The sequence below is a fragment of the Streptomyces sp. Ru73 genome (assembly GCF_002920575.1).
Taxonomy (GTDB): Bacteria; Actinomycetota; Actinomycetes; order Streptomycetales; family Streptomycetaceae; genus Streptomyces.
The window spans coordinates 1-114,652 of sequence record NZ_PQSQ01000001.1; the positions used below are offsets into that span (position 1 = coordinate 1).

Here is a 114,652-nt window from a genome sequence, read left to right on the forward strand (position 1 = left end):
GTCCTTCGTGCTGCGGCGGTGAGCAGGAGGGGCCTGCCGTCAGCGTCCGAGAATGGCCTCCCGAGCGGCGCGTGACCAGATGGACTGCTGTCGGAGTGTGAACCCCATGCGGTTCCAGTGGAAGAGCACATGGCGCGCCAGAACACCGCGCATGCCGAGGGCCAGTCGCCCGTTGTTCCAGGCGTCCGCAAGTGCGAGACCGCCCTGCTCCAGCCCTTGGAACCAGTCCCGTACGGGCGTGAGGGCGCCGTCCGCCAGCAGAGGCTGGACATCGATCAAGAGCAGGCGGCGCAGGACACCCGCCATGCTGCTGACCCGGTCCGGGGGCACGCCCTCTGCGAGAGGACGGTGTTCTTCTACCTGCCCCCACACATCACCCTGTTCGCCCAATTCGAGGCCCGCGGCGCGCATCAATAGCGTCATCGCCAGGAGCGAGGTTGCCTTGGCGTCCAGCAGCACTTCGCGACTGTCGCCGGCGACGTGGAGGTAGTCGAGGACACCGATGCTGTCGGTGTGGAACAGCTCGTGCGCAATCTTCATGCCAGCCGGACCGCCAAAGGCGACGGTCTCAGGCTCGTACGGGAAGCGGCGCCAGGCTGCGACTGCACCCCGGGCGACGCTGCCTTCGAGCGCTTCGGTGATGGGTGCGATGGCGTCCTCCTGGGGCGCCTGCGGGCTTGGACAGAGGCGGAGTCTCCAGCACGGATACTTGCGGACGAACCACCAACTGCCCACCGACCCGTTGCGTAAGGCGGGCACGAGGCAGGAGCGGAAGGTTCGTTCCGCGGTCGAGTAGTCGGTGAACTGGATGTTCAGCTGGTGCCATCCGACGGAGCGGACATCGAGTGCGGCCCGGCCGGCGGCCCGGTATCGCTCGATGGACTCTGCGAGCCGTGCGGGGGAGGTGCCCGCGGACCGGGCAGCGTCCTCGATCGTTGCTCCTCTAAGGACAGCCAGTACGGCGTCTTCGGCCTGGTTCGTATCGTGAGGGGGCATGGGCCCTCCACTCACGCCAGCAGAAGGCAGGTGTCCCACTGCCCGCGAGGTGTGGCGCCGAGCTCATCACCGGCGTCCTGGAAGGCGAGGGCGGCCCCGGCCTTGCCATTGAGGAATCCAGCCTCCTCGGGTGGCTCGACAGTCAGGAAGCGGCGCTTCACCAGGTCGAGTCGGTCTTCGAACAGGGCAGGGACCTCCGCGTCCTCGGCGACCCGCTGGAGGGTGCGCAGGAGGCCGCCGAAGCCGTGGCACAGGCCGCGCCCGTCGATCTGGTTCAGCTGGTCCGGATCGTCCAGGCAGTGCAGCAGGGCGCGTTCGGCCATCCGCTTGCGGTCGTCGTCACCGAGGACGATGGCGGCGAGCTGCTGGGCACGGACCACGCCGGGGGTGCCGTAACACCAGGACGGCGTGGCCGGCTGGGGTTGAGCGGCGCCGCGGTGGCTGACCCAGCGGGGCCAGTGAATGACGCGGGAGTCGCTCTGACGGATCTGGTCGAGCCACCGGCAGACGCGGCGGATGGCATCCTCGTGCCCATCCACCGTGACTCCGGCACGCATGGCCAGGGCCAGCAGAGCGAGCGGGCCCGTGATGCCGTGCGCCATACCTACGTTGGCGTGCCCGCCCGGCGTGGCCGTCTTGTCGCTGGCCGGGGCGTGCCTGACCCACCAGCCGGGCAGCGGTTCTCCCTCGGGCCCGGTCATAGGTTCGGTCAGGCGGACCAGGTACTCCAGGACGCCCTTCATCTCCGGGCCCTGCGGCTGTCGGCGCAGCAGGAGGGCCCCGATCCCGGTCAGACCGCGGAAGACGTCGTACTCGGCGAACTCGGCGTGACGGCCGGCATCGATGCGAGCGTGTGCGGCGGCCAAGCGGGACCGGGCATGCGCGGCCACAATTCCGTCGAGGGTGTGAAGCGCTCCGGCGTACCGGTCCGTGCCGTCGGCGGCCAGATGCAGGACGAAGGCCATCGCGGGGGCGCCGAGGTAAAGGCTGGCGTCGGTACCGTCGATCAGCGGTGTGACGCTGGCGAAGGCGCGGTGCACAGCTTGCCAGTCGCCGGTGCCGCGGCGGGCCCGCTCGATGTGGAGCAGAGTCATGCCGAGGTGACCGTGTGCGAGGGACTGGCGGCCGGCCAATGAGATGTCAGTGGTCGGCAGGGCGGTGGTCACTGTGCGCCTCCTTGGTGGCGGATGCTCCAGGACTGGGCGGCTGCTCGGGCGATCCGGCGGCAGGCCGCTTCGGCCTCGGGATCGACGCCCGCGACGCGGTTGTGGTGCATGTGCAGCAGTGACGGCAGCACACTGCCTGCGGCAATACCCGCAGCGTCGAGCGCTTGGCGGTAATCGACGAGAGCCGCCTGCCGTGCCTCCCATGCATCCACGACGGCGTGCCCGCCACTGAGGTCGCTGAGCACGGTTCGGCGGTCGCCCACGTCCGTCAGCTGCAGAGTGAGCGCCTGGACATGCCGCGGTGCCGGCTCGCCATCACCGCGCAGCAAGTGCCGGAGCAGCCAGTCGTTCCCGGCTTGCCGAGAGCCGAGGAAGCCCGCAGCGATGTCCACAAACGAGGCTGCGGTGACAGCCGGCTGAAGATCGGCGGATATGGCCAGGGACATCTGTGCCAGGGCGGCGGTCGAGTCGGCCACGAAGATCGCCTCCGCAGCTGCCAGAGTGGCCCCGGTTCCGTAGCGGCCCGCCTCCGGCCGGTCGGTGTTCCACTGCAAGCGTTGGATCAAGCCTTCTGCGCACAGCTCCGCCGCCCACGCCGCCACGGTCTGCGCCGTGGCACCGAACGCCTCCGGGCCGGGCTGCCGCAGCCGCAGTCGCAGGTGCGGGTCGGGGTCCGCGTACCGAACGAACCATGCTTCGGTCGGCGCGTTGCCCCCATGGCGCAGCAGACGGGGGAGGTGCGCGGTCAGAACCTCCGGTGCGCGAGCAGCGCTGCCGTACAGCTTGACGTACGCCCACTCCGAGGACCCCGGCATGCGGTCGGAGTTCCGGTCGGCCAAGACGGCGGCGTGATGCGCGGGCGCCGGAGCGGGCTGCTGATCGGACGCGAACAGCATGGTCACCTCATGGGCCCGGCCGGCCCAGCCGTACGAGCTCTCCTCGGGTGCCTCGTGCAGCACGGCGGTGTCGTGCCGGCGCAGCTCGGCGCGCAGCAGTTCTTGATGGACGGGAACATCAAGATCGAGCCGGAGACGCTGATCGCTGCTGCCGACGTACACGGTGCGGGGCACCCCGTACTGGATGCGCCAGTTGGTGAAGCGGAGCATCCAGTCCTCTCCGTCACCGAGATCGCTGGCGTGCAAGCGCCACAGGGCCGCGGACAGGACGGTGCGTCCGGCACGGACCTCCGGGAGGAAGGGCAGGCGCGTGGCGGCTCCCCAGAAAAAGGGCAGTAGGACGGCCGTGTGAGCGCGGTGCAGTTCACACAGGAAGCGAACGAGCGGGTGGGTGCTATTGGACAGCTCTACCGCGTTCATGACAGAGGGTTCGATGAGCCGGCCGGTCGACAGCGATACCAGGTAGAAGCGCATGGTGTCGGCCATGACGCCAAGATCGTCCAGGTCGAGAGTGGCGTCGGGGTTGTGTTCGCCGATTGCCAGCAGGTCCGAGACGACGGCGGGAGAGCGGCTGACGTTGTTGATCGGCACCTTCAGCGGCGGACTGGATACCTGAGCGCGAACCGCACCCGCGGTGAGTGTGGGCATGGAGGCGTGGACGGTGCGTACCCGGTCGCGGTCCGCCTGCTCCAGCGTGGGCAGGAAGCGACCGGTGGTGGTGCCGGCCGCGAGGGACAACCCTGTGGTGGACAGCGTGAAGCGTCCCTCGTCCAGGGCGCGTATGGACCGCGCGAGCACCGTGAAGGTGAACTCGATGTGCGCGGGGACCTGGGAAGCTGTGCCGACGGAGAGGGCTTCGATATCGTCCTCGGTGAGCACGACCTCGCGCCGATCGGACAGAGCCGCGTCCTGGGCGAGCGCGAGGAGATGCTGGTCGCGGGGCGTCATGGCCAGGACGGGCCGCTTCAAGACCGTGCCGCGGTAGCCGACGGGGAAGCCGAGTCCGGTGTCCGGGTCTGTGAGATCACGTATCGGCACGATGGTGCCCATGCTGTATCGCTCCAGAAACCGCGTGCGGTAGTCCTGCCAGGCCGGAGCGCCGTTCGGGTACGGCGTGATGCGGGCGATGACCTCCAGGGCGCGCTGCGCCTCCGCGGCGACGGCCTGGGGCAGAACGACGTCACAGTCCGGGCGCAGGTTTACCGCGAGGTTGCGGTCGGGGATGCCGGCGAGGCCGTTTATTGCTTCGCTGGCTTGGTCACGGAGAGTTCGCTGGGCGGCTGGTTGCGCGCGGTCGTGTTGGTCGAGAAGTTGGTGGACATGGCGCAGCTTCGTCAGAGTCGGGGCGACGGACGAGTCTCCGAGGCCGGCGTCTTCGAGCTGGACGATGAGGTGGCCGAGTGCATCGTCACAGGTCATCGGGGCGGAAAGGCTCGTCAGGAGTACGCGGTGAGCGACAAGGCCGCGCACCATGCCTTCGATCTTCTCCGCGGGAGTATTGGGGTAGTCGGCGTGCAGTTTCGCCACGATGTCGCCCACTGTGATCGGGGTACAGGCCAAGGCGAGAGCCAGCTCCGCTGCGCGGGTGCGCCGAAGGGTCGTCGCGGTGGGCCCCTTGGCGCCCGGCTGGTGCGGCACGGAGATCTGCGCGCCGCGCACGGTACAGGTGGGGTCGGCGACTACAGGCAGGCGCCGCAGCACGTCCGGGTCCGCCTCCAGAGCGGCGATGATGTCGTGCAACCACAGGGCATCGGCCCTGGCGAACGCCTTGTGCTGCGTGCCCCAGCGAACCTGTGCCGGCCGGCCGACGCGTACGGGGGCTGCCCCAGCGAAGAGGCCGAAGGGCGTCGCGCGGTACTGCATCCGTAGTAGGTAGCGGGTCAAGGAGTGCGCGGTGCGACGGATGCGGGAGCGTCGCGCCGTGCCGTCGAGGACCTTGCGGATACCTGCTGCTAGGACAGGCGCGGCGAGTTCGATGGCGTCAGCGCGGGAGTCGTCCCTCCACACTTGGCCGATCCACTGGCGGCAGTTTTCGGCGTCGGCGGCTGTGTCGCTGATCGGGGCAGGGCAGGAGGGCAGCGACGGCGTCAGCGGAAACGCGGACACTCTGATCATGCCCACATCAAGTACGTGATACATGGCTGGGCCTCCTTCGAGGACTGCGGTGCCCGGGGCGGGCGGGTCTCGTCCCGCCCGCCCCGAGCGGAGCCGGGTCAGCCGCAGGTGCTGTTGGAACAGGCGGACTGGCAGGTCGACGTGCAACCGTCACCGGTGTCGTTCAGCAGGGCCTGCACCACGGGAGCGGATGCCACGGTCTCGATGTCGAGGTCGAAGTCCGATCCGGAATCGGTCGTGAACGGCGTCCCCGTCTGCGGCTTGGTCGCGATCTGTGGTGCCATCTCGTCTCCTCGGTTGAAGGAAATGGGTGAATGTGCGGATCGTGCTGGTACTGCCACCCGGCTACGACGCCGAAGTCGTCACCGCCAGGAGATCGTGACCCGCGTGCGCGGCCGGTCGATGACCCGGCCCGCGGGAAGCTGGTCGTCCGGCGTGTTCGCCGGGAAGACCTCGATGCGCGCCTGGTGGCTGCGGTGCTCGCCGTTCCACTTCTGGATCTCGTCGACGAGGCGCTCGGCGACCTTCTGGGCGTCCGGCCCATGACCGACCGCACCCAGCTCGTACCGGTCCGCCTCATCGGTCGCCCGGGACGTGCGGTAGGCGAAGCTTCCGCCGTCCACAAGCGTCGGAATGCCGATCGGAGAGGCGACGGCGACGATGCCGCGCTGACGTGCTGCAGGCTTCGCAGCCATCAAGGGCAGATTGTCCAGGGCAGTGGTCAGCCACAGATCCAAGTGGTCCTTCGGCTCCATGCCCCCGACCGTCACTCCCGACCACGCCTCCGTCCGCGGGCCGGCGAGTGCCGACCGCAGGGCCTCGATATCGGGAACGGGGTGGCCGTCCAGGCGCAGAGCGACCTCGGCGCCCTCCTCGTCATGAAGGGACTCCAGACGCATCCGGTTCTCGCCGGCGCCGCGCATCGGCACGAAGCCGCACTGCTCGAACCCGTCGCTGACCAGGCGCTTGCCGTTCCGGATGAACGCGATGGTGCGCGTCATGCTGCGCATCCGCAGCGGCACGACCAGCCGACCACCGTCTTTGAGTTGCTCGATCCAGGCGGGAGGGATGTCTGCCGCCTGCACCGTGACGATGATGCGGTCGTACGGCGCGTGGCCGGGCACGCCGCCCTCGGCGTCGGCCGTGACCACGGTGATGTTCCGGTAGCCGGTCTCCGCGACGAACCGTTCCGCGCGCTCGGTGACGTCGGGATCGATGTCGACGGTGACGACGCGTCCCTGCTCGCCGACCATCTCCGCGAGATAGGCGGCATTCGGGCCGCCGGAGCCGATCTCCAGCACCGTCATGCCCGTCTTGATGCCGGCCTGCTCGATCTGCATGGCTTGAACCCGCGGGGCCGACACGGAGCTGATGTCCACGCCGTTCTCGTCGGTCTTGGTGATGGTGGCGGACTCTGCCTGGTAGGTCTTGGCCGCCTCCACCTCGGGGGTAGCCAGGTGCCGGGGGACGGCACGGAGGGCGGCTACTACACGGGGGTCACGGGCAGCTCCGAGTTCGATGAGCTGCTGCACCATCGCGTCGCGCATCTGCTGTTCGGTGGGAGTCTGTTGGCCGGTCTCAGTGGTCATGTCGGGGACGTTATCCACGTGTGGTCTCCTCCTCGGCGCTGCGCGCCGAGCACGGGTTGAGCGGATATTTCGAGGCGCCAGCGGCAGGGGGTAGGGCTCGCGCGTCAGGGACTCTGCGCCGCCTCGCGCCGGAATGCGCAACCGAGTTCCGGAGCCTGTCGCCTCTCAGGCGAGGCATCACCGCGTTGCTCATGCAGATGGCCTGACCCACCCTGACCGCTCGTCCTGTCCTCATCAGTGGGGACGGCCAGGGTGGGCGTTGTGCCGCCCGCTGCCGGGTTTCCTGGTGCCGGGCGTTGGGGGAGCCTGCGGTCCGCGGTACGTCCGGCAGGGGGCCTATGGGAGGGAGTAACGCTCATCTTGTTCTTGATCCACTATGTGGACCAACTCAGCGATGCAGGTCTCGCAGGCAAACATGTGCCCACAGCCCTTGGGGGTCCTGGCCGGTCCGAGCCACATCACAGGAATGCCTCGTCGACGGCAGTAGAGCTTGCAGCGGGGGCCGACGACCCAGCAGTCGTGCACGCTGTCTTGCGGAGGAAGGGTTTCGGCTCCAGCGGCAACCGGGTGCCGTTCCGGCGTGGGCGGTTCCTGGAATGAGGGCGGGGGCGTGTGCCGACGGTGCAGTTTCTCGCCGACGGCGAGTGCGAGCCGGCAAAGGGAGGGGGGAATCGCGTACATCAGCCGATCACAGGGCGGTGGGGCGCTTCAGGTACAGGTCGCGGAAGGCGGCGGTGATAGTGGCCAGGTTCCGCATGTGTTCCCACGCCTGGTAGTGCGTGGTCTCTGCGGTGGGACGCTTCTGCAGGTCGAGAAGGTTGTGGGCGACCCGGTACAGGGCTCGTACCGCTGGACGCTCCTTGGCACGGAAGTCCACTGCCTCCATCAGCAGCCGAAGGTGCTTGTGCAGCTCCACCGTCCGGCCGTCGATGGCGTCCCGCGGCGGCATGCTCACGCCGGGAACGAGGGCGAGTTCGATGGTCGTATTGATCAGGTCGATGTCAACCTCTTGGTGCGCATCCAACCTGATCTCCGAAGTGGGTGGCTCGACCGCGCTCTCATGGGTTCCCATCACGTGCCGGCCTCCTTTCCTGTGAGCCACGGTTTGGCTGACACATCCAGGGAACCGCTTCGAGGCGCAGCGCTCCACGGCATCTATGCGGCACTCTTGATGCAGATCTGATGCACGGCTGCGCAGCACGGGTACGCCCGGACGAGCCGGGGAAGGGAACCGCAGTGGGGTTGGCTAAGCGGCGGAAGGCTCTGGGTTACAGTCAGGAACGACTTGCCCACGCGCTCGGCGTGGACCGCACAACGGTCCAGCGCTGGGAGAACCACAAGGTTTCGCCGCAGCCGCCGATTCGGCCGAAGCTGGCGGAGCTGCTGAACATCGACCTTGACGAGCTGGACGTCCTGGTGGCTCCGCCACCGCCTCCTGAGGAAGCCGCAGGGTTGCCATCAAGCGATGATCACCACGGCTCTGGGGACATAGACGACATGATCCGACGCGAATTCCTGCGCGCGATCGCAGTAACCGGCGCCCTGACCGCTTTGCCGCTGGATGAGGCCGAGGCCCTGGCCGAGGGAGCCCGCCGCGGGACCTCCTCCGACTTCGCACGGATGAACAGCCACCTTTGGCAGGTCTACCAACTGGCCCGTTCCAAAGGCTCGGTGTACCCGATCGTGCGCGACCAGTTGACGTCACTCAACGGCGCTCTGGCCAACCGCTCGGACGCAGAAGTGCGGGCACTGTGCAGCGCTGCCGGCGACCTGTTCCAGCTTGCCGGGGAACTGTCCTTCGACGGGAACCGCTACACCGACGCAGCGGCTTCTTACATGCTGGCCGCTTCGGCGAGCAAGGTCGCCAAAGCCTTTGATCTGTGGGCTTGCGCGCTGACCCGTCAGGCGTATGTGGATGTGTACGAAGGGCGGTACCGCGAGGCCGCGGGCGTGCTGTCGGCTGCCGAGAGGGTCGCCAAGCGCGGAGACAGCTCCCTCTCCACACGCCACTGGGTGGCCGCCGTACAAGCGGAAGCCTTCGCCGGCCTGGGAGACCTCACAGCGTGCGAGCGAGCTCTCGACGAAGCCGAGGAAGTGCAGAACCTTGCCACCCCTGCTCACAACGGGGGCTGGCTGAGGTTCGACGGCTCTCGGCTCGCCGAGGAACGTGGCGCCCGGTACGTGCAGCTCGGCCGGCTCGACCTCGCCGAAACAGCGCTGACGACCGCGCTGAAGCAGGGCGCTCTCGCTCAGGGGCAGTCCTTCCGCCGGCGCGGTGCCGTGCTCACCGACCTCGCAGCGATCGGCGCGAAAAGGCGGGATACGGACCAGGTGATCACGTACGGCCGTGAGGCCTTGACCCTGGCCCGGGAATCTTCCTCCGGCTACGTCGCCCGTAGACTCCAGGGCCTACGAGCTGTGATCGGCCCGCTGGCCCGGGATCGGAGGATCGCCGAGCTGGGAGCGGAGATCAGCGCACTGAGCACGACGTGACGAGAGGGGCCAGCATGTCGCAGACCGAGGGCGCGCGACTGTTCCGTGAGGCGTGGATCGCAGGCGTTCACCAGCACTTCCCCGGCGAGCCGAAGGCCGGCTATGTGACGCCTTGGGAGGACACCCCTGACTGGGAGCGTGCGGCGGCTGGTGCCGTGTACGAGCAGGTGCGTCAGTTCCTCGATCTGAGCGGCGGCCACGCTTCGCGGTTGTCGCGCGAGCAGAAGGGGCGCTTCGTGGCGACGTGCTGGACTGCCCAGATGTACAAGCACTTCGAAGACCCCAAGCCCGGATATGTCGCGGACTGGCCCGACCTGCCGCAATGGCAGCAGGAGACCGACTCGGACATCTTCGAGGCCATTGAGAAGAGCCTGAACTAGGCACAGGTCTCGTGTCCCGGGGCCGCGGCGCGAGCCTCCGGGACATGGGAAGCACCCGGTGCAACCTCGTGTGGGAAGCCGAGTGGGTCTCGTCGGGCAGCGCCGTACGGAGAAGGATTGGTTCGTCCACGACACCCATGCCAAGGCGCGCGACGCAATGCTGCGGGCCGCTTTCAGGCACACCTGCTCAGGGCGGTACCGATGATGCCCGGTACGGGGCGCTGACACGCCACCTGCAGGCTTCTTCGGCCCATCCCTTGCGAGAGTGACTGGACCAGTCCCGGTGAGGATAGCTGGGCTGCCTTGGACTCCTTTGCACCCCGGATCAGACACGAAGAACGTGCACTTGACTGGCCCGCGGCACAAGGTTGATCCATCTGTTTCGGTTTTGATTGGCCAACGTGCGCACCCCATACTGCCGTTCATGATTAGCGCACCTGCCACGGAGCTGAACGGTGAATACACGGAGTGCCGCCTCGGGCGCTCAGACTTGGTCGCCTTGTTCACCCGTGCTACTGGCCACGTCCCGCCGGAGCACGTCAGTGTCGCGACAGTGCACAACAACACTCGCTGGACCGCGCGCTTACTCCCTGACCTGATCAACGAGGTCACGTCATCACCGAACTACGATGACCGGGAACCATGGGACAACCTTGAGTTCAAGGCCGCGGACCCGGCCGGTCGAGTCGAGGTCCAGATAGGCGTTACGCGCAAGACGGTCACGGTCAGGGTGAGTGGTACGGACGACATCCTCGTTTACGGCCAGCAAGCCCGCATCGAACTTTTTCTGAAGAATCGCGGAGCTAAGAGCAAGGACGAGACGGGGCGTGCCTTTGACTGGCAGGTGACGCTCTTCATGCCGTGGCTGGCGTTTGTCGGGTTCGCAGCGCTTACTGAGACGCCGCCGAACCTCCCGCCGGTGCCCGTGCTGGCGAAACTGATCGCCTCTCTTATGTGCGTCATGGGGGTGGTCTACTTCGTGAAGTACTCGTTGAAGTTGTACAGGGACCGCCCGAGGCTGGTGATCCTCAACGACATCCCGTCCGGCTGGAACCACTACACGCCGTCAGAGAAGATCGCAGTGGTCGGTGTCTACGTTGCGGTGCTTGGCGCGGTCGCGGCTGCTGTTTCAGCGGTTTCGGACGTCCTGTAGAGCGCCTGACCTGCTCGTCCACTCGCCGTCCGTATAGCTCGCTACGGTGATCACCAGGAGCTGGAGAAGAATCTCTCCGAGCTGCTGCCCCTTCGTGAGGGTTGTCTGGCCCCTCCACGTCGCCGGAGAGTCGGGTCAGGTGAATGGGAAACCCGAATGTGGCCTCCGAGACGCCCATGACGCTGCGCAGGGGCCGAGTGTGGTTTTCGAAGGGCGCGCTTGGCTGCACGTCAGGCGACTGCGCTAGGCAGGGAAGTCTCCTACCAGGTCGAGCAGTCCCCTTCGAAAGGCAGAGCAATGACCCACTCGCTGGTCAATTATTTCTCGGTTCCTGGCTAACACCCAGCCTCCGGGATGAGACGTCGGGACCCTACCGGAGGAGCGCCCGCTGGCGGCATGGCACTGCTTCCTGGCTGAAGGCCACTGAATACCGACATCAGAAGTGCACTCAAGACCGGTGAAGGTATCGGGGGTACCTTCGGTGCAAGTCGCCCCGGCACCAAAAGACCGGACAACGAACCCGCACATACTGCCTCGCTCGCCGTCCCCGCCACCACCGCTCAACTCCCGCCTCACGCTCGCGAGCGGTGACCGCCGGCCCACCGACAAAGGACCACTCGAAAGCCCAGTTCGCGCAGCTCGGCCGGGCTCGCGCCCAGGGGCCGCCCGGCTCCCGTCTTGAAGTTCTCGCACAGCTTCTTCTCGGAGACCGGGTCTATGCCGATGGCCTCTGAGGCGGGTGATCCCCGGATCGCCGCCTAGCTAGGGCAACGTCGCTCGGCCCATCACACGCTCGATCGTGACGCTGATCACGACGCGCTCCGGATCCGGGGCCGGCGTGCGCCCGTACCGCGCGCCGTATCGCTGAACGGCATCGTCCACGGCGTCGGGGTCGGTGAGGACTTCCGCTGTTCCCTCCAGAGTCGCCCAGCGGCCCCCGTCTACCTGGCAGAGGGCCACGCGCGCCCCGCTGGGCTGCGCAGCCTGGATGTTGGCGACCTTCTTACTTCCTTTGCGAGTGATAACCCGTGCGACTCCCGCATCGGCGTCGACGGTGACGCCAACTGGCACAACGTGTGGCCGTCCGTCCGGCCTGATCGTCGTTAGCGTGCACAGATGGTATTCGTCCCAGAACCTGAGGTAGTCATAGCCTTGGTCGTGAAGCACCTTAGACATGGCTGAAACGGTAACTCCTGCCTTGGTTCGATCCGGCCGAGAGTGGCCACATACACAGATCACCTTTCGGGGCGCATATGGGGCGTCTGGGTGCCCGGCGGTCAGCGCTAATGCTCAAATATCTCGAATCGGTAACAATCCTCAAGCGAGGGCTGCGGCTGAAATGGGCATGGTGGGCATCGGAAATGCCAGCGCATGGATGTAGGTCAACGATCAAGTGTCCTGTTCATGCTTTTTGTGTGAGTGGGGTGTGCGTCGGGATGTGGGCTGAGGTATCGATATCAAGCCTCGGTCTCGTGCACGGATCACGTATCGTCCGCATGTGGCGCCCGACGCCCCGCTGGATTGTCCAGTGGGGCGTTATTGCTTGTTCGCGGTAGTGATCATGAGGCGCCTTCTGGGGGTTTGGGCGGAGTCCGTGACCCCGTTCAAGCCGCTATAGAGCGGTGCGTCCCGACGTACCCCCGACGACCGCGTCTGTCGTGCATGCGCGGTGGCAAGTTGGACGGGGATGGCTCGCCTGGCTCCCGAGTGGAGCTGCTCGGCCGGTACGGAAGGGACTCGAATGCGATCGGGTACGAGTGGTCGCGCTCTCGCTGGCAGCGTGGCCCATCTTCGGGGTGCGGCGTCGCGCTGGTGGAGGAGCCGCCGGCTGCAGGTACCGCCGACCGCTGAGGCAGAGCTTCTCAACCGGATGCGCCGAGAGCTCCGTGACCTTGGCATCCACCCGCCGCTCGACATGGCCCGTCTGTGCCAGGCGCTCGGGGACAGACGGGGACGTCCGATTGAGCTGGAAGCGAGGCGGCTCACGACACTCGGCCCCTCGGGCCTGTTGGTCGAAACGTCCCGACGTGACGTGATCATCTACCAGGCCGAGACGACACGGCTGCACCAAGACCACATCATCCTCCACGAGCTGGGGCACATCCTCGTGGCTGACGACGCCGGCGATGAAGAATCCGAGGACGCTGTCGAGACCTGGGCAGATCTGATCCCGGTGTTCGAGAACGAGATGATCCGCCGGGTGACCCAGCGCTGCTCGTACGAGTCGGAGGAAGAGTGCGTCGTTGAAGCGGCAGCGACGTCCCTGCTGGAGTGGTCCTCTGTGGAAGGCGCCACCCCGTTGGCGGAGGACCCTTCCCTGCGCAGGGTGCAGTCGGTCGTCGGCGACCAGCGCGGCTGGCGGTAGCCCGTGTTTCATCTGCTGCTTCTCGTCCCGGCCGCGGCCGTCGTCTGGAAGCTCTACCAGCTTGCGCGGCACCCGAAGGATGCGCCCCTTCGCTCGGTGACGCTGTGCCTCGTGACCGCAGTGGCCTCCTACCCGTTCGCCTTGCCCAACGTTGCTTCTGAAGCATCGATGAGTGCTGACCATGGAGCAGGGAAGATCGCGCAGAACGTGCTGCTGCTGGGCACGGTGTACTTCCTTATGTGTTTCTACCTGTACTCGGCAGACGAACAGGCCGGCGGACGCCGGGCACGCAGGGAAGCGGCCGTGGTGGTGATGGTCGCAGCGCTTTTGATCGCCGACGCAGCGACCGTCCCGCACGACGTCTTCGCCGGCTCGTACAGCACCGCGGACATGACCATCCCCCAGGTCGCGTTCTTCTACGGCCTGGCAGGTGCGTATCTCATGTATGCCCTGGCGGTCGCGGGGAGATGGACCCGGCGCTGTGCTCGCCAGTCGAGCCGACCACATTCCACGGGTCTGTGGATGGCTGCTGTTGGACTGAGCGCGATGGCCGTCGCCTGCCTGGTCAGAGGCGTCATGATCCTCATTCGCTGGCGCGGGGGAATTGTGCCACAGCAGGTGACGGCCGCCGTCGCGTTCTTCCTCGCTGTAGCGATTGTGCTGTTCGTCGTCGGTATCACCTATCCCGCCGTCCGCACGCGGATTACCTCTGCGCGTTTGTGGTTCCGGCACCGTCGAGACCACCGCCGCTTGGCGCCGTTGTGGCAACTGCTGGCCGAGGCGTATCCCGACAACGTCCTGATGCCCTGCTCCAATGACCCTCGCGAGGCACGCCGTGTGCGAGGCGTACACCGGCGGTACTACCGCCGCATGGTGGAGTGCCGAGACGGACTCGTTGACGTCAGTCCTTACCTGGCTGGGGGAGAGGACGAAGATGGACTCCTCGACCTCACTCCCGAAGAGCTGGCCGACAGGCTCCGGCGAGCCGTGCAACGCGTTGAGCAGGGAGCCCCAGCGCCACGGCGCGCCATGCCGCTGGCCATCTCTGATGGAGGAGATCAGGAATCCGATGTCCGTCAGCTGATCGCCATCTCCGAGGCCCTCAGCTCATCCAGCCACCAGCCGACCAACCGAGGAGAACCAGTCGATGCTGATCACCGCTGACCGAATCCTGGTGAGCACCGGCACGTACCTGGAGGACGGCGCAGTCCTCACCGACGGCGACGAGATCATCGCGGTAGGCCCCAGAGAAGAGATCAGCCGGCAAGCAGGACCTGACGTCCGGCGTGTCGAGTTCACCGGCACGGTCATGCCCGGCCTCATCGACGCCCACGTGCATCTCATCTTCGACGGGAGCCCGGACCCCGTTGCCGCACTGCAGAACAGCGACGAGGTACTGCTCGACCAGATGCGGCATCGGGCTGAGCAGCTGCTGCGCAGTGGCGTGACGACGGCGCGTGACCTGGGGGACCGCAACGGTCTGGCCTTCCGGGTCGCTGAAGAGGTCGAGGCCGGCCGGCTGTCTGGCTCGCGCATCCTCGCGGCCGGCACCCCGGCGACGCCGCCCGGCGGACACTGCCACTTCCTTGGCGGAGAGGTCACCGGTGAAACGCAGGTCCGTGACCTGGTCCGGCGCAACGCCGAAGCCGGTGCCGCCGTCATCAAGGTCATGACGAGCGGGGGAGGGCTCACCAAGGACGGCCCGCGCAGCTGGCAGAGCCAGTTCTCTCGCGAAGAGCTGCAGGCCCTGGTCGAGGAGGCTCATGCCGCCGGGCTGCCCGTCGCCGCGCATGCGCACGGAACGGAAGCGATCACCGAAGCCGTCGACGCCGGCGTCGATACCCTCGAACACTGCACGTGGATGACCGAGGACGGATTCGACCTCCGTCGCGACGTCCTCCAGCGCATCATCGACGGGAACATCACGGTCAGCACGACCGTGAGCCCGCACTGGCGCATGCTGCCGAAGGTCTTCGGCGAGGAGCGCGCGAACCTCATGTTCGACCAGATCCGGCAGATGGCCGACGCCGGAGCCAACATGATTGTGGGCACGGACGCCGGGGTCCAGCGCACCGGCTTCGACGGCCTGCCCGGCGCGCTGACCTTCTACGCCCACCTCGGCATCCCGAACAACGCCATCCTCGACATGGCGACCCGCCGGGCTGCCGAGACGCTCGGACTCGGTGCGGTGACAGGACGAGTCGCCCCCGGCCTCCGCGCTGACCTCCTCCTCGTTGACGGTGACCCGCTCCAGGACCTCGAAGCACTGCAGCGGGTCCGGGCTGTCGTCGCCGGCGGCCGTATGCACGAACAGGAGTAGGGCTGGCCGGTGTTGCGCCAAGTGCCACTGGGGCTCGGCGGCGCCCGGCCTTCGCAGTTTTAGGGCACTGGTTGCGTGCGCTCCGTGCGGTGGCTCGTTCGCGGGTCAGGACTCGGGACGCTGCGCGGCGCGCGACGGCGGAGGCGGCACACGGGTGCGTTCGATCCTGGACCAGCCCTCGGGCGTCACGCGGTAGTACTCCCCGTCGTCGCCGTCCATCCGCGAGTGGGCGCGCACATGCACGTAGTCCTCTTCGAGCCGGTACGTGAAGCCGCCCATCATGCCGACCACCTGGAAGAAGATCTCCACGGCCGGCCCTTCCGTCAGGGGAGCCAGCGGCGGCAGCAAGTGTTCGATCTCTTCGAAGCAGCGGCCGGTGCGCTCACGTAGCAGCGCATGGAAGTGGTGCTCCAGCGCCTCCGGAGGAGAGGGTGTCGCACCAGGACCGGCTCCAGGAGCTCCAGCAGATGCGTGTGCCCCTGCTCCCGCGCGATGTCCACGGCGCGCCGTCCGTCCCGGGTGCGTTGCGTGCGCCAGGCGCCGTGCGCGACCAGTCGGGAGACGATCGCGAAGTCCGCGCCGTGCCAGGCTGCCTGATGCAACGGGGCGAAGCCGCTGCGGTTCCCGGGGCGGGGCAGGTTGACCCGCTCCGGATGCCTGCCCAACTCCTCGAACAGGCCGTTCCAGTCTGCGTTCCGGGCCGCGTCCGCGAGCCGGTCCGGGGAAGCCCCAGCCGCCGGGATCAGAACCTATGGGGCACTACTAGCAGTGCTTCGTTAGCTGTGCCGATCTTGCCTGCTTAGCGGCATGGTGGCGGTATGAGGCTCGGGGAGGTGGAACGGCTCCGGGGTGAGTTGTCCGGATTCGTTGCCGAGGTGTTCGGTTCGCTGCCGCGGCGGGATCAGCGGCGGTGGGGTGAGTGCTATCTGCGGGGCTTGATGCTCGACGGCCGGCGTAGGTCGATCCAGCCGATGGCCGAGCGGTTGCCGGATGGGAACATGCAGGCTCTGCAGCAGTTCGTGAACCAGTCGCCGTGGGAGTGGACACCGGTGCGGCGGCGGATCGCCGAGCGATTGTGCGAGGTGGTACGGCCCGAGGTGTGGGTGATCGATGATGTGTCTTTTCCCAAGTGCGGCACGGCCTCGGTGGGGGCGGCCCGGCCGTACTGCGGGGCCTTGGGCAAGCGGGCCAACTGCCAGGTCGCCGTCAGCGTGCACGCGGCCACCGACAGCGCCTCCTGCCCGCTGGAGTGGGAGCTGTTCCTGCCCCAGGAGTGGGTGGAGGATGCCCGGCGCCGCCGGTCGGCGGGGGTGCCCGGCGAGGGCGGCCACGTGACCAAGTCACAGCTGGCCTTGGGCCTGCTGGACAGGTTGGCGACCTGGCTGCCGGCCGTGCCGGTGATCGTGACTGATGCTGGTTACGGCCGCAGTGTCTCCTTCCGCCTCGCCCTGGAACGGCGCGGCTGGTCCCATGTGGTGGCGGTCGACCCAAGGAGGTCGCCCGGCCGGCCGCGGCGGAGCCGTCTTGGCCGGCCTATGGCGGGCTGGGGCCGCCGACCCTGCCGCGCTATCGCAGCCCGGCCCCTGCCCGACCTGTTAGGGGAGGCCACCACCTTCTCCGAGGTGGCCTGGCGCCAGGGCAGCAAAGGAGAGCTGACCTCAAGGTTTGCCGTGCTTCAGGTGCGTCCGTCGGGCAAGGAGGCCAGCCGCGTCGCCCAAGAGCAAGGCGGCGGCCGCAACCGCTGGGACGGGGTGCTGCCCGCGCGGACGCTGCTGGTCGAATGGCCCGAGGACGCCCCGGAACCAACCGGCTACTGGATCTCCAACCTGCCTCCCACCACCCCGATAAAGGAATTGGTGCGGTGGGCCAAGATGCGCTGGCGCATCGAGCACGACTACCGCGAGCTCAAGCACGGCCTGGGCCTGGACCACTTCGAGGGCCGCACCTGGCGTGGCTGGCACCACCACGTCACCCTGGTCACCGCCGCCCAGGCATTCCTCACCCTCCGGCGTCTTGACCCAAAAGCCCGCACACCGGCCTCACCCTCTACCAAGTCCTCGACGCCCTGCAGGACCTCCTGCGGTGCTGGGCCGGAACCTGCACCACCTGCGGACGCCCCCTGACCAAGGCCAGAACCTAACGAAGCGCTAGACGTGTCCGACGGATCATGTGACTGCCTCGGATTCGAGTCTTTTGCATGTTCATGGGGCGGGGAGATGTCACAGACAACGAATGGGAGCGGCTGCGTCCGCACCTGCCGAAGACCGCCAGCGGGACGGGCGTTGGGCGAGCCATCGCAAGGTGATCAACGGGGTCCTCTCCCGGCAGCGCACCGGGGCGCCGTGGCGGGATCTGCCCGCACGTATCGGCAAGTGGAAGACCGTGCATGAGCGACACAGACGCTGATCGGCGGACGGCACGTGGGACATACGTGGGACACGGTCTTCGCGGCCGCCCTGGCCGACGCTGACGCGGAAGGCCGTATCGACTGGCCCATGGTGAGTGTGGACTCCACCTCCCGCCGGGCCCACCAGCACGCCGGCGGCGCTCGCGGGAGACCCCCGCGGGTGCCGGGAAAGACGCACGCCCCGGCAGCACCGTCCCGACGAGGGGCTCGGGCGATACCCGGGAGGTCTCACCTGCAAGATTCATCTCGCCGGAGAGGGCGGGCGCCGTCCGCTGTCCTTGCTGATCACTCCGGGCCAGTGGGGCGATGCCCCGCAGCTCATCCCCGTCATGGAACGTATCCGCGTTGGCCGCCTCGGCGGCGGGCGTCCCCCTACCCGGCCGGATCATCTCGGCGGTGACAAGGCGTACTCCTCGCGCCGTAACCGCCGCTACCTGCACCGACGGCAGATCAAGCACACCATTCCCGAACCGGGCAACCAGCGGGCCAACCGAAAGCGTCGCGGCAGTCGCGGCGGCCGGCCCACGGGCTTCGACAAGACGATCTACAAGCGAAGGAATGTAGTTGAGCGGACGATCAACGCCCTCAAGCACTTCCGGGCCGTGGCCACGAGGTTCGACAAGCGTGCCTATGCCTTCTCGGGCACCGTGACTGTCATAGCGATCCGGCTCCGGCTTCGGGGGTAGATCCGTTATCCCCGTGCCAGGATGTGCCTGTCACCGTTCTCCGGAATGATCTTTATGCATGTTTTACGCCTTTAGGCTTGCGGGCAACGGGCACAACGCACCGATCTGATCCGGGAGTTGAAAATGACGCACGACGTTGCCGCGCTGGCCGCGGAGCTCACGGACATGGCTGCGACCGATCACCAGTCCGCAGCCCGCGCGAACAGCGACGACCCTGCCGAGCAGCTGGCCTGGCGGCGGCTGACCGCCCGGCACGGTGACCGGCTGGGCGAGATCATGGACGAATACGGCTGGCCGACGGCAGAAATGGTCGGCGAGGAAGCCGCACGCGCAGCATGGCTGATCGCCCAGCACGCCGACCGGCAGCTCGACGTTCAACGGCGCGCCCTCCACCTGATGCAGCACCCGGTGTCGGCAGGCTCGGCCAGCCAGCGCGAGCTGGCCGAGCCTGCGCGACCGCACGCTGGTCAATGAAGGCCGCAAGCAGGTCTACGGCACTCAAATCGCCGGCGTGAAGGACGGGGCACCGATTCCGTGGCCCTGTGAAGAGACGAGTACGTCGCCAAGTTCTCCCTGGCCTGAAGCGCTGTTCCAAGTCGCGTGCTGCGGATCACTGCCCGAGGCTCGCTGCCGTAGGCAATGATCCGCCGGGCGGGGCCTAGTCGGGGAGGGTCAGGCCCTCGTGGACGACCGCATGGGCGAGGTCGCTGAGATCGATGCCACGGCTGTGGGCGTGGGCGCGCAGCCGGTCGAGCGCGTGGTCGGCGGAGAGGTGGTGACGCTGGATGATCACACCGACTGCCTGGTGAACGACTGCCTGGGGCGGTGTGAAGTGGAGGAAGGGGGGATCGTCCTCGGGCGCGGAGGTACAGGCGGCTTGGAGGAGGAGTTGGGCGGCTTCCAGGTGGATGCGGGCGGTGTGCTGGTCGGCTGGTGACAGCGGGCCGGACCGGTCGCGGTACAGGGACAGGACGATGCCCGCCCGGTCTGCGAAGCGGGGGTGGGACGCGGCGGGCAGGGCGAACGCCGCATGGATTCCCCGGACCTGGGCTTCGCCGGCGAAGAGGGGCCAGAGCCGCGTGGTGCCAAGGTCGGCCAGGTCATCGGCGAGTACTGAGGCATGCTGCTGCAGGGCCTGCACGCACGGTCCCTCGCCCAGGTTGATCTGCAGGGTCTCTCCTGTGTCGGCCAGCGGGCCGTCGCAGCAGAGCGAGATCCGGCGGGCCAGCGCGGCATCCGCGGCCAGCGTCAGCCCTACGGAGCACGGAGCCTGCAGGGCCGCCCGGCACGCGGCGGCGACGGAGCCCGGCCCGTCGTGGTGGCGGGCAAGGTAGTAGGCCAACCTCGCGGCCTCCGGCCGCGGGGGCCTCACGGGAAGCTCAGAACACAGTTGTTGAGGCCGCCAGCGGCCCAGCGTGTGTCCATCGGTACGGTTCCGGTCTCCGGCACTCACCGCCGAACTGCCCGATCGGAAGCCAATGTCAGGGTAGCCGAGCAGGGCAACAGCGTCATGCGCGGGCAGCAGTGCCCAGCGTACGCCCAACTCCCCACCGCAATGGCCGTGTGGAGGCGTAGGTTCAAGGCATCCCGGACCGCGAGGCACCTCGCGGCGAGGCGGGCGCAGGCATTCGGCCAGGCTGAAAGGGCCGCGCCCGGGGCGTAGTCTGGCCGCAGGACAGCGCTGGTATTCCGGGTGGTCGCCACCCAGACCCCGTGTATGACGCTTCCGGTCCGGCCGCTGACACCGACAACCGGAGGCTGCTGTGCCCAATCCGCCGTTACCGGCAACAGGCCCGCCCGCACCGGACGGGCCCGCGCCTCCGTCCCGTGAGACGCGGGTGACCGCCGCGCTGATCGACGTGGCCGACACCCTGGTCGCCGACTTCGACCCCGCCGACTTCCTGTACCGCGTCGCCGAACACTGCATGGATCTCCTGGACATCGGCGACGCCGGGGTGATGCTGGCCGCCCCCGGCGGCCCGCTGCGCCTGGTCGCCACCACCTCCGAACAGGTCCGCCTCGTAGAACTCTTCGAACTCGACGCCCGCGAGGGCCCCTGCCTCACCGCCTACTGCGACGGCGCCGCCGTCAACCACTTGGACCTGGCAGCCTCCTCCCGCTGGCCGGACTTCAGCGCCCGCGCGCACCACGCCGGCTACCGCTCCGTGCATGCCGGCCCGATCCGGCTGAGAGCGGAGACCATCGGCGTGCTGAACCTCTTCCGCCGTGCCACCGGCCCTCTGTCCGAGGCCGACCAGCACCTCGCCCGGGCCCTGGCCGATGCCACCGCGATCTCCCTGCTCCAGCAGACCGCTCTGGACCATCACCGCACACTGAGCACACAGCTCCAAGGCGCCCTGAATACCCGCACGGTCATCGAGCAGGCGAAGGGCTATCTCTCCTCCCACCACGCCATCGATCCCGCCGCCGCTTTCCAGCGCCTGCGCGCCCACGCCCGCCATCACCGGATCCGCATCGTCGACCTGTCCCGCGACATCATCGACGGCACCATCACCCTTCCCCTCCCACCCGACGAGGAGAGCCCCCGGCGGGACGGGAGAGCACCCTGAGCCGAAGGCCCGTTACTCGGTCCCGGGGCCGGGGAGGGTGGCGACGAGGATCTGTGCGGCCGGGGTGACGTTGTCGGCGCGCACGGCGCGGGCCATCGCTTCACGGGCGGCGTCGGCGGTGGCGTCCGGAGGGACCACCAGCAGGGCGAAGTGGTCCTTGTCGCCGCGGGTGATGAGGACAGTGTCGTCGCCGACCGGGTCGGCGTCGAGGTGTACGACACGGTCGTCGATGACCAGGCGGGTCGGGAGGTTCTCCCAGGCGGATGCGTCGAGTCCCACGCGGGTGATCGGCCCTAGGTGCTCGGTCAGCACACTGATCAGCTCGGGCAGCTCCGTTTCGATGTTCCTTGTGCGCGGCCACCACGCACCGTCCAGGACTCCCTGCCGGGAGCATGTGGTCTCCAACCGCAGCAGCGCGATACCCGGTATCACCGTCTGGTGGATCGCGTCCGGCAGGAGTAGCAGAGGCGTCTGGGGAGTATCGGAGTCAGCCATGATGGATGCCGCCCGTCTATGAGGGGGACGGCCGTCACCTCGTCGCAGGGTCGGCACCGATGCAGGTGCCCGGTCGCCCGAAGTGCACGAACATGCCCTCTTCTCACGTTACTCCCGTCGCTCCGCCCCGCCGCTCGGCACAGCAAACCCGTCCTGTGACTCATCCGGAAAATACCTGGTCACATCGGTAAAAGCCCACTGAACGGGTGTACAGTCAAATTACCGGGAGTATTTCGCACACCGGCTTCCATGCGGGTGTCATTTCCGGCGACCACAAGAAGCCGGGTTGCCCCTCAGGGCCGCCCGGGGGCAGGCCGGCAGCCATGACCACCATCCTCGACCGGGCCTCGCCCCGCGACGTCGCCGTAGCGCTCCCGGCGCGCCTGTCGCTCACTCCGACGACCACGCTCGCCGGTCAGCTCGACGGGGCCTGGTGGCCCTACTCGCGCGGCCTCCAAGCCGAGCTTCCGCCGCTCGCCACCGCGCTCGACGAAGCCTGGGGCCGCATCACACGTGTCACCGTCAACCCCACCCGTTGGCCCGTCGTCCCGCGCAGGGTTCCCGTGGCCGGGCACACGCTGCACGTGGGCTGGTTCACCGAACAGCACCCCGACAAGCTGATCCTGCTCTCCTACACCATCGGCCGCTGGGACCTGCTGGTGATCCCGCCCGAGACCGAGCCCTCGGCCGCTGCCCGGTTGATGGCCGCCGCCGCGATCCCGGGCAGCGTCCTGACCGCAGGCGTGCTGCTTGCCGACGAAGCCGTCATCGGGCAGGGCATCCGGGATGCCCGACGCCGGGAAGCCACCTGGGAAAGCGAGGGCGGGGCTTGCATGTCCCCCGTCGGGATCCCGATGGGCTAGCACGCCCTGCCTCTGCCGAACCTCCCGGTCAGGCCAATGACACCAGGCGTCGAGCTCATCGCACAGACACCGGTCGGTGAGCACGAGCCTTCCGCCGGCCGGGGGAGAGGGCGAGGCGCCGCAGCGCATGCTCGCCGGCTTCTCGCCCACTCCGAAGGGAACACACACCATGAAGTACGTCGATAAGTACATCGAGACCCAGCCGATGCCGTCGGTCGGACACGCCGAGGTTCGGATCATCGCGCACACCCCCGAAGCCGCCCGCGCGGTCGCGCAGGCGCTCCGCCACTGCTTCGACGGAGCGGAACAGCGCAGCTATCCCGGCCTCGACGGTGACACCCGCCTCCATCTCACCGTGGACACGGCGACCCCCGGCGGCCCCGCCCGCCCTTGGCCGGCGACCAGCACAACCACCGCTGGCTTCGGCGCCCACTCCGACGAGGTATGAGCCAAGCGATCAGCACCGCTCCCGGTCTCGCCGCCCCCGGCTCAATTTCGCCCCGCCGAAAGCGCGACGGTGGACTGGCGCCGTCAGTGGTGAGTACTGACGCTCGGTGGTGGGGGAGCTGATCCCGTCGCATGACGAGTGCCGAAGCCGCTGCACAGGCAGGCGCGTCGCTTCCGCATCCGGTGAGCTGGGCTCGCCGCTGCATTTGACCGCGGGAGCCAAGGGCGTGCGTTCGTAAGACATGCCCCGCAAATGATTGACGGCGTGGTAGAGCCGAAGTCGCAACGAGCAGCTCATTTCGCCTCTTTGGCAAGGCAGCGCGGCCTTCTGGCGCGGGCCCTGGTTGTCGGCACATCGTTGAGCGGGCTGCCCCAGCCTTCGGCATGGGTAGGGCGTTCGGGTGCAGCGGTTCCGGTCAAAGGCTCGGACCGTGCCCCCGTCCGCGGACCAGCTGGCCCGTCAGTCGGGCGGCCCGGCCGACAGGGGCGCCGCCCGGTGTACAGCGGCCCGATCGCCGCAGCACGGCGGTCCCACGCCATGGTCCGGCTGCAGCGCGTTACGACGGATTACCGCCCTGCCGCTTTGCCTCATCCCCCCTGATCTCGTAAGAGTGGGCGACGGCCTCTGCGCGTCGTAACTGCGCGCTGCCGCAGCCCAGTGATCGAATCTCTCGTCGTCGAGGAGAGGACATCCGGAGTATGGCCCGTCTCTTGCATCGCAGTGCGCTGTCCGAGGGGGTCGTCCGCCTGGTGCTGGGAGCGGCGGGGCGGCTGACCACGCCCCTGCTCCCGGACGACTACCTGGCGATGGCCGATCCGCTGCTGTCGCGGCGGTGGCCGGCCGGGCGGGTCGAGGAGGTACGGTCGGAGACCGCGGACGCGACGACTTTGGTGATCCGTCCCGGCCACGGCTGGCGGCCCGCGCACCGGGCCGGGCAGTACGTTCCCGTGGGCGTGCGGATCGACGGGGTGCTGCACTGGCGTACTTACTCGCTCACCTCTCCGCCCGGCAGGCCCGGCGACCCGTTCACCCTCACCGTCAGGGCCCTGCCGGACGGCCACGTCTCCCGGTACCTGGCCCACCGCCTCCACCCCGGGGAGGTACTGCGTCTCGGCCCGGCCCAGGGCGACTTCCAGCTGCCCGACCCGCCTCCCCGGCGACTGTTGCTGTTCACCGCGGGGATCGGCATCACTCCGGTCATGGCCATGCTGCGCGACCTGGCCGACAACGGCCGCCTCGCGGAGGGCACCGACGTACTGCTGGTGCATTCCGCTCCCGATCCCGCCCGCACGGTCTTCGGCCCCGAACTGCGGTCGATGGCCGAGGACTTGCCGTGGTTCCGGCTGCACGAGCACCACACCCGCGCCGGCGCCCGCCCGGCCGGTCACCTCGCTCCGGAGCAACTGCCCGCCCTCTGCCCGGACTGGCGCGAGCGCGACACCTGGGCCTGCGGTCCCGTCGCGCTGCTGGAGTCCGCCGAACGGCTCTGGGGTGAGGAGGGACTCGCCGAGCGGCTGCACACCGAGCGGTTCCGCCCCGTACCACTGTTGCCGTCCGGTACCACTGACAGTGCCGCCCCGGGCGTACCCGTGCACTTCGCAGCAAGCGGCGTGGAGACGGCCGCCGGCACCGGCACGCCGCTGCTCCACGTCGGGGAGGCCGCCGGGGTGGCCATGCCGAGCGGCTGCCGCATGGGCATCTGCTACAGCTGTGTCAGCCCGCTGCTGCACGGGCGGGTCCGCGACCTGCGTACCGGCGAAGTACACGGCGAGCCCGGCGACTTGATCCAGACCTGTGTCTCGGCCGCCAGCGGCCCCGTCGCCCTCGACCTGTGAATGCCCGCACCGGCCTGAGCACCCCGCTAGCCTCACCGGAGGAGCCACCACCATGAGCACAGCCCTTTCGACCGAGCCGGTCCTGCCCGATCCGCCCGGTGCGCCATCGCGCGGTACGGACACCGAAGCCCTGGGCCGTGAGCTCGACCGTATCCGCGCCGATGTCCTCGCCCGCCGTGGCGCCGAGGACGCCCGCTACATTCACACCGTCGTGGCCGTCCACCGCCGTCTGGAGATCGCCGGGCGTGCCGCGCTGGCGGTGTCCCTGCTGCCGCCGGCCTGGCTCGCCGGTACGGCCGCCCTCAGCACCGCCAAGATCCTGGAGAACCTCGAACTAGGGCACAACATCATGCACGGCCAGTGGGACTGGATGCGTGACCCGGCGATCCACTCCACCACCTGGGAGTGGGACAACCCCACCCCGGCCTACGCCTGGAAGCACACCCACAACCACATCCACCACACCTGGACCAATGTCGTCGGCCGCGACCGCGACCTCGGCTTCACCGTCCTGCGGATGAGCAAGGACCAGCCCTGGCACCCCTTCCACCTCTTCCAGCCCGTTCTCGCGGCCCTGGGCGCGCCGCTCTTCGAGTGGATGGCCGCCCTGTACGACCTGGAAGCCGACGCCGTTCTCCAGCGCCGCAAGCCCCTGCGCGCCTTCCTCCGCGACACCGCCAACACCGTACGAAAAGGCGCCCGCCAGGCCGCCAAGGACTACCTGCTCTTCCCCCTGCTCGCCGGCCCCTCCGCCGTGCCCTGCCTGCTCGGCAACCTCACCGCCAACACCGTGCGCAGCCTGTGGGCCCACACCGTCATCTTCTGCGGCCATTTCCCCGACGGCGTCCGCTCCTTCACCGAGGAAGAGATCGAGAACGAGACCCGGGGGCAGTGGTACCTGCGACAGGTCCTCGGCTCGGCCAACATCGAGGGCGGCACCGTCTTCCACGTCCTCACCGGCAACCTCAGCCACCAGATCGAACACCATCTCTTCCCGGACCTGCCCAGCAACCGCTACGCCGAAATCGCCCCCCGCGTCCGCGAAGTCCTCACCGCCCACGGCATCCCGTACACCACCGGCCCCCTCCTCAAGCAGTACGCCTCCACCTGGGCCCGCATCTGCCGCATGGCCCTGCCGAATCTCCACCGGGCAACACAGAGTCGGCCGCAAGGCGAAAAGGCTGCCTGAGGGGCCCAAAAGCTCTCTGGAGTGTTGGGTGACCCGCTCGTTTTGCGTCACCCAGCGAGGGTGAGGCCGCACAGGCGGGCGAGCCGAGCATGCCGTGTTGGATGCCTCGCCGAAGGGACGGACACTCCGCGCTGGAGATGGGCGGGGCGCTGTGGTTCTTCTGGCTCGCCTGTGGTTACTTGGGGGAAGGCCGCCACTACCTCGACCGGGCCCTGCAGCGGTGCCCGGCATCGGGTCCGGTCCGCAGCAAAGGGATATGGACCAGCGGCGTGATCGCCATGGGGCAGGGCGACTCCGACACCGTCGCGCGGATGGCACAGGAGTTCCGGGCCGACGCCGAGGCGGCAGCCGACCCGGCCTCGCTGATCGCCGCCGCCCACCTCGAAGGCACGCACCTGCTGCTGTGTGGGAAACCCGCGCAGGCTGCCACGGTCTTCGATGCGGTGCCGTACACCCAGGAGCACGGCGGTGCGTACACCGGGGCGCGCTTCCTGGCATGGATGGTACGCACGTACGTCCACCCGCCAGCAGGTCTCGGCACGCGCAGCCGCCCCAGAACGGAGATCATCTGCGGGCTGTCGCCCCACTGCCCCGGGGTAGTCAGCAGGGCAAGCGGGCGTCGGCCACCCTCACTGGCCAGGTGGATCTTCATCGTCAGGCAGCCCCGGGAGCGTCCCAGGGCCTCATCCGGGCGGTGCCATGCGGGACGGGTTCGCTTGCCCGGGACCCGCGGCGCACGTTTCCGGGCGCCGGCGGCATGCTGGTGAGCCCGGCAGACGGTCGAGTCCACGCCGACCATGGACCAGTCGATCCCTCCCTCGGCATCCGTGGCAGCCTGAAGGGCCCGCAGAAATGTCTCCCAGGTACCGTCCGCCGACCAACTGCGATGACGGTCATACACCGTCTGCCACTTGCCGAACCGGGTCGGCAAGTCTCGCCACGGAACCCCCGTACGCAGCCGGAACAGAACCCCGTTGATCACCTCGCGGTGGCACTACTTCCACCGTCCACCCCGCCCGGTATTCCTCGGCAGGTGCGGCTCTAGACGAGCCCACTCCGCATCCGATAAGTCACCCCGGCCCACACTGCTGAGAACGATCCAGGATGCAGGCTGTCACCGACTCGCCAGACACGCCCTAGCGAGAGCCGGAGTCTCTCTGCTCCAGCTCATCCACCAGGTCATTGACGATCGACATCACGTCGGCCGGCAAGCCCTGAGCGCCGCCGCGGGCGCGTACGCGGCCCACCGCACCCCGCCGTGAGGCTGACAGCAGCCGCAATCCCTCGTAGACCTGTCGTGCCACCGCGTCGTCGGGCTGGAAGTACATTGGCGAGACGCCGAAGAAGGCGGCGAGCCCTTCCAGGACGAGCGGGGCGGCGTTCGTCTGCTCACCGGTTCGGAGGGTGCGCACGTCCTCTGCCGAGGCGACGTGGGCTTCGGCGTGCGCGTTCACCGCTTCGGCGATCTCGGCGTCCGAGGGCGGCTTCTGCTGGCCGGGGAACGAGCGCTCCAAAAGGAACGTGATCTTTTCTGCGAGGGAGCCGGGCGGTCCGCCGGCCGCGGTCTTGTCTTCTCCCGCAGCCTCCTCCTCGGCGTCTTGTGCCTTGGCGATCGACCGCTCCTGCGCGCGCAGCAGTTCTTCCTCGCTCACCCCGTAAGCGGCAGCGAGCGGCACGACGTACCGGTCCTTGAGGCGCCGCTCCCCGCGTTCGGCACCCCGGACGGGCCCAGCGCTCTTGGTTCCGAGAATCGCGCTCGTCTCTTTCTGGTACAGCCCTGCATCGCAGCGCAGGTCGGCCAGGTCCGGCAGCCCGGCGCGCGGAAAGAGATCGTCCAGGTCCCGTCCGAGCACTCTGGCCAGCGCGGGGAGCTTCTCCGGGTCCGGCGAGGTCGGGCTGTCCGCTTCCCAGCCGGCCACGGAGGACGTGGCCACGCCGACGCCAGCTGCGACGTCGCCTTGCGACAGCTCCGCAGCGCGGCGCACCGCACGCAGGCGGCCTCTGTCGAAGTGGCGGGCAGGCATCGGACCTCGTTTTTCACTGAACCGAAGGAATGTCGGCGCGTTGACTTTGTTGCTCTATCGGAATAGGTTCAGCCTAGCGAAAAACGGAGTGGTCTGCACCCCGGGCTTCGTGTTGGTCGCGCCCGTCCTGTGGACTTCACGGGGTGGGTGCACGCCGTTACTCCTGCTGTTGCCGTTGGCGGGCGCGTGGAGCGATCCGGCGCCACGCGGTCTCGACCGAGGCAGTGCAGCCGGGAGGGGCTGTGCCCTGTTGCCGCAGGTGTCTGGCTCTGCGCACCCTGCGTCGATCGCCCGGGAATGTGTCGGGTTGGCGTCGGTGTGGGGCAACCCCCTCTAGCGGCTGGAGCGTTGACCGACCTGCGCATATGTTGCTGGTCCCTCGGCGAGAGCCGCCGAGGCAACGTCCGCGAGGAGCGCGACAACCACACCGAGCGTGCCGGAGGGAAACGCGCCCGGCGCCCGGAAGTAGCAGCTTCCGAGCGCCGGGACGCCACCCCCGAAGGGGCGCGGATTCATAACTGGGGCGGGTCGGCTGACCTTTTCGACGAGAGCGGCCGTCCCTCCCCACCTACGAGCGAGGAATTATCGCATGCCCGACAACGCCCGGGGAGGGGCGTCCGCGGCCCTGCCCGCCGATGCACCCTGCGCCGGCATCCGCCAGCAGCATCTCGCCGAGCTGCTCGCCGACATGGCGCGCGGCACTTACACAGTGATGCGCGCCTTTTCACGACTGGACGGGGGCGAGCCGCACTACCTGAAGCCGGCCGCGGGGGAGATGAGGCCCGCGGTTGAGCAGCACGCTGTCGCTGCAAGGGGGCGCTGAGCATGGCGAGGATCCGTACGTTGAAGCCCGAGGCTTTTGCCTCGGAGTCGCTCGCCGAGGTGAGCGTCCACGCGGAGCGGACGTTCTTCGGACTGCTGACCCAGGCCGACGACCGAGGCCGCTTCCGGGACCAGCCCGCCGTCATCGCCGGGCTCCTGTGGTCCCTGCGCCCCGAGCACGGCCCGGTCGACGTCGAGGACGACCTGACCCAACTCGCCGCCGCTGGACTGATCTGCCGTTACGAAGGCCCCGATGCCAAGCGGTACCTGCACATCGTCACCTTCGCCCAGCACCAGCGGATCAACCGGCCCAGCGGCATCCGCCACCCCGGTTGCCCGGTCCACGACTCCGAGGACCCCGCCGCGCCGGATGCGACGCAGACTCCGGGAGCCCTCCGTGAGTCCTCACCGAAGGCTCATGGAGGACTCAGTGAGGGTTCAGTGAGTCCTCATGGAGCAGACCGTGAGCCTTCCGCGGACCGCGAAACCGCAGGTCAGGAGACACTCACTGAGTACTCAGTGAGTCCTCACGGAGGAAGCAGTGAGCCCTCCGTGAGCCCTCATGGTCCGGATCTAGGACCTAGGAACGTGGATCTAGGATCTTCCCCTTCGGGGGCCGCAAGCGCCCCCGCACCCGGCTCCGCCTCCACCCAGCAGCTCATCGGCGAGTACGCCGCCTCCTGCGCCCACCGCCCACCGCAGGGTGTGCTCGGGCACCTGGGGCGCGAGGTCTCCAAGCTGCTGAAGGAGGGCATCGCGCCCGAGCACATCCGCGCCGGGCTGGCCCGCCACCGGGCGAAGGGTCTGCATCCGAGCACCCTGGCGAGTCTGGTGCACGAGGCGATGAACGCCACCGCTCAGCCCGGGAGCTTTGTGCGGCCGGAATCCGGGCCTACCGTGCGCGGTCACCGGGCCTGGGCCAACCCCGCCGACCCTGCCGCCGCCTACGCCGAGGAGCTGTGATGCGCGACCACGACGCCCAGCCCGTCGGCGGTCTCGCCCGCCGTCTGACCGGCATCCTCAAGGCCCGGGGCATCGACCCGAGGACACCGGTTGCCGACGAGGCCGAGCCCAGCCCCGCCCTGGAGGCGGCCCAGGCACGCATCCCGGCCCGCTACCAGGACGCCGTCGCCGACCACCCGGCCGTCACCGCCTGGGTGGACGAAGTCGCCGCCGCCGGACGCCGCGGCCCGGACGGAGCTCCGGGCATCGCCCAGGGGCGATCGCTGCTGATCGTCGGCACCACCGGCACCGGCAAGACCCACCAGGCGTACGGCGCCGTCCGGTCGCTGCTGGCCGCCGGTGTCCGCCTGCGGTGGAAAGCGACCACCGCCGCCGACCTGTACGCCGAGCTGCGGCCGCGGCCCGCCCACGACGGCGAACGCGAACTGCAGGACCTGGCCCGCTGCCCGCTGCTGATCATCGACGACCTCGGTGCCGCCAAGGCGAGTGAGTGGACCGAGGAGATCACGATGCGGCTGATCGACCGCCGCTACACGCAGATGCTTCCGACCCTGGTGACCACCAACCTCGGCATGGCCGACCTCCGCGCCCACATTGGCGACCGCGTCGCCTCCCGGCTGACCGAGATGACCGACAAGGTCATCCTCGACGGCCCGGACCGCAGAAGGGCCATCGCGGCCGAGCGCCGCCGCCTCACCGCCGCCTGACCGGCACCCCCGCACCTTCCTTCACGTACCACCCCGGGGCCGACGCCTGCCCGAATGCACCCCGGGGCCGTTCGGAGACCACACTCATGCACCACTCTCAGCCCGCCGAGCCGCGCACTCTCGGCGACTACACCTGGCACGACCACGCCGCCTGCCTGTCCACCCCGGCCAACCCGGTCGACCCGGAGATCTTCTTCCCTGAGCCGGATGAGATGGACCGCATCCGCGCGGCCAAGGCCCTGTGCGAGCAGTGCCCGGTCCGCCAGACCTGCCTGGACGCCGCCTTGGAGGACGGCGACCGCGAAGGCATCCGCGGCGGAATGACCGAGGAGGAACGCGACCTTCTGCACCGCAACCTGCCCCACCGCCTGGACTACGCCCGCGTCAATGCCACCCTGGCCGGACGCGACATCCACCTGACCGATGCCGAACGGCGCGCGGTCACCCGCGCCGCCTACCAGGCCGGCATTCCGGCCGAGCGGCTCGCTTGGCTGCTGAAGGTCACCGAGGAGCACGCCGAGAAGCTCTACCGACAGGTCCGCCGCGAGATCCGCAACCGCTCGGTCAACCGCAAGAACAAGGCTGACCTGTCTCTGGCCACTGCCCAGGCCGACCACGACGACCTCGGGGCGGCCGCATGACGCACACCGACGCCGCGCCGGTACGTATCACCGGCTGGGACCGGGCTGCCATTGTCACCCTGGGCGGGGCCGGCTGCGCGCTGTCCTACGACGCGCTGCAGCAGATGGCCGTCGCCATCCACATCCGTGGCCTGCTGACGTACCTCTTCCCCTTCGTCATCGACGGCTTTATCGGCTACGGAGTGCGCGCGGTGCTGGTCATGCGCAGCGCCTCCCTCGGCGCCCGCTGCTATGTCTGGGCGCTGTTCGGCACCGCGACGGCGGCCAGCATCTGGGCCAACGCCCTGCACGCCGTCCGCCTCAACGACCACCCCAATGGTGGCGGTCTCCGGCTCGGTGACGTCACGGTCGGTGTGCTGTCCACCCTCGCGCCGCTGGCCCTGGCTGGCGCTGTCCACCTGTACATCCTCATCGCCCGCCGCGCCGGACAGCCCGGACACAAGGAGACGGCACTCGCAAGGGAGACCGCGAGTGTCCGGACGGAGCGTGGCACAGCTGTCCCGGACAGTCGGTCGGGTCGGGGTGTCCCGGACAGTCAACCCCCTGTCCGGCCGGTCACCGGTCAGCAGCCCTCCACGCTGTCCGCCGGGGCCTCCGCCCGGCCCATGGGCATCCGTCCGGACGTCCTGGACGAAGAACCGGTCACCGCAGAATCCGAGCCGGTCAACGCTTCCAAGGGCGCTCCGGAGCAGGGGCGTCGGAACGCTGCCCCCAGTGGAGAGCCCGGCACCAGATCCGGGCACACCGCTCCCACCGATGTGCCTGCCTCGGAGAGCACCAGCCCAGCCGCAGCCGCCGAAGCGGACGACCTGCTGCGGATCGCCCGCCGCGCGGTCGCCGACACCGGAAAGCTGACCCGCAAGGTGGTCGCCGACGCCGTCCGCGGACAGCAGATCCCGCTGTCCAATGACCGGCTGACCGAGCTGATGCAGCAGCTCCGCGCCGAGGCGGACAACCGGACGCTCCGGTCCACCGGCTGACCGCGCGAAGTCATTCGGCGGACACCTCGCCCGGTCACTCCGGACACCGCTCAACCGGTCGCCGAGAGCAGGGTGTCCGCCGCGGCCCGGTCACTCCGCCCACCCCGACGTTCCTGTCCTCCGCAGAGGAGACCCTGTGCGCACTACGCCGCCCACTACCGACGAGATCGACGCATGGATCGTTGTCCTGAGCGCCCACGGCCATCTGCACCACGCCGAGCCCGGCCCCGATGGGGCCTGGACGGTCCGGCGCACACCGTCGAGTAGGCCACGCACGCTGCACCACCCCGTCCTCGCCCTCGACTACATCGCCGAGGTCCTGCGCGAGGCCCGCGTCGAAGCCGGAGACAACGCCCGATGACGACCCCGAACGCCTCGGACACCCCACGCGAGGGGCACCCGTCCGACCACCTGGAACGAGGCCGAGCAAGCTATACCTTGCGAAACTCCCTCACCGGCGGGGCCGGCGAGGGAGTTTCGCAAGGGCATGCCACTGCCTCAGGGGAGGCAGGGGAGGCCCGGCACCAGGGGGCGCCGGAGCTGGAGGCTGCGACCGAGGGCGGGTCGCAGCCGGAGGAGGGGAAGACGCCGCACGCCGTCGTCGAAACGCGTATGCGTCCGCGCCTGCGCCAGTCCCAGCAGCGCGACCGCGTACGCAGCGTCCGCCTGACCGCCGACGAACTCGCCGATGTCCAACGGGCCGCTTCCACGATGGGGCTGCGGGTGGCCGGGTTTCTCGCCGACGCCGCGGTGGCCGTTGCCCGCGCCCAGGAAGGGCCCACCAGCTGGCTCATGACGCAGCGGACCGTCGTCGAGGAGCTGATGAAGGCTTCCGCTCATCTGGCCCGGGTCGGCAACAACCTCAACCAGGTCGCCCGCGTGCTCAACAGCGGCGGCGACGCTGCGTATGCCGAAGACGCTGTCGCCCGCGTGCGGCGGGCAGCAGCTCGCGTCGAGACGGCTGCCACCGAGATCGCGAAGCGCTGAAGCCGTGGTGCCCGACATCTCCCTCGGCGGCCGTACCTACGGCCTGCTCGCCTACCTCTATGGTCCCGGCGGTCGAGACGAACACCTCGACCCTCACCTGGTGGCCGCTTGGCAACCCGAGCTGGCCCCCGACCCCGGCCGGGACCCGGAGGCCACACTCAAGCAGCTGCAGGAACGGCTCGATCTGCCAGTGCAGGCGGTACCGGAGCATCACCGCCCGAAGCGGCACGTGTGGCACTGTCCGGTCCGCACCGCCCCCGGCGACCGGCACCTGACCGACGCCGAATGGGCCGAGGTGGCTCGCCGAGTCGTGCACGCAACCGGCATCGCCGAAGAAGGCGACGAGCAAGCCTGCCGCTGGATCGCCGTACGCCACGCGGAGGATCACATCCACATCGTCGCCACGCTTAAACGCCAGGACGGCCGCGCCCCACGCCGGCACGACGACTTCAACCGCGCCCAGGCCGAATGCCGAGCCATCGAAACTGACTTCGGCCTCCGCCAACTCAACGCTGGCGACGGCACCGCGGCGAAGCGTCCCACCAGCGCCGAGCGCGCCAAGGCCGACCGAGCAGGCCGCTCCGCCACTTCCCGGGAACTGCTGCGCGACCACATCCGCCAGGCTGTGGCCGGCGCCGCGAACGAAACCGAGTTCTTCCGCCGCCTCACCGAGGCCGGAGTACGCGTCGACCAACGCCTCGCGCCTTCCGGCGACGTCCTCGGATACAAGGTCGCCCTCCCCGGCGACCGCAACCGCGACGGCGAGCCCATCTGGTTCGCGGGCTCTCGTCTGGCCCCCGATCTCTCCCTGCCGAAGATCCGCGACCGCTTCACCGACGAGGGGGGAGCGAACGAGTTGCCGGCCGAGCCCCGCTCACGTACACATCACGGGGCACCGGCACGCGCACGACGCGCTGCTGCCGACCTCTTCGACGATGCGGCCCCCGGCCTCGACGAAGGCAATGAAGCCGAGGTGGCTGCGCAACTGTCCGGCTTGGGGGAAGTGCTCGACGCCCTCGCTCAGACCGCCCCTGCCTCGACCCGGCAGCAGACCATCGAGGCCGCCCGGGCCTTCGAACGGGCCACCCGATGGCACACCCGCGCCGAACGTGCGGACCACCGCGCCCTGCGCTCGGCCGCTCGTGGAATCGTCCGAGCCGGCAACGCCCTTGGCCGCGGTGAAGACGGCGGCGCTACCGCCATGCTCCTGTCCACCCTCCTTCTGGCCACCATCGCCGCCGCCCGCTGGCACGCCGCCCGGCAGCACGCTCAGCAAGCAGCCGGTGCCCGCCAGGCCGCCCAGCACCTGCGCGCCGCCTACCGAATGACCGCGAGCACACCAATGCGCGCCATGCGCGACCACGGGCGCCGCCTCCCCGCCTCAGATCGACACCGCCACCAGGGCACCGTCGAAGCAGTCCTTCCCGAGCAGGCCGACGAACTGCACTCTGAACACGGCTTCGACGCCCTCCTGGCCACCCTCGACCAGGTTCAGCACGCCGGGCACAACCCAGAAGCTCTTCTGCAGCGTGCGGTTGCCCACCGCGAACTGGACACCGCCGATCACGTCACGGACGTCCTGGTCTGGCGCCTGCGCCGGCTCGGCAACCTTCCCGCGCACCCACCTCGCGCACGCCCCACCACCAAGACCGCGAAGCAGCAGCCGCGAACCTCCCGCCCGCAGACCGCCACACCACACCGGACTCCGGCCTCACCCCAGCACCGACCTCGGCGCTGAACCAGCAGGGCAATGCACTGGACGCCGCAGGCATCACCTGTTACGGCTGATCAAAGGAACACTAGGAGAACGATGCGCGTGATCACCAACGACCAACAGCCCAGAACCACCGCGCCGGAAACCTCTCCGGGCGACGATCCGCTGCTGCGACTGCAGCAGGCGACCGAAGAGGACCGCCCCCGGATTCGCTTCACCACGCATCCTGACCCCATCACCATCACCGGCATCACCGTGATGTGCCCGGCCTGCGGTGCCCGCCGCGACTGGATGGTCATCGGCGACGTCCCCGGCCGCGTCTTCCTCCGCTGCCGCTGCGCCCACCAGTGGCACGAACCCGAACTCACCCGCGCCGACTTCGACGCCATGATCGGCGCTCCCGGCCAGAAGTACCCCAGCCTCGACGTCGGCGCCAGGGACACCGGCCACGACGGCACCCTGGCTGGCAGCTACCTGCTTGACGATCTCCACGCCGGAATGAGGGGCTGACGAACGAAGGAGGAGCTGTCGTCTGGGGCTCGCAAAGAGGCGTGAGGAACGGACATGGCCTTCGCAGCGTCGGTGACTGCTGGGGGAGGCTGCGACAGGCCCGGCTGTGCGGTCGGATCTCAGGACGCCTGCGCCTCACTAGGCGCTAGAGTTTTCTCACCCCACGGTCAAAGGGTGCGTTCCCGACGGCGTGCTGTTGACCGCGCACCAATCAGTCGTGCCGTGAAGGCAAGGGAGCAGCGTGCAACTCATCGAGCTCAGTGTCACCAACTTCCGCTCCCTGGCCGATGTCGCGGGCATCCCCATCCACAAGCAGACGATCCTGACCGGACACAACGACTGCGGAAAGACTGCCACCCTGGATGCGCTGGCGTTCCTCCTGGGCGAGCGGCACATTGTGGACAGTGATATCTCCCGGTTCGCCGTCGGGGACAGGGAGAGGTCGGCTCTCCCTGCGATCGGAGACGAAGAGGAACCGCGCACCGTTACGGTAGAGGCCAAGTTCGAACTCTCGGCAACGGAAGCGAAGCTGCTCCAGACCGCCACGCCAGTCAGGGTGCGTCGCCGGTACGTAGAAGGCGAGGGCACCTTTCTGGAGTGGCACGCCAAGGTGCCGGAGCGCGAGGATTTGAGGAACCTGGAGGCGCTGAAGGCCCCAGAGTTGCGCGCTCTCGCGGCCGACGTGGGCCTTACACTGCGTGACGGCCAGACGAACGTCAAAGCGAGCTGGTACGAGCTGTTGGAGGAGTACTCCTCCACGGTTACGCAGGTCACGGACTGGGTCCAGGCTCCCGCAGAGCTGAAGGATGCTCTGCCGCAACTGCTCTACTTCAAGGGTGATTCCGCCGAGTCTCCAGAGGCCGTAGTCCGCGGCATCCTGACCGCGAAGCTCCGTGAGTACACCCTGCGCGAGGAAACCCGACAGCGGATCACCGATCTGGAGACCGAGTTCTCGGAACGGCTCAAGGACGACGCTGCCCTGCTTCGGAAGCTCGTCGAGGACCGGTGCGCTCTTGACGAGTTCAGCCTTGAACCTCAGATCCAGTTCAAGCCAACTGTCAGCAGCGTTTCGTTGGCTGCCTCCGCCCGAGGGCAGCACCCCGTGCCGCTGTCGGCTGCGGGAGCCGGCAGGTCCAGGCGCATCACGCTGGCGCTGTGGGAGGCCAGTCAGCAACTGCTGTCGGAAGCAACGGAGGGAAGCGACACCGGTGGCGTGATCATCGTTTACGACGAGCCCGACACCCATCTCGACTACGAACACCAGCGCCGGATCATGGAGATGATCAAGCTCTCGGCGTCCGCCTCACACTCCACAGTGATCGTCGCAACTCACTCACTCAACCTGATCGACGGCGTGGATATTCAGGACATCGTGCACCTGAACAGCCGGGACGGTCGAGCCTACGTCCAGTCACTCGGCACCACCGACACGGACGAGCAGACCCGTCGCTTCCTGTCCAACATGGCGGCGTCACTGGGCTTCCGCAACAGTGTCCTGCTGCACGAGAAGTGCTTCGTCGCTGTAGAGGGAGCGACCGAGTACGCAGCCCTGCCAGCTTTGTTCAAGCTCGCGTTCGGCTACCCCATCCAGTCCGCCGGCATTGCCTTGTGGGCTTGTGGAGGTAATGACGGTGCGCTCAACTTCGCCAAGTTCCTCAAAGAGCACAAGCGCACGGTCGTGTTCATGGTCGATGCCGATTCCCAGCGGGACAAGCAGAAGGAGTTCAGTTACGACCGCCTGCTCAAGTACGGCTTTGCAGAGGAGGACTGCCTGTTCATCGGCAACCCGAACGAACTGGAAGACGTCTTCGACAACGACCAGTGGGCAGACACGATGAATGAGCAGTGGCCCCGGGACGACGAGAAGCAGTGGACGGCCCAGGATGTCAACGCGCTTCGCACCGAGGGCAAGTTCAGTAAGAAGCTGCACGGCCTACTGCACCAGAACTCTTCCCAGGCCCCGCGTTCAAAGGAGGACATGGTCGTCGCGCTGGCGCAGCGGCTGCGGACGCCGTCGGACGTTCCACCATCCCTGGTGAAGGTCTTCAAGGACGCCGTCGAGATCGCCAGCAGGGCGGGCTCGCACTACTGGGCTGAAGAAGATGAGTGAGCCGACCTGCGTGAGCGGCGTGCCTGCATTCTGCTGAGCCGTTGCGCTCGCGTGGGCGGCTCCCAGGAGTGGACGCCTACTGATGAGACCCAGCGTCGTCCGTGCTTGCCCTTCTCCTCGCCACACCAGCGGCACCCCGACGGCGCCGGCGGATCAGTATGCCGAACGCGCACTACTAAGGTACGCATCTCAATGCCTCCGCTCGATCCCGTCGACCTCGTACACAAAGAGTCCCACGCGGCACTGACAATTGGCAGACCAAGGTCGGGACAAATCGGGCCGCCGACGGAAGCTTCTTGCTGATTTTTTCACCGTGTCCACACTGCCGACATATGGGGCATCTGGGTGGAAGGCGGCGCAGGCACCGCAGCCGTTGCCGTCTTACAGGGCTTCTGTGAGCTCCACCACGCCGAGCATGCGAGTGATCGACGTCGCGCGTCCAGCGGCGCGGGACCCCAGGAGTCGCCGGACCAGCCTTTCGGCTCTCGTTGACGGCGGATCCCTGGGGGTGCGCCTCGGATATCGATCGTTCGACATGGACAAAGGTGACTGTGAGTAATTACTTCGTGTCGCTTGGAGTGCTGCCGAACGGATGAAGTTCGGTCGGCCCCGCTGACCGTAACCAGGACCCGGGTGCTATTCCCGGATGAGGATCCTCACACGTGCACGCTACGTGCACGCTCTCTGATGGTTTTCTATCCGACAGCTGGGCCGGAGAACGGGCGGGGCCGTGCCACCGGCGCCGGGGCATGCTCAGCTCCAGGACAGTGCCGTGCGGACGTCGAGTGGTAGGGCGCCCATCTGGCCGTCCTCCGCGATGTAGGCGGCGCCCGTGTGCCCATCAGCGCGGATCATGACCTCGGCGACGCGGTGGGCATAAGGCCAGTCGGGGTTGATTGCGAGGTAGACCGGGAGGTCGTGGTCGACGGCCTCCAGTCGGTGTAGCAACTGCCCGACGGTCAGTGAGTGCGGCACGAAGATCTCCGTAATGTTCTCTGGCCTGCGGCTTTCGAGGCGTCCATACGTTGACTTGGGCGGGCGCGTTGTTCCAGTCCGTGGAGGGGGTGTCTGCCATGGGCGAACTCGGGATGGCATGGGCAAGCGCCCCGCGGGCTCGAATGAGGAGTGCTCAGCGTCGCGGGCGGGCTGTCGTGTGGGCGGGTGTGTCGACGTAGGTGCGAGTCGGTGCCGTCGCCGTGTGCGGCTGCGTACGGGCAGTGGTGGTGCGGATGCGGGCGGCACGGGCCCGCGAGGTCCGTTCTTGGCTGTGCGTGGCGCGCTGTACGGCGGCAGCGACGGCAGTCTGCTTCACCTCCAGAGGGGTTGGCGCTGTCGGGGCCGGACGCGTGTTGACGCCTACCGGTTCGAGCTGAACGAGGTGTTCGGTGCCCCGGTGGAGCATGTGCCGTTCCCGTACGACAGGGCCCGGGTTGCGCATGGCGGCGGCGGTGGCCGCGATCAGGTGTGCGGGGGTGCCTGCGGTAAAGGTCGCCTCCGCGCGGGTGGCCCACCCTGGTGGACCGGCCCACAGCGTTACCGCCTCGTCCTGCCGGCCGTAGCGGCGGGTGTCGATGAAGGCTCCTGCTTGTTGGTCGGGGGCGATGATCTCCACCGTGCCGCGCTCGGCCGCACCATGCTTCCAGCCGGCGTCGAGCAGGGGGCGGACGCCATCCGCCCAGTACATCGGCGGAGGTGCGAGGAAGCGGGTGGTGTCGGGTTCCCAGTCGTCCGCGAGGGCGGCGGTCAGGCCCGCGACGATCTCCGGTGGGAAGGCGTGGTTGAAGGTCGCCTCCCATCGGGGTGGCGAGACGGGGTCCTCAGCGGCGCTGATGTGCCACAGGTCGAAGTCATCACCGAACCAGCCGATCTTGATCCGGTGGTCCGGTGAGGTGACCAGCAGTTGGCAGGGCCCGTCGTCGAAGGAATGGTGCGGCCAGTGGGCGACCGGCTCGAAACCGGGGTCGCCCGTGTAGCCGGATCCGGCGAGGTAGCGCGGGGTGACGCGGTACTCGGCCCACTGTTCGTCGTCCGGTTCGTCAGGCATGAGAATGATCTTTCAAGTCGCGGTGATCAGCAGAGGCCACGGGAACTCTGCTGGGGTGTGGTGTAGTCGGCAGGTTCGCCGCGGGCGCGTTCCGCTCGGGTCGAGCGAGCCCCGGCGGCTTGGACACGTCGGGCATGTGCGGTGGGGTGGTGTGCCGGCGTTCGCCTTCCAGCCGCCTCGCTGCGGCGTGGTAGGCAACGTGGTGCTGCCGCCCGCCTGCGGCCAGCAGGTGGATCTCCCACCGGTGCCGGGAGGAGGCGGGGGAGTCGCGGTACTGGATGACCAGTCCCGGACCCTCCCCGGTACAACTCGCAGGTCGGCGAGTGCATGGGGATCGGCGGCGCAGACGTAGCTTGCGCTCACGAACGCCTACCCCTGCTGCGAGGAGCGATCGAAGTTGCCGGTGTGTGTCCTGGCTGGGCAGGGTTCTGTGCTGACATGGCGGCGGTGGTAGTCGTCCGGGAGCGTGCGGCAGCGGCCCGAGCGGTGAGGTTTTTCGGTTGCCGTGGGGGAAGCGGCAAGGGCGTATCGCGGTTGCGCAGCCAGCCGTCGGCTGCCTCAGCTGTGGGGAACGCGCCTTCGCGGACCGTGTAGGTGGCGAAGGAGGGGCTGGTCTCTTCGAGGAAGAGCCGGTAGGGCTTTTCGGCCGCGTCGGGATGCGCGTCGTAAAAGAGGGCGCTGACCTCTATACCTCCCTCGGAGCTGCCAGGGTTGTGGGTGTAGTGGTCCAGCAGCGTGTACCGGTCCCCGGGGTTGTGGCGCAGTTGGTCCTCCAACCGCGAGGTCAGGGCGTCGGCCGGACGTGGACTCTGCAAAGGGTCCGGCTCGATGACTTCCGCGGGGCAGCCTCGGGTGATCAACCAGCGCTGTGCCAGCGGCACTGTGGGTTGACTGGTGACATCGAAGGTGAAAGTCCACTGGGCCGGGTCGCGCTCGATGTGTATGGCGACGTACTCGGCTGCGCCGGGGGCGTCCCAGATGGCTGCGCCGTCGTAGAGGAGCAGGAAACTCTCCAGGCCATCGCTGGTGTGGTGTGCGGCCAGGCTTGCGTACATGTCGTCGGAAAGCGTCAGGAAATCGAAGTCGTCCGCGACGCGCTCCGTGGCTGCCGCGAACCCGTCGATGCGATAGTCAGGCGGCACGGCAGTCTCCGGTTCCGAGGGGCTCGGGGGCGGCCAGCAGCCGGTGATTCGGGCGCGAGGAAGTGGTGGTGCACGCTCCGAACGGGCCGTCGGCAGCGCGCAGCTGGTGAAGTGCGGGGTCGAGGTGGTCACGGTGCCAGATGGAGGGGCCGGCGAGGCCGGCCTCGCTGTCGGTGTACTGCTGCCAGGCCAGCCACAGCGCATGCAGGCGCGCGACCGCCTCGGGATGTTCCGTCCACTGCCGGCACCAGGGGCGGCTGGCGGTGATCTCGCGCCCGTAGACCGGCAGCAGCAGGTCATGTACCCAGTCGGCGAGCGCCGCCAGCTCCTTGGCGTAGGCGCGGCCTTGGAGGGCGAAAATGGAGGGTGAGGAGGGCTCGTCGCAGTCGCTTCCCTGCTCTGGTGCTGTGGTGGCTTCCCGGCCGCGCTCGGCGCCCAGCTCGCCCTCCTCCGGTGTCGGCCCTTCGTCGGTGAGGCGTGCGAGGGTTTCGGCGTGCTGCTGACTCTGGGACAGCAGAGCGTTGACGGTAGCGGCGAGGTCGTCCAGATCGTGGTCCGGTATCCGCACCGGACCGTTGTCGTCGCGGGACTCCGACATCGATGCCCCTTCTTGCTCGGATGGTTGGGGCGTTGAGGATCCGGGGGAAGCGCGGTTTGGCCTCGCCGGTAAGCAGGGAGTAGAAGGGCCCTCTCAACCGCATACGCGGTGGCGGCAGGCCAGCCTGGAGGTGGTGGAGGTGTCTCGAAGCCCCGGGTGAAAACTCGGTGCGATCGCGCCATTCCCATTCGTATGCTCGTGCGAGTTTCATGACGGGCGGGAGGTGGAGACAGTGAAGCTTGCTGAGGCGCTGGCAGAACGGGCGGAAGCGGCGCGGCGCGTGGAACAGCTGCGAGCGCGTGTTGTCGACAGTGCGCGTTACCAGGAAGGTGAGACCCCCGCCGAGGACGCTGCGCTGCTGCTGGCCGAGGCCGGCGAGGTGATGGACACCCTTGAAACGCTGATCCGGCGCATCAATCGGACCAACGCCGCAGCGGACTTGGGGGAGGACGGCACGCTCACCGACGCGCTCGCGCGCCGTGACGTGCTGCGGCTGCGGCACTCGGTGGTAACCGCTGCGGCGGATGCGGCAGCGGGTACGGGCCAGCGTGGCTACGGCCGACAGCTCCGCTCCGAGCTGATGATGCTCTCCGCGCTCCCGGTCGCGGAACTGCGCGGTCAGGCGGACGAGCTCGCACGGGAGATCCGCGAGATCGATGTGCGGATTCAGCGCAAGAACTGGGAAGTCGATCTACAGGAGTAAGCAGTCCAGTAGCTGGGACGATGCGGAGCAGGTAGTCGTTCGGAGGCGTGCACACACCGAGGGCCGGCGGTTTTCCGGCCCCCTCCTGGCGCGTGAAGAGCAACGCGGGGGTTCGATTCCCCATCAACAGTGCAGCTCCGCACCGCGTACAGGTGACAGTGCACATTGCACAGCACATCACCACGTGCAGATCCGGACGGTGAGGGCGGGTTTGGGGTCTTCCGCATCACAGCAGGTCACGGCATCCCAACGTGACCGTCATAAGCGAGACTTCCGGGGGCGCTGGCGGACCGGGGAGGGCGGTGGCGCGCTCCGGTCCTGCTGGGCACTGATTCCTGTGTGGGAGAGGGAACTGCGGGCACGGGCGGCGGCACTTCGGACTGGTGGCGGCGAGGCCAGCGGTGCGTCGGGCGCGTATTTCGGCTCGGAATCGGCAGCGGCTTTGGCCCGGCGCCGACGAACCTCATCGAGTGGCACGAGGGCCGCGGTTGCCTGGCTGATGAGCCGGCCGGGTGCGAGCGCCTCATTCCCGGCAAGGACGCGGACTTGCCGGGCGGAGTAGGCAGCGGTGCGCAGCAGGGAAGCGTCGATGACCTGCTCACCGAAGTAGCCCGCCGAGCCCCCAGCAGCGCTGTTGCACAGCCGACGGACGCGGTCGGCGTCCAGCATGCTGTCGGCGAGTGCGCCTCGGCGCTGGCATTCCCACAGGACGGTGAGCTGGTCGACCGGCTCACCCCGGTGGTGCAGCGCCCCCAGGGCGCGATAGACCCGATCGTGCCCTGGATCGACGAAGTCCTCGGGGCGCAGCCAACCCATCACTTCCGGTAGTTCCTTCGGGTGCGCTACGAGCGTGCCGAGGAGCAACTCCTCGTCTGCCAGCAGCCGTTCCTCAGCGATGCCACAAGGCGGGGCGGGAGCACGGCTCGGCTTCGCGGTAGGCGCAGGACGGGGTTCGGTTCCCCAGCGCCGGGCGAGATCATCGAGCACGTCCGTCAGGACCTGAGCATGGTGCAGGGACTCCTCCACACCGGTGCCGCGGGCCGCATCGTCGCGGGCGGCCTGGTGGAGGCGGTCGGCGTGCTCGGTGACGCTGCGGTGGATGGCACCCTCCAGCACCATCCGCCCGTAGACGGACGCGTGCCCCGGACGCGGGCAGGCTGAGACCAGGGAATGCATGAACGAGGCGGTGATGCCGCGTGTGTGTGCGCTCGCCCGGTCCCGTGTGTCGTTGACCCAGGCCAGTGGGACCGGTGTAACCGGTGGCGCCTTCGTCGCCGGATGTCCTTCGGCGCGCAGGTCGAGCAGGGCGGCGTACAGGGCTGAGTGTGTGGGGCGGTAGAAGTGCTCGGGTCGCAGCCATCCGGCCAGATGGCTGAGTTGCCGGGGTTCCAGTAGTGCCGCGCCCAAGACGGCCTGTTCGGCCTGCATCAGCGGCGTGACCGTCACTGCTGATCCATGACGGCGACGGCGTGGTTCGCTGCCGCGAGGTCAGCACCGTGACGGTCAAGATCATGTGCGAGTGCGGTATCCGCGGGGACGGCACCCGTGGGAGCAATGAGCCACCAGCACCCCCGCTCACGGACGGCGGGAGTACCGGCAAGCCGATCGGGGCTGCTCAGGGACGGTGAAGGCAGGGCGGAGGAAGGCACAGGAAGCCTCGAAAGAAGGAGAAGTCGGGCAGGTACGGGGGCGGTCTTGGATCTCGTCCGGGAGCGGAGCAGGAGATGTGGGGTCATGCGGCCGGTCCGTACTGGGAGCGGTGGGACTGGTCCTTGGCGAGAGCGCGTTCGGTGATGGTGGCCGTTGCCTTCTTCGAGGCCGCGTCGAGGCGTTCGGCGTTCGGCTCGCGGTACCAGGGCTTGAGATCCAGCAGTGCCGGGCGGATGCCGGTCGCGAGCAGCAGCGCGGAGCCCTTGGGCAGGGCGCGGATAGCGTCGGCGGGCAGCACGCGCTCCTGGCGCATGGAGACGGAGGAGGACTTGCCGGACTCACTGGTGGACACTGAGACGGTCTGTACCTCGTGATCGCCCGCGAGGCGGGAGAGCTTGTCGGCGAAGTCGGCGTCGTCGATGCCGGAGCCGATGAGCTTGATCGTCGCCGCCGACCACAGGGCGTCCATGCCGGTCTCGCCCCACACCCGCTGGCCCTGTCGGTAGGACTGCAGGATCGTGATCGGGATGACGCCCCGGCTGCCGAGGTGGGAGTACAGATCGGGGAGGTCCTGGATCTTGCAGACGTTGGCGGCCTCATCGAGGATCGCCAGCAGGGGCGGGTCGAGCCGTCCGCCGGCGCGTTCGGCCTGAATGACGGCCGCGCGCATCACTGCGTCCGCGGCGGCGGCAATGATTGCCGAGGCGGAGCCGCCCCCGTCTTTCGACAGCAGGAAGAGCGTGTCGTGGCTGGTGGAGAACGCTTCCGGCCGGAACTGCCGCAGCCCGTTGGTTTCGGCGGGTGGGGTAACCCAGGAGGCGACGCGCGGATCGAGCAGGCAACTGGCGTACTGTCGCGCGGTCTCGAAGATGCCGTCGCGGGTTTCGACAGCTCCGGCGACGGTGCCCTGCAACTGGGCCGCGACGGCGTCCAGGCCGGCGTCGGTGAGCAGGTCGATCGGGGTGCGGTCGGCCGGGGAGGCGAGCCAGGCCATCACCTCGGTCACCGGCCGTCGGCCCCGCGCGGCGGCCAGGAACAGCGCGGTGAGGGTGTTGGCGGCTGCCGTCGACCAGAAGTCCCCGGCACTGGACTCACTCACGCTCGCGGTGACGAAGTGCTGGGCCAGTCGCCGGGCGCCAGCCAGGTCGTGGGCATCGGCGAGGATGTCCCACCACATCGTCTGCTCGGCATGGGCGATCTGCTGCGGATCCAGCGTCCACACCCGCCCCACCCGGGCACGCTCATCGAGTGTGGCGGTGTAGGCGTCGTTCGCCGCCTTGTTGGACGTCAGCAGCACCGGCCCCGGGGCACGCAGCAGCGCGGGGATCGCGAGTCCGGAGGTCTTGCCCGAACGGGGCGCCATGATGGCGAGGAGGACGTCCTCCCAAGAGGAGCGCACCTCGGTGGCTCCGGGCTTGAGGGCGCCGAGGAGAACGCCGCGGTCGTCGGGGGCGACATCCTTCGGCTTGGTGCCGGCGAGGCTGGGCCGCAGGTCGGTCGCCTTCGCCGCGGCCTTCCTCGGCAGGAGGTCGCCCAGGTCCTGTTGGCTGGCGAGGCCGTGCTGGTTGGGGCGGAAGCGCAGCCACAGCTTCGCACCGAAGATCGCGGTGGTGGCCAGGAGCAGGGCCGGGATGCCGTAGCAGCCCACCAGCAGCGCGGGGCCAGGCAGGTGCGGCCAGAGCTGATGGGGGTGGAAGAGGGCCTGTGTTGGTTCGAACGGCGCCCAGGGGCCGGAGCCGAGAGCGGTGTCGGCGAGGTTGCCGAAGAGCCAGGCCAGGGTGCCGCCGCCGATACCGAGGGTGGCGATGGCGAGTAGGAGATAGAGGAGGACGTCCGTACGGGTGGTGGTCGAGGGCGTCCTAGTGCGCGCGTCGGGCAAGGCAGGTTCCACGAGGAGATGGGTCAGAAGTGCGGGTTCTCGGTAGAGCGGTCTGTTTCGCTGGCGGCCTGGAGAAGTTCTGGCAGGTCGGCGGGGTCGGCATCCCGCTGGTCTAGCCACCAGCCGGCGCGGGTGGCGGTCCGTACCGCGTCCTCGATGGCCTCCCAGTCACCCTCATCGGCCCCGCCTTCGATGACGAGGGCGCTGTATGCAGCAGTGACGAGTTGGTGGCGGCACCGCGCCGCCCAGCCGACGGCGCGCTCGCTGCCCTCCAGCGGCGGCATCCGGTACCTCTTGGCCCACGCCTCCGCCTCGGCCTGTTCCTCTGCGCGCTTCTTCGCCAACCACTCGGCCGTGGACTCGCTGCCCTCCTCACGGCTGGCTCGCCAGCAGGCGGTGCAGTCCCGCGCGGCGAGCCATCGGGCGTAGCCGGCACGCTGGTCGGCGGGGCGGGCGGTGAGATCTGCCTCAGCGTTGTGACCGCACGCATGGTTGATGGACCAGATCTTCTTCACGGGCACGGAAACTCCTCGCAGATGAAGGTGGGAGATGTCAGCGATGGCGGCGGACACCGACTTGCGGGACTGCCGGCGGCGGGACGGCCTCGGGAGTGAAGCTCCTAGCCGGTGCGATCGGCCGATGCGGCGAGGAGGCCGTGGCAGCGCGGGAACGGGCTGCGGAATCCGTCTGCGGGCCCCGCGGTCGGTCGTGGGACAGGCCGGAGGCCGGGCCATTCGACTGCTGGGTGGAGGAGGCGGGTGGTACGACGAGGCGGGGGTCAGCCGCGACTGACAAGCCTGCATCCTGGAAGCGCTGGGTGGCGGCGGCCACCGTCTGCACCGCAGTGTCGTGGGCGGTACCAGGTGGCAGCAGATAGATGTCCCGCCGGGGGCTGTATTCGAAGCCGTGCTGGCGCAGTACCTCGTCGAGGAAGGGCCGGTCGTCGGCGACGGCTGCGCCGACTCCCAGGTCGGGAATGCGGCCGAAGGCGACAGCGGGTTCGGGTGGATGCGGCACGGAAGCGTTCCTCCTAGTGGATCGGATGTGGCGGGCAGCGTGCTGTGGCCCGCGGGATTTGCTGCGGGGCAGTGGCCGCAAGCTGCCGTACGGCATGTCTGCGCCGAGGATGGGTTGCGAAGCCGGATTTGGTGGTGCCGAAGGGGCAGCGATATCGGAACCAGGGGCATCAGCTGGTAGCACTCGGCGTGTTGGCCGATGGCCCGGTGTTGGACGCACCAGCGATGGGCCGACACGGGGCCTTCTGGCAGTCGACACGGGCCCTCTGGCAGGAGCCCCAGATCCGCGGTACCCAGCTCCCACGGCCTCCTGGCTGGTCAGGACGACATCCGGGTGTCTGTATCGAAAAGCTCGCGCTCGCGCGGGTGCAACAAGTGCTGTGTGATGAAGGAGCGGCCCGCCACCTTCCACAGGCCGCGCCCCTTGGTGAGGGCAGAGACGGCTTGTGCCTCCACGCTGGTCAGCCCCAGCAGGGTGGCTGCGGACCGGAGTTGGTCGGCTTCCTGGCGGTAGATGATGCGGGTGGAGCAGTCGGTGAGCAGCCCCTCTGCCAGGGCCCGTCCGCGCGAGCCCTCGTCGCCGGCGGCCAGCAGGTCGGACAGGCGGTGGATGACCATCATGTTGGCGATGCCCAGGCCCCGGGAGAGCTTCCACTGGGACTGCATTCGCTCCAGCAGGGCGGTGTGCCGCATGACGCGCCAGGCTTCGTCGTAGATCACCCAGCGTCGTCCCGCCTCGGGGTCGGCCAGGGCGGACTCCATCCATGCGGAGGCGCAGGTCATAGCCAGCACGAGGGCGGTGTCGTCGCCGGCGCCGCCAAGCCGGGACAGATCAATGGAGAGCATCGGCGCGCTCGGGTCGAAGGCGACGGTGCTGGGCGCGTCGAACAGCCCCGCCAGGTCACCATGGACCAGGCGGCGCAACGCGTGGGCGAGGTCTTCCGCGGCGTGCCCGAGGCGGCCGGGCACCTCACCCGGGGAGGCGTCCAGCAGCTCGGAAGAGCCCAGGACGTGTGCGACCTGCCCGAGTAGGGGTGCGGTGCCGCTGGCCTCGGCGTGGCTGACGACCTGGTCCAGGGCGACGTCTAGCGCGGTGTGCTCCATGGGGTGCAGCTCGCGCCGCAGTACCGTCTTGGCCAGCGAACCGAGAAGGAGCAAACGCCGCTTCCGGACCTCGGTGCGCCAATCCTCCTCACTGACGCCGCCCGGACGTGCGGGCGCGTCCAGCGGGTTGAGCCTTCCGGGCAGTCCGGGCCCCAGAGCGATGGTCTGCCCGCCCAGCTCGCGGGCGACGACGGACCACTCGCCCTTGGGATCGCACGGTACGTAGATGCGGTAGCCGAAGGCCACTGCCCGCACGGCGAGAGACTTGGCCAGCGCGGACTTGCCCATGCCGATGATGCCGGCGATCAGCATGTTGGGGTTGGTGAAGCCGTCCAACTTGCCGTAGAGGGCGAACGGGTCGAAGACGAATGCACCCTCGGCATGGACATCATGTCCGACGTAGATGCCCTGGGCGCCGAGTCCGCCCTCGGCCAGGAATGGGTAGGCGCCGGCTGCGACAGCTGTCGTCATGCGGTGTGCAGGGAGTTTGAGGTTGCCGCCGCGAGCCGAGGCGGGACCAGGACGCCCGGCGGGCGGGTAGGTGGCCCGGAGATCTGGATCGATACCGGGGCTGGTGCGGCGGGCCAAAGGCCGGGAGGCGTTGCGGGCCTGCTCGCGGGCGGTGGTGAACTGCTCCCGCGCCATGCGACGGGCGCGGCGGTCGGTCTTGCGCGGTGTGTACAGCAGGCTGGCAGTGGCGCGGACGCGCGAGGTGGGTGGCATGTCGGGCGAGGCTCCTGGTGGTCAGTGGCGGATCAGGCCGGTGACGGAGTCGTGCAACTCGGCCGGTGTGTGGCCGCGGCGTACCCGGACGCCGGTAGCGACATGGCGCTGGCAGATGGTCAGCTCGGGCGCGCCCTCGGGCAGCCGGGCCCGGCATGCCTCTGGGCTCGGCGGGCGGCTGTCCCGGCGTGGGGCGGTGTGGAAGGCACTGTGGAGGTGGTCTGCGGCCTGCCACAGCCGGATCCGGCAGGCCCGCAGATGGTCGCCTTCAACGGTGGCTACCGGCGCCGTGCGCGAGGTGTGGGAGTCGACGAGGCGGTAGAGGGCGACTACGTGTGCGTGCAGGGAGTCGATCTCCGTGCGTTCGGCGGCGGCCTGTGCGGTGGGCAGGTTGAGGGTGCGGTGGAAGTCGAGGGCGGCGGTGGCGAACGGCAAGAAGTCCGAGGCCAGCGGGTCGGATCCGGGCGGGACAGGGGGAGGGGCGGTGGGCATGAAGAGGGCCTTCGGTCGGAGGCGGTGTTTCAGGGGCGGGCGAGGGGCAGAGCAGCGGTGGTGAAGGCTTCGGCCTGCTGCCAGGTGAGCCGGCGCAGGTCAGTCAGGGCGGCCACGGCGGCGGTCTCGATCGCCGCGCACGCCGAATTCAGCTCGTCGTCCGTCTCGGCGGAGACGGTCAGCAGCCCGGTGAGGGCCACGTCGGCGTGGCCGGCGATCAGCTGGCGTTCGCGGTCCTTGATGTCGGCGTACTCGACGCTGTCCTCCTCGGACTCGACCTGGCCCTTACGGGCACGCTCGGCAGCATCGGCAACGACACTCGCCTTCTTGCGCTGGACATCCTTGAGCGCGGCCTCCAAGCCCTTCGGGGCGTAGGTCAGGGAGAGGGTGCGGCGCACGCCGGAGGTGAACAGCAGCTGGTGCAGGAAGCCGGGCGAGGTCTCGATCCGCGGCCAGTTCTCGATCCAGTACGTGGCGTGATGCGCGGTGTCAGTGGCGACCCGGTCGCTCTTCTCCACCAGGACCACCGGTCCGGCGGCAGCAGGGGCGGCCTGGGGGTGGCCGGCCTCCGACCACTGATCCAGCGAGGCCGAGGCGCCCGGGTCGTACGCCGTGCGGATCACCGCCGCGATCTCGTCGGCCACCAGCCACGCCCCCGGCGTCAGGCCGGCAGTGCGCGCGGCCTGGTCGAAGGTCGAGGTGAGCTGGGCCAGGACAGCGAAAGCCCCGGTCAGGCCCCCTCCGGCCTGGTTGATCAGACGACGGGCCGCCTTCATGTCCAGGGCCACAGCGACGTAACCCTCGTGCGGCGCGGCAGCCGGCCCGGCAGCCTCGATCAACTCCCGATAGACCTCCCCGGCCAGCTGCGCCTGCTCATCCCCGTGCTGGGTCCAGTACCGATTGAGTGCGTCACCGGAGTCGGGGACGGTGCGTTCCAGGACCTGGATGCGGGCGATGTGCCCGGTGCGGGCCAGCGCCGCCAAGGTGCGTCCCCAGCCCGCCACGTTCGCCGACTGAGCTGCGGGATCGAGCAGAGCAAAGGCATGGGCGGAGACGCGCACCACCGCGGTGAGTGTCGCCTGGTGCGGATCGTGGACGGCTCCGAGGCGCCCGTCGGCGGAGGAAACCACGCGGAGAGAGGCGGCTGTGCCCGGAAGGTGAAGCAGGCCCTCGCAGTGGGGCCGGGTGGAGGGCCGAGCAAGCCACATCAGCTGCCCCCTTGCTCGGCGCAGCAGGTATCGCAGAGCGATGGGGGTCCAGTCGGCGAGTGAGCGTCCTCGGTGTCGCAGGAACACGGCCGCCAGCAGCAGCGCCCACAGCGGCGTCAGCTTCAGCGCTCCGACGATGCCGGAAACCAGCAGGACTGCGAGCAGCAGAAGCCCGGTCGCGGTGATACCGGTCAACTGGGGTGCGGACAGGCCCATCAGGACGCCACGGCGGGTGCGGTGGGGGAACTTCACGGTGGCTGGACTGCCGGAGGGTGAGGTTTCGAAATGCATGGCGAAGCCTTAGAAAAGGGGAAGAGGGGGAGGGAAGAGGCCCCGAGGCGAGGGCGGAACGGGGCGGCGCACGCTCCGACCTCGCCTCCCGGAAGGCAGCTGCGGGTTAGGAGCCGGACTTTCCCGATGGACCGGGATAGACCCACCGCTGCGGCGTCACACCGCCCTGTGGGGCCGGGCCGTTCGTGGAAGGCGAACCGGTTGGCCTGGGGGAGTAGCGCTGCACGGGCCCGCCGGGGGCTCCGGTCGCAGCACCTTGGGGCGTCGGGCCGGCAGCGACCGGTGCAGCGTTGCCACCGGTGTCCGACTCCTGGCCGGAACGGCGAATGAGGGGCTGGCCGCGGTCTCCGCTAGTGGGTGGACGGCGAATCAGCGCACGGCCCCTGTCGCCCGAGGCGTCCGCATTCTCACCGAAGCGGAAGTGTGTCTGCTTCGGCTTCCCGCCGCGGGAGCCGCCGGTCGGATCGATGCCCGAGGCCACGCCTCCGGCGCCCTGCCCGGGCACCTTCGCCGGGCCCTGCGGGGCGATGCCAGCGGTCTTGGCCTGGAGCGCCAGCTGCCCCGCGGTCCTCGCTGCGCCGGCCGCCGTGCCCATGCCGGCGACGCCGGTGCGGTGCAGGTCATCGTGGCCGCCGCCGTCGGAGGCCCAGTGCACGAACTTGTACGTCGCGTACGGGCACAGCAGCACCAGGACCATCACGACGATGCCGGCCATGGCGTCCGAGAGCGCGCCGAGCCCGCCGTGGGAGTCGGCCTTGCCCATCGCCGAGACGCCGAGCAGGAACACGATCGTCATCAGCAGTTTGGAGACGACCAGCGTGGCGGTGGCCTCGATCCAGCCCCGGCGCCACCGCTTGGCGACCTCCCAGCCGCCGCCGGCACCGGCGAACACCGCCAGGGTGACCAGGACCAGGATGCCGATCTTGCGGGCGACCATCACAGCCCAGTACAAGAACGCACCCACCGCGCAGCCCAGCGCGACGATGGCCGGCACGCCCCAGCCCAGGCCGTACATCGCCCCCAACTCGTTCACCTTCACCACGCGGCGGATCGCATCGTCGATGGAGCTGTTGGCCGCCTTGAACAGCCCCGCGGACAACGCGTCGGTGACGGTCAGGGCGATGGTGGTGCAGGCGATCGCGGCGAAGGCGAAGAACACCCCGGTCATCGTCCCGAACGCCGCCTGCGCCAGCGCGCGTGCGTCCCGACGCCAGGCGGCGCGGGTGAGCTGCAGGCAGAAGGTGCCAACGGTGAGCACCAGTCCGATGGGGAGGATCAGCTCGTAGTTGTGGCGGAACCACTCGGCATTCAGATCGATGGCGGTGGTCTTGTCCACGGCCCGGGAGGCCAGGTCGGCGGCGGACTGGGCGACCTCGCCCATCGACTTGGCGATCCAGGCGCCAATGCCGCTGGTGACGGCCTCACCGGTCTTGCCGACCACACCACCGACCGCCCCGCACACGTGGTTCATCAAGGGAAGGTCACAGGCACCCACCGCACACCTCCTTCAACAGATCAGCGCGGGTCATGGGGCAACCTCCGGCAGCACGCCGGACAGGGCGCAGTCGTGGTGGGGCTGGCACTGGACGGCGAGCGTGACCTGGTGGGGTTCGGCGCCGGAGCCGCCGTGCTTCCAGGCGAGCGATTGCTTGCCGGTGACGGTGACCGCGTAGACGTACGCCTGCCTGATCGCACCCGGGTCCTGGGCCAGGGCGGTCTTGAATGCCTCCGGCAGATGCCCCTCCTCAACCGACGCGGTGGCGCGCTGGGCGTTGTCCCGCATCCGCGACCACAGCGTCGTGTCGGGCACCTGCCCGTTCACCGACTTCCAATCGCGGTACCGCTTCTCGCCCGTCATCCACGCCTTCAGTCCGGACAGGTGCTCGGCGCGGGAGGCATGCCGGGTGTCGTACGTCCACAGCGCCTTCGTCGCCGCCTTGGCGAAGGTGACCGGGTCGTCGGTGTGCGGGGGCGTTGCCACGGTGCCCCGGCTACCGTGATGCGTCGTCTGATGCGGTGCTGGGGGAGCGGAACGCGAGTCGGAGGTGGGCGGCGGCTTCGGACCTTCGGGGCGGGTGAGATAGCCGACCAGGCCGGCCGCGCCCGCCAGCACCGCGAGGATGATGCCGACCATCACAGCACGCCGCGCCATCGCGGAGGAGTTCGCCGACCGCTCCGAGCCAGTGGGGAAACGTTGCTTGCTCATCAGTGGACCTGCGTCCCCATCGCCGAGAAGAAGGCGACGATGCCGTTGGCGGCGCCGAGCAGCAGGGCGCATCCGGCCGCGACGGTGACGCCCTTCTTGCCGTTCTGCTCGGCCTGATGACCACCGGAGTGGTGACCCCAGGCCCAGATCAGCGCCGAGATCGCCAGGGCGCCGACCACGGCGATGATGCCGAAGAGGTTGATCGAGCCCATGACGTTCTTCAGCACGTCGAGGCCGGGCAGGCCGCCCTCCTTCGGGTGCACACCTGGGTCGTAGGCCAAGTACTGGAAGTGCTGTGCGAGCTTCATAGGAACTCCTGTGGGATTCGGGCACGCGACGAGCCCGTAAGTGGTGGGAGAAGGAAGAGAGAGGTGGTTCAGGCGACGCGACGTGCGGCGAGGAGGGAGGGGCGCCATTCCGCGAGCCGAGAGATCTTCACGACGTCACCCGTGTGCGGGGCTTGCAGGATCAGGCCGTGCCCGATGTACATGCCGACGTGCTCCGGCCGGGCAGCCGAGCCCTCCGTGAAGAGCAGGTCACCGGCCTCCAGCCGGTCCGGGCTGACCGACTTGCCCTCCTTGACCTGTGTGTACGTGGTCCGCGAGAGGGAGATGCCGCCGGCTTTGTACGACGCCTGCATGAGACTGGAGCAGTCGCACCGGCCCATCGGCTCCTTGCCGTGCGCGTGCCTGCACGAACCGCCCCACTGATACGGCGTGCCCAACTGACCCAGGCCCCACCGAATCGCACGGCGAACCGGCTTCGGCGCATCGGAGGGAACCGTGTAGCCCTTCGGCACGGCCCCCTTCGGGGTCGGACCGAACGACGAACCATCCTCGCCCCTACATCCCCCGACGACTGGTCCGGTCTTATCGCCCTTTACGGCGCTGACTTGGCCGGAACTACCGGTTCCCGCAACAGATGCGGCAAGAGCCTTCTGCAGCGCGGCGGCCAGCGGCTCCCACTTCGCGTACGCGTCGGGTTGGGCGCTGGCCTGCACGGCCTGGGCGGCCTGGGCGACGGTCATCGACTGCCAACCCGAGACCTTCTTCAGATGCTCGTAGAACTCCGTCGACGCATGCACCGGATCCCGCACCTGCGCCGGCGTCCCCCAGCCTTGGCTAGGCCGTTGCTGGAACAAGCCCAGCGAGTCCCGGTCGCCGTAGTTGAGGTTGCGTAGGTCCGATTCCTGCAGGGCCGTGGCCAGTGCGACCACCTGCCCGCGGGCTGGCATCTTCAGCGCGACGCCGGTGGCCTGGATCTTCTGCGCATTCGGGATCTGCTCCTTGGGGGCAGCGAGCCCGGTGACGTGGACCGAACCGGCCTTGCCGCTCTTCAGGAGCGAACGGACCTGTTTCGCGACCGCCGCCGCATCAACGTCGTCACCCGGGCCGTCTTTTACAGGCGGCCTCGGCGCTGTGCGCACCGGCTACGGCCATCGCCATGGGGGCGATCAGCAGCATCGGCGCGGTCACCACCGCGCCGATGACCAGGACGGTCTTGTTCACGAGTGTGGACCAGGATGAGCAGCGAACCGCATGCCTGGCCGTGACGCCGGACATGTGAAGGGAGACCGCATTAGCAGCTCCTTATGCGTAGGTGGTGAGCGCGGGCGCTCTCGTCGAAAAGGCCACCCGCACCACATCAGTCGAGAATGAGAGCCCCAAAGGGGGGAGCAGAGCCAGTAGACGGGCCTGCTATTCCCCGGCCACCGGACTGCTCAGCGAAGCGCGGCAACAAGCCGCGCTGGTAATCTCACGCGCCACATACGGGAATTTCCTCGTTCTCTCTCCGGAGACGTCCACGAGGCGCTGACTGCGCCCCGACTTGGGCGGGAAGACATGAACCCACACGACTCAATCAGGCAGAACCGGAGCCCTGTCCGATGAACATGCCGAGACTGTAGAGACGAATTCCGGCCGCGCCAAACCAACCCAACCGGACGCCGTCAGACGCATCTTCCTGGCTTGGTACGGCCGGAATTACCGGACTACTCTCCAGCGATCATTCGCGTTCATCCCGACGAACTCACTGGGGTGAGCGTCTTCCCCGGCGCGCGTACTCCTTTGCGAGATAGGGAACGTGTGCACCGCGTCTTGAGAGAGAGCTTGCTGAAATGCCCTACACCCTGCACCGCGGCGACGCGCTGACCAAGCTGTCGGAACTCCCCGACAACAGCATCGACGCGCTGATCACCGACCCGCCCTACAACTCCGGCGGCCGGACCAGCAGCGAGCGCACCGGACGCACCGCGCGAGCGAAGTACACCGCCGCGGATGCCGAGCACAACCTCGCCAACTTCCCCGGTGAGAACCGCGACCAGCGCAGCTATGGGTACTGGCTGACCCTGTTGCTGACCGAGTCCTACCGCGCCACCGTCGAGTCCGGCACCGCCCTGGTCTTCACCGACTGGCGCCAGCTGCCCACCACCACCGACGCACTCCAGGCCGCGGGGTGGACCTGGCGTGGGATCGCCTCCTGGCACAAGCCGGTCTCCCGCCCACAGAAGGGCCGGCTGAAGCAGTCCTGCGAGTACATCGTCTGGGGCACCAAGGGCCCGGTCGACCCCCACCGCAACCCCGTCTACCTCCCCGGCCTCTACACCGCCAGCCAGCCCCGCAAGGGCCGGATGCACATCACCCAGAAGCCGACCGAGGTGATGCAGGAACTGGTGAAGATCTGCCCCCAGGGCGGCACCGTCCTCGACCCCTTCGCGGGCTCGGGCTCCACAGGCGTCGCTGCCCTGCGTGAAGGCCGGCAGTTCATCGGCATCGAGCTGTCCGACCACTACGCCGACATCGCCGAACAGCGCTTGGAGCGCGCCCTCGCCCAGGGCGACTACGACCTCGCCGGCCCCGAAGCATGAGCGCCAGACCCCGCACAGAGCCACGTACGCACAAAAGGGCGGTGCCTTCCCCTCGGGGTAGGCACCGCCCTTGAAGGTTGTGCAGTTCAGGCTGCCGCGACGCTGCGCTGCAGGAGTTCAGCGGCCCGGTGCAGGTCGTTGTAGGAGCCCAGGCGCAGCTCGACCCCGTCCCGTACGCCCAAGCAGCCGGTCCCGCGCAGATCGCGGGTGAAGCCGTCCTCCAGCTCGACCGTGTCCGGGTCCAGCAGCAGGTTCACCACCAGCTGGTGCTTGCGCGGCTGGACGCGCACCGTGGCCAGGTTCTTGATCCGCCGATAGGCGACGTAGTGCAGCTGCGTCTCCTTGCGCACGCCTTCATATCCGAGAAGGGCCGCGTCCAGTCCCTCATACAGATCCCGGAGGGATTGTGGCGCCTCGTCGAGGTACTGCTGCACCGACTTTGCCCCCGCAGCCCGCCCGCTCACCGACGCTCGCGCCAGCGACGGCACCATACTGCGCTGGGCGGAGGCACGGCCGGCAACGGAGGCGACCATCTGCAGCGTGAGCACGTCGTCGAAGACCCGGTAGGTCAGCAGGTCGATCCGGTGACCGATCATCTGCACCGCGATCTTGTCGTGGTGCGAGAACGCCCCCGCAATGCACACCAGGCGCGGGTTGCTCCAGTCCACCGACCCAGCCGCCTCGATGCCCAGCTTCTCCTTGACCAGATTCTCGAACTCGTGCGTATGGCCCTGCAGCCAGTACAGATAGGAGAGCGCCTGGTTGATCACGTTCTGGTCCCGCGAGCGCTTGTACTCAACGATCACCGGATTGCAGTTCTCATCCAGCCCGAGCGAGTCGATCCGCCCACGGTGCTGGCCGGTCGGGTATTCGGTCGCCAGGAAGCGGATGCCCAGCATCGCCTCCATGTTCGCCTCGACCAGCGACTGCAGCTCCCGCTCCACCGCCACCGACGCACCCGGTATCTCCGTGGCCCGGCCGCCTCTGACCCGGAAGACCTTCAGGTCGCTCATACTCCTCCCCGCTCTGACGTGATCACTGTCAGGCGAGAATCACAGCAGTTGTCCATCTATTCCCGACCGAAGGGCCGCCTCCGGGACGTAGCGCACCGCGCCCGCTGGCCGAGACGGCGCTCATCGCCCACAGTAGGGGCACCGCCCGGACGGTCGCCCCCGCGTCTCCACGTTCACACCGCGGTCCCGCATCCGCCGCAGGTGATACGCCACCGTCGACGCACTCAGCCCGACGACACTCGCCAGCTCACGCACCGAAGGCGCCTCTCCATGCTCGATCACGAAATTCTGTGCCGCTCGGGCGACCCGCTCCTGCTGCCTGGACCCAGACCCGCCCTTCACGACGCTCCTCGGTCCCGGCCGGCGTTTTCGCGGACGCGCCTGCGCAGCTCCGCTCGGGCCCCGGGGCTCCGTCCGTCCGAACCGTCGAAGTGCGGGTGCCAGTGAAGCCGGGCGCATAGCCTCAGCAGCCGACGACGCAGAACCGTCGGGTTGCCGGAGCGGCCGGCGAGTTCAGCGTAGGCGTGGTTCCGAGCACGCTGCAGCTCGATCAAGTCCTGGGGGAAGCGCACGGACAACATGCCTTGGATTCAATCACGTGTTCGATTTTGTGTGCTCGCACTGCTTCTGCGGCAATCGATCATGAGCATGCAGGCGCTGCGTGACAGGCCCTCTGCTCACAGCGTCGGCTCCTCATGTCGTGCGAGGAGTTCGGTGAACAAGTCCGTGAGGAGCTGTTCGCCGCCCGACACGGTGAGCTCCCAGCCGCCGAAGCGGTAGATCTCGTATCCGGCGAGGCGGAGCCGGCGGTCCTCGGCAACCATCTCCGAATACAGCCGCGGCACAGCGGTCCAGGTGACCAACCCCTGATCATCGGGCGGGTTCTTGCGGCCATAGTGCTGCACTCCGTCGACCTCGATCACGATGCGGGAGCGGTCCGGCGCCAGCAGCAGGAAGTCCATCCGCTGTCGGTGCAGCGCCCCGGACTGCTTGCCGCTGCGCCGGGTGTAAGGGTCGTAGTGGAGGTAGACCTGGGGTATCAGCGCGGGCAGGTCGAAGCCGCCTTCCTCGGCGTAGCGGGCGCAGTAGGTGCGCATGAGCAGTTGCTCGGGCGGGGAGTCCAGCGACCGGTACAGACGTCGGTACAAGCTGCTCGCTGCCGTCTTCTCGTCGGCATCGGGCTGGTGGTGCTTCGTCCACCAGGTGACCATTTGCCGCCAGGTGAGCCCGTGCGGCGGCAAGGGATCAGTGAACACCAGGCAGGTGTCCGCGTGGCGGACGATCTCCACGTCGTTGTTCACCGCGTCGCGCAGTACGATCTCCGGCTTCGCGCCGTCGGCGGCGAAGATCAGGTTCTTGAAACTGCCCGACGGCCCCTTGGAAAACCGACGCTCGTACTCCAGCTCCTGCAGGTCCTCCAGCGCGTCGCGGGTCGGCCCGAGGATCTGCTCGATGCAGTCCCGCCGGGCCTGCCAGCTGCCCCTCATGCCGTTGTCGCGCCAGTAGGTGCCGAACCCACGTGGCCCCTCGAACGTGCGAAACGGCCAGGCCGGCGGCTCCAGGGCGAGGCGCTCCAGGACGGCACGGTGGGCCTTGATGACGATCGGCACGTTCTCATCGTCGAGACGCCTGCCCTGACCATCGGTCCCATGCGAGACGAAGTCGCCATGCAAGAGACGGGTCAGCGCGATCGCCACCTCTAAGTCGGTCTGACCGACCGGAGGCCCGAACCGCAGCGACTCGACGAGTTCCACGTCGAGCACCCACGGTTCGGCCCAGCCGTCGCCACTGCTGAAGAACGCCTCAACGTTCACGCCCCCCACCCCCTGCGATCCGTAAGGAACATGGTCACCTGGAACACCTAGACCACCAGACGCCACTGACATACGCCCTCATGCATGCAGCTCCGCGTCCTGATCGAACGCTGCTTACACGTTCCGTAGCCCTCGCATTGCACCGCCGGGGGCTTCCGAGGGCCGGTGCTGGGGTCGGAAGGTTCGCGCGCTGGGAGCTCGCCGGGTGGCCCTGCTGCGCCGAGCTTCAGCCCTGAAGTGGCACCTGGGGGCGGGCCCTGACTCCAGCAACGTGCATCACACCGGTGCCGCGCTGCACCCAAGCATCCGAATTCCGGCAGTGGTTGCAACCCCGGTGGGTGAGGGTCGGCTCGGCGTGGGACGTGTTCAGGGCGGCGGCTCCCACGGACGACCGACTCTGCAGCGCGCGAGGAACCTGCACGCGGGCTTCGGCTTCGGCGGCGGCACTGGCCAGCAGAGCTGCGGAGCCACACGGCTATCGCCGTCCGTGCGCAGCCCTTCGCGGCCTCGGAGGGCCGTAGTGACGCGGTCAGAAGTTCTCGAGACGGATCTCGTAGCAGTCGTTGCACATGTCCTCCATAGCCAGGTAGGTGCCTAAGCCACAGAACGCGCAGATCCCCTCGAATTCGGTGCCGCATGCGAAACAGATCCAGGAGATCGCATCGGGAGAGCTAGCGGTGTGCACGTCGACCACGGCAGAAGCACCGCACGAAGTGCATGGGGCGAAGTCTCCGCCTCCTTCCTTGATGGTCAGATGCCGGGACATGCCGACGAACTCCCACGCCGCCTCTTCTCCTGTTCCGTATGACTTCTTGCAGAACAGGCACGACAGGTCGATCGCTCCGCCATCGAGGACCACGACGAACTGCCCGCAGGACCGGCAGGCCACTGTGGAGGCTTCGTAGCCATCCAGCAGACCGCGAAGCGACTCCACCTGATGCGCCACGAAGTCTTCAAGGTGTCTGAGTTGTTCCCGCACACGCTCCATCTGCTGCTCGGCCGCCCACGAGTCCGCTGGCGATTCGACGTACGGGAGGACGTCGGCGCTGACGAACTCCACGAGCAGGGCCAGCACGGGGACCGTCCGGGCCTGGACCGCCACGGCCGAGTCGCTCCAACCGAAGTGCATGATCCGGTTGCGCAGGGCGCCGAGCTGAGTGAGGTTGTCATCGTCCGGGTCAAGCAAAGTTTCAAGCGCGACATCGCAGCCCTCGTCGTCGGAGAGGGAGTTGAGCCGTTTGATCGCGGTCTCGATACCGCAGCTTTTGAAGTCGCCTGCCTTGTGCTGAGCATCATTGAAAATGCCCGGCTTAACCCAGACGAGCGCGGGATCGTGCATCTCAAGGCGAGCCTTCAACAAGGTCTCGGCGGCGGCCCGTAGATGCAGGACTGCGTACTTCAACTCGCGGCGTTCAGGGCCGCTTCTGATGGCGAGTGAGTCGACGGCGCTGACAAGAAAGTCGAGCCCGTTGACGAGGGCGGGGAAGTGGAAATCTTTCGCACTTTGATCACCGGCTTCTCCGGCCTGGCCACTGGTCACGACATAACCTCGCCTTGCACAGTGTCTCCGATGGCCGGACATGTGGAGACCGCCTCAACATCCCGCCGACGTACTTCCTCGAACGATTGCTCGGCCACCTCTTCCCCCATTCGTAGGTGTCAGCCATTCAAGCAGCAGACTTCTTATTAGCTCCGAGGCGGCCAATGGCCGATGCGGCGAAAACGGGAGAGTCTGCCACTGGAACACCGGTTGCTATAGATCACGGTGCGCAGAATGATCAGTCTTCATTCGTGGCCCGCGGGGTGGATCAGGGGCCGGCCGTCGCGCCCTCAGACGCTTGCGCCACCGATTCCACCATCGTCCGCTGCTCAGACCTCTCCAGCGTTGCGGACGATCGGCTGCTGATAGGGCGTCGGGGTGGCGGGTGCCCAGGGCTTTCTCGCGGTCGGCGAGGACACGTTCCAACAGAGAGGTGGCCTTTAGCGTCTTGCCTGCCCGCCAGTACGCGATGGCGAGGTTGGCCCGACACGCGATGGTCGTCGGGTCCTCACGGCCCAACAATCGTTCACGTACCGCGAGGGTGTCTTCCAGGAGGGCGATGGCATCGTCGATGCTCTTACAGCCGTACAAAGGTGTGGGCTTGTCGACCCGGATGGTCTCTGGGTGGTCGGGTTCGAGTATCTGTTCGCGATACGGGAAGTCCTCCCGCAATAATGCGAAGGCATCCTGATCGCGATCGTCGAGGAGATAGGCCATAGCGAGTTCCCGTCGGGCAAGGAGGGTCTTGGGGTGGGCCCGGCCCAGCAGCCGCTCGCTTGTGGCGGTCAATCGCTGCCAATAGGGGACCGCCGCGGAGGCCAGGCCATGACCGATCAGGCTGCGTCCGGACCAGCGCAGAAGATGGTGGCCTCCCACCTCCCACAACAAATCCCCCGCGCACCCTTCGAGGCTGTCGATATTGGTCTGCACCACGGCGCTCTCGTCACGTTCGTGTCGATGGGACCCCAGCCATAGCTCGGTCAGTGCGTCGGCGGCAGTCTTGACCACATTCGGCAATGCATCGCCGGGTGTGTATTCGCGCATGGCGCGAGCGGTCAGTGCGTGCAGTCGCACGGCGCGGGAGCCGGCCTGTGCATCGTCGACTATGAGGCCGTAGCGATGCAGGAGCCGCAGTACCGCCCGAGCTTGGGAGGGGTCGACGGCACTGGGCCCGTCAACTGAAGATGACGCTGCACGCTGGGCGTTCAGGTAACGGATAACGGCCCTCCCCGCCCACAGGGAGCGGGGGTGCCCGGCAGGGTCCAACATGGCGGCCAAGCGCAACGCCGGGATCGCGAGGCCGACGGGCTCGCATGTCTGGGCTACATCCAGCGAGAGCAGAAGGGCTGCGGCCACCTGTCGCCCGTATCCTTCGGTGTCCGCGTGGCGTGGGAACAACTCGTCCAGGCGGGCGCTGCTGTGGGTGAAACGGTGCAGGTAGTCGGCGCAGGGCACGTCTTCATTGATCATGTAGGCGGCGGCGTGCGACAGCGCCAGCGGTAGATATCCCAGCGTCTTGGCCAGCGTGTTCGCCTGGGTGTCCAGCAGATGGGCGGCGTGAGCGGTAGTGAGGCGTTCACGGAGGTAGGTGTCGGCTTCTTCTGCGCTATAGGTCTCGATGTTCACCACTGCCCGGCCGCCGCCTGACAGTATTGCGTCGTGGCGGCGGGTCGTCGCCAGAACTCGGCCGCGGCCAGAAGCTGACGGCGGCGGCCACCACGGTTGCATCGCGTCGGGGTCGGTTATGTCATCGAGAATGACTAGCCACGACCGCGGAGTAACTGCTAGCCAGTGGAGGAAGGCTCGGGCGTTTGCTATGGCGCTCTCATCCTCCACGAATCCCGGGACGTTCACGAGGTACGCGGCTTGGGCATAGCGGGTGGTGACCTGCTCGGATTCACTTGCGTCGACCCACACCACGAGCTCCACACCGTCGGCCAGCGCCTGATGGGCATAGGCTGCGGCCAATTGTGTCTTGCCCACGCCGCCGCCTCCGGAGAGGACCTGAGTGAGCACCACCGTGGCATGGTCAGCTCGAGCTTGATCGATTTGGTCACGCACTGCGGCTCGGTGCTGAAAGGCCGATGCCAGCGTAGGAACTGATCCCAGCCGAGCCGGCCACTCCACCACTCGCCGAGCAGGAGGTGCGACCGTCAGATGGCTGACGTGGCCGCTGATGGCCACCGAATGAGCGGCCGAAGCGGTGGCGTTCCCCGATCTTTCCAGTCGTACTCCTGCCTCGGTATTCACGGTGTGTGGCTGAGGACCGTGATAACCGCTTATCGCCGTGCCGCCGCTTTCGGCGAAAGCGTCACCGGTTTGATTGACGTTGACCGACTGCGACGGACCGTCGTCGCTGGCCAAAGTGCGGGCTGACCGCCACGCCCGACGCCACTTCATCGCCTATCTTTCCATTGAGCTGTCACCGTGGCAGTCCTACTCAGGTGTAGTCGATCCCGGTGCCAGCACTGCTGCCTGGGCCGCGGGCGATGGCGTCGCCGGTCTGTTCCGCGCGGGCCGCTCCGCTGCCCGTGCCGCCCGGGCGGCGTATGCCCGTGTGGGCCTTGCCCCCGTTGCTTGCCTCTGCCCGCCCCGACCGCATGACCACGTCCCGCGGCTCAGTCGGTTGAAGCCACGCCCACACCAAAGCGCCCACTCCGGTAGCGGCCTGGACTGAGGCTCCCACCAACTGGCCGGCATCCGGCCCGTCGAGCAACCAGACCACCGGGGTCGAGACGATCCCCGCCACGGCGCCAACTAACACCGCGGTTCTCCATCTTCTTGACACGCACGACCCTTTCCCCCGGTTCCCGCCCTGTCGCCTGACGGCTGGATGGCAACAGCACTGTATGACGTCACCCTGGGCAACGACAGTTCCATGATGCCCCCACCTCCCACCCGAAGTAACGAGTCGCTTTTTCGCAGCGCTACGACCAGCATGTCCGGATGAGCGGGGCGACTGTCGACCACGTGGCCGGGTAGGCCCAGCCGCTTCATGGAGTCGGCCGATACACGACGGATGACATTAGGTCGCTCGCACAGTGGCTCCACTCGCTTGCCGCCTGAGGGTCCTGCGGGCCTCCAGGTCCAGCTCACACGAGGTACTCATCCATGAGTTCCGCAAGGTGCATGAGAGCCGGCCACTGGGTGTCGTTGGCCGTGTGGGTGTAGGAGCGGCGCTGGGCCTGTACGTACATGGCAAATTCGGCCGGGTCGTCGCAGTCTTGCAGGAAGGCCGGAACGATCTCGAGCGGACGGGGGTTACTGACGGACCAGGAAGCGTTCTGGGGCTGGGCCGGATCGAGTTTCGTGATGCCGAGAGGCGTTTGGTTCTGGTCCGAGCGGGGGTTGACGCCGTAGAAGGCAGTATCGCTGATTCGGGCGAGTCCGGAGAATCGGCCGCTGCCGGGTGCACGCCGTTGGTGCTCTTCGTCCCACGGGACGCCGAAGAGGTGGGGGACTGCGTCCCCGTCTGCAGCCTCGCGTACCCGGATGATCCGCAAGCCGGGATGATCGCCGGGTTTCCGGTGCGCGGGTACGGCATCAGGCTCTTCGAATCGGGTGCCTGGGAGTTGCAAGGCGTTCGGGGTGAGGTGGGCGTCCTGGAGCCAGGGCCAGAGTTCTCTGCGCCGGAGGACGGCAGCACGTGCGAGGAAGACCCGGTCGGTGGTCGAATCCAGTGCCAAAGCCTGGATGATGAAGTCTGTGACGGCGCGGTAGTTTCTGGCGAGATGGATACGGCCGCGGCCGGCGGTGAGTGCCTCGGGGAGCTCGGTAAAAGGGAGCTCGGTTTCGTCGCGCTGGCAAGGGGTCGGCATGAGCTGGGCCATGGTTTCCTGCCCCGGTCGCATGCGGATGAGCATGGGGACATGCCGACCGTCAGGGGCGCGTGAGATCCACACGGTGGACAGTTCGAAGGGGCCGGTGACACTGTGCGGAGTCGGGATGTCGGAAACGTGACCGACCTGGCGCAGCGCGTCCAGGACGGAGGATGCAGCCCGCTCGATGTCGCTCACGCGGTGATCGGTGCCGCCGAGCATCTTCTGCTTGCTGCCAGATGCGGGGGCTGGACGCACGGGGCGCATGCACTGCACACGTCGGCCGAGGGCGGGAAGCGTCTTCTTCAGAAGCGGCTTGGGGTCGCCCTGCCGTGTACGCAGGAAGAAGTCGCCGTCTTCGAGTTCGATCACCGCGGCACGGAGTTCGGGGGAGCGAGGAAACGCCGCACCGATGTGCCGGGCCCGTTCGGCGGTGGCCTGTTCGTTCTCGCTGCGCCGCACCGCCGGAACATCGCCCTCGGAGCGGGGAATGCCACCGACGAGATCACCGGGGTCGCGGTGGTGGACAGTGACAGTGAAGGGTCCCGTGTATGTGACCGGGGCGCCCGGCATTGCGGTGCCATCTGACGCGTTGAGGCCCAGCTTGTGAGTGAGAGCGAGGTGGAGGGCCTCCTGCGTCCGCGGGGAAGTGGTCCAGTGCTCCATCTGGTAGTGACGTCCGGGCGTGACTTCGACCGGATGAAGGGCTTTGGTTTTGGTGCTCGCCTTGCTCGTTGTCCTGGCGGGGATCAGCCCAAGCGGGGCGAGCACGGGGACAAGAGCATCGAAGACTTCCAGATGGTCGATGGGCTGGTAACCGGGTTCCGCCGGGTGTCCGGCGGTGCGTCGGCGTCCCTTCTCGCCCGCGTCCGGCTCGGCAGGGAGGTAGTACTTCATCCCGTTGCTGTGCACCGCGTATGCCGCCACCGCGGTCTCGCTGCTTTCCGCAGCAGTGCTGGGGGCAGTGCGAAGAACGTCGGGGTTGGGGTAGCGATGGCGTGTGAGCAGGGCCAGCAGCCTGCTCACGCCGGGCGACCACTCCCAGCGGGCTTCATCACTGCGTCCGAGGACGGTGGCCGACGCCCGCACCAGCATGCGACGTTCCGTCGAGGTCATGAAGCCGGAGTCGGCGTGCAGCAGCACGGTGACGGTCGCCGGGTGCGCGCCGCGGCGCGGTACATAGGCGGACGGGAGTGACGCGAAGCGGGCCATGTGAAGGTCAGCATGGATGCGTACCTGGGCTTCGCCGGGGACCGTCTCCAGGTGGAATTCGATGTACGGGGTGTACATGCCTGTCGCACCGTCACGGTCGGTGAGAGGAGTGGGCGGACCGAGGTAGACGGCGCGTCGGCCATCGCTGCGAGTAGGGCCGAGCCACGCCTTGTAGTGGTGACCACGCAAATGGAGTCCGGAGCTGGTGACACGCTCGGCGAGCAGGCTGGGCAGTAGCTTGAAGACGGCGTCCCCGGGGCTAGCGGTTCCGTTGGGGTGGAGCTTGTGGTGTGCGAGATCGGTGTCGTGCGGCTCCCAGACGAGTGGGTGCTCGCCGAGGATCTCCGGCCAGTCGAGTTCCGGCAGGTGCGGGGCCACGTCCGTGGCGGCCCAAGCGGCGACGGCGAGGTGGAAAGGCATGTCGACGGGGGCGGTGGCCCGGAGGTACTCCGGTTCGTGCAGGTTCCAGTGAATGGAACTGATACGCGGGTCGAGGAGCTGCGCGATCTGGCTCAGTGAGCTGGAGGGCAGGTTACCGGGGTCCTTGCGCCGGCGAGGCAGGGAGGCCCAAGCGGGTTCGAGGCGCTTGAGCCATTCTGCGGGGCAGGCGGCCTTATAGCCCTGGACGGGTAGGTGCGCGTGCTCGTCGAAGACGAAGACTGCAGCTTGCTGGCGGCGGTAGGTGGGCATCAGCGTCCCCAGTCGAGAGTGTCGTAGAGGTGTCCGGCAAGGCCCCAGCAGGCCTGGCCCAGTTCGTAGCGCAAACGCTCCTCGGGGCCCGCCGTGGCGGATGGCTCTGTAAGAAGCTCGCGCAGCATCGTGCGTGCAGCGACGAGAACGCTTGTGCGTTCGGTATCGGCAGCGGTCTCGTCCAGTTGAGCGGCACGGGGCGCGAACGCAGCGTCGCAGAGGTAGATGAGAACCGGCTCGTTGCCGCGGATGCCTCGTCCGCTCGTCTGGTAGGTGGAGTTCAGCAGGTTGGAGGTGAAGGCATCCCGGTGGACTTGGTCCGTGAGGCGGCTGAAGAGGATCGGCTGCCCGAAGTGACGCCATGTCCTGCGTGCCCCATGACGCAGACGCAGGGCGAGGTCGACAGCGTCCATGGCCGGGTCGGTGAGATCGTTCGGCTTGTTGAGCCGGCGCATGGCATCCGCGCCCAGCAGAGACAAGACGAACGAAGCGTCATCGGCTGGTGGGTGGATGCGAACGAGGTAGAAGATCGCTCCCAGGGCCGCGACCCGGCGGGCGTTGAGGATGTTGTGACCGCGCTGAATGGCTCCCTCGGCGGCGACGAGGATGTCCGCGCCGCTGCGCGGGAAGGTGGAGGCCCTGCGGCGAATCAGCCCGTAGGGGCCGGGTTCATCATGATCGCGGACCACGTGCATAGCCTTGTACGGAGTCTTGTGGTTGACGTAGTCGGCGACAGTCTGGGCATCGCGGGTGCTGAGCACGACGAACAGGACCTGCTGGCGGTCGCTGGCCAGATGCTGGCGGACCTGGTCCAACAGGGATACCGGGGCACCTGGACGTGGCACGCAGACGGAGGCCGTTACCTGCATCAGGGCTTGCTCACGGCGGGCCCGGTCGCCACCGGTTCCGGAAACGAATACCGGCGCGGCCTCGGTGGTGCGCCCTGGTCGCAGGTGCATGCGACTGGCGAGGAGCGCTGCCCGGGCTTTCGCCGGGGTGCGCAGGACGAGCGAGACCGGGAGGTCGATGTGGTATTTCGGAGACGTCGGCAACCACGAGGTCGCCGAGGTGAGGATGACATGGGGCCCATCGATGCCTTCGGGGGTCAGCAGGTCGTGTAGGTGGTGGAGCAACCACCGTCCGACACCGCGCAGCCAGACCAGGTGCAGGGCGCCGCTGTCGCCAGCGGGGTTGGGTTGCCACTGCAGCGCCATGAGATTTCCGGCCGGCTGCTCCGGCACGAAGGCAAGGAGGTCCTTCGGCGGCTGCTCACCAAGGAAGCTCAGATCCTCCGGAAGCCGCAGCACCTCGGCGACAGCTGGGTAGAGCTTGCCCATCTCGAAGAAGGAGGCGGTGATGCGGGCCGCCCAGATGCCCGCCTGGAGGAGTCGGACCCGCGCGGCCTCTGCCTCGGTGGTCTCGCTTTCGTAGTCAGTGTTTTCGCCCTGCGCATCGATGGCTTCCTGCGCGAGACGGGGCGACTCATCGTCGTTGCCGATTCCGGGCATATGTGCGCGGATCCATTGCAGCGCAAGGTTGTCGGGGTCGGTTCCGGTGTCGTGAGCGGCGGTCATCGCGTGGAGCAAAGGGGCGGAACCCTCGGAAGGCTCGCTGAATGGTTGGGAGGACAGCGGTTCGAGGAACTGCTCGAAGAACTCCTTCGCCGCGTCCTCGCGGTCGGCGTTGTGATGGAAATCCTGCCGTTCGCCGAGCCCGTGCATGTCACGGGCGAGTCGGAAGAGAACGGAGTGACCGGTGAACGGGCCTTCGGCCAGCAGCGTGCGTAGAGACTCCCCTTCGGGGGCGACCAGTAGCTGGTAGAGACGGACCCGAGCCTGTCCATGTCGCCGTTCGAGTTCCTCGAACTTTTGAACTCTCGGATTCTGCAGGGGCATGTGCCAGTTCCGGTCGAGACCGTCGGCGATGCCGTGCCGGGTGCGCGTGCTCCAGCCACTGTCCGGATCAGTCAGGACCTCATGCTGCAGGAATGCCTCGTCGAAGGCGCGCTGGACATCGTCGGCCTCGTCGACGAAAAGGAAGTCCAGGTCGTGCTGGAAGCGCTCCACCACCCTCATGGCGGCGTCCGACCAGGCCGCCCGGGAGAAGACAAGTCCTGCGGGTGTTGTGATCTGCACCTGCGCGGTATCCAGCTCGTTGTCGGCGCGCTGGCGAGGACAGACCGGGAGAAGCGGACAGTCGCACCTACCGCGCTGCCCCACGACCTGAAGCGCGTTTCGGCAGGGCCGTTCCCCCTCTTCCAGCGGATCTCCCCCGATGAGCGGATCGAGCAGGCATACATCGACGGCGAAGCGTGCGGCAGCATCGGGGTGGTCCGGGAATGTGGATTCGCCGTCCTGGAGCAGACTGCGCCAATAAGCGGCGACGTGTCGGGTCCGCTCGCCCTGCCCGATCTTCGGTACGGCGTCGATGCCCAGGGCTCGGAGAAGTGAGGTCTTGGCGAAGCTGTCCCCGACCGAGGGCAAGACGTAGCCGCCTCGCATCCCGCGGTTCACGGCGAGCACGGTCAAGCCGTCCAGTAGTGTCGATTTGCCGGAGTTCATGAGCCCGACCGAGTGCATGGTGCCGTCGACTTCGAAGCGCGTGCAGTCGTCCCTCAACTGCCCTGTCGCCGGGTTTGGAACGGCCATGTCCAGGTCACGTAGACGACCGGCAAAGTCTCCGTTGAGGACGTGCGGGTGATGGACCAGGCGCCGGTCCATCTCCTCCCCGGTGCTCACGAGCTCATGGCGTGTGAACGAGAACACTTCCCGGGTGCGTGCGGTGGAGGGCGGAGCCGGCACCGGCGCCTCGCCCGGATTGATCCATTTGGGGATGTGTACGGATTCCGTCGAGCCGTCGGTGCGACGGAAGGTGCACGCAGCGCCGGGCGGGACCGGGCGGCGACGGGTCTCCGTCCTGTACGGCACAGGTTCCTTGAGGGCCTGCCGGTAGGTGTCGTGACGGCCCACGAGGTAGGGCGACGACTTTGGAGTGAACACCGTGGAAGGACGGACCTGGCGCCCGGGGGGTTCCGCCCGTTCGAAGCCACGGATCTGCGCCGGGAGCTGGGCGTACGCATCAAGAGTGCGCAGGAATTGGCCCGAGCGCGCCATGTCACCCATCAGCAACCGCAGCGCCCGCACTTCACGCTCTAGGCCAGGCCGAGGGGAGACGTACGTGGACAGCACCGGCCACAGTGCACCGACCCCCTGGCCCGGCATGTGATCGGCCAGGAACGTCAGTCCGAGCTCCAGCTGGCACAGCTCACGTGGCAGCAATGGGCCGAGGTACGGGCTGACGGAGTCGTCTTCGAGCTCTTTGATCAGGCTGGCCATCCAGCTCCTGATGTCCCTCATGCTCGCTGCCCTGCTTGCCTGGATCGTTCGATGACCCGGTGGATGAAGGCGTCCTCGTCGACGATCTCCAGGCCGTTGACCCGGCCATCCAGTTCACGGCTCAAGTCGGTGAGGTATGCGGGTGTCGCACGGTGTTTGGCCACGACGAGGAATCTTCGAGTGGCACGCAACTGGTAGTCACAGTTGAAGCGCCGGCCCAGCAGCGTCGCGCTGACGCAGTCCTTCGCATCGAAGAGCCAGCATTCGTCCGAAGCGGAGCCAGGCCGATGGAACCATACGGCGCCATCCCAGGAATCCAGCCCGGGATATTCCTCCAGGCGCACGAGGTCATGCGGCAGCTCGGTGATCCCGTCGAAGAGCCGAGCTTCGACCAGCCCCGCGTCGTGGTGGAAGCGGCGAGTGGCGCGATGTTGGACCCAGTAGCCCTCTAGGGTCCGCAGTTTCCGCTGTATGGCGCTCCCGCGGCACCCCGGGACCGCACAGGGACTGTTCACGCCGGGCATCGGATTGCCGCACGCGTCACAGACTCGCAGTATGGCGCCCGCGGGCGCGTGCTGAAACCGGTACGCGACGCGGATCAACTCTTTGAAGTGCGGTTCGCCGCTCGCGCTGGTGCCTGGCATCCGCTGCGCGCGCCGGAGCACGTCCAGGTCACTGAGGACTGGTTCGCGGATGTGCATCAGGCGGAGCTCGACGTATGCCCGCTGTACCTCCGCCTCGGTGCGTCCGTTGGCCTGGGCGGTCGCAAGCAGTTGCGCGAAGATCTGATTCTCTACAAGCTCGGCCTCCACATCGGCCTTGGCCGCCAACGCTGCCGCCTGTTCGGAGAAGCCAGACAGCTCGCCGCCCTCCAGCAGCGACTGATCCTGGTCAGCCTCGGACAGAGCCAGCCGCACCGGCCAGTCGCGCATCGGGCGTCGGCACGCGGCGAACACGTCCAGATCGTCTTGGGGCCAGTTGGCGGTCTGATGGTGACCGGCCCACCACAGTCTGGTGAACCCGGTGCGCCAAGCACGCGGCAACAATCCCGCATTCGGGTCGCGACTGCCGGGTACCTGCTCCGCCGGGCCCTGCTGCCGGTCGAGCCGGATCTTTGCCAGCCCTGCGCACAGCAGCTCGACGGTGAGGTAATCATCAGGACAGACATCCCTCATACCGCTGTGACGCGGCGTTTCCGATGCCTGGGGCGAGATCGTCACGGGCGACAGGAATACCGCGTTCCGAGTTCAACAGTCGGCTGACTGTCATGCTCTGAAGGACGCCGAGAGGTTGTGGGCCTGGTCCGGAGCCTCTCCGGGCGCCGAAAAGATTCGCACTGTCGATAATGCTGCGCGGTTGACGTCGTACCTTCGCTCGGGGCGAGAGGGTCACGCAGCTTCTCGGCAGTTTGCGGTCATCCAATGCCGGATCTCGATCGGCGAGAAGCGGAGCTGTTGGCCGATGCGGAAGCTAGGGATGTTTTCCTTCGCATGATTGTCGTATACCCAGGAAGTCGGCTTCCCGAGGAAAGTCGCCAGGGCAGCAACGTCCCAGAGTGGCTCATGCATCATTCTTCGCTTACGTGTGATGACGGGTGCAGGTGGCAACTTAGGGATGGATGGCGGCCGCACCAAATGGTAGGCATGCAGCCTGGTGGCGTCTTCTCGGGTGCACGTGTGACGGGAGTGACGCGGCGCGCCCCTGGAAGCTCAGCACGGATCCAGCACGACGCACCCGAACGGACCGGAACGGGCGGCAGGGGAAGTCAGCACGGAGTCAGCACGGGCGGGCTTGGGCTCACTCGGTCCAGAGTGAGCCCAAGCTGCTGACCTGCATGTTTGTCAGTCGTGTGGGCGTCTGTTAACGGAGGCTTCGCGCAGATCATGGACATCTGCTTCCTCTGCCGCGCCACGGGCGGCGAGGCCCGCGTCAACGACGACGAGTCGCTGGAGGTCGGCTGGTTCGAGCGGGACGCGCTGCCTCCGCTGGAGGCCTTCGCGCTGGACCGCATCAAGCGGGCCACGGAGGAGGCGCCCACGTGGTTCCAGGGCATCGACGAGTCCTGAGCCGGACCTCCTGAGAGGCCACCGGCCGCACCGGCCGCCCCGGGGTCTCCGGAGCGGCCTCCCCGTCGGCCCGCCCGCTGGGTCAGTAGGCGATGCGGTCCGCCTTGGCCAGCCACGCGTCGAACGGGGCCGTGCGGTTGGGCAGGTCCAGGCGCTGGACCGCCATCGGCCACTCCGAGGAGGGCTTCTTCTCGAACAGGTCGTAGAACTTGCGGTCGTCGAAGCCGGCCACCGCCGCGTCGTGCCGGTCGGCAGCGAAGACGATCCGGTCGACGCGTGCCCACAGCGAGGACGACAGGCACATCGGGCACGGCTCGCACGAGGTGACCAGGGTGCAGCCTTCGAGCGAGAAGGTGTTCAGCGCCCGGCAGGCGGCGCGCAGCGCGGTGACCTCGGCGTGCGCCACGGGGTCCAGGGTCGCGGTGACCTGGTTGTTGCCGGTGGCGACGACCTCGCCGCCCTTGGCGACCAGAGCGCCGAAGGGGCCGCCGCCGTTGGCCACGCTGGCGGTCGCCAGTTCGATCGCCTGCTGCATCCAGGTGTTCTCGAGGTCCTGGACGCTGGGCTCCTGGGCGTGAACGGTCATGGTGGTGCTCCTTCGCTGAGAGCGGGGTGGTGGGTGTGGGATGCCGGTGCGGGGCAGGCCGCCGCGTACGGGACGAGGCAGCCGGACGGGGCAGTCGGTTTCCGTGCTGAGGGGAAGCAGGTCAGGGCGTCGGCGGGGGAGTGGACGAGGGGTGCCGGCGGGAGGAACGGCTCGCGGTGTGGGCGAGGATGCTGCGGTGACCCATGGCTTTCCCCCGTGTGCGGCAAGGTGTCGGAAAGGCCGAGCAGGGCGGCGGCCCGAGGGCGGCGTGTGCCCGAGCTTGATGGCACGTGCCCTGCGACGGCGTAACTGGCGATAAGTACACCGCCGGCCGACCGGGTCCAGCCAGGCATGGAAGGCATGAAAGCGCGCGTCCGCCGGAACGCGATCTTCGTCGTTTCCTACGAGAGCCGCACCGGCTCCGGGACGTCGGGAAACCCCACTGAGCGCGGATGCCCGGTCGCCTGCGTGCGGACACACGAAACGGCCATCGCACGGCTCCCGGGCCGGTGGAGGCCGGGGCCGGCGCGATGGCCGTCGTCGTCGGTCGGTGTGATCGGGGCGGAGGCCGCCCGCCGGCACCGCTCAGCGGCGGTCCCGCTCGAAGGTCAGGAGCAGGTCCGCCGCGACGCTGACCGCGATGGTGGCGGGTTCCTTGCCGGTGATCTCCGGGAGGCCGATCGGGGTCTTGATCCGGTCGATGGTGGCGTCGTCGTGGCCGCCCTCGGTGGCCAGGCGCTTGCGGAACCGTGCCCACTTGGCCGCCGAGCCGATCAGCCCGATCGAGCCGAGCCCGGGAGTGCGCAGGGCGGCGTCGCACAGCGCGGCGTCCTCGGCGTGGTCATGGGTCATGATCAGCACGTGGGTGCCGGGGGCCAGCTCCTCCAGTACTTCCTCCGGCAGCAGCGGGGTGTGGTGCACGTGCACCTGTGCCACCGCGTCCCCGACGACCGCAGCGAGGCGCTCGTCCGTGAGCATGTCGGGCCGGGTGTCGATCAGGTGCAGGTCGAGGTCGTGGCGGGCCAGGATGCGGGCCAGCTCGAAGCCGACGTGCCCGACGCCGAAGACCGCCACCGCCGGGACCAGCGGCAGCGGTTCCAGCAGGACGTTGACGGTGCCGCCGCAGCACTGCACGCCGTGCTGGTTGCTGACCTTGTCGTTGAGGGCGAAGTCCATCAGCTCGGCCTCCGGGGCCGGGGCGGCGAGCAGCTCGCGCGCCCGGTCGATCGCGACGGCCTCGATGTTGCCGCCGCCGATCGAACCCCACGTCTCGGTCCGGCCCACCACGAGTTTGGCGCCGGCCTTGCGGGGCGCATGACCGCGCACGGTCGCGACGGTCACGAGCACGCCGGGTTCCCGGCGGGCCCGCAACCGCGCGACCGCGGCCACCCAGCTCATGTCAGGCATTGCTCAATGCTGCGTCGGCGCCGGAGGTCAGCTCGCTGCCCTGTCCGCGGCGGGCGTGGCCGTTGAGCGGCGCGTCGGTGCGGGCCCGGCGGGCCGCCTCGATCGCCCAGTACACCGCCTCCGGGGTCGCCGGGGAGGCGAGTTCCACGCTGACGCCGGCCGGTCCGAACTCCGCCGCGGCCTGGCGCAGCGCCTCGCGTACCGAGAACGCGAGCATCAGCGGGGGCTCGCCGACCGCCTTGGAGCCGTACACCGCGCCCTCTTCGGTGGCGTTCTCCAGCAGCGTGACGTGGAACTCCTCGGGCATCTCCGAGAAGCTCGGCAGCTTGTACGTGCTCGCCGCCTGGGTCAGCAGCCGGCCGCGGTGCGGGCCGTCGCCGGTGTCCCAGCGCAGGTCCTCCAGCGTCAGCCAGCCGGCGCCCTGCACGAAGCCGCCCTCGACCTGGCCGATGTCGATCATCGGCGAGAGGCTGTCGCCGACGTCGTGCACGATGTCCACGCGCCGGATGCGGTACGCGCCGGTGAAGCCGTCCACCTCCACCTCGGTCGCCGCGGCGCCGTAGGCGAAGTACTTGAACGGCGAGCCGCGGAACGTCTTGGCGTCCCAGTGCAGCCCCTCGGTCCGGTAGTAACCGGCGGCCGACAGCTGGACGCGCTGGAAGTACGCGGTGCGCACCAGGTCGTCCCAGGCCAGCTCCTGGTCGCTGCCGAGGGCACGCGCGACGCCCTCGACGATGCGTACGTCGGAGGCGTTCGCGCCCAGCTGGGAGGCGGCCACCTGGAGCAGCCGCGCACGCAGCTGCTCACAGGCGTTCTTGATCGCCCCGCCGTTCAGGTCGGCGCCGGAACTGGCCGCGGTGGCCGAGGTGTTGGGCACCTTGTCGGTACGCGTGGGGGCGAGCCGCACCTTGTGCAGCGGGATGCCCAGCGTGGTCGCGGCCACCTGCAGCATCTTGGTGTGCAGGCCCTGGCCCATCTCGGTGCCGCCGTGGTTGATCAGGACCGAGCCGTCCTTGTAGATCAGCACCAGCGCGCCGCCCTGGTTGAAGGCGGTGAGGTTGAACGAGATGCCGAACTTGATGCCGGTGATCGCGAGCGCCCGCTTGGTGTGCGGGTGCGCGGCGTTGAAGGCCGCGATCTCGCGCCTGCGGTCGGCGATGCCGCCGTTCTCCTCCACCTGCTGCCAGGTGACGGCGATCCGTTCGGGGTGGTTGACCGGCTGGCCGTACGGCGTCGTCTGGCCCTGGCCCGGCCGGTAGAAGTTGCGCTTCCGCAGCTCCATCGGGTCCAGGCCGAGCTTCGGCGCGACCCGGCCGAGGATGTCCTCGATCACGAGCATGCCCTGGGGGCCGCCGAAGCCGCGGAAGGCGGTGTTGGAGACCGTGTTGGTCTTGGCGATACGCCCCGCGACGCGTGCGTTGGGGATCCAGTAGGTGTTGTCGATGTGGCACAGCGCGCGGGCCAGCACCGGCTCGGACAGGTCCAGGCTCCAGCCGCCGTCCGCGGTGAGGGTGGCGTCGAGGGCCTGGATGCGGCCTTCGGCGTCGAAGCCGATCTTCCAGGTGGCGTTGAAGCCGTGCCGCTTGCCCGACATGGTCAGGTCCTGGGTCCGGTTGAGCCGGAACCGCACCGGCCGGCCGGTCAGCTTGGCGCCGAGCGCGGCGATGGCCGCGAACCCGTGCGGCTGCATCTCCTTGCCGCCGAAGCCGCCGCCCATCCGGAGGCACTGCACCGTCACCTCGTGGCTGGGGACGCCGAGCACGTGCGCGACGATTTCCTGCGTCTCCGAGGGGTGCTGGGTGCTGCTCTGGATGAACACCTGCCCGTTCTCGTCGATCTGGGCCAGCGCGGCATGCGTCTCGAGGTAGAAGTGCTCCTGGCCGGCGAAGGTGAACTCGCCGGTGAAGACGTGCGCGGAGTCGGTGAAGCCGGCATCGACGTCGCCGGTCTCCATCACGGGCCGGGCGCCGTGGTAGCTCTCGGCCTCGATCGCGTCCTGCAGCGTGATCAGGGAGGGCAGCTCGTCGAGCTCGACCTCGACGGCCGCGGCGCCGAGCCGGGCCGCCTCCAGGGTCTCGCCGAGCACCCAGGCGACCGCGTGCCCGTGGAACATGACCTCGTCGGGGAAGAGCGGCTCGTCGTGCTTCATGCCCGCGTCGTTGAGACCGGGCACGTCGGCACCGGTCAGCACGCGGACCACGCCGGGCACGGCGAGCGCGGGCGCGGTGTCCAGCTTCGTGATCCGGCCGTGGGCCTTCATGACCTGGACCGGGTAGGCGTGCAGCACGTCCTTGGTGCGCTGGACCAGGTCGTCGGTGTAGAGCGCGTGGCCGGTGACGTGCAGGCTCGCGGACTCGTGCGGCAGCGGGACGCCGACGACGGGCTTTTCGGGACGCTCGGACAGTTGGCTCATGACGGCACCGCCTCGGTGGTCTGCGCGTACAGCTTGAGCAGGCTCTGGCCGAGCATCGCGGAGCGGTAGCCGGCGCTGGCCCGGTGGTCGTTCATCGGCGTGCCCTGGGCCTTGAGCACCTCGGCCGCTGCCTCGGCGGTCTCGGCCGTCCACGCCTTGCCCTCCAGGGCCTCCTCGACGGCGAGGGCGCGGATCGGGGTGGCGGCCACGCCGCCCAGGCCGATGCGGGCCTTGCGGACGATCCCGCCGTCGATGTCGAGCGCGAAGCCGACCGCGACGCTGGAGATGTCGTCGAAGCGGCGCTTGGCGATCTTGTGGAAGGCCACGGTCCGCGACAGCGGCAGCGGGATGCGCACCGCGCGGATCAGCTCGCCGGCCCGGCGCACGCTCTGCCGGTAGCCGGTGAAGTACTCGGCGAGGGGGACCTCGCGCTCGCCGTCGGCGTCGGTGAGGACCAGCGACGCCTCCAGCGCGAGCAGCACCGGCGGGCTGTCGCCGATGGGGGAGCCGGTACCGAGGTTGCCGCCGAGGGTCGCGCTGTTGCGGATGAGCCGGGACGCGAACTGCGGGAACAGCTCGGCCAGCAGCGGCACACTGCCGTCGAGACGGCGCTCGATCTCGGTGAGCGTCACCGCCGCACCGATCTCGATGTGGTCGGACTCGACGCGCAGCTCCCGGAGTTCGGGCAACCGGTCGATGGCGACCACGCAACTGTCGCGCCGCGAGCGGATGTTCACCTCGACGCCGTAGTCGGTGCTGCCCGCGACCACCACGGCCTCGGGCCGCTCGCGCAGCAGCTGCACGGTCTCGGCCAGGGTGCGGGGGCGGACGAACGCGCTGTCGCCCTGGACGTATTCGGTGGCGACCGGAGCGGGTGCGGCCTGCTCGCGGCGCTGCGCCAGCGGGTCGTCCTCAGTGGGCTCCCCGACGGCGAAGGCGGCGTCCCGGATCGGCCGGTAGCCGGTGCAGCGGCACAGGTTGCCGCTCAGCGAGTGCAGGTCGAAGCCGTTCGGGCCGTGCTCCGCGTCCCCGCCGGCGGCCGGGTCGGCGCCGGCGGCCGAACCGCAGGGCGCGCACCGGTCGGGCCGGTAGTACTCGGAGGCCATGCTGCAGACGAACCCCGGCGTGCAGTAACCGCATTGGGAACCGCCGCGTACCGCCATCTCCTTCTGCACCGGGTGCAGCGTCGGCGGCGTGCCGTCCTCGCCTGCCGTGAAGAGGCCCTCGGAGGTGATGACCTCCTGGCCGTCGAGCGCCGCGGCCGGGACCAGGCAGGCGTTGACCGCCACCCAGTCGGTGGGCTTGTGCACCCCGGGCCGGGCCACCAGGACCGAACAGGCGCCGCACTCGCCCTCGGCGCAGCCTTCCTTGGTGCCGGTGAGGCCACGCTCGCGCAGGAAATCCAGCACCGTGGTGTGGGGCGCAGCCGGTGAGAGCGGTGTTTCCTTACCGTTGACCGTGATCCGCGCCGCTACCATGGCAGATCCTCATTTCGGTGCGCGGTCGACATGACTGTACTGGTCGCCATTTCAGGAGCTTTCTCTTTTTCGATGGCACAGCTCAAGAACCCGCGGCACGGAGAGGCACAATCCGGAAATCCGCAGCGGAATGCGGGACGGGTACGGAAATGCGCGGCGTGCGTCAGCACGCGGGAAGTGCCGCAGGCAGTGACAGACGGAAAAGCGCCGGGGCCGCTAACGGGCACGCCGGAAAAAGGGCTGCTCAGCAGCCGTGTGCAACACGACCCGGGACCCAGGCGGTCCGGAGAGCGAGGCGATGCAGGTCGAAGCTGGTCGACATTCGACGTCGCCTCCTTTCCACAGCTCATGAGTCGGTGCACTTGACGCTACGATGCCGCAGATACCGCGGTCAAGACCCTGCGGCGGTTTACGGGGACACCGATGGGGACGGAGTCCCGGACACCCCGGCGGGCCATTCCGTCATGTCCGGCGGAGCAGCGCCTACGTTGGGGCGTATGACGGACTACGTACCTCTCGGCAACTCCGGCCTGAAGGTGTCGCGCTTCGCCCTCGGCACCCTCACCGCGGGGAACGACCCGCAGTTCGCGCAGATGGCCGGGCTGGACGCCGATGACTACCGGCGGCTGTTCGACATCGCCTTCGACCACGGGGTGAACCTCGTGGACACGGCGAACATGTACTCCTTCGGGCAGGCCGAGGAGATCACCGCACAGGCCCTCGAGGGGCGCCGCGACGACATCGTGCTGACCTCCAAGGTGCGGATGCCGCTCGGCGACGGCCCGAACGACGGCGGCGCGAGCCGCCAGCACATCCTCCGCGAGGTCGAGAACAGCCTGCGGAGGCTGCGCACCGACCATCTGGACCTGCTCTACACGCACCAGTGGGACGGCGTCACGCCCGTCGAGGAGACGCTCGCCGCGCTGGACACCCTGGTGCGCGACGGCAAGGTCCGCTACCTCGGCACCTCCAACTACAGCGCCTGGCAGCTCAGCAAGACCGTGTACACCGCGCGGGCCCTCGGGCTGACGGCACCCGTCGTCCAGCAGATGTACTACACGCCGGAGGCCCGCGAGATCGAGTACGAGATCCTGCCGGCGGCCCGCGACCTCGGCATCGGCACCTTCGTGTGGAGCCCCCTCGGCGAGGGCCTGCTCACCGGGAAAGTACGGCGCGGCCAGGAGACGCCGCGCACCACCCGGCAGGGCACCGACTGGCCGGAGCCGCACGTCACCGACTGGAGCCGCGCCTACGACATCATCGACGCGTTCGACGGCATCGCCCGGGAGCGCGGGGTCTCCGTGCCCCGCGTCGTGCTCGCCTGGCTCCTGGGGCGCCCCGGCATCACCGGCATCGTCCTCGGGGCCCGCACCGAGGACCAGTTGCGGGACAACCTCGCGGCCGCTGAGCTGGAGCTGTCCGAGGAGGAGCGCGACACCCTCACGCGCGTCTCGCAGCTGCCGGCCTACTACCCGTGGTGGCACCGGGTCCTCAACGCCTCCGACCGGCCCGACCCGGCCGAGGAGCCCTACCTGACGGAGTTCCGTGCGTATATGCCCGGTGGCGGGGACAGCGCTTCCTGACGCCTCCCGGCGCGCGTCACCCGGATGGCGGAACGCCGCCGTCCGGCGCGCCGTTCGCATGGCCCCCGTACCGAGCCCGGTGGAGCGCGGCCGTTTCGGCCGGGGGCGTGCGGTAACCCACGACGTATGGCACGGATATCGCGACCGGGGGGCCGGGAGGGCCCCGCCCGCCGCCCCGCGGACGGTCCCGGGGAGCAGTCCGCCCGGGTGCCGGGGGCACGGCGGGAGGCAGGTGCGGGACCGGCACAGGGGCCGGGACGGGACACGGGTCCGGGACCGGACCCGCTCGTCAAGCGGAAGCAGCCCGACGAGCTGACCGACCTGCCGAAGAAGTCCTGGTGGGAAGTGCTGCGCGGCACGGTCAAGGAGGTCAAGGGCGACGAACTGACCGACCGCGCCGCAGCGCTGACGTACTACGGGGTGCTCTCGCTGTTCCCCGCGCTGCTCGTCCTCGTCTCACTGCTGGGCCTGGTGGGGGAGTCGGCCGGCCGCAAGGTGGTGGCCACGCTCCAGCAACTGGCCCCCGCGTCCGTACGGCACATCATCAGTGACGCGGTGCAGCAGCTGCAGGGGAACGCCGGGGTCGGCTCGCTCGTGGCGGTGGTCGGCCTGCTGGCCGGCGTCTGGACGGCCTCGGGCTACGTGGCGGCGTTCATGCGCAGCTCGAACGTCGTGTACGACATGGCCGAGGGCCGCCCGCTGTGGAAGGTGCTGCTCGAGCGGCTGGGCCTTACGGTGGTACTGATGTTGCTGGCGCTGCTCAGCGCGCTCATCGTGGTGTTCACCGGCGGGATCGCGCAGCAGGTCGGCGACGCGCTGGGCATCGGCTCCGCCGCGCTGACGGTGTGGTCGATCGCGAAGTGGCCGGTGCTGGTCATCCTGGTCACGACGATGATCGCGTTCCTCTACTGGGGCGCGCCCAACGTCAAGGGCCGCGGCCTGCGGTGGGTGACCCCGGGCAGCTTCCTGGCCCTGGTCATCTGGATGGTCGCCTCCGCGGGCTTCGCGGTGTACGTCGGGAACTTCTCCTCCTACAACAAGACCTACGGCACCCTGGCCGGCGTGATCATCTTCCTCGTCTGGCTGTGGATCACGAACCTCGCCATCCTGCTCGGCCTGGAATTCGACGCCGAACTGGCCCGGGCGCGGGCCGCCGCCGGCGGCCACCCCGGCACGGACGAGCCGTACGCCGAGCCGCGCGACACCACCGCGTGGACCGAGGAGCAACGCCGGCGGGCCGAGCAGCCGGGAGAAATGTGAGCGGCACGGAACGCGGCCACGGAAAGGCAGTTGATCGGTGATGAGTACTTCTGAGGACCGGACGGTACGGACCCGTACGCACCCTGTCACGGCCTCGCGACCGCAGCAGCACGACGAATCGGTGGGCGAGCTGGTCTCCCGCGCCTCGCAGCAGCTCTCCCAGCTGGTACGCGAGGAAATGCAGCTGGCGCGCGCCGAGATGGTGCAGAAGGGCAAACGGTTCGGCATCGGCGGCGGGCTGTTCGGCGGGGCCGGCGTGACCGGCTTCCTGGCGCTCCAGGCACTGATGATCACCGCGATCGCCGCCCTCGCGCTGGCCCTGCCGGTCTGGGCGGCGGCCCTGATCGTCACCGGCGTCCTCCTGGTACTCGCCGGGATCATGGCGCTGATCGGCAAGAAGCAGGTCGCCCGCGCCACCCCGCCGACGCCGGAACAGGCGATCGCGGGGGTCAAGGCGGACCTCGCCGAGGTGAAGGAGAAGGCCCACCGATGACCACTGAATCCCAGTCCCGGGGCAGGAAAGAGTCCGAGTCCCTCACGCCGGAACAGCTGCGGGAGCGGGTCGAGCACACCCGCGAGGAGCTGGGCCGGACGGTGGAGGAGCTGGCCGCCAAGGCGGACGTGAAGGCCCGGGCGAAGGAGAAGGCCGGGGCGGCGAAGGCCAGGGTGCGCGGCGCCGTCGTGCACTCGCGCGCGAAGGCGCAGGACGAGGCGGCCCACGTGTCGGCGCGCAGTTCCGTTCCGGCGCTGGCCGTGGCGGCCACCGCGGCCGTCGTCATCTGGCTGCAGGTCCGCCGGCACGGCCGCGGCGGCACGGGCAAGCCCGTACGGGCCCGCACCGTGGCCGGGGCCCGCACCGCGGTCCGGCCGAAGCCCCGCACGGTGGCCAGGGTCCGTACCGCGGTCCGGCCGAAGCCGCGGACCGTGGCCAGGGCCCGCCGCTGTGCCGCCCGTACCAGGAGGTTCCGATGAACGCAGCGAAGATCCTGTACACGCCGGTGGGCGTGGCACTGGGCGTCGCCGGCGGCATGATCGCCGGGGCGATCTTCAAGCAGACGTGGAAGCGGCTCGGGCACGAGGGGGACACCCCGAGCGCCAGAGACGAGGACCGCAGCTGGAACGAAGTCCTGCTGGCGGCGGCGCTGCAGGGCGCCATCTTCGCCGTGGTCAAGGCGGCCATGGACCGCAGCGGCGCCACCGCGACGCGCCGCCTGACCGGAACCTGGCCCGGCTGAGAGCCCCGCCCACGGGACACCGCGCACGGGACACCGCGCACGGGACACCGCGCACGACCGGACGCCCCGCCCGGAGACCTTCCGGGCGGGGCGCCGCGCGTCCGCCGCCTCGCGGAGCAGGCGCTCACGCCTCGTCGAAGACCAGGTCCTCGGGGTCGTACCGCAGCCGGACCGTGTCGGGCGCGGTGATCTCCACGACGTTGTCCAGCCCGGTGTACCGCAGCTCGGACAGGACGAACAGCCGGTCGCCGTGCTGCTTCAGGAACAGCGGGAAGCCGTCCAGCGCGGGATCGCCGTCGTTGAGGACGAGATAGTCGGCCAGCCGCCGGAACAGCTTCGGGAGCACCACCACGTCGGTGGTGAGCGTCTTCAGCCCCGCCGTGAGCCGCGCCCCGCTCCGCGTACGGTCCTCCGGCCACAGCCCCCGCCGGGCCGCCCGCGCCTCCTGGACGGCACGCGTCATCGCGTCCCGCAGCTCGGCGTAGAGCAGCCGGTAGTACGTCGGGTACGCCAGCCCCTGCGCGAGCTGGTGGTGGTTGGCCGTCCGCGCCAGCAGGTCCGTGCCGACCACCGCTTCCCGGCCGCTGGGCCCGGGCGGCGTGCCGCGGCCGGCCAGCGCCACGCACCGGCCGTACTTGTCGGCGGTCCTGGTCAGCACGTACCCGGCGACCTCGGCCGGCTCCGCGTCGCTGACCACGCCGCGCGCGTCCCGCGTCACCCGGGTGAACCCCAGCCAGCTGAGCAGTTCGGCGGCGGCCCCCTCGGCGAACACCGGCGGCTGGCGCAGCTGCGGGCCGTGCGGCACGGTGTAGTGCGTCTCCAGGGCGTCGATGCCGTCCAGCCGCAGCTGCGCGGCGCCGGTCCGGTTCGTGCGCACCCGGTGCCGGCCGCCGACCAGCCGCCATTCGTCCGGGTCAGCGGGCTGGAAGCGGACCGAATCGCCGTCCGGGCCGGCCCCCACTATCCGGTAGTGCCCCTCGATGACCAGCATGGCCATGGCTGCCTCCCCGCGCCGCCCCCGCCGGGCGGCCCTGAGTCCGGCGTATACCTGGCGCGGTGCGCCGACAAGGGCCGGATCGGGCCCTCCCGGCCCGCCGCGCCGGGATGCGGGGCGGCGGGAGAGCTGGTTCGCTGGGAGGGCCGCGTTTTCCCGGACGCGGCGCCTCGGACGGGTGTCTCGGACCCACAAGGAGTGATCATGGGCATGGACGGCGAGGTCGGCGGCCGGATCCGGCAGATGCGGGACAAGGCCAAGGAGCTCTCGGAGGCCGCGGAGCGGTCCAGCGACCCGCAGGACCGCGAACGGCTCAAGGAGAAGGCCCGCAAGCTGCAGAGCCAGGCGGAGCAGGAGTCGAGCATGGGCAGCGGGGACATCTTCCCGATGGAGTGACGGCCCGGCGCCGCGGCGGACGTCGGCCGGACCGGCGGGCCGCCGCCGCCATCCTCTACAGTCACGTCCGTCCGCCACGCCCGTGGCGGACGGACATTCTCGTGAGGGTGGAACGTGAGCGCCATCGACATCGGACAGGCCGTGGTCCTCGGCATCGTGGAGGGGGTGACCGAGTTCCTGCCGGTCTCCTCCACCGGGCATCTGAAGATCACCGAGGGTCTGATGAACATTCCGGTGGACGACCGGGGTGTGGTCGCGTTCACGGCCGTCATTCAGGTGGGCGCCATCGCCGCCGTCTTCGTGTACTTCTACCGGGACATCCTGCGGTTCCTCACCGCGTGGGGCCGCGGCCTCCGCCACGCCGACCGGCGCGACGACCACGACTACAAGTTCACCTGGTGGGTGATCTGGGCGACCATCCCCATCGTGCTCGTGGGCCTCGCCGCCAAGCCGCTCATCGAGGGGCCGCTCGCCTCCCTGTGGGTGGTCGCCGGTTCGCTCATCGTGGGCAGTGGCGTGATGTGGGCGGCGGACCAGATGGGCCGTCAGAAGCGCGGCGAGGAGGACACCACCTTCAAGGACGCGATGCTGGTCGGCTGCTCACAGATCCTCGCACTGCTCTTCCCCGGCTTCTCCCGCTCCGGCGCCACCATGTCCACCGGGCTGATCCTGGACCTGGACCGGGTCGCCGCGACCCGGCTCTCTTTCTTCCTCGGCCTGCCCTCGCTGACCGGCGCCGGCATCTACGAGCTGAAGGACGCGGTGGGCGGCGGGGTGAGCGTGCTGCCGCTCGCGGTGGGCACGCTCGTGTCGTTCCTCGTCGCCTACGCCTCGATCGCCTGGCTGCTGAAGTTCGTCGCCAAGCACACCTTCAACGCCTTCGTCATCTACCGCGTGGTGATCGGCGTGCTGCTGTTCGCCCTGTTGGGGACGGGTGTGCTGAACGCCTGACGGCCCGCCGTTAAACTGGGGGAAGCGGTGACCACCGGTCCCGCGCGGCGGTGGGGCCCGCCGTACCCGAACCGCGGCGAAGACGCCGCCAACGGTCCCTGCTTGCACAGCGCATCGGCGCGACGCGTGTCCGTGGCATGCGTACCCCCCGGTGCCCCCGGCGAGTAGGAGACGAAACAGGTGTCAGAGGCCCACCACCCCTCCATGCTGAACGAGCCGGTCGACTCCGACGTCGATCTGCACGTCCCGGCCCGGCCGGCCCCGCAACGGGAGCCGCAGGGCGCCGTCGTGGCCGTCATCGCCCTCGGCGGCGCCCTCGGCGCGACGGCACGCTACGCCGCCTCGCTCCTGTGGCCCACACCGCCCGGCGCCTTCCCGTGGACGACGCTGGCCGTCAACGCGGTCGGCTGCGCCGTCATCGGCGCCTTCATGGCCGTCATCAGCGCCCGGTCCGTGCACCGCCTGGTCCGCCCGTTCTTCGGCACCGGCGTGCTCGGCGGCTTCACGACCTTCTCCACGTACGCCGTGGACATCCAGCAGCTGGCCGGGCGGGGCGAGGCCCGCACCGGCCTGGCGTACCTGGCGCTGACCCTGCTGGTGGCGCTGGCGGCGGTCTGGGCCGGGGCCACCGCGGCCCGGTGCCTCCTGGACCGCGGCGAAGGAGGCCGTACGCGGTGAACTGGCTGCTCGTGATCGTCGGGGCCATGGTCGGGGCCCCGCTGCGCTACCTCACCGACCGGGCCGTGCAGGCCCGCCACGACACCGTCTTCCCCTGGGGCACCTTCACCGTCAACGTGGCCGGCTCCCTGGTCCTCGGCCTGCTGACGGGCGCGGTCGCCGCGGGCGTCGCGTCCTCCCAGGTGCAGCTGCTGATCGGCACCGGCCTGTGCGGCGCGCTGACCACGTACTCGACGTTCTCGTACGAGACGCTGCGGCTGGCCGAGAACCACGCCCGGTTCTTCGCCGTGGCCAACGCGGCCGGCAGCGTGGTGGCCGGGCTCGGCGCCGCCTTCCTGGGCGCGTCCGCCGCGCAGGCCGTCTGGGGCTAGCCGACCGGCACGACCGGCCCCGAGGGGCGGCGCGCGCCGCCCCTCGGAGAAGCCGGTCGGGGGACCGCTGTCACTCGGTGATGTCGATCTTCCCGTTGGCGGCGGCCGGGCCGCCGTCGGCCGGTGCGGGCACCTGGCCGCCGCGCCGGGCCGTGACGTCCTTCAGCAGGCTCGCCAGGTCGATCCCGGTGGTCGAGCCGAGCAGCTCGACGCCCTGGGCGACGTTGTCGGCGACCGCACGCGGCAGCCGGCCGGCGCCGTCCGTGGAGATCACCGTCATCTTGTCCACGGCGCCCAGCGGCTCGGATGCCTTGCCGACCACGTCCGGCAGCACCTCGACCAGCATCTGCAGCACCGCGGCGTCCCCGTACCGGGCGAACGCGTCCGCCTTCTTGTGCATCGCCTCGGCCTCCGCCGAGCCCTTCGCGCCGATCGCGGCGGCCTCCGCCTCGCCCTCGATGCGCACCGCCTCGGCGAGTGCCGCACGCTGCGCCTTCTCGCCCTCACCGGTCAGCCGGGCCCGCTCGGCGGCCGCCTCGGCCTCCTTGACCGTCGCGATGCGCCGCGCCTCGGCCTCCTGCTCGGCCTGGTAGCGCGCCGCGTCGGCGGGCTTACGGACCTTCGTGTCCAGCTCGCGGTCGGTCAGCGCGGCCTGCCGCTGCGCCACCTTCTCCTGCTCGGTGAGGACTTCCTGGCGCCGCGCGGCCTCGGCCAGCGGTCCGGCCGCCGCGGCGCGCGCCGCCGCCTCGTCCGTCTCGGCCTTGATCTCCGCCTGCCGCAGCGCGAACGTCCGCTGCGCGACGGCGATCTCCTCCTCGGCCTTCAGCCGGGCCTGCTCGGCAGCGCGCCGGGCCACCGCCTCGGCGATGTCGGCCTCCTGCTTGGCGCGAGCCGCCTCGGGCCGGCCGAGGTCCTCCAGGTACGAACCCTCGGTGGTGATGTCGTGGATCTGGAAGGCGTCCAGCACCAGGCCCTGGCCCGACAGGCTGGCCTCGGCCTCCTCGGCGACCTGCCCGGCGAACGCGGCCCGGTCCCGGATCACGTCCTCCACCGACATCCGGCCCACGATGGCCCGCAGCGCGCCGGAGAGCACCTCCTGCGTGAAGCCGACGATCTCGTCCTGCTGCTGCAGGAACCGCTGGGCCGCGGCGCGGATGCAGTCCTCGGTGCCGCCGACCTTGACGATCGCGACGCCTTCGAGGTTCGCCTTCACGCCGCGCAGCGTCACCGCGCCGCGTACGGCGACGGGGATCTGCCGGCTGGAGAGGTCGAGGGTGAACTTCTGCTGGACGAACGGGACGACGAAGACGCCGCCGCCCACCACGACCTTCTGGCCGCTGTTGTCGGTGAACACCCGGCCGGTCTCCGGGTCGGTGGCCTGCTTGCCGCGCCGCCCGGTGACGATGAACGCCTCGCTGGGCCCGGCGACCTTGTAGCGCGTGATGACGACCAGCGCGAGCAGGACGATCAGGACGACGATGCCGGCCACCGCCGTGAGGACTGGACTCATGTGGATTCCCCCCTGCCCCCGTTGACGGACGCAGATCGGTTCGGATGTGAGGTGACGCTCCGGCCGGAGCCGGAGGGTTGCAGTGATGCTCGGGTCGGAGCGTGGGGTGAGAGGACGGCGCCCGGGTGCGGATCAGCGCTCGACGGGGCGCACCGCCACCGAGGTGGGGGACAGCGTGGCCGCCACCCAGACCTCGGCGCCGCGGGGGAGGGGCACGTCGCCCCTGGCCGCCAGCTTCACCGGCTGGCCCGCGAGGCGCAGCAGCACCTCGCCGTAGCCGTCGGCGGGGATGGCGGTCACGACCGAGCCCGCGGTGCCGATCAGGTCGTCCCCCTGCGGCGTCGCCGCGGTCTGATCGCGCATCAGCGCCCGGCAGACGTGCCAGGTCAGCCGGCCGACGGCCAGCCCGGCGAGCGTCCCGGCCGCCGCGGCGGCACCGGCCCCGAGGCCGGTGGTGCCCAGGACGAGCGCGCCCCCGAAGCCCAGTGCCGAGACGAAGCCCGCGATCACCGGCAGCGACAGCAGCCCGTCGAAGAGGCCGTCGAGCACGCCGAGGCCGTCGAAGAGCCCTTCCAGTACGCCGTCGAGGACCAGCGACAGTGCCAGCACCACGATTCCCGCGATGCCGAGACCGAGAAACCAGGCCATCGGAACACCTCCCCCGTGCGTATCCTCCCCTGGTCAGCGCCATGTTTTCAGGTGTTCACCCGAAGTGTCATTGCCGGAACCCGGCAATCTTTATGCGTTCTTGATGCCTGGTCACCGGCGCTGCGCGCCGCCAGTTCACGGGGCACATGCCCGTTTCACGGGTCGGTCCCGGCGCACGTCGGGCGCGTGGCAGGATGCCGGTACGAGCACGGGGTGGGTGGGCCAATGGCAGACATCGAAGAGACGCTGCGCGACATCGTGCGCATCGATGGAGTGCTGGGTGCCTCCATCGTCGACTACTTCAGCCGGCTGACGCTCGGCGCCGTCGGCACCGCGGGCCCCGACCTGGAGAAGGCGGCGCTGGGGGACACCGACGTCGTGCGGGCCAAGCTCTTCACGCTCGAACTCCTCGGGTACCGGCAGGACCGGATAGAGGACATCCTCATCACGCTCGACAGCGAGTACCACCTGATCCGCCCCCTGGTGCGGCGCCGCCGGTACGAGGGCGTCTTCCTCTACGTCGTCCTGGACCGCGCCCGGATGGACCCCGTCGCCGCCCGGGACTGGATGCGCGCTGCGGAGGACCGGCTGGAGCTCTGACGCACCGTCGTCGCAGGCCGGGCCGCGCGGCCGGCGCCGTTGTCAGTGGCGGGTGCCACACTGCGCGCATGACTGAGAAGCCCAAGGGCCCCGCGAGTTACTTCCCGTCCATCGAGAGGAAGTACGGCCGGCCGATAGCGGAGTGGCAGGACCTCGTCCGCACCTCCCCGCTGACGAAACACATGGAGCTGGTCGCATGGCTGAAGACCGAGCACGGCCTGGGGCACGGCCACGCCAACGCCCTCGTCGCGCACACGCTGGCCGAGGCGCGCAAGTAGCCGGCCGCGCGGGCGTGCCGGGCCCGCCGCCGGCCCGGTCAGGCGGTGCGGTAGCGGACCAGCAGCATCGCGGCGTCGTCGTGCAGCGGGCCGCCGGTGTGCGCCACCAGGTCCGCGCGGATGGCGTCCACCGCGGCCTGCGGGTCGGGCTCCTTCAGCAGCCCGGCGCGCTCGTCCAGCGGGTAGAAGCAGCCGCCGCCGTCCCGTGCCTCGGTGACCCCGTCGGTGTAGAAGAGCACCTGGTCGCCGGGCGCGAAGCCGACGTCGTACGGCTCCGGGCCGCCCTCCCCGTGCGCGGTGAGCCCGAGCGGCAGCGCCCGGCGCGGCGGCGCGAGGTAGGCCACTTCGCCGTTCCGGCGGACGGTCAGCGGCGCGGGATGGCCGTAGTTGAGCAGCGTCATGGTGTGCCCCGCGCCGGCCTCGGCGAGCACGGCGGTGACGAACTTCTCGTCCGGCAGGTGCCGTTCCAGGGCGCGTTCGAGCCGGGCGCCGACGGCCGCCAGGTCCGCCTCGTCGTACGCGGCCTCGCGGAAGGCGCCGACGACCACGGCGGCCGTCTCCACCGCCTCCAGCCCCTTGCCCTGCACGTCCCCGATGAGCGCCCGCACGCCGTACGGCGACGCCACCACCTCGTACAGGTCCCCGCCGATCCGTGCCTCGGCGACCGCGGAGGTGTAGGAGACGGCCACGCTCAGCCGGCCCGCGCCGCGCGGCACGGGCCGCAGCAGGACGCGCTGCGCGACCTCGGCGATGGAGCGCACGCTCGCCAGCTCCGCCTCCCGGCGCCGGCGCATCACGGCGGCCGCCACGCCCGCGACGGTGACCCCGGCGACCGAGAGCAGCGCGGTGTAGCCGCGGCGCCCGGTGAAGAGCCCGTCGTAGACCCCGAGGACCAGGCAGAGCACGAAGGAGACCACGCCGATCAGGGCGGTCCGCCGCCAGCTGCCGGTCAGTCCGGCGAAGGCCGGCCCGAGGGAGACCAGCGGCAGGAAGCCGGCGCCCGGCCCGGCCGTCAGGTCCACCAGCGTGACCAGTGCCATCACCGCATAGGGAAGGGCGGCCAGGGCAGCGGTGGCGGGGTGTACGCGCCCGCTCACCGCTCCCGCTCCGCAGCTCGCACCACGCGCATCCGCTCCCGCTCGTCAGTCCGTTCCACCGCGGGCGGCCACCGGGATCGTCGCCACCGGGACCGCCGCCAAAGTTACTTTAAGCAACATTTGCACAGTCGAACCAACACAGTTCCTTCACCGTTACCGAACCGACGCCGAGCCCCGTCGGCGGTGCGGGAACCGCCGGAGCCGTCAGTGCTCCCAGTGCGCCAGCACCCGCTCCTGGATCTCCGCCGGGAAGATGTGCCGGAAGGAGCTGCGCGGCTCGCGCCCCTCGGCCACCGAGGGCAGCAGCGCGTCGTAGGTCACCCGGGGGCCGTGCCAGGAGTGCCGCTCCTCGGGCGTGTACACCGACAGCAGCGGCAGCACCTTGCCGTGCCGCACGACGCGCCGCTCGGTGGGGTGGACGCGGGTGGCGAGTGCCCAGGTCAGCTCGCCGATGTCGGAGGCGTCCACGTCGTCGTCGAGCACGTAGAGGCGCGGCACGAGATAGGCGAACCGCTGCGCGTCGACGACCTCGGTGATCCGCCGGGCCAGCTCCTCCGTGCCCACCCCCGGCAGCCGGTCGCGCCAGTCGGCCGCGACGCTGACGACCAGCGCGTGCGACGCCATCTCGAAGGGCTCCCACGCCGTGGTGACCGGCAGCCCCGCGGCGCGCAGCGCGGCCAGCGCCTCGGCGGCCAGGGTCAGCCCGGTGGCGGTGTGGAACTCGTCCACCGGCTCGCCCTCGACCACGGTCGGCCAGACGGGATCGTCGCGGTGGGTGATGGCCTCGATGGTGTAGACGGGCTGCATCGTGGTCTCGTGCGGGCGGTAGCCGGCGAACTCGCCCATCGGGCCCTCGACGCCGGTGCGCCCGGCGGAGAGGTGGCCCTCGATGACGATCTCGGCGTTGGCCGGCACCTGGAGGTCGACGGTCTCGCACTGCACCAGCTCCATGGGCTCGCCGAGCAGCGCGCCGAGGTAGCCGGCCTCCTCCACGCCGTCCGGCAGCGGCATGCCGGAGACGAACGGCAGCGCGGGGTCGCCGCCCTGGACCAGCGCGAAGGGCATGTCCTCGCCGCGGTCCGCCCACTGCTGCCAGACGTACGCGATGTGCTGCGGGTGCAGGACCAGGCCCGTCAGATGGGTGTCGTCGATCATCATGATCCGCGCGATGGACCAGTTGGTGAACTTCCCGTCCGGGGTGCGGGCGATGATCGTGCCCCAGGTGTTCACGTACGGGCCGCCGTCGCCCTCGTGCAGCAGGGGAGTGGGGAAGCGGGCGAGCGAGGCGTCCGCGCCGCGCAGCACGTTCTGCTTGCACGGCCCGGTCTCCACCAGCCGCGGCGGGACCGGCTCGCGGGTCCGTGCGGTGGCCAGCGCGTCGACGATCTCCCGGGCGCCGGCGTCCGGGCCGAGCCCGAGCGAGAGGGCGATACGGGCGAGCGGCCTGCCGGGCGCCGAGCTGAGCGCGCCGGGGGCGCCGAGCAGCCGGTGGCCGGGTGCCGCGCCCTTGATGTCGGTGAACAGCGGCGCGGGTGCGCGGGTCTCGTACGAGCGGCGGATGACGGCGCCGACTTCCAGGTGCGGGTCGACCACCCGGTCGATGGTGCGGAGGTCGCCCAGCTCCTGGAGGGCGTCGAGGTAGTCGCGGAGGTCCTTGGGGCGTGCCATGGCCGTCCTTCTGTCGTACACGAATCGTTCGTGTACGAATGTACGCCCGTCCTGGCAGAATCAAAAAGCCACCCCCATTCGCACCTGGAGGACCTCATCGCCGCGCCACGCACACCGCAGTCCCCGTCGCTGCGGGAGTCGCCCCTCCACCTGCTGCGGCGCTCGCTCCAGGCCTACACCGCGGTCTGGCAGTCCACCGTCGGCGACGTCACGCCCCCGCAGTACGCGGTGCTCCTCACGGTGCGCGAGCAGCCCGACGTCGACCAGTCCCGGCTCGGCCGGGTCACCGGCATCGACCTCGCCACCCTGGCGCCCCTCGTGCACCGCCTCGAACAGCGCGGTCTGCTGACCCGCCGCGTCGACCCGGCGAACCGCCGCCGCAAGCTGCTCCGCCTCACCGAGGAGGGCGTCCGCGCCCTGGAGCGGACAGGGCCGCTCGCCGACGAGGTCGACGCGACGGCCCTGCGCGGCCTGACCCCGGAGCAACGCACCGCGCTGACCGACGCGTTGCGGTCCATCAGCGACGTGGCCGGGGAGCCGCAGGACAAGACCTGAGCGGTACGGCCGCCGCTCATGAATGACTCCCCACAACGCACGAGCGCCCGGCCGCCCGCCGGTGAGGCGGACGGCCGGGCGCCGGTGAGGCCCGTCAGACGGTCAGGATCGCCGGGTCGCTGACGCCCGGCTCGCCGGTCTCCACATGGCCGGCGAAGCGGCGGAGGAACGTCGCGTCGGCCTCGGACGTCACCGTCAGGTCGTACCAGCGCTTGCTGGGGCGCAGGTCGACGGTGTGGGTGACGGTGGCACCGGCGCGGACCTTGAACGTCTGCGCGGGGCTGCCGTAGGCGTCCTTCAGCGTGAGGTCGGCGTCGGACCGGCCGGTGTTGGTGAACGTCAGCTTCACATTGCCGGTGGTGGCGTCATGGCGCGCGGTCACCTCGGGCCCCGCGGTCTTCCCCGGGCCCTTGAAGACCCGCAGGAACCCGTTGGGGCCGAAGACCGAGAGGTCGTACACGCCCTTCGAGTACGCGGTGTTCCAGGTGTCCGAGACCGGCTTGCCGGCCGCCGCGGTGTACGTCCACGGGCCGTCGCCCCGGTTCCCCGCGGTGACGTAGAAGGCCGCGCCCGCCTTGTCGCCGCCGCTGAGGGTGAGCGTGTACTTCCCCGCGGCCGAGTCGGCCTTGCCGTCCGCGTACGGGGCGTAGGGCAGTGCACGTGCCGGGCGGGAGCCCTTCTCCTGGCGGGGCAGGGACGGGCTGGCGGGCGGCTTGGGCACGTAGTCGTCGTGCCGGTCGCCGTCCGGCGGGCGGTAGCCCTCGGTGTCCGGCAGGCCGGCCGGCCGGGTGTCGGGGTGCGCGAAGTCGAAGGCCGAGGTCAGGTCGCCGCAGATGGCACGCCGCCAGGGCGAGATGTTCGGCTCGTGGACGCCGAAGCGGCGCTCCATGAAGCGGATGACGGAGGTGTGGTCGAAGGTCTCCGAGCAGACGTAGCCGCCCTTGCTCCAGGGGGAGACGACCAGCATCGGCACCCGCTGCCCGAGGCCGTACGGGCCGGCGGCGTAGCCCTTGCCGCCCTTGTAGAGGTCCGGGCCGACGTCCACGGTGGAGCGGCCCTGCGCGTCGGAGGACGGCGGGTACGGCGGCACGACGTGGTCGAAGAAGCCGTCGTTCTCGTCGTAGGTGAGGAAGAGGGCCGTCTTGCTCCATACCTCGGGGTCGGAGGTGAGCGCGTCCAGCACCTGGGAGACGTACCAGGCGCCGTAGTTCGCGGGCCAGTTGGGGTGCTCGGTGAACGCCTCGGGCGCCACGATCCAGGAGATCTTCGGCAGCTTGCCGCCCTTGACGTCGGCACGCAGCCGGTCGAAGAGGCCGTCGCCCTGCTTGACGTTCGTGCCGGTGCGGGCCTTGTCGTACAGCGGGTCACCGGGCTTCGCGTTGCGGTACTGGTCGAAGTACAGCAGCGAGTTGTCGCCGTAGGTGCCCCGGTAGGCGTCGTCGATCCAGCCCCACTTGCCGTCCGCGTCCAGCCCGTCGCCGACGTCCTGGTAGATCTTCCAGGAGACGCCCGCCTTCTCCAGCCGCTCGGGGTAGGTGGTCCAGCTGTAGCCGGCCTCCTCGTTGCCGAGCACCGGGCCGCCGCCCTTGCCGTCGTTGCCGGTGTACCCGGACCACAGGTAGTACCGGTTGGGGTCGGTCGAGCCGATCAGCGAGCAGTGGTAGGCGTCGCAGATGGTGAAGGTGTCGGCGAGCGCGTAGTGGAAGGGGATGTCCTCGCGCGTCAGGTACGCCATCGTGGTCGCCGACTTCGCGGGGATCCACTGGTCGTACTTGCCGTCGTTCCATGCCCGGTGGCTGCCGGCCCAGTCGTGGTTGAGGTCCTGGATGAACTGCAGGCCCAGATTGTCGGCCTCGGGCCGGAACGGCAGCACCTCCTTCGTGCCGTCCGACTGGTGCCACACCGGCTTGCCGCTGGGCAGCGTCACCGGGCGCGGGTCGCCGAAGCCGCGCACACCGCGGAGCGAGCCGAAGTAGTGGTCGAAGGACCGGTTCTCCTGCATCAGTACGACGATGTGCTCGACGTCCTCGATGGTGCCGGAGCGGTGCTGGGCCGGGATCGCGGCGGCGCGCGCGAGGGAGCCGGACAGCGCGGTGAAGGCGGCCGTTCCTCCGGCGAGTTGCAGGAAGCGGCGGCGGTCCAGATGCGGCATGGGCGGGTGACCTCTTCGTCGGTGGGGGCAAGAGAGACGCATGGTGCGCGGGGCAATTCTTGCGGCGTACGAGGAGGCAGCGAAACCCCGCCTCACGATCATTGCGTGACCGGGAGGTGCCCATGACCTGTCCATGAGCCGAACCGTGCGTGCTCCTTACGGGTGGCGGCCGGCCGCGGGGCGCTGCGTACCGCGGGAAATGCCGCCGGTGGTGACAGTCTGACGGTGTCGGACCGGTCGGACGGAGGCAAGCGGTGGTCCACGTTGAGCGGCAGGCGCGCGCGGCGGCCGCCGCGACGCGCCGCATCGAGCACGGCAGCCGGATCCGCGGCTGGCTGACCACCACCGATCACAAGGTGATCGGCAACCTCTACCTCGTGACCGCGTTCCTCTTCTTCCTGTTCGCCGGATTGCTGGCGATGCTGATGCGGACCGAGCTGGCCCGCCCGGGACTGCAACTGGTCACGAACGAGCAGTACAACCAGCTGTTCACCATCCACGGCACGATCATGATGCTGCTGTTCGCGACGCCGATGTTCGCCGGGTTCGCCAACGCCGTCATGCCGCTCCAGATCGGCGCGCCCGACGTGGCCTTCCCCCGGCTGAACGCGCTGACCTACTGGCTGTTCCTCTTCGGCGGACTGATCGTCGTCTCCGGCTTCCTCACCCCGCAGGGCGCCGCGTCCTTCGGCTGGTTCGCGTACGCGCCCCTCAACGGCCCGGTGCGCACGCCGGGGGAGGGCGGCGACCTGTGGGCGATGGGCCTGATCCTCTCCGGGCTCAGCACGACGCTGGGCGCGGTGAACTTCATCGCGACCATCATGTGCCTGCGCGCGCCCGGCATGACGATGTTCCGGATGCCGATCTTCACCTGGAACGTGCTGTTCACCTCGATCCTCGTGCTGCTGGCCTTCCCGGTGCTCACGGCCGCGCTCTTCGCGCTGCTCGCCGACCGGAAGTTCGGGGCGCACGTCTTCGACGCGGCGAACGGCGGGGCGGTGCTCTGGCAGCACCTGTTCTGGTTCTTCGGCCATCCCGAGGTCTACATCGCGGCACTGCCGTTCTTCGGCGTGATCACCGAGGTCGTGCCGGTCTTCAGCCGGAAGCCGGTGTTCGGCTACGTCGGCATGGTCGGCGCGACCATCGCCATCACGATGCTCTCGGCGACGGTGTGGGCGCACCACATGTTCGCCACCGGCATGGTGCTGCTGCCGTTCTTCTCGATCATGTCGTTCCTGATCGCGGCGCCCACGGGCGTGAAGTTCTTCAACTGGATCGGCACGATGTGGCGGGGCAGCCTCTCCTTCGAGACGCCGATGCTGTGGGCCGGCGGCTTCCTGGTGACCTTCCTGCTCGGCGGGCTGAGCGGGGTGCTGATCGCCTCGCCGCCGCTGGACTTCCACGTCACCGACACCTACTTCATCGTCGCGCACCTGCACTACGTCCTGTTCGGGACGGTGGTGTTCGCGATGTTCGCAGGGTTCTACTTCTGGTGGCCCAAGCTGACCGGCCGGATGCTCGACGAACGGCTCGGCAAGATCCACTTCTGGACGCTGTTCATCGGTTTCCAGACCACCTTCCTCGTCCAGCACTGGCTCGGCGAGATCGGCATGCCCCGGCGGTACGCGGACTACCTCGCGGCCGACGGCTTCACCACCCTCAACACCGTCTCCTCGATCGGCGCCTTCCTCCTCGGCCTGTCCACGCTGCCGTTCCTCTACAACGTCTGGAAGACGACGAAGTACGCGGCGAAGGTGACCGTGGACGACCCCTGGGGCTGGGGCCGGTCACTCGAATGGGCCACCTCCTGCCCGCCGCCCCGGCACAACTTCCACGCACTGCCCCGCATCCGCTCCGACTCGCCCGCCTTCGACCTGCACCACCCCGAGGCGTTCGGCCTGCCGGCCGGTGAGCACGGCGCGCAGGAGCCGACCCCCGACCCGCACGGAGAGCCCACCGGATGAAGATCGAGGCTTACCTCTTCGGTGGCGTCGCGGCGTTCTTCCTCGTCGTCGACGTCGTCTACGCGCTGTGGTCGCTGGAGCCGGCCGGGGTGGCGGCGCTGACCGTGTCCTTCCTGATGGCGACCGTGGTGAGCTTCTTCTGCGCGATGAACCACCGGCGCCGGGGGGACCGCCCGGAGGACGACAAGGGCGGCGAGGTCGTGCAGCGCTCCGGCCGGCTGGACTTCTTCCCGCCGAAGAGCGGGTTCCCGCCGCTCACCGCGCTGGGCGCCGCGCTCGCGGGCCTCGGCATCGTCTTCGGCGCGTGGCTCTTCTTCATCGGCTTCGGGCTGCTGGTGGCCGGCGCCTTCGGGATGGTCTTCGAGTTCAGCGACCGCTAGCGCGGTCCGGCGCAGCGGTCCGCTCGCCGATCTCCCGCCGCTGTTCGGCGTCGGCCGGCATCGGCACGTGGTCGCGGTAGTACCAGCCGCTCAGCGCGATCCGCAGCCGCTGCCCGCGCGCCGTACGGCCGTCCGCCGGGCCCGGCAGCGGCTCGGGGACGTCCCGCACCAGGATGCGGTACGCACGGTCGGCGGAGATCCCGGTACGGGCGTCGGTCAGCTCGCCGTAGACGTTCTGGCTCACCTCACCGGTCTCCTCGCCCTCGGTGAGCAGCTCGCGGTCGGCGGCCTGGAGGGCCAGGCAGAGCCGCTTGGTGAGCAGGAAGGCGAGCACCGGCGCCACGACGAGGGCGACGCGCAGCACCCAGGTGAGCGCGTCGACCGAGACCCGGAAGCTGTAGGCGATCACGTCGTTGCCGCCGCCCAGCAGCAGGATCGCGTAGAAGACGACGGCGGCAGCGCCGAGCGCGGTACGGGTGGGCCGGTTCCGGGGCCGGTCGCACAGGTGGTGCTCGCCGCGGTCCCCGGTCACCCAGCGCTCGAAGAACGGATAGAGGTACAGCGAGACGAAGAGCAGGCCGGGGAGTACCAGGGTGGGGATGAAGACGTTCCACATGACCGTGTGGCCCCACAGATTCGTCTCGAAAGGCGGCATGAGGCGCAGGCCGCCCTCCAGGAATCCCACGTACCAGTCGGGCTGGGCATCGGTGGCCACCTGGTCCGGCCGGTACGGTCCGTAATCCCAGACCGGATTGATCTGGGTGACGGCGGCGAGCCCCGCGAGTACGCCGAAAATCATCAGGAAGAGACCGGTGGACTTCGCGGTGAACTGCGGGACCATCGGCTGTCCGACGACGTTCCTGTTGGTGTGCCCGCGCTTGTTCCAGTGCGTGTGTTTGAGCACGACCACGAGCATCAGGTGCAGGCCCACCAGCGCCAGGATGATTCCCGGAATGAGCAGGATGTGGAGCACGTAGAGGCGGGGAATGATGTCCGTCCCCGGATACGGGCCGCCCCACAGGAAGAAATTCAGGTAGGTCCCGGCGAAGGGAATGGAGGTGACGATCGAGTTGGCGGTCCGCAGCCCCGTTCCGGACAGCGAATCGTCCGGCAGCGAGTAACCGGCGAAACCCTCCAGCATCGCCAGCATGAACAGCGTGACACCGATCATCCAGTTCATCTCGCGCGGCCGCCGGAAGGCCCCGGTGAAAAAGACGCGGAGCAGATGGACGCCGACCGCGGCCAGGAACACCAGGGACGCCCAGTGATGGATCTGCCGGATCAGCAGACCGCCGCGCACGGCGAAACTGATGTCCAGGGTGGAGGCGTACGCATGGGACATCCGCGTACCGTCGAGCGGAATGTGGCGGCCGTGGTAGACGGTCTCCGCCATGCTCGGGTCGAAGAACAGCGTGAGGTAGGTACCGGTCAGTACCAGTACCAGGAAGCTGTAGAGCGCGATTTCCCCGAGCAGGAACGACCAGTGGTCGGGAAAGGCCTTGCGGAGCAGTGCCCGGGCCGCTTCGGTCACCGGAAGCCGCTGCTCAAGGGCGGTGAACGCGGTGACGGCCGCGCCTTCGGCCGCATCCTCCAGCCGGGCCCTGCGCCGTCGGAACACCTGCACCGAACTCCCTCCGGGGCCCATGGGCCGGCCGATCGTGCCTCATTCCGCATGATGGCCCGGCAGGGCACCGGAGCATTCGGGGAAAGGCCCGCACCGCCGCCTTCCGGACCGGACTTTCAGCCGTTCGGCGCAGCGTGCGGGCATGCCGACGGGCGGCCGGCCGCGTTCTCCGCGGGCGACCGCTCGGGGCGGGTGGCGACACCGTGCCCCGTGACGTCAGCCGTTGCCGAAGGAGCCGCTGTGGCCTTCCTGCCATTTCGGCGGTTCGCCGTCGGACGGACGCGTACCGCGCGTCTGGTCGAACTCGTACGGCATACGGCGACGGCCGTCGGCGGTCACCTCGTCATCCGCACGCATTCCCGTCTCGTACCCGATCGGATTCTCGGGTGCGGCCGGCTGGTTCTCGGCCGGACGGGAGCGCTTGCGCCGCAGGCCGAGGACGACGGCACCGATGAGGATGAGCACGACGATGAGGCCCGCGACGAAGGGACCGATACCGACGAGCAGGTCACGGTTGGGAGACGCCAAGGACTCGTAGCTGGTCATGTCGGCCGGGTACCCGCTTGTGCCGGAAACGACACGTGTCACACATTCGGCGGAGCGCCGGATTTTCCTGGACCGGAACGCCGCGTACGCCGGTCGTCGCCGGTACGGGGCCCGTCGCACCGCACCGCGGACGCCCGTGGAAAGCCGTGTCCACGTGCGGCGTGCGGCGAAGTGAGAAAATGTGGACAGCGAACCGGGATATGTCGCCGGGCGGACCCGTTCTGCCCGGCTGTTCCGGGCAGGGAATTCGAGAACGAGTGTTTTAGCCGGAAAGTAAAATCCACCCCGGCAGCCGGGGTACGGGCGGTCCTCGCGCGTTGCGGGAGATTCCGCCGGTGCCGGAATCCCGACCGGAAGGGAAGGCCATGGCAGCCTCCACAGCGCTCCGCCGCCATCCGGATGCCCCGGACACCGACGCCGCATTCGCCCGGCTGGCGAAGTTGCCGGACGGCGCGGAGCGCAAGCAGGTGCGCGAGGAGATCGTCTGCGGCTGGCTGCCGATGGCCAACCGGCTCGCCCGCCGCTACAGCGGCCGCGGCGAGACCGAGGAGGACCTGCGGCAGGTCGCCGCCGTCGGCCTCCTCAAGGCCGTCGACCGGTTCGACCCCACGTCCGGCACGCCCTTCCCGGCGTACGCGATCCCCACCATCCTCGGCGAGCTGCGGCGGCACTTCCGGGACGACCTGTGGGCCGTCCACGTGCCGCGCCGCACCCAGGAGCTGCGGGCCACCGTCCACCAGGCGCGCGAGCAGCTGGAATTCCGCAACGGCTCGGGCAGCCTCACGATCGGCGACCTGGCCGAGCACACCGGGCTCTCCGAGGAGGACGTGGTGCTGGGCCTGGAGGCGCAGGGCGCGTACACGGCGCTGTCGCTGGAGTGCCCGATGAGCACGGACGCGGGCCACTCCTTCCACCTCGCCGACTTCCTGGGGGACGAGGACCCGGAGCTGGAGCTGGTCGAGGAGCGGATGTGCGCGGCACCCGTGCTGCGTGCCCTGCCGCAGCGCGAACGGATCATCCTCTACCTGCGGTTCTTCCGTGACATGACCCAGAGCCAGATCGCCGAGGAGGTCGGCATCTCGCAGATGCACGTCTCCCGCATCCTGCAGCGCTGCTGCCGTCTGGTGCGGGTCGAGGTGACACCGCAGGCATGAGGGGCACTCGGTGGCGGAAGAGCCACCGATCACGTCCAGGGGTGAAGCACAGCGATGAGTGACGAGCTGACCGGTCCCGCACTGCCGGAGGACCGCGGTCCGGTCTCGGCGGCCATGATCAGCGCCCTGCGCGACGGCGGCCCGCCCGCCGTGGGCGAGGCGGCGGCCGCGGCCGACCCGTACGGCGACGACCTGCAGCTGGCGCTGTACGTGGCGTACGAACTGCACTACCGCGGCTTCGCCGGCGTGGACCCTGCGCGGGAGTGGGACCCGGACCTGCTGCGGGTCAGGGGCGTCCTGGAACGGCGCTTCCTCGACGCGCTGCGCGCCGACGCCACCCGGCACGGGAGCGCGGCGGAGGCGCTGGACGAGCTGCTGGTCGAGCCGGTCGGCGGGGACGGCGTCTCGCACGTGCTGGAGCGCTCCGGCACCCGCGACCAGCTGCGCGAGTACGCGGCGCAGCGGAGCCTGTACCACCTGAAGGAGGCCGACCCGCACGCCTGGGTGCTGCCGCGGCTGTGGGGCCGGGCGAAGGCCGGCATGGCGGCCGTGGAGTTCGACGAGTTCGGCGGCGGACGCCCCGACCGGGTGCACGCCCGGCTCTTCGCCGACCTGATGACGGACCTCGGCCTGGACACCACGTACGGGCGCTACGTCGACGCGACCGGCCCCGAGATGCTGGCCGTGGTCAACGTCATGTCGCTCTTCGGGCTGCACCGGGCGCTGCGCGGCGCGCTCGTCGGCCACTTCGCCGCCGTGGAGGTGACCTCCTCGCCCGCCTCCCGCCGGCTGGCGGCGGCGATGCGGCGGGCCGGCGCGGGCTCGGCGGCGGAGTTCTTCTACACCGAGCACGTCGAGGCCGACGCGGTGCACGAGCAGATCGTCCGGCACGAGGTCGTCGACGGCCTGCTGGCCGAGGAGCCGCATCTGGAGCGGGACGTCGCCTTCGGCGTGGACGCCACCGGGTACCTGGACGACCGCTTCGGCGAGCGGCTGCTGAGCGCCTGGCGGGCGGGGGAGCCGGCGATGCGCACGGCCCTCGGCCCGGACCTGGCACGCGTCGCGTGAGACTCCGGGTGCTGCCGTTGAAAGCGTTTTATGGGGGTACTCCTGTTTCGTGCCTTTGATTACGCTTCCCGGGGTCTACGCCCCGCAGGACGACACGGCCCTGCTGGCCGACGCGCTGCGCCACGAGCCGCTGGAGCAGGGTGCGCGGGTGCTGGACATCGGCACCGGCACCGGTGCCCTGGCGCTCGCAGCGGCCCGGCGCGGCGGCGAGGTCACCGCCGTCGACATCTCCCGGCGCGCGGTCCTCGCGGCCCGTCTCAACGCCCGCCTCGCGGGCCTGCCCGTGCGCGTGGTGCGCGGCAACCTCCTCGCCCCCGTGGCGGACCGCTCCTTCGACCTCGTCCTCAGCAATCCGCCGTACGTCCCGGCGCCCGCCGCCGTGCTGCCCCGGCGCGGCAGCGCGCGGGCCTGGGACGCCGGACACGACGGGCGGCTGGTGCTGGACCGGATCTGCCGGGACGCGCCGGGGCTGCTGGCGCCCGGCGGGGTGCTGCTCCTGGTGCACTCGGCGCTCAGCGGCACCGGACCGACCCTGCGGATGCTGCGTGCGGCGGGGCTGGAGACGGTGGTGGTCGAGCACCGCTTCGTGCCCTTCGGACCGGTGCTGCGGTCCCGGCAGGGCTGGCTGCACAGCCGGGGCCTGGTGGCGCCGGACGAGGAGAAGGAAGAACTGGTGGTGATCCGTGCCGAACGACGCGCGTGAACCGGCGCGGGAGGCGGCCGGGGCGGCGGACCGGGACGTCCGCCGCGTCACGCTCCCGAAGGAGGGCCCGCTCCTGGTGGAGGGGCCGGTCGAGGTACGGCTGGAGGACGGCGGCACGGCCACCTCCGACCGCTTCTGCGTGGCCCTGTGCATGTGCCGCCGCAGCCGCCGCTACCCGTGGTGCGACACCAGCCACCGGCGGCGCAGCAAGCGCTGAGCCGGGCCCGTTGCGCGAAGCGCGCGCCGGATCGTCCGGCGCGCGCTTCGCGCTGTGCTCGCCCGCGTGGGCGTGATGGCCGCCCGCGGGGTCAGCGCCGCAGCGGCGGCCGGTTCCAGTGCCGGTGCGCGCCGATCGCCGTGATGAGGGCCTGCGCGAACTGCTCGCTGGCCGGGCCGACCGGGTGGTGCGTGACGACGCCCTCGTCGGACACGGTGTGCTCGTGGTCGTCGGCGGTCCGCAGCCGGGCGGGCTCCAGCAGCTTCAGCACGTCGATGCCGGTGCCCAGCGCGCCGATGGCCTTGCCGTGCCGGTAGGCGTCGCGGACGAACTTCAGCACCGCCGGGTCCTGCGCCGTACGGGGCACCGAGGCCGGATCGCCGGGCAGCACCACCGCGTCGTAGAGGACCGAGGCGACGGTGGGCAGCGCCCGGTCCACGGGGTGGGTGACGCCGTCGGAGCCGGTGAACTCGCCGTCGTGCGGCGCCAGCACCTCCACGTTCGCGCCCTGCGCCGACAGCGCGGAGCGGACCGTGTCGACCTGGTCGGCGTCGATGCCGTCCGCGACCAGCACGGCGACCTGGCGGGTCGCGATCGAGCCGTCGCCGCGGTTGTTCTCGAAGCTGAGCGCGGGGGAGGGCGTCACGTCCGGGGTGTCGTACCGCTCCGGAGGCGCCACGCCGATGCCCTCGGCGACCGCGACGGCGAGCGTGTGGTCCACGCGGGACAGCTGGTCAACGGTCCGGGCCCGTACCTCCTTGGCCTTCACCTTGCCCAGCTCGAAGCGGAACGCCTCGATGATGTGCTGCTGCTCCCACTCGGCCATCGACCGCCAGAACATCGCGGCCTGGCTGTAGTGGTCCTGGAAGCTGTCGCTGCGCCGGCGGATCTTGCGCCCGTCGACCTTCTCGGTCAGGTGCCGGAAGGCCGACTCGTCGGCGCCGGCCACCGCGGGGCAGCCGCCGGCCAGCGAGTTCTTGGTGTAGCTGGTGGTCCCGCGGTGGATCTCGCCCTGGTGGTAGCCGTCCCGCTGGTTGTTGCGCACCGGCGCGACCGGCCGGTTGACCGGGATCTGCGCGAAGTTCGGGCCGCCCAGCCGGATCAGCTGGGTGTCCAGGTAGGAGAAGTTCCGGGCCTGGAGCAGCGGGTCGTTGGTGAAGTCGATGCCGGGGACGACGTTCGCCGTGTGGAAGGCGACCTGCTCGGTCTCGGCGAAGAAGTTGTCGGGGTTGCGGTCCAGGACCATCCGGCCGATCGGCCGGACCGGCACCTGCTCCTCCGGGATGATCTTCGTGGCGTCGAGCAGGTCGAAGTCGAAGCGGTGCTCGTCCTCCTCCGGCACCAGCTGCACGCCCAGCTCGTACTCCGGGTAGTCACCGGCCTCGATGCAGTCCCACAGGTCGCGGCGGTTGAAGTCCGGGTCCCGGCCCTGCGCCTCCTGCGCCTCGTCCCACACCAGGGAGTGCACGCCCAGCTTCGGCTTCCAGTGGAACTTCACGAAGGTGCCGCGGCCCTGCGCGTTCACGAAGCGGAAGGTGTGCACGCCGAAGCCCTGCATCATGCGGTAGCTGCGCGGGATCGCGCGGTCCGACATCAGCCACATGATCGTGTGCAGCGTCTCGGGCTGCAGCGAGACGAAGTCCCACAGCGTGTCGTGCGCCGAGGCGCCGGTGGGCATCTCGTTGTGCGGCTCCATCTTCACCGCGTGCACGAAGTCGGGAAACTTGATGCCGTCCTGGATGAAGAAGACCGGGAAGTTGTTGCCGACCAGGTCGTAGTTGCCCTCGGAGGTGTAGAACTTCGTCGCGAAGCCGCGGACGTCCCGCACCGTGTCGGCCGAGCCACGCGGCCCCTGGACCGTGGAGAAGCGCACGAAGACCGGCGTCCGCACGCCCGGGTCCTGCAGGAACGCGGCCCGCGTGAAGTCCGCGCACGACTCGTACGGCTCGAAGTAGCCGTACGCACCCGAGCCGCGCGCGTGCACCACCCGCTCGGGGATGCGCTCATGGTCGAAGCGGGTGAGCTTCTCGCGGAAGTGGAAGTCCTCCAGCAGGGTGGGCCCGCGCTCGCCCGCCTGCAGGGAATCGTCGGTGTGGTCCACCGGGACGCCCTGGTCGGTGGTCAGCGGTCCGTCACTGAGGTCGTGCGCGTAGTACCGCTCCCGCTGCTCCTGTTTCTTGTCCGCCATCCTGCGAAGGCTCCTTCCCGCTCCGCGCCGCACCGGAGTCGTCGACGAGGGCTGCCCGGCATGGGTCCCGGCTCGCCAGGTAACCGTTGTGCGAGGCGGGAAAACCTCACTGCCCCAGAAGGCGGAGTGCCGGATTCCATCGTGGTCGGGGCCGCGCCGGGAGCCGTCGCCGCACGCCGGACCGGTCGGACGGGGCCACGGGAGCGGTCGGACGGGGCCAAGACGAACTGCATGAAAGGCGGCATTCGGGGCACCCCGGAGAGTGATGCGCCTACCGCGGCGACGACGCCTTGGGAGAGCGGAATTCTCCGGCCGGCGAAGCCCCCCTTCCCGGCCCCGCACCTGGTGAACGCCCCAATCCGAGGAGGAAGCGCCATGCGACTCTCGCTCCTGCAACCGATCGTCGAACGACCCGGCCCCTGGGCGTCCGTCTACGCCGATGTCACCCACGACACGGAGGACGCGGCCAAGCAGCAGGAGCTGGCCGCGCGGAGCGCGGCGGACCAGCTGTCGGCCCTCGGCGCCGACGAGGCCACCTGCCGCGCCGTCCACGACTGCCTGGTCACGCCCGACCGCCCCGGCCAGTCCCTGGCCCACTCGGGCCGCGCCGTCTTCGCCACCGGCGGCGAGGTCGTGCTGGACACCCCGCTCGCCGGGCCGCCCACCGACCGCGGCGTCACCTGGTCGCCCGTACCGCGGCTGGCCCCGCTGCTGGACGCGCTGGGCGAGAACCCGGTGTGCCTCGTGGTGTACGTGGACCGCACCGGCGCCGACTTCGAACTGCGCAGCGACACCACGCGGGACAGCGCCGGACAGATCAGCGGCGAGACCTACCCGGTGCACCGGACGGCCTCCAGCGACTGGTCCGAGCGGCACTTCCAGCTGAAGGTCGAGAACACCTGGGAGCAGAACGCCGGCGAGATCGCCGACGCCGTCGCCCAGGCCGTCGAGCACTCCGGCGCCGACCTGATCCTGCTGGCCGGCGACGCCCGCGAGCGCCGGTCCGTGCGCGACCGGCTCCCCGAGCAGCTGCGCGCCGTGGCGTACGAGAGCGAGCACGGCGGCCGGGCCGAGGGCGCCGACAGCACCCGGCTGGAACGCGACATCGCCCAGGTGCGCGCCGCGCTCGAAGTGGAGCACACCGAGGACGTCATCCAGCGCTTCCAGGCCGGCAGCGGCCGCAGCAACGGCGAGGCCGACGTCACCTCCGGCGTGCCCAACCTGATCGAGGCGGCCCGCGAGCACCGCATCGACACGCTGCTCATCTGCCCCGACGGCGGCGACGCCGGCCGCGAGGTCTGGGTCGGCCCCGAGCCGGACCAGCTCGCAGCGCGCGGCTCGGAGATGCAGTACCTCGGCGAGGTGCACCCCGAGCCCGCACGCGCCGACGACGCGCTGCTGCGGGCCGCCGCGGCCGGCGGCGCGCAGGCCGTGGTGCTGCACCACACCGACGCGATGCCGCCCGGCGGGCTCGGCGCGGTGCTGCGCTGGTCCACGCCGGTGACCCACTGACGGACCGGTTCCGCCCGCGGACGGGCGTTAGGGCCCGCGTCCGGCGGGCACCCGGGAGACGCCGGCGGGTCGGCGGGCAGGCGCCCTGCCCCCGCCCCCGCCCTGGCGCGACGGCCGCCCGCACACCCTCGCTGGAGGACTCGTGACCACGCCGCAGCCGCCGGGACGCCCCGGCCCCGCAGGCCCCGATCCGGTACCGCCGACACCGGGCCCCGGCCCGGGATCGCCAGGACCGGAGCCCGGCCCCGCGCCGGGCCCCGCGCCCGTCCCCGGCCCCGACCCGGTGCCCCCGGCGCCGAGCCCAGGACCCGAGCCGGACCCGGTACCGCCGAACCCGGCGCCCCCGACGCCGGGCCCGGAGCCCGGGCCCGCGCCCGATCCGCTACCGCCCCCGCACACCCCCGAAGAGTCCGGGCCGGCCCGCTGACGCCGGTGCCCCGGCCTCCGCCCGAGCCCGAGGAGGACCGCCGATGAGTCAGGGCCAGACCGTCGTCGTCACCGGAGCCAGCGCCGGCGTGGGCCGCGCGGTCGTCCGCGAGTTCGCCCGCCGGGGCGCGCGCATCGGGCTGCTGGCCCGCGGGCAGGCGGGGCTGGACGCCGCCGTCCGCGAGGCGGAGGAGGCCGGCGGGCGTGCCCTCGCACTCCCCACCGACGTCGCCGACCCGGCGCAGGTGGAGGCAGCCGCCGACGCGGTCGAGGCGGAGTTCGGGCCGATCGACGTCTGGGTCAACTGTGCCTTCGCCGGGGTCTTCGCACCCTTCACCGAGGTGCGCCCCGAGGAGTACAAGCGGGTCACGGAGGTCACGTACCTGGGCTTCGTCAACGGCACGCGGGCGGCGCTGTCCCGGATGATGCCGCGCGACGCGGGCACCATCGTGCAGGCCGGCTCCGCGCTCGGCGAGCGGTCCATCCCGCTCCAGTCGGCGTACTGCGGCGCCAAGCACGCGATCCTCGGCTTCACCTCGTCCGTGCGCACCGAGCTGATGCACGAGAAGAGCAACGTACGGATCACCGTCGTCCAGCTGCCGGCCGTCAACACCCCGCAGTTCTCCTGGGTGCTCTCCCGGCTGCCGCGCCGTCCGCAGCCGGTGGCCCCCATCTACCAGCCGGAGGTCGCCGCGCGCGGCATCGTGCACGCCGCTGACCACCCCGGCCGTCGGCAGTACTGCGTGGGCGGCTCCACCCTGGCGACGGTGCTGGCCAACCGGTTCATCCCCGGACTGCTGGACCGCTATCTGGCGCGTACCGGATACGACTCGCAGCAGACGGACGAGGAGTCCCGGCCGCCGAGCCCGGACAACCTCTGGAAGCCGGTCGACAGCGCGGACGGCCGCGACCACGGTGCCCACGGCTCCTTCGACGACGCGTCGCACGCGCGCTCCGTCCAGCTGTGGGCCACCGAGCACGCCCGCCCGCTGGCCGCTGCCGCGGCCGCCGGGGCGCTGGCCGCCACCGGACTCGCGTGGCGGACCAGGAACACGAGGAGCTTCTGATGACCGAATACGGCTACTTCCTCGCTTGCGAGGAGCACGACCCGCGCGCACTGGTGGAGCAGGCGCGCATGGCCGAGCAGGCCGGATTCACCTCGCTGTGGATCTCCGACCACTTCCACCCCTGGAACGACGAGCAGGGCCAGTCGCCCTTCGTCTGGTCGGTGATCGGCGCGCTCGCCGAGGCCACGTCACTGCCGGTGGAGACCGCGGTGACCTGCCCGACCAAGCGGCTGCACCCGGTGATCACGGCACAGGCGGCGGCCACCAGCGCGGTCCTGCTGAACGGCCGGTTCCGGCTCGGCGTGGGCAGCGGCGAGGCGCTCAACGAACAGGTCGTGGGCGGTGAATGGCCGCAGACCTCGGTCCGGCTGGAAATGCTGGAAGAGGCGATCCAGATCATGCGGTCGCTCTTCACCGGCAAGGAGGTCAGCCACCACGGAAAGCACTACACCGTGCAGAACGCACGGCTCTACACCGTCCCCGAGGAACCGGTACGGATCGACGTCTCCGGTTTCGGCCCGACCGCCACGGAACTGGCCGCGCGGATCGGCGACGGATTCATCACCGTCGCACCGGATGCGGACGCGATCGAGCGCTTCCGCCGGGGCGGCGGCGGTGGCAAACCGGTGAGCGGCGGCCTGAAGGTCTGCTGGGGAACCGACAAGGACGAGGCCGTCCGCACCGCACACCGGCTGTGGGCCAATGAGCAACTGCCCGGCGAACTGGGACAGGTACTCCCGTCCCCGCGCCATTTCGAGCAGGCCTCGACCCTGGTCACTCCCGAGCACGTGGCCTCCGCCGTGACCTGCGGCGATGACGTGGACGCCCATGTCGCGGCGCTGAACGAGTACGCGCACGCCGGATTCGACACCGTCTATGTGAACCAGATCGGCCAGGACCAGCGCGGTTTCTTCGACTTCTATCGCACAAAGGTATTGCCTCAGCTGAAGGACTGAACCCGCCGGTCACCGGGAAGAGAAACCGCGGGGCGAAATCCGCATCGAATGCACGTGGCGGCGGCCCCTGCGGTGGCGGGGTGTCGGCCCGCCGCCCTACCGTGGAATTCCCCCGAGCCGGAGTGACCGGTTATCCGAACGGCACGCCAATGCTGCGGACCACGTGTGGGCACATGAATTCCCTGCCGGTGCGGCGCGCCGGCCCGGCCGTTCAGGAGAAGCGATGTCCAGTCCTCCCCGGACCCTTCGGTGCAGTCGGACGAGTGGCGGTGCCGTGGTGCTCCGCCCGCCGGAATTCGACTGCGGCAGCGTCACCCAGGCCCGGGAGGAGATGCTCATCCTCCTCAACCGCGGCGCCGCGAGCCTCCTGGTGGACCTCGCGGACTGCTCGGCGGTCTGCGCCTGCTGCGGGGTGCCCGCGCTGGTGCGGGTCTTCCGGCGGGCCCGGGCGCTGGGCACCGCCTTCCACGTCATCGCGCCGAGGGACGCGCGGGCCCGGCGGCCGCTGGACGACGCACGGCGGGTGAGCCGGGAGCCGTTCCCGCTGGTGTCCACCAGCGAGGCATAGCACCCGAGGCCAGGAACTGGGGCGCGCACGAGGTCGTGCGCGCCCCAGCGTGCTGCTGTCCGCCCGTACAGCGGCTCAGTACGGCCGGGTCCGGTCCCGGAACTCCTTCGCCGGCCGGGCCGGCCCCGACTTCGGATAGGAGATCCGGTCCGGATCGCCGTCCGACGTGTAGCGCTTCACCGCGCCGTCCCGCAGCTCGTCCAGCCAGTGCGCGGAGCCGAATTGGGCGTCCTGGCCGTGCGCGCCCGCCGACCGGATGCGCGGTATGCCGACCGGGTCGAAGGAGGTGGCGTACGGCGAGGGCGCAGGCCCCGCTCCCACGAGATAGGCGCCGTCGTACGCGTACCGCACCCCGTCCGCACCGCCCTTGAGGTCCAGCTCCGGCGGGTTCGGCTGGACGCCGAACGGCAGGGCCAGCGAGGTCACCTTCGCACCCGGCGTGCTCCTGGTGACGACCCGCTGGCCGGCGGCTATCTGGTGCTGCGCCTGTCCCGCGGAGATGTCGCGCAGGTTGGCGTGGTCCAGGGTGTGGTTGCCGACCTCGAAGCCGTGCGCGTGCAGCCAGCGCAGCGCCTTCTTCGTGCCGGTGGCGGGGAACGGGTCGCCGTTCACGAAGAGCGTGGCCGTCGGCCGGAACGCCGGGTGGCGCTTCGCCACGTCGAGCAGGATGCCGACCGCGCTGTCCGGCGCGGGACGGCCGTCCTTCCCCAGCGCGAACTGGCTGTCGGTGGAGTCGTCGAAGGTGAGGACGACGGGGTGCCGGCCGGCCGGTATGTCGATCTTCCCCGTGCTGTACGCGGCCGCGGTCACCGGCACGTAGTCCTCTTCGGCCAGCCGCTCCAGCTCGGCGCGGAAGTCCGACGGCTTGCGGTCGTACACGCTGCGCGGGTCCTTGACGATCTGGTGGTACATCAGGACGGGTACGGCACCCAGCTCATCGGCGTGCACCGAGGCGGGGGACTTGGGACGCGACGGGTGTTCCGGCCGGGCCGAGGGGGAATCCTGCCGACCACCGGCGCTTTTCGGAGCCGAGGGTTCCGGCGGTGGCGCACCACCACGGGACCCGGCGCAGGAGACGGCCGAAGCGGCCAGCGTCAGCAGGGTCAGTACGGCGAGGCCGTGCCGGCGGAGGGGGACGGGAGAACGGCGACGGAGATGCACCAGACCTCCTGGAAGGGGCGTGTGCCTATGCGGCTCAACTGGCAGAAGCTTTTCCGCAACACCCCGGACGACACACCTGAGTCCGGCTCTTCTACTTCCGCGTCCGCCGCTGACTCCTCCCGTGGCCGATCCCCCCGCAGACCGCTCGTCATCCTCCTGGCCGGTGTGCTGGCCGTCGCCCTCGTCGCCGGCGGCGTGCTGCTCGTACGCCAGCACAGCGGTGCCGCCTTCCGGCTGGCCGGCGCCTCGGCGGGCGGCGTGGTGAACGCCGCCGCACGCGACAAGGGCGGGCTGGAGGTGACGTCCGCTGACGGCACGGGACTGCACGGCGCCGAGGTCACCGTGGACGGCAAGCGGGTGCCGGTCCGCACGACGGGCCGTCACCTGACGGTGGGTCTGGACGGCCTGCGCGACGGCACGCACGAGCTGAAGGTGGCCACCGAGGGCTCCATGCTCGGCGGCTCCGAACTCACCCGCTCACTGACCCTCGACACCACGCCGCCGAAGCTCACGGTGGCCGACACCGAGGGCCGCAGCCTGCGCGGCCCCGTCACCATCAAGGGCCGCGCGCAGGACGCCGCCGAGGTGACCGTCGCGGGCCGCACGGCTCACCTGGCGAAGGACGGTTCGTTCGCCGTGACCCTCCCGCGTCCCCCGGGGAAGGCCACCGCCGTCGCCACCGACGAGGCCGGGAACACCACCCGGGAGAGCGCCGTGGTCACCGTCCGGCGCCCGGAAATGCGGGCCGTGCACGTCAGCGGCCAGGCCTGGGCCTCCGACCAGCTGCGGAAGCCCGTACTGAAGCTGCTGAGGGAGCACAAGCTCAACGCCGTCCAGCTCGACATCAAGGACGAGCTGGGGGAGATCGGCTACGACTCGAAGGTGCCGCTCGCCAAGAAGATCGGCTCGGCCAAGGGCTACTACGACGCCAAGAAGGCCATCAAGGAGATCCACGCGGCGGGCGGCGCGGTCGTCGGCCGCATCGTCGCCTTCCGCGACCCGATCCTGGCCTCGGCCTCCTGGAAGGACGGCCACCGCGACCGGGTCGTGCGCACCCCCGACGGCGGCCCGTACGGCGGCAACTCCAAGTACGGCGCGCTGTCCTTCACCAACTTCGCCAACAAGGACGTGCGCCAGTACCACCTCGACCTCGCCGCCGAGGCCGCGAAGCTCGGCTTCGACGACATCCTCTACGACTACATCCGCCGCCCCGACGGCAAGATCAGCACCATGTCCTTCCCCGGCCTCGGCAAGACCTCCCCCGAGGACTCGATAGTGGACCTGGTCGCGCAGACCCGTACGGTCGCCCGCGAACACGGCGCGTTCCTCGGCGTCTCGGTCTTCGGCGTCGCGGTCACCCGCCCCAAGGAGATCGCCCAGGACATCGGCAAGCTCGCCAAGGAGACCGACTACATCGCGCCGATGGTCTACCCCTCGCACTGGGCCGCCGGTGAGTACGGCGTCTCCGACCCCAACTCCCACCCGTACCCCATCACCAAGAAGTCCCTCGCCGACTTCGTGAAGAAGACCCGGCACACCGACGCGCAGATCATCCCCTGGCTCCAGGACTTCTCCCTCGGCGTCTCCTACGGCGACGCCGAAGTGGCGGCCCAGATCCGCGCCGCGGCCGACGACGGCATCCACTCCTTCCTGCTGTGGAACCCCGCCGTGCGCTACCACGGCGGGGCGCTGAAGCCGATGAAGTGACCCGCCGCCCGGCCCGGGCCCCCGCACCGTCGTGCGGGGGCCCGGGCCGCGCTATGCCAGCACCGCCGACAGCCCGAGGACGATGAGCACCAGGACCGCGAAGACGAGCAGTGGCCTCGCCCGCTGCAGCAGCGCCGCGGTCCGGTGCGGCATCGCGCGCACGCGCCGCCCCGGGCCGGTGCGGGTGAGACGCCTCTTCCAGTACACGAGCCGGTAGTAGTGCTTGAGCACGACGGTCCCCCTTTGGCGCACAACAATGCCCGCTCGCACACGCGTGCGGCCTTCGCGCCGTAAGACTACGGAGGAGGACCACGCGTTCCCGCCCGCCCGACGGTGCACCGAATTCGCACGTCGGCGACGGGAGACAGGCGGGTGACCTGCCCGGCTTGTCCGCTGTTAGGCTGCTCGTGTGTCCCGTGGGGGAAGTCCGGTGAGACTCCGGCGCTGACCCGCAACGGTGTGCGCGAGCACGCGGCACGGCCCCGGAGCAGGGGCCCGTGCGGGGTGGTCGCGCGAGTCCGATGACCCGCGGGGTGGCACATCTCCCGACTGCTCGCCGCGGACTGCGAGAGGGACGACGCAACGGAGCCCGCCCGGCGCCGGGTGCGCGCAGCCCTCGTGCGCACGGAAGCGGCCCGAGGCGAAGGACCCGCCCGTGCCCGCCATGACCACCGCCCCGGCACCCGCCGCGGCCGGACCGCCCGCGCTCACCCGCCTCCCGGTCCCCGTCACCGCCGCCACGCTCGCGCTCCTGCTGCTCGGCTCCCTCGTGTGCGGCGTCGGCCTCGGCTCGGCCGGGGTGTCCTGGGGCGAGACGCTGCACCACCTGTGGGCCGGGCTGACCGGCGGAACGATCAGCGCCGACGAGACCGCCGTCTACACGATCGTCTGGGAGATACGGCTGCCCCGTGCCGTCCTCGCCGCCGTCGTGGGCGCGGGCCTCGCCTCGGTCGGCGTCGCCGTGCAGGCCATGGTCCGCAACGCCCTCGCCGACCCCTTCGTCCTCGGCGTCTCCTCCGGCGCAGCGGTCGGCGCCAACGCCGTCCTGCTGCTCGGCGCGTTCGCCGCGCTGGGCGTGTGGGCGCTGTCGGTGTCCGCGTTCGTCTCGGCCCTCGCGGCGATGGTGCTCGTCTACGTGACGGCGCGTACCGCGTACGGACTGACGCCGCTGCGGCTGGTGCTGTCCGGTACCGCGCTGTCGTACGGGTTCTCCGCGCTCACCACGCTGATGGTCTTCCGCGCCGAACGCGGCGAGGCGGCCAGGTCCGCGATGATGTGGCTGCTCGGCAGCCTGGGCGGGGCGACCTGGGGCTCGGTCCCGCTCGCCGCCGCCACCGTGCTGGCCGGGACGCTGTACCTCGGCGCCCGGGCCGGCCGGCTCAACGCGCTCGCGATGGGCGACGAGACCGCCGCGGCCCTCGGCGTGCGCCCGGGCCGGCTGCGCACCGAGCTGTTCGTGGTGACCGCCGCCGTCACCGCAACCGTCGTCGCGGTGTCCGGCGCGATCGGCTTCGTCGGACTGATGGTGCCGCACGTCGTACGGATGCTGGCCGGCGCCGACCACCGGCGGGTGCTGCTGCTCGCACCGCTCGCCGGGGCCGTCCTGCTGGTCTGGGCGGACATCGTCTCGCGGCTGCTGCTGGCGCCCGCCGAACTCCCGGTCGGCGTGGTGACCGCCGTGCTCGGCGTGCCGTGCTTCCTGCTGCTGATGCGGCGCGGCGGCTACGCGTTCGGGGGCGGCCGCTGATGCGCGTCGACATCGAAGGGCTGACGGTCGAGCTCGCGGGCAGCCGGATCGTCGAGGACGTCACGCTGCGCGCCGACGGCGGTCAGGTCGTCGGGATCGTCGGGCCCAACGGCAGCGGCAAGTCCACTCTGCTGCGGTGCGTCTACCGGGCGCTGCGGCCCACCGCCGGCACCGTCCGGCTGGACGGCGCCGACCTGCACGCCATGGACGCGCGGGCCGGTGCCCGCCGGCTCGCCGCGCTGCCCCAGGAGTCCGCCGCCGAATTCGACTTCACCGCGGCCGAGGTGGTGGCGATGGGCCGGCTGCCGCACCACCGCGGCACCCCCTTCGCCGGCCGCACCGCCGCCGACGCCGCGCTGTGCGCCGACGCGCTGGACCGGGTCGGCGCCGGCCACCTCGCCGGGCGCGGCTTCCGCTCGCTCTCCGGCGGCGAGAAACAACGCGTCCTGATCGCCCGCGCGTTCGCCCAGCAGCCGCAGGTCCTCGTGCTCGACGAGCCGACCAACCACCTGGACATCGCCCACCAGTTGGAGGTGCTGTCCCTGGTGCGCGCCAGCGGCCTCACGGTGCTCACCGCGCTGCACGACCTGAACCTCGCCGCGCGCCACTGCGACGTGCTGTACGTGCTCGACGGCGGCCGGGTGGTGGCCGCGGGGCCGCCGCACGACGTCCTCGGCGCCGAGCTGCTGGCCGAGGTGTTCGGCGTCCGCGCGCATCGCGTCACGCACCCGGAGACCGGCGCCCTCCAGCTGCTCTTCGACCTCACCGACTGACCCCACACGGAGATCCCATGCGCGCTCTGCGCCCGGCGGCCTGCGCGGCCGCCGCCCTCGCCCTCACCGCCTCGCTCACCGGCTGCGGCGCCCGCGTCGCCGGCGACGGGGACGGCAAGACGGCCAGGAACACCGCGGTCACCCTCGAGAACTGCGGCAAGAAGCTCACCTTCGACAAGGCCCCCGAACGCGTCGTCACCAACGATGTCGGCATCACCGAGATCATGTTCGCGCTGGGCCTCGAGGACCGGATGGCCGGGTACGTCATGCCCGACGACAAGGGCGACCTGGACCACGTGCCCTGGAAGGGCGCGTACAAGAAGACGAGGTGGCTGTCGAAGCAGGCGATCACCAAGGAGACCGCCGTCGACGCCCGCGCCGACCTGGTCTTCGCCGGCTGGGGCTACGGCTTCGGCGAGAACGGGATCACCCCGGCGTCCCTGAAGAAGCTCGGCATCGACGCGTACGTCCTCACCGAGTCCTGCCGCAACGGCCAGGGTTCGGCGCGCGGTGTCATGCCGCCGCTGGACGCCCTCTACACCGACCTCACCCGGCTCGGGAAGCTGTTCGGCGTGGAGGACCGGGCACGGAAGCTGATCGCGGACTTCAAGGGCCGGGTCGCCGACGTACGGAAGAAGGCGCCGCAGGGAGATGCCCGGCCGAGCGTGTTCCTGTACGACAGCGGCCAGGACAAGCCGTTCACGGCGGGCCGGTACGCGGCCCCCGACGACATCATCGCCAAGGCGGGCGGCCGCAGCATCACCCACGACCTCGCGGACTCCTGGACGACGGTCGGCTGGGAGACCGTCGTGGAACGCGACCCCGAGGTGATCGTCATCAACGACTACGGCGACACCTCGGCCGAGCAGAAGAAGCAGTTCCTGCTGCACTACAAGCCGCTGGCGAACGTCTCCGCCATCAAGCACCGGCGCATCATCACGCTGGACTACGCGGATCTGGTGGAGAGCCCGCGCAACCCGTCGGCGATCGAGCGCCTGGGTACGTACCTGCGCCCGTAGGGGCGCGGGGCGTGCCGATATGCGGCTCCGCCGCGTGGGCGCGACCAGCCACGACGGCGCGTGACCCGGGCGGCTCCCCGCACCCCTGCGGCGCTACGTCGGCTACCCGTCCGCCTCGGCGGACACCGGCTTGGGGATCAGGAACGACGCCGCGAACGCCGCCGCGATGATGACGACACCCGCGATCATCGCGGCGGTGTAGTCCGACGTCGACGCGGGGTTCGCCGGCACCGCGGCCGTCTTCACGGCGTAAAGAACCGCAAAGCTCAGCCCCGCCCCCAGATTGAACGCCCCCGCGTTCAGCCCCGGCAGGAACCCCGGGTTCTCGCGCGGCGAGAGCACGATGCCCAGGCCGTTGAGGACGATGTTGGCCACGCCCGCGTACGCGATGCCCACCAGGATGGACATCAGCAGGAGCAGCACCCGGGAGTGGCTGCCGCTGGTGACGATCATCAGCACGATGGTCACCACCGTGCCGACGAGCCCGCACCGCAGGATGCGGCCGTACCCGAAGGTCGCCGAGAGGCGGCCCGCGACCGGACCCATCGCCAGCCCCGCAAGGGCATACGGGGTCAGGGTCCACCACGCCGACGCCTCGGCCGACATGCCGAGCCCCGCGTGCGCGTCCTGCGCGAACGCCGGGACCAGCCCGTTCATGACGGCGAAGACGCCGGTCATGGTGAGCACGGTGGTCAGCAGCAGCGCCCAGGTGGCGCGCTGCTTGAGGTGGTGGGTGGCCACCAGCGGATGGCCGCTGCGGCCCTCGGTACGCCAGAACAGCGCGAAGGCGACGGCCGCGACCACGACGAGCACGCCGATGAGCGGCCAGTTCGCCGCGGCCAGCTTGCCCGCCTCGTTGAAGGCGGTCAGCAGCGCGCCGACCGAGACGACGAGGAGGAGCACGCCGGGCCAGTCCATCCGGCTCTTCACGGGCGCGGTGGACTCCCGGGTCAGGGTGGCGACCAGCACCGCGGCGAGCGCCGCGACGACGGCCATGGCCCAGAAGACCGCGCCGAAGCCGTAGTGGTCCGCGAGGTAGCCGCCCGCGAGCGAGTCCACGCCCGCGATGCCGCCGTTGACCGCGGTGATCACGCCGAGCAGGGTGCCGTACTTCTTCGGCTCGGTGACCTCCACCCGCAGCATGATCAGGCACAGCGGTACGGTCGGGCCGCTCACGC

General features: G+C 69.7%; 100 protein-coding genes, 4 pseudogenes and 1 riboswitch (1 of these 105 cut by a window edge). Of the genes and pseudogenes, 53 read left to right on the forward strand and 51 right to left on the reverse strand.

Annotated features, from left to right (window positions below; all coding sequences use genetic code 11):
* Positions 1-39: 39 nt before the first annotated feature.
* The 6 genes from C3486_RS00005 to C3486_RS00030 all read right to left on the reverse strand — a co-directional run bounded on the left by C3486_RS00005 (position 40) and on the right by C3486_RS00030 (position 7,834).
* A complete protein-coding gene (locus C3486_RS00005) occupies positions 40-996 on the reverse strand; it encodes a thiopeptide-type bacteriocin biosynthesis protein (RefSeq protein WP_103830411.1) in 957 nt (318 codons plus the stop codon).
* A gap of 11 nt (positions 997-1,007) precedes the next feature.
* Entirely contained in the window at positions 1,008-2,162 is a 1,155-nt protein-coding gene (locus C3486_RS00010) for a lanthionine synthetase C family protein (protein ID WP_030611535.1), read from the reverse strand.
* On the reverse strand, positions 2,159-5,197 hold the full coding sequence (locus tag C3486_RS00015; RefSeq protein ID WP_258052498.1) for a lantibiotic dehydratase: 3,039 nt from the start codon (positions 5,195-5,197) through the stop codon (positions 2,159-2,161). The genes C3486_RS00010 and C3486_RS00015 overlap by 4 nt, the downstream gene beginning before the upstream one ends.
* A 74-nt stretch (positions 5,198-5,271) precedes the next feature.
* Positions 5,272-5,457 (reverse strand): FxLD family lanthipeptide, encoded by a 186-nt coding sequence (locus C3486_RS00020; RefSeq protein WP_037771720.1) that lies wholly within the window; start codon positions 5,455-5,457, stop codon positions 5,272-5,274.
* A 78-nt stretch (positions 5,458-5,535) separates the two neighbouring features.
* Positions 5,536-6,762: a methyltransferase, FxLD system gene (gene fxlM, locus C3486_RS00025; RefSeq protein ID WP_258052499.1), complete on the reverse strand. Its 1,227-nt coding sequence runs from the start codon at positions 6,760-6,762 to the stop codon at positions 5,536-5,538.
* A gap of 688 nt (positions 6,763-7,450) precedes the next feature.
* Complete coding sequence (locus C3486_RS00030; RefSeq protein ID WP_258052513.1) at positions 7,451-7,834, reverse strand: DUF6415 family natural product biosynthesis protein; 384 nt, start codon at positions 7,832-7,834, stop codon at positions 7,451-7,453.
* 164 nt (positions 7,835-7,998) lie between these two features.
* Between C3486_RS00030 and C3486_RS00035 the strand changes: the two genes are divergently transcribed.
* The 3 genes from C3486_RS00035 (at position 7,999) to C3486_RS00045 (ending at position 10,788) form a co-directional block, all read left to right on the forward strand.
* Positions 7,999-9,255, forward strand: coding sequence for a helix-turn-helix transcriptional regulator (locus C3486_RS00035; protein WP_181138385.1), 1,257 nt, complete (start codon positions 7,999-8,001; stop codon positions 9,253-9,255).
* Positions 9,256-9,269: 14 nt separating this feature from the next.
* A complete protein-coding gene (locus C3486_RS00040; RefSeq protein ID WP_030611546.1) occupies positions 9,270-9,635 on the forward strand; it encodes a hypothetical protein in 366 nt (121 codons plus the stop codon).
* A gap of 424 nt (positions 9,636-10,059) precedes the next feature.
* Positions 10,060-10,788, forward strand: coding sequence for a hypothetical protein (locus C3486_RS00045; protein WP_146074927.1), 729 nt, complete (start codon positions 10,060-10,062; stop codon positions 10,786-10,788).
* 762 nt (positions 10,789-11,550) lie between these two features.
* On the opposite strand, the gene C3486_RS00050 is transcribed toward C3486_RS00045, so the two are convergent.
* Positions 11,551-11,964 (reverse strand): pyridoxamine 5'-phosphate oxidase family protein, encoded by a 414-nt coding sequence (locus tag C3486_RS00050; protein ID WP_103830414.1) that lies wholly within the window; start codon positions 11,962-11,964, stop codon positions 11,551-11,553.
* Positions 11,965-12,820: 856 nt separating this feature from the next.
* On the opposite strand from C3486_RS00050, the gene C3486_RS00055 reads away from it, so the two are divergent.
* Genes C3486_RS00055 through C3486_RS00065 form a run of 3 tightly spaced genes read left to right on the forward strand, consistent with a single transcriptional unit; the run spans position 12,821 to position 15,473 of the window.
* Positions 12,821-13,153 carry a hypothetical protein gene (locus C3486_RS00055; RefSeq protein ID WP_258052500.1) on the forward strand — a complete coding sequence of 111 codons (333 nt, stop codon included), beginning with the start codon at positions 12,821-12,823 and terminating at the stop codon, positions 13,151-13,153.
* 3 nt (positions 13,154-13,156) lie between these two features.
* Positions 13,157-14,317 (forward strand): MAB_1171c family putative transporter, encoded by a 1,161-nt coding sequence (locus C3486_RS00060; protein WP_258052501.1) that lies wholly within the window; start codon positions 13,157-13,159, stop codon positions 14,315-14,317.
* Positions 14,301-15,473: an amidohydrolase family protein gene (locus C3486_RS00065; protein WP_030611555.1), complete on the forward strand. Its 1,173-nt coding sequence runs from the start codon at positions 14,301-14,303 to the stop codon at positions 15,471-15,473. Before C3486_RS00060 ends, C3486_RS00065 begins: the two co-directional genes overlap by 17 nt.
* 105 nt (positions 15,474-15,578) lie before the next feature.
* On the opposite strand, the gene C3486_RS37770 is transcribed toward C3486_RS00065, so the two are convergent.
* Positions 15,579-15,782: a hypothetical protein gene (locus C3486_RS37770; protein ID WP_030611557.1), complete on the reverse strand. Its 204-nt coding sequence runs from the start codon at positions 15,780-15,782 to the stop codon at positions 15,579-15,581.
* A gap of 509 nt (positions 15,783-16,291) precedes the next feature.
* On the opposite strand from C3486_RS37770, the gene C3486_RS00075 reads away from it, so the two are divergent.
* The 3 genes and pseudogenes from C3486_RS00075 to C3486_RS00085 form a co-directional block, all read left to right on the forward strand.
* Entirely contained in the window at positions 16,292-17,596 is a 1,305-nt protein-coding gene (locus tag C3486_RS00075; RefSeq protein WP_103830415.1) for an IS701 family transposase, read from the forward strand.
* An 80-nt stretch (positions 17,597-17,676) separates the two neighbouring features.
* Positions 17,677-18,566, forward strand: a pseudogene (locus C3486_RS00080) (IS5 family transposase).
* Between the two features lie 123 nt (positions 18,567-18,689).
* Positions 18,690-19,116, forward strand: a pseudogene (locus C3486_RS00085) (DUF6624 domain-containing protein); the annotation flags it as partial.
* 108 nt (positions 19,117-19,224) lie between these two features.
* Here C3486_RS00085 and C3486_RS00090 read toward each other — a convergent pair.
* Positions 19,225-19,908: an ANTAR domain-containing protein gene (locus C3486_RS00090; RefSeq protein ID WP_030611563.1), complete on the reverse strand. Its 684-nt coding sequence runs from the start codon at positions 19,906-19,908 to the stop codon at positions 19,225-19,227.
* Between the two features lie 496 nt (positions 19,909-20,404).
* Here C3486_RS00090 and C3486_RS00095 point away from each other — a divergent pair, with 496 nt between their 5' ends.
* The gene (locus C3486_RS00095; RefSeq protein ID WP_037771722.1) at positions 20,405-21,136 is read left to right on the forward strand and encodes a GAF and ANTAR domain-containing protein; all 732 of its coding nucleotides are present in this window, start codon (positions 20,405-20,407) and stop codon (positions 21,134-21,136) included.
* A 12-nt stretch (positions 21,137-21,148) separates the two neighbouring features.
* Here the strand turns inward: C3486_RS00095 and C3486_RS00100 are convergent, their stop codons facing one another.
* Positions 21,149-21,631 (reverse strand): DUF5994 family protein, encoded by a 483-nt coding sequence (locus tag C3486_RS00100; protein WP_030611567.1) that lies wholly within the window; start codon positions 21,629-21,631, stop codon positions 21,149-21,151.
* Between the two features lie 323 nt (positions 21,632-21,954).
* On the opposite strand from C3486_RS00100, the gene C3486_RS00105 reads away from it, so the two are divergent.
* From C3486_RS00105 to C3486_RS00120, 4 genes are all read left to right on the forward strand, one after another.
* Positions 21,955-22,494: a DUF5994 family protein gene (locus C3486_RS00105; RefSeq protein WP_030611570.1), complete on the forward strand. Its 540-nt coding sequence runs from the start codon at positions 21,955-21,957 to the stop codon at positions 22,492-22,494.
* 76 nt (positions 22,495-22,570) lie between these two features.
* A complete protein-coding gene (locus tag C3486_RS00110; protein WP_374936821.1) occupies positions 22,571-22,942 on the forward strand; it encodes a hypothetical protein in 372 nt (123 codons plus the stop codon).
* An 806-nt stretch (positions 22,943-23,748) separates the two neighbouring features.
* Positions 23,749-24,777: a ferredoxin reductase gene (locus C3486_RS00115; RefSeq protein WP_258052514.1), complete on the forward strand. Its 1,029-nt coding sequence runs from the start codon at positions 23,749-23,751 to the stop codon at positions 24,775-24,777.
* A gap of 52 nt (positions 24,778-24,829) precedes the next feature.
* Positions 24,830-25,966 (forward strand): acyl-CoA desaturase, encoded by a 1,137-nt coding sequence (locus C3486_RS00120; RefSeq protein WP_078888421.1) that lies wholly within the window; start codon positions 24,830-24,832, stop codon positions 25,964-25,966.
* A 496-nt stretch (positions 25,967-26,462) separates the two neighbouring features.
* On the opposite strand, the pseudogene C3486_RS00125 reads toward C3486_RS00120, so the two are convergent.
* A pseudogene (locus C3486_RS00125) lies at positions 26,463-27,050 on the reverse strand (IS5 family transposase); the annotation flags it as partial.
* Positions 27,051-27,102: 52 nt separating this feature from the next.
* The gene (locus C3486_RS00130) at positions 27,103-27,990 is read right to left on the reverse strand and encodes a helix-turn-helix transcriptional regulator (RefSeq protein ID WP_030611585.1); all 888 of its coding nucleotides are present in this window, start codon (positions 27,988-27,990) and stop codon (positions 27,103-27,105) included.
* 589 nt (positions 27,991-28,579) lie between these two features.
* On the opposite strand from C3486_RS00130, the gene C3486_RS00135 reads away from it, so the two are divergent.
* The 10 genes from C3486_RS00135 to C3486_RS00180 all read left to right on the forward strand — a co-directional run bounded on the left by C3486_RS00135 (position 28,580) and on the right by C3486_RS00180 (position 37,424).
* A complete protein-coding gene (locus tag C3486_RS00135; protein WP_030611588.1) occupies positions 28,580-28,813 on the forward strand; it encodes a hypothetical protein in 234 nt (77 codons plus the stop codon).
* Between the two features lie 2 nt (positions 28,814-28,815).
* Positions 28,816-29,775 carry a hypothetical protein gene (locus tag C3486_RS00140; RefSeq protein WP_030611591.1) on the forward strand — a complete coding sequence of 320 codons (960 nt, stop codon included), beginning with the start codon at positions 28,816-28,818 and terminating at the stop codon, positions 29,773-29,775.
* Complete coding sequence (locus tag C3486_RS00145; RefSeq protein WP_030611594.1) at positions 29,775-30,482, forward strand: ATP-binding protein; 708 nt, start codon at positions 29,775-29,777, stop codon at positions 30,480-30,482. Before C3486_RS00140 ends, C3486_RS00145 begins: the two co-directional genes overlap by 1 nt.
* Positions 30,483-30,568: 86 nt before the next feature.
* Entirely contained in the window at positions 30,569-31,123 is a 555-nt protein-coding gene (locus C3486_RS00150) for a WhiB family transcriptional regulator (protein WP_030611596.1), read from the forward strand.
* Positions 31,120-32,103, forward strand: a complete 984-nt coding sequence (locus C3486_RS00155; protein WP_103830417.1) for a DUF2637 domain-containing protein — start codon at positions 31,120-31,122, stop codon at positions 32,101-32,103. Before C3486_RS00150 ends, C3486_RS00155 begins: the two co-directional genes overlap by 4 nt.
* A gap of 136 nt (positions 32,104-32,239) precedes the next feature.
* Positions 32,240-32,464, forward strand: coding sequence for a hypothetical protein (locus tag C3486_RS00160; protein WP_030611602.1), 225 nt, complete (start codon positions 32,240-32,242; stop codon positions 32,462-32,464).
* Positions 32,461-33,090 carry a plasmid mobilization relaxosome protein MobC gene (mobC, locus tag C3486_RS37775; RefSeq protein ID WP_103830418.1) on the forward strand — a complete coding sequence of 210 codons (630 nt, stop codon included), beginning with the start codon at positions 32,461-32,463 and terminating at the stop codon, positions 33,088-33,090. Before C3486_RS00160 ends, mobC begins: the two co-directional genes overlap by 4 nt.
* A 4-nt stretch (positions 33,091-33,094) precedes the next feature.
* Positions 33,095-34,828, forward strand: a complete 1,734-nt coding sequence (locus C3486_RS00170; RefSeq protein ID WP_103830419.1) for a relaxase/mobilization nuclease domain-containing protein — start codon at positions 33,095-33,097, stop codon at positions 34,826-34,828.
* Between the two features lie 72 nt (positions 34,829-34,900).
* Positions 34,901-35,314 carry a hypothetical protein gene (locus tag C3486_RS00175; RefSeq protein ID WP_103830420.1) on the forward strand — a complete coding sequence of 138 codons (414 nt, stop codon included), beginning with the start codon at positions 34,901-34,903 and terminating at the stop codon, positions 35,312-35,314.
* A 241-nt stretch (positions 35,315-35,555) separates the two neighbouring features.
* Positions 35,556-37,424, forward strand: coding sequence for an ATP-dependent endonuclease (locus C3486_RS00180; protein ID WP_103830421.1), 1,869 nt, complete (start codon positions 35,556-35,558; stop codon positions 37,422-37,424).
* A 753-nt stretch (positions 37,425-38,177) separates the two neighbouring features.
* Here the strand turns inward: C3486_RS00180 and C3486_RS00185 are convergent.
* From C3486_RS00185 to C3486_RS00200, 4 genes are all read right to left on the reverse strand, one after another.
* A complete protein-coding gene (locus C3486_RS00185) occupies positions 38,178-38,372 on the reverse strand; it encodes a hypothetical protein (protein WP_308461204.1) in 195 nt (64 codons plus the stop codon).
* A gap of 181 nt (positions 38,373-38,553) precedes the next feature.
* The gene (locus tag C3486_RS00190; RefSeq protein WP_103830423.1) at positions 38,554-39,468 is read right to left on the reverse strand and encodes a DUF317 domain-containing protein; all 915 of its coding nucleotides are present in this window, start codon (positions 39,466-39,468) and stop codon (positions 38,554-38,556) included.
* A 359-nt stretch (positions 39,469-39,827) separates the two neighbouring features.
* On the reverse strand, positions 39,828-40,610 hold the full coding sequence (locus C3486_RS00195; RefSeq protein ID WP_103830424.1) for a hypothetical protein: 783 nt from the start codon (positions 40,608-40,610) through the stop codon (positions 39,828-39,830).
* Positions 40,600-41,208 (reverse strand): DUF4913 domain-containing protein, encoded by a 609-nt coding sequence (locus C3486_RS00200; RefSeq protein ID WP_103830425.1) that lies wholly within the window; start codon positions 41,206-41,208, stop codon positions 40,600-40,602. The genes C3486_RS00195 and C3486_RS00200 overlap by 11 nt, the downstream gene beginning before the upstream one ends.
* Before the next feature lie 232 nt (positions 41,209-41,440).
* Here C3486_RS00200 and C3486_RS00205 point away from each other — a divergent pair, with 232 nt between their 5' ends.
* Positions 41,441-41,911 (forward strand): DIP1984 family protein, encoded by a 471-nt coding sequence (locus C3486_RS00205; RefSeq protein WP_103830568.1) that lies wholly within the window; start codon positions 41,441-41,443, stop codon positions 41,909-41,911.
* Between the two features lie 258 nt (positions 41,912-42,169).
* Here C3486_RS00205 and C3486_RS00210 read toward each other — a convergent pair whose 3' ends face one another.
* The 11 genes from C3486_RS00210 to C3486_RS38680 form a co-directional block, all read right to left on the reverse strand.
* The gene (locus C3486_RS00210) at positions 42,170-43,357 is read right to left on the reverse strand and encodes a DnaB-like helicase N-terminal domain-containing protein (RefSeq protein ID WP_258052503.1); all 1,188 of its coding nucleotides are present in this window, start codon (positions 43,355-43,357) and stop codon (positions 42,170-42,172) included.
* Between the two features lie 286 nt (positions 43,358-43,643).
* Complete coding sequence (locus C3486_RS00220) at positions 43,644-45,440, reverse strand: type IV secretory system conjugative DNA transfer family protein (RefSeq protein ID WP_103830426.1); 1,797 nt, start codon at positions 45,438-45,440, stop codon at positions 43,644-43,646.
* Positions 45,441-45,463: 23 nt separating this feature from the next.
* Positions 45,464-45,961 carry a hypothetical protein gene (locus C3486_RS00225; protein ID WP_103830427.1) on the reverse strand — a complete coding sequence of 166 codons (498 nt, stop codon included), beginning with the start codon at positions 45,959-45,961 and terminating at the stop codon, positions 45,464-45,466.
* Positions 45,962-46,774: 813 nt separating this feature from the next.
* On the reverse strand, positions 46,775-48,283 hold the full coding sequence (locus C3486_RS00230; RefSeq protein WP_103830428.1) for an ATP-binding protein: 1,509 nt from the start codon (positions 48,281-48,283) through the stop codon (positions 46,775-46,777).
* Between the two features lie 21 nt (positions 48,284-48,304).
* Positions 48,305-48,775: a DUF6238 family protein gene (locus C3486_RS00235; RefSeq protein ID WP_103830429.1), complete on the reverse strand. Its 471-nt coding sequence runs from the start codon at positions 48,773-48,775 to the stop codon at positions 48,305-48,307.
* Between the two features lie 29 nt (positions 48,776-48,804).
* On the reverse strand, positions 48,805-50,274 hold the full coding sequence (locus C3486_RS00240) for an SCO6880 family protein (RefSeq protein WP_103830430.1): 1,470 nt from the start codon (positions 50,272-50,274) through the stop codon (positions 48,805-48,807).
* A 106-nt stretch (positions 50,275-50,380) separates the two neighbouring features.
* On the reverse strand, positions 50,381-51,745 hold the full coding sequence (locus tag C3486_RS00245) for an ATP-binding protein (RefSeq protein ID WP_103830431.1): 1,365 nt from the start codon (positions 51,743-51,745) through the stop codon (positions 50,381-50,383).
* A 54-nt stretch (positions 51,746-51,799) separates the two neighbouring features.
* On the reverse strand, positions 51,800-52,480 hold the full coding sequence (locus C3486_RS00250) for a hypothetical protein (protein WP_103830432.1): 681 nt from the start codon (positions 52,478-52,480) through the stop codon (positions 51,800-51,802).
* On the reverse strand, positions 52,480-52,788 hold the full coding sequence (locus tag C3486_RS00255; protein ID WP_103830433.1) for a DUF6112 family protein: 309 nt from the start codon (positions 52,786-52,788) through the stop codon (positions 52,480-52,482). The genes C3486_RS00250 and C3486_RS00255 overlap by 1 nt, the downstream gene beginning before the upstream one ends.
* Positions 52,789-52,856: 68 nt before the next feature.
* Positions 52,857-53,906, reverse strand: coding sequence for a C40 family peptidase (locus C3486_RS00260; RefSeq protein ID WP_374936822.1), 1,050 nt, complete (start codon positions 53,904-53,906; stop codon positions 52,857-52,859).
* On the reverse strand, positions 53,863-53,988 hold the full coding sequence (locus C3486_RS38680; RefSeq protein WP_374936823.1) for a hypothetical protein: 126 nt from the start codon (positions 53,986-53,988) through the stop codon (positions 53,863-53,865). The genes C3486_RS00260 and C3486_RS38680 overlap by 44 nt, the downstream gene beginning before the upstream one ends.
* Positions 53,989-54,596: 608 nt before the next feature.
* Here C3486_RS38680 and C3486_RS00265 point away from each other — a divergent pair.
* The gene (locus tag C3486_RS00265) at positions 54,597-55,346 is read left to right on the forward strand and encodes a site-specific DNA-methyltransferase (RefSeq protein WP_103830434.1); all 750 of its coding nucleotides are present in this window, start codon (positions 54,597-54,599) and stop codon (positions 55,344-55,346) included.
* 86 nt (positions 55,347-55,432) lie between these two features.
* Here C3486_RS00265 and C3486_RS00270 read toward each other — a convergent pair whose 3' ends face one another.
* The 8 genes from C3486_RS00270 to C3486_RS00310 form a co-directional block, all read right to left on the reverse strand.
* Complete coding sequence (locus C3486_RS00270; RefSeq protein WP_103830435.1) at positions 55,433-56,359, reverse strand: DUF5655 domain-containing protein; 927 nt, start codon at positions 56,357-56,359, stop codon at positions 55,433-55,435.
* Positions 56,360-56,479: 120 nt separating this feature from the next.
* Entirely contained in the window at positions 56,480-56,818 is a 339-nt protein-coding gene (locus C3486_RS38685) for a LexA family transcriptional regulator (RefSeq protein WP_103830436.1), read from the reverse strand.
* A gap of 218 nt (positions 56,819-57,036) precedes the next feature.
* Positions 57,037-58,173, reverse strand: coding sequence for an endonuclease domain-containing protein (locus tag C3486_RS00285; protein ID WP_258052504.1), 1,137 nt, complete (start codon positions 58,171-58,173; stop codon positions 57,037-57,039).
* A gap of 529 nt (positions 58,174-58,702) precedes the next feature.
* Positions 58,703-59,713 carry a hypothetical protein gene (locus tag C3486_RS00290; RefSeq protein WP_103830439.1) on the reverse strand — a complete coding sequence of 337 codons (1,011 nt, stop codon included), beginning with the start codon at positions 59,711-59,713 and terminating at the stop codon, positions 58,703-58,705.
* 213 nt (positions 59,714-59,926) lie between these two features.
* Complete coding sequence (locus tag C3486_RS00295; protein WP_258052505.1) at positions 59,927-61,732, reverse strand: tetratricopeptide repeat-containing protein; 1,806 nt, start codon at positions 61,730-61,732, stop codon at positions 59,927-59,929.
* A gap of 1,073 nt (positions 61,733-62,805) precedes the next feature.
* A complete protein-coding gene (locus C3486_RS00305; protein WP_181138387.1) occupies positions 62,806-65,433 on the reverse strand; it encodes an RNaseH domain-containing protein in 2,628 nt (875 codons plus the stop codon).
* Positions 65,433-68,768, reverse strand: a complete 3,336-nt coding sequence (locus C3486_RS37085; RefSeq protein ID WP_181138388.1) for a hypothetical protein — start codon at positions 68,766-68,768, stop codon at positions 65,433-65,435. Before C3486_RS37085 ends, C3486_RS00305 begins: the two co-directional genes overlap by 1 nt.
* Before the next feature lie 17 nt (positions 68,769-68,785).
* Positions 68,786-69,988, reverse strand: coding sequence for a hypothetical protein (locus C3486_RS00310; protein WP_146074928.1), 1,203 nt, complete (start codon positions 69,986-69,988; stop codon positions 68,786-68,788).
* Between the two features lie 642 nt (positions 69,989-70,630).
* On the opposite strand from C3486_RS00310, the pseudogene C3486_RS00315 reads away from it, so the two are divergent.
* Positions 70,631-70,834 (forward strand): annotated as a pseudogene (locus C3486_RS00315) (NUDIX hydrolase); the annotation flags it as partial.
* 82 nt (positions 70,835-70,916) lie between these two features.
* On the opposite strand, the gene C3486_RS00320 reads toward C3486_RS00315, so the two are convergent.
* The 4 genes from C3486_RS00320 to C3486_RS00335 all read right to left on the reverse strand — a co-directional run bounded on the left by C3486_RS00320 (position 70,917) and on the right by C3486_RS00335 (position 76,718).
* Positions 70,917-71,420 carry a nucleoside deaminase gene (locus C3486_RS00320; RefSeq protein ID WP_103830444.1) on the reverse strand — a complete coding sequence of 168 codons (504 nt, stop codon included), beginning with the start codon at positions 71,418-71,420 and terminating at the stop codon, positions 70,917-70,919.
* Between the two features lie 585 nt (positions 71,421-72,005).
* On the reverse strand, positions 72,006-72,818 hold the full coding sequence (gene xdhC, locus C3486_RS00325) for a xanthine dehydrogenase accessory protein XdhC (RefSeq protein WP_103830445.1): 813 nt from the start codon (positions 72,816-72,818) through the stop codon (positions 72,006-72,008).
* A 1-nt stretch (position 72,819) separates the two neighbouring features.
* Positions 72,820-75,240, reverse strand: a complete 2,421-nt coding sequence (gene xdhB / locus C3486_RS00330) for a xanthine dehydrogenase molybdopterin binding subunit (RefSeq protein ID WP_103830446.1) — start codon at positions 75,238-75,240, stop codon at positions 72,820-72,822.
* Positions 75,237-76,718, reverse strand: coding sequence for a xanthine dehydrogenase small subunit (locus C3486_RS00335; protein WP_103830447.1), 1,482 nt, complete (start codon positions 76,716-76,718; stop codon positions 75,237-75,239). Before C3486_RS00335 ends, xdhB begins: the two co-directional genes overlap by 4 nt.
* A 497-nt stretch (positions 76,719-77,215) precedes the next feature.
* On the opposite strand from C3486_RS00335, the gene C3486_RS00340 reads away from it, so the two are divergent.
* The 5 genes from C3486_RS00340 (at position 77,216) to C3486_RS00360 (ending at position 80,796) form a co-directional block, all read left to right on the forward strand.
* Entirely contained in the window at positions 77,216-78,301 is a 1,086-nt protein-coding gene (locus tag C3486_RS00340) for an aldo/keto reductase (protein WP_103830448.1), read from the forward strand.
* A 126-nt stretch (positions 78,302-78,427) separates the two neighbouring features.
* Entirely contained in the window at positions 78,428-79,561 is a 1,134-nt protein-coding gene (locus C3486_RS00345; RefSeq protein WP_103830449.1) for a YihY/virulence factor BrkB family protein, read from the forward strand.
* A 40-nt stretch (positions 79,562-79,601) separates the two neighbouring features.
* The gene (locus tag C3486_RS00350) at positions 79,602-80,054 is read left to right on the forward strand and encodes a phage holin family protein (protein ID WP_103830450.1); all 453 of its coding nucleotides are present in this window, start codon (positions 79,602-79,604) and stop codon (positions 80,052-80,054) included.
* A complete protein-coding gene (locus C3486_RS00355) occupies positions 80,051-80,533 on the forward strand; it encodes a DUF3618 domain-containing protein (protein ID WP_103830451.1) in 483 nt (160 codons plus the stop codon). The genes C3486_RS00350 and C3486_RS00355 overlap by 4 nt, the downstream gene beginning before the upstream one ends.
* Positions 80,530-80,796, forward strand: coding sequence for a DUF4235 domain-containing protein (locus C3486_RS00360; protein WP_103830452.1), 267 nt, complete (start codon positions 80,530-80,532; stop codon positions 80,794-80,796). Before C3486_RS00355 ends, C3486_RS00360 begins: the two co-directional genes overlap by 4 nt.
* Positions 80,797-80,920: 124 nt before the next feature.
* Here C3486_RS00360 and C3486_RS00365 read toward each other — a convergent pair whose 3' ends face one another.
* Positions 80,921-81,793 carry a thermonuclease family protein gene (locus C3486_RS00365; protein WP_103830453.1) on the reverse strand — a complete coding sequence of 291 codons (873 nt, stop codon included), beginning with the start codon at positions 81,791-81,793 and terminating at the stop codon, positions 80,921-80,923.
* Positions 81,794-81,994: 201 nt separating this feature from the next.
* On the opposite strand from C3486_RS00365, the gene C3486_RS00370 reads away from it, so the two are divergent.
* From C3486_RS00370 to crcB (C3486_RS00385), 4 genes are all read left to right on the forward strand, one after another.
* The gene (locus C3486_RS00370) at positions 81,995-82,186 is read left to right on the forward strand and encodes a DUF6381 family protein (protein ID WP_103830454.1); all 192 of its coding nucleotides are present in this window, start codon (positions 81,995-81,997) and stop codon (positions 82,184-82,186) included.
* 114 nt (positions 82,187-82,300) lie between these two features.
* On the forward strand, positions 82,301-83,137 hold the full coding sequence (locus tag C3486_RS00375) for an undecaprenyl-diphosphate phosphatase (protein ID WP_103830455.1): 837 nt from the start codon (positions 82,301-82,303) through the stop codon (positions 83,135-83,137).
* Between the two features lie 204 nt (positions 83,138-83,341).
* The gene (gene crcB, locus C3486_RS00380) at positions 83,342-83,815 is read left to right on the forward strand and encodes a fluoride efflux transporter CrcB (RefSeq protein WP_103830456.1); all 474 of its coding nucleotides are present in this window, start codon (positions 83,342-83,344) and stop codon (positions 83,813-83,815) included.
* The gene (crcB, locus tag C3486_RS00385; RefSeq protein WP_103830457.1) at positions 83,812-84,186 is read left to right on the forward strand and encodes a fluoride efflux transporter CrcB; all 375 of its coding nucleotides are present in this window, start codon (positions 83,812-83,814) and stop codon (positions 84,184-84,186) included. Before crcB (C3486_RS00380) ends, crcB (C3486_RS00385) begins: the two co-directional genes overlap by 4 nt.
* Before the next feature lie 70 nt (positions 84,187-84,256).
* On the opposite strand, the gene C3486_RS00390 is transcribed toward crcB (C3486_RS00385), so the two are convergent.
* A complete protein-coding gene (locus tag C3486_RS00390; protein WP_103830458.1) occupies positions 84,257-85,696 on the reverse strand; it encodes a flotillin family protein in 1,440 nt (479 codons plus the stop codon).
* Positions 85,697-85,828: 132 nt separating this feature from the next.
* A complete protein-coding gene (locus C3486_RS00395) occupies positions 85,829-86,344 on the reverse strand; it encodes a hypothetical protein (protein ID WP_103830459.1) in 516 nt (171 codons plus the stop codon).
* 225 nt (positions 86,345-86,569) lie between these two features.
* On the opposite strand from C3486_RS00395, the gene C3486_RS00400 reads away from it, so the two are divergent.
* Positions 86,570-86,944 carry a hypothetical protein gene (locus C3486_RS00400; RefSeq protein WP_103830460.1) on the forward strand — a complete coding sequence of 125 codons (375 nt, stop codon included), beginning with the start codon at positions 86,570-86,572 and terminating at the stop codon, positions 86,942-86,944.
* A 68-nt stretch (positions 86,945-87,012) separates the two neighbouring features.
* Positions 87,013-87,222, forward strand: a complete 210-nt coding sequence (locus tag C3486_RS00405; protein ID WP_103830461.1) for a DUF4287 domain-containing protein — start codon at positions 87,013-87,015, stop codon at positions 87,220-87,222.
* A 38-nt stretch (positions 87,223-87,260) separates the two neighbouring features.
* On the opposite strand, the gene C3486_RS00410 is transcribed toward C3486_RS00405, so the two are convergent.
* Positions 87,261-88,319 carry a PP2C family protein-serine/threonine phosphatase gene (locus C3486_RS00410; protein ID WP_374936824.1) on the reverse strand — a complete coding sequence of 353 codons (1,059 nt, stop codon included), beginning with the start codon at positions 88,317-88,319 and terminating at the stop codon, positions 87,261-87,263.
* A 204-nt stretch (positions 88,320-88,523) separates the two neighbouring features.
* Positions 88,524-89,987 carry a UbiD family decarboxylase gene (locus C3486_RS00415; RefSeq protein WP_103830462.1) on the reverse strand — a complete coding sequence of 488 codons (1,464 nt, stop codon included), beginning with the start codon at positions 89,985-89,987 and terminating at the stop codon, positions 88,524-88,526.
* Positions 89,988-90,017: 30 nt separating this feature from the next.
* Here C3486_RS00415 and C3486_RS00420 point away from each other — a divergent pair, with 30 nt between their 5' ends.
* Positions 90,018-90,542, forward strand: a complete 525-nt coding sequence (locus C3486_RS00420; RefSeq protein ID WP_181138389.1) for a MarR family winged helix-turn-helix transcriptional regulator — start codon at positions 90,018-90,020, stop codon at positions 90,540-90,542.
* A gap of 94 nt (positions 90,543-90,636) precedes the next feature.
* Here C3486_RS00420 and C3486_RS00425 read toward each other — a convergent pair whose 3' ends face one another.
* A complete protein-coding gene (locus C3486_RS00425) occupies positions 90,637-92,694 on the reverse strand; it encodes a phosphocholine-specific phospholipase C (protein ID WP_103830463.1) in 2,058 nt (685 codons plus the stop codon).
* A gap of 305 nt (positions 92,695-92,999) precedes the next feature.
* On the opposite strand from C3486_RS00425, the gene ctaD reads away from it, so the two are divergent.
* Both ctaD and C3486_RS00435 read left to right on the forward strand, forming a co-directional pair.
* Positions 93,000-94,658 carry a cytochrome c oxidase subunit I gene (gene ctaD, locus C3486_RS00430; protein WP_374936826.1) on the forward strand — a complete coding sequence of 553 codons (1,659 nt, stop codon included), beginning with the start codon at positions 93,000-93,002 and terminating at the stop codon, positions 94,656-94,658.
* Positions 94,655-95,038, forward strand: coding sequence for a cytochrome c oxidase subunit 4 (locus C3486_RS00435; RefSeq protein WP_103830465.1), 384 nt, complete (start codon positions 94,655-94,657; stop codon positions 95,036-95,038). The genes ctaD and C3486_RS00435 overlap by 4 nt, the downstream gene beginning before the upstream one ends.
* Here C3486_RS00435 and C3486_RS00440 read toward each other — a convergent pair.
* Together C3486_RS00440 and C3486_RS00445 are read right to left on the reverse strand one after the other, a co-directional pair.
* On the reverse strand, positions 95,025-96,683 hold the full coding sequence (locus C3486_RS00440) for a ubiquinol-cytochrome c reductase cytochrome b subunit (RefSeq protein WP_103830466.1): 1,659 nt from the start codon (positions 96,681-96,683) through the stop codon (positions 95,025-95,027). The genes C3486_RS00435 and C3486_RS00440 overlap by 14 nt on opposite strands.
* Before the next feature lie 195 nt (positions 96,684-96,878).
* Positions 96,879-97,208: a DUF6479 family protein gene (locus C3486_RS00445; protein WP_103830467.1), complete on the reverse strand. Its 330-nt coding sequence runs from the start codon at positions 97,206-97,208 to the stop codon at positions 96,879-96,881.
* Positions 97,209-97,573: 365 nt separating this feature from the next.
* On the opposite strand from C3486_RS00445, the gene C3486_RS00450 reads away from it, so the two are divergent.
* From C3486_RS00450 to C3486_RS00465, 4 genes are read left to right on the forward strand one after another with little or no spacing between them, the layout of a single operon-like run.
* The gene (locus C3486_RS00450) at positions 97,574-98,362 is read left to right on the forward strand and encodes a SigB/SigF/SigG family RNA polymerase sigma factor (protein WP_103830468.1); all 789 of its coding nucleotides are present in this window, start codon (positions 97,574-97,576) and stop codon (positions 98,360-98,362) included.
* Positions 98,363-98,416: 54 nt separating this feature from the next.
* The gene (locus C3486_RS00455; RefSeq protein ID WP_103830469.1) at positions 98,417-99,430 is read left to right on the forward strand and encodes an iron-containing redox enzyme family protein; all 1,014 of its coding nucleotides are present in this window, start codon (positions 98,417-98,419) and stop codon (positions 99,428-99,430) included.
* A gap of 49 nt (positions 99,431-99,479) precedes the next feature.
* A complete protein-coding gene (locus C3486_RS00460) occupies positions 99,480-100,133 on the forward strand; it encodes a HemK2/MTQ2 family protein methyltransferase (RefSeq protein ID WP_103830470.1) in 654 nt (217 codons plus the stop codon).
* Positions 100,114-100,350: a CDGSH iron-sulfur domain-containing protein gene (locus C3486_RS00465; protein WP_103830471.1), complete on the forward strand. Its 237-nt coding sequence runs from the start codon at positions 100,114-100,116 to the stop codon at positions 100,348-100,350. The genes C3486_RS00460 and C3486_RS00465 overlap by 20 nt, the downstream gene beginning before the upstream one ends.
* Before the next feature lie 91 nt (positions 100,351-100,441).
* Here C3486_RS00465 and C3486_RS00470 read toward each other — a convergent pair whose 3' ends face one another.
* Positions 100,442-102,538, reverse strand: coding sequence for a catalase (locus tag C3486_RS00470; RefSeq protein ID WP_103830472.1), 2,097 nt, complete (start codon positions 102,536-102,538; stop codon positions 100,442-100,444).
* Between the two features lie 375 nt (positions 102,539-102,913).
* Here C3486_RS00470 and C3486_RS00475 point away from each other — a divergent pair, with 375 nt between their 5' ends.
* The 4 genes from C3486_RS00475 to C3486_RS00490 all read left to right on the forward strand — a co-directional run bounded on the left by C3486_RS00475 (position 102,914) and on the right by C3486_RS00490 (position 107,067).
* Entirely contained in the window at positions 102,914-104,050 is a 1,137-nt protein-coding gene (locus C3486_RS00475) for a Vms1/Ankzf1 family peptidyl-tRNA hydrolase (protein WP_103830473.1), read from the forward strand.
* Between the two features lie 470 nt (positions 104,051-104,520).
* On the forward strand, positions 104,521-105,543 hold the full coding sequence (locus C3486_RS00480) for an SDR family oxidoreductase (protein ID WP_103830474.1): 1,023 nt from the start codon (positions 104,521-104,523) through the stop codon (positions 105,541-105,543).
* Positions 105,543-106,499 (forward strand): LLM class F420-dependent oxidoreductase, encoded by a 957-nt coding sequence (locus C3486_RS00485; RefSeq protein WP_103830475.1) that lies wholly within the window; start codon positions 105,543-105,545, stop codon positions 106,497-106,499. Before C3486_RS00480 ends, C3486_RS00485 begins: the two co-directional genes overlap by 1 nt.
* Positions 106,500-106,773: 274 nt before the next feature.
* Positions 106,774-107,067 carry a hypothetical protein gene (locus C3486_RS00490; protein ID WP_103830476.1) on the forward strand — a complete coding sequence of 98 codons (294 nt, stop codon included), beginning with the start codon at positions 106,774-106,776 and terminating at the stop codon, positions 107,065-107,067.
* A 75-nt stretch (positions 107,068-107,142) separates the two neighbouring features.
* On the opposite strand, the gene C3486_RS00495 is transcribed toward C3486_RS00490, so the two are convergent.
* Positions 107,143-108,015 carry a polysaccharide deacetylase family protein gene (locus C3486_RS00495; RefSeq protein ID WP_181138390.1) on the reverse strand — a complete coding sequence of 291 codons (873 nt, stop codon included), beginning with the start codon at positions 108,013-108,015 and terminating at the stop codon, positions 107,143-107,145.
* Between the two features lie 240 nt (positions 108,016-108,255).
* Between C3486_RS00495 and C3486_RS00500 the strand changes: the two genes are divergently transcribed.
* Positions 108,256-109,935: a putative glycoside hydrolase gene (locus tag C3486_RS00500; RefSeq protein ID WP_103830477.1), complete on the forward strand. Its 1,680-nt coding sequence runs from the start codon at positions 108,256-108,258 to the stop codon at positions 109,933-109,935.
* A 51-nt stretch (positions 109,936-109,986) separates the two neighbouring features.
* Here C3486_RS00500 and C3486_RS00505 read toward each other — a convergent pair whose 3' ends face one another.
* Complete coding sequence (locus tag C3486_RS00505; protein ID WP_258052506.1) at positions 109,987-110,166, reverse strand: hypothetical protein; 180 nt, start codon at positions 110,164-110,166, stop codon at positions 109,987-109,989.
* 157 nt (positions 110,167-110,323) lie between these two features.
* Positions 110,324-110,484: riboswitch (cobalamin riboswitch) on the forward strand.
* Positions 110,485-110,599: 115 nt separating this feature from the next.
* Between C3486_RS00505 and C3486_RS00510 the strand changes: the two genes are divergently transcribed.
* Genes C3486_RS00510 through C3486_RS00520 form a run of 3 tightly spaced genes read left to right on the forward strand, consistent with a single transcriptional unit; the run spans position 110,600 to position 113,474 of the window.
* Positions 110,600-111,682 carry an iron ABC transporter permease gene (locus tag C3486_RS00510; RefSeq protein ID WP_103830574.1) on the forward strand — a complete coding sequence of 361 codons (1,083 nt, stop codon included), beginning with the start codon at positions 110,600-110,602 and terminating at the stop codon, positions 111,680-111,682.
* Positions 111,682-112,455, forward strand: a complete 774-nt coding sequence (locus C3486_RS00515) for an ABC transporter ATP-binding protein (RefSeq protein WP_103830479.1) — start codon at positions 111,682-111,684, stop codon at positions 112,453-112,455. Before C3486_RS00510 ends, C3486_RS00515 begins: the two co-directional genes overlap by 1 nt.
* A gap of 17 nt (positions 112,456-112,472) precedes the next feature.
* On the forward strand, positions 112,473-113,474 hold the full coding sequence (locus C3486_RS00520; protein WP_103830480.1) for an ABC transporter substrate-binding protein: 1,002 nt from the start codon (positions 112,473-112,475) through the stop codon (positions 113,472-113,474).
* 102 nt (positions 113,475-113,576) lie between these two features.
* Here the strand turns inward: C3486_RS00520 and C3486_RS00525 are convergent, their stop codons facing one another.
* Positions 113,577-114,652 carry the 3' portion of an MFS transporter gene (locus C3486_RS00525; protein ID WP_103830481.1) on the reverse strand. The gene runs 367 nt beyond the window's last position, so 1,076 of the gene's 1,443 nt are visible here — the last part of the coding sequence; its start codon lies off the right edge, out of view; the stop codon is at positions 113,577-113,579.

Coding starts and splice junctions, on each gene's coding strand:
- C3486_RS00005 (WP_103830411.1), bottom strand. CDS start 996: ATGCCCCCTCACGATACGAACCAGGCCGAAGACGCCGTACTGGCTGTC.
- C3486_RS00015 (WP_258052498.1), bottom strand. CDS start 5,197: ATGTATCACGTACTTGATGTGGGCATGATCAGAGTGTCCGCGTTTCCG.
- C3486_RS00020 (WP_037771720.1), bottom strand. CDS start 5,457: ATGGCACCACAGATCGCGACCAAGCCGCAGACGGGGACGCCGTTCACG.
- fxlM (WP_258052499.1), bottom strand. CDS start 6,762: ATGACCACTGAGACCGGCCAACAGACTCCCACCGAACAGCAGATGCGC.
- C3486_RS00030 (WP_258052513.1), bottom strand. CDS start 7,834: ATGGGAACCCATGAGAGCGCGGTCGAGCCACCCACTTCGGAGATCAGG.
- C3486_RS00040 (WP_030611546.1), top strand. CDS start 9,270: ATGTCGCAGACCGAGGGCGCGCGACTGTTCCGTGAGGCGTGGATCGCA.
- C3486_RS00045 (WP_146074927.1), top strand. CDS start 10,060: ATGATTAGCGCACCTGCCACGGAGCTGAACGGTGAATACACGGAGTGC.
- C3486_RS00050 (WP_103830414.1), bottom strand. CDS start 11,964: ATGTCTAAGGTGCTTCACGACCAAGGCTATGACTACCTCAGGTTCTGG.
- C3486_RS00065 (WP_030611555.1), top strand. CDS start 14,301: ATGCTGATCACCGCTGACCGAATCCTGGTGAGCACCGGCACGTACCTG.
- C3486_RS00075 (WP_103830415.1), top strand. CDS start 16,292: ATGAGGCTCGGGGAGGTGGAACGGCTCCGGGGTGAGTTGTCCGGATTC.
- C3486_RS00100 (WP_030611567.1), bottom strand. CDS start 21,631: ATGGCTGACTCCGATACTCCCCAGACGCCTCTGCTACTCCTGCCGGAC.
- C3486_RS00105 (WP_030611570.1), top strand. CDS start 21,955: ATGACCACCATCCTCGACCGGGCCTCGCCCCGCGACGTCGCCGTAGCG.
- C3486_RS00115 (WP_258052514.1), top strand. CDS start 23,749: ATGGCCGATCCGCTGCTGTCGCGGCGGTGGCCGGCCGGGCGGGTCGAG.
- C3486_RS00120 (WP_078888421.1), top strand. CDS start 24,830: ATGAGCACAGCCCTTTCGACCGAGCCGGTCCTGCCCGATCCGCCCGGT.
- C3486_RS00130 (WP_030611585.1), bottom strand. CDS start 27,990: ATGCCTGCCCGCCACTTCGACAGAGGCCGCCTGCGTGCGGTGCGCCGC.
- C3486_RS00135 (WP_030611588.1), top strand. CDS start 28,580: ATGCCCGACAACGCCCGGGGAGGGGCGTCCGCGGCCCTGCCCGCCGAT.
- C3486_RS00140 (WP_030611591.1), top strand. CDS start 28,816: ATGGCGAGGATCCGTACGTTGAAGCCCGAGGCTTTTGCCTCGGAGTCG.
- C3486_RS00145 (WP_030611594.1), top strand. CDS start 29,775: ATGCGCGACCACGACGCCCAGCCCGTCGGCGGTCTCGCCCGCCGTCTG.
- C3486_RS00150 (WP_030611596.1), top strand. CDS start 30,569: ATGCACCACTCTCAGCCCGCCGAGCCGCGCACTCTCGGCGACTACACC.
- C3486_RS00155 (WP_103830417.1), top strand. CDS start 31,120: ATGACGCACACCGACGCCGCGCCGGTACGTATCACCGGCTGGGACCGG.
- mobC (WP_103830418.1), top strand. CDS start 32,461: ATGACGACCCCGAACGCCTCGGACACCCCACGCGAGGGGCACCCGTCC.
- C3486_RS00175 (WP_103830420.1), top strand. CDS start 34,901: ATGCGCGTGATCACCAACGACCAACAGCCCAGAACCACCGCGCCGGAA.
- C3486_RS00190 (WP_103830423.1), bottom strand. CDS start 39,468: ATGCCTGACGAACCGGACGACGAACAGTGGGCCGAGTACCGCGTCACC.
- C3486_RS00200 (WP_103830425.1), bottom strand. CDS start 41,208: ATGTCGGAGTCCCGCGACGACAACGGTCCGGTGCGGATACCGGACCAC.
- C3486_RS00230 (WP_103830428.1), bottom strand. CDS start 48,283: ATGCCACCCACCTCGCGCGTCCGCGCCACTGCCAGCCTGCTGTACACA.
- C3486_RS00235 (WP_103830429.1), bottom strand. CDS start 48,775: ATGCCCACCGCCCCTCCCCCTGTCCCGCCCGGATCCGACCCGCTGGCC.
- C3486_RS00240 (WP_103830430.1), bottom strand. CDS start 50,274: ATGCATTTCGAAACCTCACCCTCCGGCAGTCCAGCCACCGTGAAGTTC.
- C3486_RS00245 (WP_103830431.1), bottom strand. CDS start 51,745: ATGAACCACGTGTGCGGGGCGGTCGGTGGTGTGGTCGGCAAGACCGGT.
- C3486_RS00250 (WP_103830432.1), bottom strand. CDS start 52,480: ATGAGCAAGCAACGTTTCCCCACTGGCTCGGAGCGGTCGGCGAACTCC.
- C3486_RS00255 (WP_103830433.1), bottom strand. CDS start 52,788: ATGAAGCTCGCACAGCACTTCCAGTACTTGGCCTACGACCCAGGTGTG.
- C3486_RS00265 (WP_103830434.1), top strand. CDS start 54,597: ATGCCCTACACCCTGCACCGCGGCGACGCGCTGACCAAGCTGTCGGAA.
- C3486_RS00270 (WP_103830435.1), bottom strand. CDS start 56,359: ATGAGCGACCTGAAGGTCTTCCGGGTCAGAGGCGGCCGGGCCACGGAG.
- C3486_RS38685 (WP_103830436.1), bottom strand. CDS start 56,818: ATGCGCCCGGCTTCACTGGCACCCGCACTTCGACGGTTCGGACGGACG.
- C3486_RS00305 (WP_181138387.1), bottom strand. CDS start 65,433: ATGCCCACCTACCGCCGCCAGCAAGCTGCAGTCTTCGTCTTCGACGAG.
- C3486_RS37085 (WP_181138388.1), bottom strand. CDS start 68,768: ATGGCCAGCCTGATCAAAGAGCTCGAAGACGACTCCGTCAGCCCGTAC.
- C3486_RS00320 (WP_103830444.1), bottom strand. CDS start 71,420: ATGACCGTTCACGCCCAGGAGCCCAGCGTCCAGGACCTCGAGAACACC.
- xdhC (WP_103830445.1), bottom strand. CDS start 72,818: ATGAGCTGGGTGGCCGCGGTCGCGCGGTTGCGGGCCCGCCGGGAACCC.
- xdhB (WP_103830446.1), bottom strand. CDS start 75,240: ATGAGCCAACTGTCCGAGCGTCCCGAAAAGCCCGTCGTCGGCGTCCCG.
- C3486_RS00335 (WP_103830447.1), bottom strand. CDS start 76,718: ATGGTAGCGGCGCGGATCACGGTCAACGGTAAGGAAACACCGCTCTCA.
- C3486_RS00340 (WP_103830448.1), top strand. CDS start 77,216: ATGACGGACTACGTACCTCTCGGCAACTCCGGCCTGAAGGTGTCGCGC.
- C3486_RS00345 (WP_103830449.1), top strand. CDS start 78,428: ATGGCACGGATATCGCGACCGGGGGGCCGGGAGGGCCCCGCCCGCCGC.
- C3486_RS00350 (WP_103830450.1), top strand. CDS start 79,602: ATGAGTACTTCTGAGGACCGGACGGTACGGACCCGTACGCACCCTGTC.
- C3486_RS00355 (WP_103830451.1), top strand. CDS start 80,051: ATGACCACTGAATCCCAGTCCCGGGGCAGGAAAGAGTCCGAGTCCCTC.
- C3486_RS00360 (WP_103830452.1), top strand. CDS start 80,530: ATGAACGCAGCGAAGATCCTGTACACGCCGGTGGGCGTGGCACTGGGC.
- C3486_RS00365 (WP_103830453.1), bottom strand. CDS start 81,793: ATGGCCATGCTGGTCATCGAGGGGCACTACCGGATAGTGGGGGCCGGC.
- C3486_RS00370 (WP_103830454.1), top strand. CDS start 81,995: ATGGGCATGGACGGCGAGGTCGGCGGCCGGATCCGGCAGATGCGGGAC.
- crcB (WP_103830456.1), top strand. CDS start 83,342: ATGCTGAACGAGCCGGTCGACTCCGACGTCGATCTGCACGTCCCGGCC.
- C3486_RS00390 (WP_103830458.1), bottom strand. CDS start 85,696: ATGAGTCCAGTCCTCACGGCGGTGGCCGGCATCGTCGTCCTGATCGTC.
- C3486_RS00395 (WP_103830459.1), bottom strand. CDS start 86,344: ATGGCCTGGTTTCTCGGTCTCGGCATCGCGGGAATCGTGGTGCTGGCA.
- C3486_RS00400 (WP_103830460.1), top strand. CDS start 86,570: ATGGCAGACATCGAAGAGACGCTGCGCGACATCGTGCGCATCGATGGA.
- C3486_RS00405 (WP_103830461.1), top strand. CDS start 87,013: ATGACTGAGAAGCCCAAGGGCCCCGCGAGTTACTTCCCGTCCATCGAG.
- C3486_RS00415 (WP_103830462.1), bottom strand. CDS start 89,987: ATGGCACGCCCCAAGGACCTCCGCGACTACCTCGACGCCCTCCAGGAG.
- C3486_RS00425 (WP_103830463.1), bottom strand. CDS start 92,694: ATGCCGCATCTGGACCGCCGCCGCTTCCTGCAACTCGCCGGAGGAACG.
- C3486_RS00435 (WP_103830465.1), top strand. CDS start 94,655: ATGAAGATCGAGGCTTACCTCTTCGGTGGCGTCGCGGCGTTCTTCCTC.
- C3486_RS00440 (WP_103830466.1), bottom strand. CDS start 96,683: ATGGGCCCCGGAGGGAGTTCGGTGCAGGTGTTCCGACGGCGCAGGGCC.
- C3486_RS00445 (WP_103830467.1), bottom strand. CDS start 97,208: ATGACCAGCTACGAGTCCTTGGCGTCTCCCAACCGTGACCTGCTCGTC.
- C3486_RS00450 (WP_103830468.1), top strand. CDS start 97,574: ATGGCAGCCTCCACAGCGCTCCGCCGCCATCCGGATGCCCCGGACACC.
- C3486_RS00455 (WP_103830469.1), top strand. CDS start 98,417: ATGAGTGACGAGCTGACCGGTCCCGCACTGCCGGAGGACCGCGGTCCG.
- C3486_RS00470 (WP_103830472.1), bottom strand. CDS start 102,538: ATGGCGGACAAGAAACAGGAGCAGCGGGAGCGGTACTACGCGCACGAC.
- C3486_RS00475 (WP_103830473.1), top strand. CDS start 102,914: ATGCGACTCTCGCTCCTGCAACCGATCGTCGAACGACCCGGCCCCTGG.
- C3486_RS00480 (WP_103830474.1), top strand. CDS start 104,521: ATGAGTCAGGGCCAGACCGTCGTCGTCACCGGAGCCAGCGCCGGCGTG.
- C3486_RS00485 (WP_103830475.1), top strand. CDS start 105,543: ATGACCGAATACGGCTACTTCCTCGCTTGCGAGGAGCACGACCCGCGC.
- C3486_RS00500 (WP_103830477.1), top strand. CDS start 108,256: ATGCGGCTCAACTGGCAGAAGCTTTTCCGCAACACCCCGGACGACACA.
- C3486_RS00510 (WP_103830574.1), top strand. CDS start 110,600: ATGACCACCGCCCCGGCACCCGCCGCGGCCGGACCGCCCGCGCTCACC.
- C3486_RS00515 (WP_103830479.1), top strand. CDS start 111,682: ATGCGCGTCGACATCGAAGGGCTGACGGTCGAGCTCGCGGGCAGCCGG.
- C3486_RS00520 (WP_103830480.1), top strand. CDS start 112,473: ATGCGCGCTCTGCGCCCGGCGGCCTGCGCGGCCGCCGCCCTCGCCCTC.